The organism is Dyadobacter sp. HNCC25DJ183, assembly GCF_056895175.1.
In genome coordinates, this window is the sequence record NZ_JBXHAP010000010.1 from 1 (window position 1) to 115343 (window position 115343).

The 115343-nt window shown below is 46.7% G+C and carries 86 protein-coding genes (1 of these 86 running past the window's edge); 38 read left to right on the forward strand and 48 right to left on the reverse strand.

The window, feature by feature from the left end; translation table 11 throughout:
- The first annotated feature begins 555 nt into the window (after nucleotides 1-555).
- A complete protein-coding gene (locus AC1XTG_RS23165) occupies nucleotides 556-2799 on the forward strand; it encodes a glycosyltransferase family 4 protein (protein WP_484843622.1) in 2244 nt (747 codons plus the stop codon).
- The gene (locus AC1XTG_RS23170; RefSeq protein WP_056291218.1) at nucleotides 2796-3806 is read left to right on the forward strand and encodes a glycosyltransferase family 4 protein; all 1011 of its coding nucleotides are present in this window, start codon (nucleotides 2796-2798) and stop codon (nucleotides 3804-3806) included. The genes AC1XTG_RS23165 and AC1XTG_RS23170 overlap by 4 nt, the downstream gene beginning before the upstream one ends.
- Here the strand turns inward: AC1XTG_RS23170 and AC1XTG_RS23175 are convergent.
- Nucleotides 3795-5276 carry a glycoside hydrolase family 130 protein gene (locus AC1XTG_RS23175; protein ID WP_484843623.1) on the reverse strand — a complete coding sequence of 494 codons (1482 nt, stop codon included), beginning with the start codon at nucleotides 5274-5276 and terminating at the stop codon, nucleotides 3795-3797. The genes AC1XTG_RS23170 and AC1XTG_RS23175 overlap by 12 nt on opposite strands.
- A 1492-nt stretch (nucleotides 5277-6768) precedes the next feature.
- Here AC1XTG_RS23175 and AC1XTG_RS23180 point away from each other — a divergent pair.
- The 3 genes from AC1XTG_RS23180 (at nucleotide 6769) to AC1XTG_RS23190 (ending at nucleotide 7912) form a co-directional block, all read left to right on the forward strand.
- Nucleotides 6769-7017: a hypothetical protein gene (locus AC1XTG_RS23180; protein ID WP_056291228.1), complete on the forward strand. Its 249-nt coding sequence runs from the start codon at nucleotides 6769-6771 to the stop codon at nucleotides 7015-7017.
- 101 nt (nucleotides 7018-7118) lie between these two features.
- Nucleotides 7119-7541, forward strand: a complete 423-nt coding sequence (locus AC1XTG_RS23185; RefSeq protein ID WP_484843624.1) for a response regulator — start codon at nucleotides 7119-7121, stop codon at nucleotides 7539-7541.
- Between the two features lie 152 nt (nucleotides 7542-7693).
- Entirely contained in the window at nucleotides 7694-7912 is a 219-nt protein-coding gene (locus tag AC1XTG_RS23190) for a response regulator (RefSeq protein ID WP_162242770.1), read from the forward strand.
- A gap of 167 nt (nucleotides 7913-8079) precedes the next feature.
- Here the strand turns inward: AC1XTG_RS23190 and AC1XTG_RS23195 are convergent, their stop codons facing one another.
- Nucleotides 8080-8445, reverse strand: coding sequence for a DUF6544 family protein (locus tag AC1XTG_RS23195; protein ID WP_409012547.1), 366 nt, complete (start codon nucleotides 8443-8445; stop codon nucleotides 8080-8082).
- Between the two features lie 31 nt (nucleotides 8446-8476).
- On the opposite strand from AC1XTG_RS23195, the gene AC1XTG_RS23200 reads away from it, so the two are divergent.
- From AC1XTG_RS23200 to AC1XTG_RS23215, 4 genes are all read left to right on the forward strand, one after another.
- Nucleotides 8477-11137 carry a cation-translocating P-type ATPase gene (locus AC1XTG_RS23200; RefSeq protein WP_484843625.1) on the forward strand — a complete coding sequence of 887 codons (2661 nt, stop codon included), beginning with the start codon at nucleotides 8477-8479 and terminating at the stop codon, nucleotides 11135-11137.
- A gap of 236 nt (nucleotides 11138-11373) precedes the next feature.
- Nucleotides 11374-13773, forward strand: a complete 2400-nt coding sequence (locus AC1XTG_RS23205; protein WP_484843626.1) for a phosphoketolase family protein — start codon at nucleotides 11374-11376, stop codon at nucleotides 13771-13773.
- 10 nt (nucleotides 13774-13783) lie between these two features.
- Nucleotides 13784-14365, forward strand: coding sequence for an HdeD family acid-resistance protein (locus AC1XTG_RS23210; RefSeq protein WP_484843627.1), 582 nt, complete (start codon nucleotides 13784-13786; stop codon nucleotides 14363-14365).
- 20 nt (nucleotides 14366-14385) lie between these two features.
- Entirely contained in the window at nucleotides 14386-16020 is a 1635-nt protein-coding gene (locus tag AC1XTG_RS23215; RefSeq protein ID WP_484843628.1) for a L,D-transpeptidase family protein, read from the forward strand.
- Nucleotides 16021-16429: 409 nt separating this feature from the next.
- On the opposite strand, the gene AC1XTG_RS23220 is transcribed toward AC1XTG_RS23215, so the two are convergent.
- From AC1XTG_RS23220 to AC1XTG_RS23235, 4 genes are all read right to left on the reverse strand, one after another.
- Nucleotides 16430-16657 (reverse strand): hypothetical protein, encoded by a 228-nt coding sequence (locus tag AC1XTG_RS23220; protein WP_056291242.1) that lies wholly within the window; start codon nucleotides 16655-16657, stop codon nucleotides 16430-16432.
- A gap of 12 nt (nucleotides 16658-16669) precedes the next feature.
- Complete coding sequence (locus tag AC1XTG_RS23225) at nucleotides 16670-17707, reverse strand: SDR family NAD(P)-dependent oxidoreductase (RefSeq protein WP_484843629.1); 1038 nt, start codon at nucleotides 17705-17707, stop codon at nucleotides 16670-16672.
- A 64-nt stretch (nucleotides 17708-17771) separates the two neighbouring features.
- Nucleotides 17772-18947, reverse strand: coding sequence for a dienelactone hydrolase family protein (locus tag AC1XTG_RS23230; protein ID WP_056291684.1), 1176 nt, complete (start codon nucleotides 18945-18947; stop codon nucleotides 17772-17774).
- Between the two features lie 62 nt (nucleotides 18948-19009).
- Entirely contained in the window at nucleotides 19010-19426 is a 417-nt protein-coding gene (locus tag AC1XTG_RS23235) for a pyridoxamine 5'-phosphate oxidase family protein (RefSeq protein WP_056291246.1), read from the reverse strand.
- A 143-nt stretch (nucleotides 19427-19569) separates the two neighbouring features.
- Between AC1XTG_RS23235 and AC1XTG_RS23240 the strand changes: the two genes are divergently transcribed.
- From AC1XTG_RS23240 to AC1XTG_RS23300, 13 genes are all read left to right on the forward strand, one after another.
- Entirely contained in the window at nucleotides 19570-19863 is a 294-nt protein-coding gene (locus AC1XTG_RS23240) for a hypothetical protein (protein WP_056291248.1), read from the forward strand.
- An 8-nt stretch (nucleotides 19864-19871) separates the two neighbouring features.
- A complete protein-coding gene (locus tag AC1XTG_RS23245) occupies nucleotides 19872-20444 on the forward strand; it encodes an RNA polymerase sigma factor (RefSeq protein ID WP_229238823.1) in 573 nt (190 codons plus the stop codon).
- A 6-nt stretch (nucleotides 20445-20450) separates the two neighbouring features.
- Nucleotides 20451-21962 (forward strand): hypothetical protein, encoded by a 1512-nt coding sequence (locus AC1XTG_RS23250; protein WP_484843630.1) that lies wholly within the window; start codon nucleotides 20451-20453, stop codon nucleotides 21960-21962.
- 121 nt (nucleotides 21963-22083) lie between these two features.
- On the forward strand, nucleotides 22084-28143 hold the full coding sequence (locus AC1XTG_RS23255; RefSeq protein ID WP_484843631.1) for an FG-GAP-like repeat-containing protein: 6060 nt from the start codon (nucleotides 22084-22086) through the stop codon (nucleotides 28141-28143).
- A 6-nt stretch (nucleotides 28144-28149) separates the two neighbouring features.
- Nucleotides 28150-28443 carry a hypothetical protein gene (locus AC1XTG_RS23260; protein WP_082489388.1) on the forward strand — a complete coding sequence of 98 codons (294 nt, stop codon included), beginning with the start codon at nucleotides 28150-28152 and terminating at the stop codon, nucleotides 28441-28443.
- A gap of 256 nt (nucleotides 28444-28699) precedes the next feature.
- Nucleotides 28700-28960: a hypothetical protein gene (locus tag AC1XTG_RS23265; protein ID WP_056291253.1), complete on the forward strand. Its 261-nt coding sequence runs from the start codon at nucleotides 28700-28702 to the stop codon at nucleotides 28958-28960.
- Nucleotides 28961-29245: 285 nt separating this feature from the next.
- Nucleotides 29246-29599, forward strand: a complete 354-nt coding sequence (locus AC1XTG_RS23270; RefSeq protein ID WP_056291254.1) for a DUF4258 domain-containing protein — start codon at nucleotides 29246-29248, stop codon at nucleotides 29597-29599.
- Between the two features lie 10 nt (nucleotides 29600-29609).
- Nucleotides 29610-30053 carry a WapI family immunity protein gene (locus tag AC1XTG_RS23275; protein ID WP_157474931.1) on the forward strand — a complete coding sequence of 148 codons (444 nt, stop codon included), beginning with the start codon at nucleotides 29610-29612 and terminating at the stop codon, nucleotides 30051-30053.
- A gap of 117 nt (nucleotides 30054-30170) precedes the next feature.
- The gene (locus AC1XTG_RS23280; RefSeq protein WP_484843632.1) at nucleotides 30171-30866 is read left to right on the forward strand and encodes a hypothetical protein; all 696 of its coding nucleotides are present in this window, start codon (nucleotides 30171-30173) and stop codon (nucleotides 30864-30866) included.
- 4 nt (nucleotides 30867-30870) lie between these two features.
- Nucleotides 30871-31377, forward strand: coding sequence for a hypothetical protein (locus tag AC1XTG_RS23285; RefSeq protein WP_484843633.1), 507 nt, complete (start codon nucleotides 30871-30873; stop codon nucleotides 31375-31377).
- Nucleotides 31378-31716: 339 nt separating this feature from the next.
- Nucleotides 31717-32238, forward strand: coding sequence for a hypothetical protein (locus AC1XTG_RS23290; protein WP_484843634.1), 522 nt, complete (start codon nucleotides 31717-31719; stop codon nucleotides 32236-32238).
- A gap of 776 nt (nucleotides 32239-33014) precedes the next feature.
- A complete protein-coding gene (locus tag AC1XTG_RS23295; RefSeq protein ID WP_484843635.1) occupies nucleotides 33015-33344 on the forward strand; it encodes a hypothetical protein in 330 nt (109 codons plus the stop codon).
- Nucleotides 33345-33447: 103 nt separating this feature from the next.
- Entirely contained in the window at nucleotides 33448-34017 is a 570-nt protein-coding gene (locus AC1XTG_RS23300; protein ID WP_056291264.1) for a T9SS type B sorting domain-containing protein, read from the forward strand.
- An 88-nt stretch (nucleotides 34018-34105) separates the two neighbouring features.
- Here the strand turns inward: AC1XTG_RS23300 and AC1XTG_RS23305 are convergent, their stop codons facing one another.
- The 9 genes from AC1XTG_RS23305 to AC1XTG_RS23345 all read right to left on the reverse strand — a co-directional run bounded on the left by AC1XTG_RS23305 (nucleotide 34106) and on the right by AC1XTG_RS23345 (nucleotide 47567).
- A complete protein-coding gene (locus tag AC1XTG_RS23305; RefSeq protein WP_484843636.1) occupies nucleotides 34106-36325 on the reverse strand; it encodes a TonB-dependent receptor family protein in 2220 nt (739 codons plus the stop codon).
- Between the two features lie 39 nt (nucleotides 36326-36364).
- The gene (locus tag AC1XTG_RS23310) at nucleotides 36365-37507 is read right to left on the reverse strand and encodes a DUF3179 domain-containing (seleno)protein (RefSeq protein WP_484843637.1); all 1143 of its coding nucleotides are present in this window, start codon (nucleotides 37505-37507) and stop codon (nucleotides 36365-36367) included.
- Between the two features lie 184 nt (nucleotides 37508-37691).
- Nucleotides 37692-38909, reverse strand: a complete 1218-nt coding sequence (locus tag AC1XTG_RS23315) for an MFS transporter (protein WP_484843638.1) — start codon at nucleotides 38907-38909, stop codon at nucleotides 37692-37694.
- Nucleotides 38910-38920: 11 nt separating this feature from the next.
- Nucleotides 38921-41692, reverse strand: coding sequence for a TonB-dependent receptor (locus AC1XTG_RS23320; RefSeq protein ID WP_484843639.1), 2772 nt, complete (start codon nucleotides 41690-41692; stop codon nucleotides 38921-38923).
- 18 nt (nucleotides 41693-41710) lie between these two features.
- The gene (locus AC1XTG_RS23325; RefSeq protein WP_484843640.1) at nucleotides 41711-42286 is read right to left on the reverse strand and encodes a carboxymuconolactone decarboxylase family protein; all 576 of its coding nucleotides are present in this window, start codon (nucleotides 42284-42286) and stop codon (nucleotides 41711-41713) included.
- A 13-nt stretch (nucleotides 42287-42299) separates the two neighbouring features.
- Nucleotides 42300-42854 (reverse strand): carboxymuconolactone decarboxylase family protein, encoded by a 555-nt coding sequence (locus AC1XTG_RS23330; RefSeq protein ID WP_056291276.1) that lies wholly within the window; start codon nucleotides 42852-42854, stop codon nucleotides 42300-42302.
- Nucleotides 42855-42986: 132 nt separating this feature from the next.
- Nucleotides 42987-43541 (reverse strand): hypothetical protein, encoded by a 555-nt coding sequence (locus tag AC1XTG_RS23335; protein ID WP_484843641.1) that lies wholly within the window; start codon nucleotides 43539-43541, stop codon nucleotides 42987-42989.
- Between the two features lie 123 nt (nucleotides 43542-43664).
- Complete coding sequence (locus tag AC1XTG_RS23340) at nucleotides 43665-47036, reverse strand: DUF4249 family protein (RefSeq protein WP_484843642.1); 3372 nt, start codon at nucleotides 47034-47036, stop codon at nucleotides 43665-43667.
- Nucleotides 47037-47156: 120 nt separating this feature from the next.
- Nucleotides 47157-47567 (reverse strand): hypothetical protein, encoded by a 411-nt coding sequence (locus AC1XTG_RS23345; protein ID WP_056291281.1) that lies wholly within the window; start codon nucleotides 47565-47567, stop codon nucleotides 47157-47159.
- A 271-nt stretch (nucleotides 47568-47838) separates the two neighbouring features.
- On the opposite strand from AC1XTG_RS23345, the gene AC1XTG_RS23350 reads away from it, so the two are divergent.
- On the forward strand, nucleotides 47839-48189 hold the full coding sequence (locus tag AC1XTG_RS23350; protein ID WP_484843643.1) for a cupin domain-containing protein: 351 nt from the start codon (nucleotides 47839-47841) through the stop codon (nucleotides 48187-48189).
- Here AC1XTG_RS23350 and AC1XTG_RS23355 read toward each other — a convergent pair.
- The 6 genes from AC1XTG_RS23355 to AC1XTG_RS23380 all read right to left on the reverse strand — a co-directional run bounded on the left by AC1XTG_RS23355 (nucleotide 48183) and on the right by AC1XTG_RS23380 (nucleotide 53778).
- On the reverse strand, nucleotides 48183-48926 hold the full coding sequence (locus AC1XTG_RS23355) for an SDR family NAD(P)-dependent oxidoreductase (protein WP_484843644.1): 744 nt from the start codon (nucleotides 48924-48926) through the stop codon (nucleotides 48183-48185). The two genes, AC1XTG_RS23350 and AC1XTG_RS23355, sit on opposite strands and share 7 nt — an antisense overlap.
- Nucleotides 48927-49083: 157 nt before the next feature.
- Complete coding sequence (locus AC1XTG_RS23360) at nucleotides 49084-49416, reverse strand: hypothetical protein (protein WP_056291284.1); 333 nt, start codon at nucleotides 49414-49416, stop codon at nucleotides 49084-49086.
- Between the two features lie 244 nt (nucleotides 49417-49660).
- Nucleotides 49661-50833 (reverse strand): glutathionylspermidine synthase family protein, encoded by a 1173-nt coding sequence (locus AC1XTG_RS23365; protein WP_484843645.1) that lies wholly within the window; start codon nucleotides 50831-50833, stop codon nucleotides 49661-49663.
- Nucleotides 50834-50843: 10 nt separating this feature from the next.
- A complete protein-coding gene (locus tag AC1XTG_RS23370; protein WP_484843646.1) occupies nucleotides 50844-51461 on the reverse strand; it encodes a Cj0371 family chemotaxis-regulating polar lipoprotein in 618 nt (205 codons plus the stop codon).
- Between the two features lie 198 nt (nucleotides 51462-51659).
- Nucleotides 51660-52946 carry an aminotransferase class V-fold PLP-dependent enzyme gene (locus tag AC1XTG_RS23375; RefSeq protein ID WP_484843647.1) on the reverse strand — a complete coding sequence of 429 codons (1287 nt, stop codon included), beginning with the start codon at nucleotides 52944-52946 and terminating at the stop codon, nucleotides 51660-51662.
- Between the two features lie 67 nt (nucleotides 52947-53013).
- Nucleotides 53014-53778, reverse strand: a complete 765-nt coding sequence (locus AC1XTG_RS23380) for a M23 family metallopeptidase (RefSeq protein ID WP_484843648.1) — start codon at nucleotides 53776-53778, stop codon at nucleotides 53014-53016.
- Between the two features lie 153 nt (nucleotides 53779-53931).
- Here AC1XTG_RS23380 and AC1XTG_RS23385 point away from each other — a divergent pair, with 153 nt between their 5' ends.
- Nucleotides 53932-54903: an aldo/keto reductase gene (locus AC1XTG_RS23385; RefSeq protein WP_484843649.1), complete on the forward strand. Its 972-nt coding sequence runs from the start codon at nucleotides 53932-53934 to the stop codon at nucleotides 54901-54903.
- Between the two features lie 58 nt (nucleotides 54904-54961).
- Here AC1XTG_RS23385 and AC1XTG_RS23390 read toward each other — a convergent pair whose 3' ends face one another.
- Complete coding sequence (locus tag AC1XTG_RS23390; protein ID WP_484843650.1) at nucleotides 54962-55372, reverse strand: DoxX family protein; 411 nt, start codon at nucleotides 55370-55372, stop codon at nucleotides 54962-54964.
- Between the two features lie 208 nt (nucleotides 55373-55580).
- Between AC1XTG_RS23390 and AC1XTG_RS23395 the strand changes: the two genes are divergently transcribed.
- Nucleotides 55581-57842, forward strand: coding sequence for a TonB-dependent receptor (locus tag AC1XTG_RS23395; protein ID WP_484843651.1), 2262 nt, complete (start codon nucleotides 55581-55583; stop codon nucleotides 57840-57842).
- Nucleotides 57843-57991: 149 nt separating this feature from the next.
- On the forward strand, nucleotides 57992-58303 hold the full coding sequence (locus tag AC1XTG_RS23400) for an isoamylase early set domain-containing protein (RefSeq protein WP_056291297.1): 312 nt from the start codon (nucleotides 57992-57994) through the stop codon (nucleotides 58301-58303).
- A gap of 212 nt (nucleotides 58304-58515) precedes the next feature.
- Here the strand turns inward: AC1XTG_RS23400 and AC1XTG_RS23405 are convergent, their stop codons facing one another.
- From AC1XTG_RS23405 to AC1XTG_RS23420, 4 genes are all read right to left on the reverse strand, one after another.
- The gene (locus AC1XTG_RS23405; protein WP_056291299.1) at nucleotides 58516-59442 is read right to left on the reverse strand and encodes a hydroxypyruvate isomerase family protein; all 927 of its coding nucleotides are present in this window, start codon (nucleotides 59440-59442) and stop codon (nucleotides 58516-58518) included.
- Nucleotides 59443-59533: 91 nt separating this feature from the next.
- Nucleotides 59534-62242 (reverse strand): PVC-type heme-binding CxxCH protein, encoded by a 2709-nt coding sequence (locus tag AC1XTG_RS23410; protein WP_484843652.1) that lies wholly within the window; start codon nucleotides 62240-62242, stop codon nucleotides 59534-59536.
- Between the two features lie 415 nt (nucleotides 62243-62657).
- Complete coding sequence (locus tag AC1XTG_RS23415; protein ID WP_056291301.1) at nucleotides 62658-62912, reverse strand: hypothetical protein; 255 nt, start codon at nucleotides 62910-62912, stop codon at nucleotides 62658-62660.
- Between the two features lie 89 nt (nucleotides 62913-63001).
- A complete protein-coding gene (locus tag AC1XTG_RS23420) occupies nucleotides 63002-66085 on the reverse strand; it encodes a PVC-type heme-binding CxxCH protein (protein WP_484843653.1) in 3084 nt (1027 codons plus the stop codon).
- Nucleotides 66086-66192: 107 nt separating this feature from the next.
- Between AC1XTG_RS23420 and AC1XTG_RS23425 the strand changes: the two genes are divergently transcribed.
- The 5 genes from AC1XTG_RS23425 to AC1XTG_RS23445 all read left to right on the forward strand — a co-directional run bounded on the left by AC1XTG_RS23425 (nucleotide 66193) and on the right by AC1XTG_RS23445 (nucleotide 72953).
- Complete coding sequence (locus AC1XTG_RS23425; protein WP_484843654.1) at nucleotides 66193-66780, forward strand: hypothetical protein; 588 nt, start codon at nucleotides 66193-66195, stop codon at nucleotides 66778-66780.
- Nucleotides 66781-66915: 135 nt separating this feature from the next.
- On the forward strand, nucleotides 66916-69489 hold the full coding sequence (locus tag AC1XTG_RS23430) for an XrtN system VIT domain-containing protein (RefSeq protein ID WP_484843655.1): 2574 nt from the start codon (nucleotides 66916-66918) through the stop codon (nucleotides 69487-69489).
- A complete protein-coding gene (gene xrtN / locus AC1XTG_RS23435; protein WP_484843656.1) occupies nucleotides 69476-70780 on the forward strand; it encodes an exosortase N in 1305 nt (434 codons plus the stop codon). Before AC1XTG_RS23430 ends, xrtN begins: the two co-directional genes overlap by 14 nt.
- Nucleotides 70781-70825: 45 nt before the next feature.
- Nucleotides 70826-71752: an alpha/beta hydrolase gene (locus AC1XTG_RS23440; protein ID WP_484843657.1), complete on the forward strand. Its 927-nt coding sequence runs from the start codon at nucleotides 70826-70828 to the stop codon at nucleotides 71750-71752.
- Nucleotides 71753-71762: 10 nt separating this feature from the next.
- Nucleotides 71763-72953: a glycosyltransferase family 87 protein gene (locus AC1XTG_RS23445; protein WP_484843658.1), complete on the forward strand. Its 1191-nt coding sequence runs from the start codon at nucleotides 71763-71765 to the stop codon at nucleotides 72951-72953.
- A gap of 57 nt (nucleotides 72954-73010) precedes the next feature.
- On the opposite strand, the gene AC1XTG_RS23450 is transcribed toward AC1XTG_RS23445, so the two are convergent.
- The 6 genes from AC1XTG_RS23450 to AC1XTG_RS23475 all read right to left on the reverse strand — a co-directional run bounded on the left by AC1XTG_RS23450 (nucleotide 73011) and on the right by AC1XTG_RS23475 (nucleotide 77553).
- A complete protein-coding gene (locus AC1XTG_RS23450; protein WP_484843659.1) occupies nucleotides 73011-73427 on the reverse strand; it encodes a hypothetical protein in 417 nt (138 codons plus the stop codon).
- Between the two features lie 109 nt (nucleotides 73428-73536).
- Nucleotides 73537-74529, reverse strand: a complete 993-nt coding sequence (moaA, locus tag AC1XTG_RS23455) for a GTP 3',8-cyclase MoaA (protein WP_056291706.1) — start codon at nucleotides 74527-74529, stop codon at nucleotides 73537-73539.
- A gap of 17 nt (nucleotides 74530-74546) precedes the next feature.
- Nucleotides 74547-75455, reverse strand: a complete 909-nt coding sequence (gene moaCB, locus AC1XTG_RS23460) for a bifunctional molybdenum cofactor biosynthesis protein MoaC/MoaB (RefSeq protein WP_056291316.1) — start codon at nucleotides 75453-75455, stop codon at nucleotides 74547-74549.
- A 183-nt stretch (nucleotides 75456-75638) separates the two neighbouring features.
- Nucleotides 75639-76088 (reverse strand): molybdenum cofactor biosynthesis protein MoaE, encoded by a 450-nt coding sequence (locus AC1XTG_RS23465; RefSeq protein ID WP_484843660.1) that lies wholly within the window; start codon nucleotides 76086-76088, stop codon nucleotides 75639-75641.
- A gap of 7 nt (nucleotides 76089-76095) precedes the next feature.
- The gene (locus AC1XTG_RS23470) at nucleotides 76096-76335 is read right to left on the reverse strand and encodes a MoaD/ThiS family protein (protein ID WP_056291320.1); all 240 of its coding nucleotides are present in this window, start codon (nucleotides 76333-76335) and stop codon (nucleotides 76096-76098) included.
- A gap of 27 nt (nucleotides 76336-76362) precedes the next feature.
- Nucleotides 76363-77553: a molybdopterin molybdotransferase MoeA gene (locus tag AC1XTG_RS23475; RefSeq protein ID WP_484843661.1), complete on the reverse strand. Its 1191-nt coding sequence runs from the start codon at nucleotides 77551-77553 to the stop codon at nucleotides 76363-76365.
- 476 nt (nucleotides 77554-78029) lie between these two features.
- Here AC1XTG_RS23475 and AC1XTG_RS23480 point away from each other — a divergent pair, with 476 nt between their 5' ends.
- Together AC1XTG_RS23480 and AC1XTG_RS23485 are read left to right on the forward strand one after the other, a co-directional pair.
- The gene (locus AC1XTG_RS23480) at nucleotides 78030-78782 is read left to right on the forward strand and encodes a lytic transglycosylase domain-containing protein (protein WP_229238829.1); all 753 of its coding nucleotides are present in this window, start codon (nucleotides 78030-78032) and stop codon (nucleotides 78780-78782) included.
- Between the two features lie 127 nt (nucleotides 78783-78909).
- Nucleotides 78910-79356, forward strand: coding sequence for a peptidylprolyl isomerase (locus AC1XTG_RS23485; protein ID WP_031530590.1), 447 nt, complete (start codon nucleotides 78910-78912; stop codon nucleotides 79354-79356).
- A 64-nt stretch (nucleotides 79357-79420) separates the two neighbouring features.
- Here AC1XTG_RS23485 and AC1XTG_RS23490 read toward each other — a convergent pair whose 3' ends face one another.
- The 3 genes from AC1XTG_RS23490 to purH form a co-directional block, all read right to left on the reverse strand.
- Nucleotides 79421-81040, reverse strand: coding sequence for a sodium:solute symporter family transporter (locus AC1XTG_RS23490; protein WP_056291326.1), 1620 nt, complete (start codon nucleotides 81038-81040; stop codon nucleotides 79421-79423).
- Nucleotides 81041-81199: 159 nt separating this feature from the next.
- Entirely contained in the window at nucleotides 81200-82069 is an 870-nt protein-coding gene (locus AC1XTG_RS23495) for a hypothetical protein (protein ID WP_484843662.1), read from the reverse strand.
- Between the two features lie 59 nt (nucleotides 82070-82128).
- A complete protein-coding gene (purH, locus tag AC1XTG_RS23500; RefSeq protein WP_484843663.1) occupies nucleotides 82129-83664 on the reverse strand; it encodes a bifunctional phosphoribosylaminoimidazolecarboxamide formyltransferase/IMP cyclohydrolase in 1536 nt (511 codons plus the stop codon).
- Nucleotides 83665-83802: 138 nt separating this feature from the next.
- Here purH and AC1XTG_RS23505 point away from each other — a divergent pair, with 138 nt between their 5' ends.
- Entirely contained in the window at nucleotides 83803-84591 is a 789-nt protein-coding gene (locus tag AC1XTG_RS23505) for an SDR family oxidoreductase (RefSeq protein WP_484843664.1), read from the forward strand.
- Nucleotides 84592-84603: 12 nt separating this feature from the next.
- Here the strand turns inward: AC1XTG_RS23505 and AC1XTG_RS23510 are convergent, their stop codons facing one another.
- The 7 genes from AC1XTG_RS23510 to AC1XTG_RS23540 form a co-directional block, all read right to left on the reverse strand.
- Nucleotides 84604-86994: a TonB-dependent receptor gene (locus AC1XTG_RS23510; protein ID WP_484843665.1), complete on the reverse strand. Its 2391-nt coding sequence runs from the start codon at nucleotides 86992-86994 to the stop codon at nucleotides 84604-84606.
- Entirely contained in the window at nucleotides 86994-88040 is a 1047-nt protein-coding gene (locus tag AC1XTG_RS23515; RefSeq protein ID WP_484843666.1) for a DUF4249 domain-containing protein, read from the reverse strand. Before AC1XTG_RS23515 ends, AC1XTG_RS23510 begins: the two co-directional genes overlap by 1 nt.
- A gap of 5 nt (nucleotides 88041-88045) precedes the next feature.
- Nucleotides 88046-89347, reverse strand: a complete 1302-nt coding sequence (locus AC1XTG_RS23520) for a Kelch repeat-containing protein (protein WP_484843667.1) — start codon at nucleotides 89345-89347, stop codon at nucleotides 88046-88048.
- A 6-nt stretch (nucleotides 89348-89353) separates the two neighbouring features.
- Nucleotides 89354-92695: a VCBS repeat-containing protein gene (locus AC1XTG_RS23525; protein WP_484843668.1), complete on the reverse strand. Its 3342-nt coding sequence runs from the start codon at nucleotides 92693-92695 to the stop codon at nucleotides 89354-89356.
- Nucleotides 92692-96054 (reverse strand): VCBS repeat-containing protein, encoded by a 3363-nt coding sequence (locus AC1XTG_RS23530; RefSeq protein WP_484843669.1) that lies wholly within the window; start codon nucleotides 96052-96054, stop codon nucleotides 92692-92694. The genes AC1XTG_RS23525 and AC1XTG_RS23530 overlap by 4 nt, the downstream gene beginning before the upstream one ends.
- 111 nt (nucleotides 96055-96165) lie before the next feature.
- Complete coding sequence (locus AC1XTG_RS23535) at nucleotides 96166-97641, reverse strand: RagB/SusD family nutrient uptake outer membrane protein (protein WP_056291713.1); 1476 nt, start codon at nucleotides 97639-97641, stop codon at nucleotides 96166-96168.
- Between the two features lie 67 nt (nucleotides 97642-97708).
- Nucleotides 97709-100786, reverse strand: coding sequence for a SusC/RagA family TonB-linked outer membrane protein (locus AC1XTG_RS23540; protein ID WP_484843670.1), 3078 nt, complete (start codon nucleotides 100784-100786; stop codon nucleotides 97709-97711).
- 353 nt (nucleotides 100787-101139) lie between these two features.
- Here AC1XTG_RS23540 and AC1XTG_RS23545 point away from each other — a divergent pair, with 353 nt between their 5' ends.
- Complete coding sequence (locus tag AC1XTG_RS23545) at nucleotides 101140-104115, forward strand: FAD-binding and (Fe-S)-binding domain-containing protein (protein ID WP_484843671.1); 2976 nt, start codon at nucleotides 101140-101142, stop codon at nucleotides 104113-104115.
- A gap of 160 nt (nucleotides 104116-104275) precedes the next feature.
- Here the strand turns inward: AC1XTG_RS23545 and AC1XTG_RS23550 are convergent, their stop codons facing one another.
- The 6 genes from AC1XTG_RS23550 to AC1XTG_RS23575 all read right to left on the reverse strand — a co-directional run bounded on the left by AC1XTG_RS23550 (nucleotide 104276) and on the right by AC1XTG_RS23575 (nucleotide 111763).
- Nucleotides 104276-104920 (reverse strand): NAD(P)-dependent oxidoreductase, encoded by a 645-nt coding sequence (locus AC1XTG_RS23550; protein ID WP_056291344.1) that lies wholly within the window; start codon nucleotides 104918-104920, stop codon nucleotides 104276-104278.
- Between the two features lie 151 nt (nucleotides 104921-105071).
- The gene (locus tag AC1XTG_RS23555; protein WP_484843672.1) at nucleotides 105072-107888 is read right to left on the reverse strand and encodes a DUF5686 and carboxypeptidase regulatory-like domain-containing protein; all 2817 of its coding nucleotides are present in this window, start codon (nucleotides 107886-107888) and stop codon (nucleotides 105072-105074) included.
- A gap of 96 nt (nucleotides 107889-107984) precedes the next feature.
- Nucleotides 107985-109901 (reverse strand): AAA domain-containing protein, encoded by a 1917-nt coding sequence (locus tag AC1XTG_RS23560; RefSeq protein ID WP_484843673.1) that lies wholly within the window; start codon nucleotides 109899-109901, stop codon nucleotides 107985-107987.
- Between the two features lie 64 nt (nucleotides 109902-109965).
- Nucleotides 109966-111195 carry a multidrug effflux MFS transporter gene (locus AC1XTG_RS23565; protein WP_484843674.1) on the reverse strand — a complete coding sequence of 410 codons (1230 nt, stop codon included), beginning with the start codon at nucleotides 111193-111195 and terminating at the stop codon, nucleotides 109966-109968.
- Between the two features lie 137 nt (nucleotides 111196-111332).
- Nucleotides 111333-111527: a hypothetical protein gene (locus tag AC1XTG_RS23570; protein WP_056291353.1), complete on the reverse strand. Its 195-nt coding sequence runs from the start codon at nucleotides 111525-111527 to the stop codon at nucleotides 111333-111335.
- Between the two features lie 23 nt (nucleotides 111528-111550).
- The gene (locus AC1XTG_RS23575) at nucleotides 111551-111763 is read right to left on the reverse strand and encodes a hypothetical protein (RefSeq protein WP_484843675.1); all 213 of its coding nucleotides are present in this window, start codon (nucleotides 111761-111763) and stop codon (nucleotides 111551-111553) included.
- Between the two features lie 388 nt (nucleotides 111764-112151).
- On the opposite strand from AC1XTG_RS23575, the gene AC1XTG_RS23580 reads away from it, so the two are divergent.
- The 3 genes in view from AC1XTG_RS23580 to AC1XTG_RS23590 are tightly spaced (at most 33 nt apart) and all read left to right on the forward strand, a layout consistent with a single transcriptional unit that may run on beyond the window.
- Nucleotides 112152-114314: a TonB-dependent receptor gene (locus tag AC1XTG_RS23580; protein ID WP_484843676.1), complete on the forward strand. Its 2163-nt coding sequence runs from the start codon at nucleotides 112152-112154 to the stop codon at nucleotides 114312-114314.
- A gap of 22 nt (nucleotides 114315-114336) precedes the next feature.
- A complete protein-coding gene (locus tag AC1XTG_RS23585; RefSeq protein WP_484843677.1) occupies nucleotides 114337-114990 on the forward strand; it encodes a hypothetical protein in 654 nt (217 codons plus the stop codon).
- Between the two features lie 33 nt (nucleotides 114991-115023).
- Nucleotides 115024-115343, forward strand: partial view of a sensor histidine kinase gene (locus tag AC1XTG_RS23590; RefSeq protein ID WP_484843678.1) — the beginning only. It continues 757 nt past the right edge of the window; the window shows 320 of its 1077 coding nt (coding positions 1-320); it begins with the start codon at nucleotides 115024-115026; the stop codon falls past the right edge of the window.

The window sequence follows — 115343 nt, forward strand, 5'->3', positions numbered from 1 at the left end:
GATATCGACCGATAATTTTCTGCCCGAATAATTCAAACGAAAGAGGGTGCCCCGGTTTTAAATTGAGACACCCTCTTCTTTTTGTTGCGATAAAGGTTGCAATAGCTTTTCTTAGGGAAGTGGTGTGCACGACGCCGAAACAAAACTTTCCTGAGCATCTATTTTATTGCAACTGAATTTCTCCTTGAGGCCTGCATTGACAATTTCGAACCAGTATATCTTGTCGTGAATAAGTTAGGATAACAATCGCTTGGACATCATGTACCAGTAGCAGCTCGACCCCAGCATTGCTTTCAATTCAGATCTCCACCGCTGACCGGTATAAAATACATAGGCGGTGCACAAATCGAACTTTAAAGGTATTCATCAATCCCAAACCTGCTTTTTTGACAACGGTCCAAATTTCACTTTACCAACCGAGTTTTTAATCATAATTCTCGGTGCTGGAAGCCATTAATAGAGCTGATCAAGAAGCCGGGGTTACTTTACAATTGCTTTTCAACCTAACAATGCGGGATAATAGGGTTAACTTAGAAGAAATCAACTCCGCACTTTATGAAGATTTCGTTTGTAGGCACATTCCCGCCACGGGAATGCGGAATTGGCACCTTTACCAAAAATTTGTATGATGCTGTCACCTCCGCACCAGGGGCAGATGGCCCGAATACTGCGCTAGTGGTTGCAATGGATGACAATGGGCAGCATTATGACTATCCGAAAGAGGTAAAACTGACCATTCGGCAAGAAGAACAAGCTGATTATCTGGAAGCCGCAAGTTTTATCAATATCAGCGGGGCGGATATCTGCGTTTTGCAGCATGAGTTCGGGATTTTCGGCGGGCAAAATGGCATCTACATACTCCCGTTCCTTTACCGTCTGAAGATTCCGTTGATCGTCACTTTGCACACAGTGCTGAAAAATCCTTCATATAATGAGCGGGCTGTGATGATTGAAATCTGCAAAATCGCCCAAAGCGTCGTCGTAATGACAAGGAAGGCGGTAGATATGTTAATGGAAGAATATGGCGTTGCCGAAAGTAAAATCGAGCAGATTGCGCACGGCGTTCCGGATATACAATTTGATCAACAGTCTGCCAAAAAAGAATTCAAACTTCTATCCAGACAAGTCCTTCTCACATTCGGATTTATTGGCCGAAACAAAGGCATTGAAATTGTGCTGAAAGCCCTGCCTGCGGTGGTTGCAAAATATCCGCAGCTGGTTTATATCGTTCTAGGCAAAACGCACCCCAATGTAATTCGGCATTCAGGTGAAGAATACCGAATTTTCCTACTAGGATTGGTGAAAAAGCTGGGCATTGAAAAGCATGTCATTTTCATGAACGAGTTTGTCGACCAGACTGAGCTTTTTAAATATCTTTCCGCCTCTGACATTTACATTACCCCTTACACCAATGAGGCACAGATCACAAGCGGAACATTGTCGTATGCCATTGGCGCAGGATCTGCGGTGATTTCTACGCCCTATTGGCATGCTGCCGAATTGCTCTCTGAAGGCCGAGGCAGGTTGTTCCCATTCAATGATGTGCAAGCTTTAAGTGATGTATTCCTTGATTTGCTTGATCACCCGGATACAATGGCGAGATTACGTAAAAACGCATACAATTACGGACGAGAAATTACCTGGCCCAAGATCGGCGCAAAATATGCGAAGCTCGCAGAAAAAATTGTGGCGGAACAGCCGTATGTGCATGTAGAAGCGGAAACTATCCTGGATCTGCTGGCTTTGCCTCCATTTTTGCTGGACCATGTGCAAAGACTCACCGACGATACAGGAATCATTCAGCACGCCAAATATGGAATTCCAAACTTGAAAGAAGGATATTGTCTGGATGATAATGCGAGGGCGCTTTTGATGGTCCTAATGACCTATAAAAGGAATAAAAACCCCCTGGCGCTTAAATTATCACCTACTTACCTGAGCTATATCAATTACATGCAAAACCCGGACGGCGCGTTCCGGAACTTCCTGAGTTTCAACCGTAATTTCCTGGATGAAGTGGGTTCAGAAGATTCGTTTGGCAGGACAATATGGGCATTGGGTTATCTGTTAGGAAATGCACCTAATGACGCTTATTATCAAACCGGGCGGGCTATTTTCTTCGATGCTTCCCCTAATTTTGTGAAGCTGCGATCCATCCGGAGCATTGCCAACACCATCGTAGGCATATGCCATTATCTAAAAAGCAACTCATCGGACGAAGGGATGATTGAGGTTTTGCGGCAATTGACAAACCGCCTAATGGTGGATTATGACCTGAACCGGACCACTGACTGGCATTGGTATGAATCGCTCCTGGCTTATGATAATGCCTTTTTGCCTCTCGCGATGCTGCACGCTGCCGAGTTTTTAAATGATGAAAGAGTCAATAAAGTTGCTTTGGAGAGCATGGAATTTCTTTCGAAAATCACTTTAAAGAACGGTTATCTTTCCATCGTAGGTAATGAAAAGTGGTATCTCAAAGATGGCGAAAGTTCAATGTTTGCCCAACAGCCACTGGATGCATTGGCTATGGTGCTCATGTTCCACCAAGCATTCCGGCTGACAAGCGATCAAGCTTATGTCCAACAGCTGAATACATGTTTTATGTGGTTTTTAGGTGAAAACGATCTCCGTATCAGTCTTTATGACTTTGAAACTAAGGGTTGCTGTGATGGCCTGGAAAGATATGGCGTAAACCGGAACCAGGGAGCGGAAAGCACGTTGGCTTATCTAATTTCTCATCTAAGCGTTTTGGAAGCATTTGAAGAGCTGACCAAGTTAAAAGCAGCTCAACCATGAGAGTTGCTATCTTATCATCCATTGCCTGGCGCACGCCGCCCCGCAATTACGGCCCCTGGGAGCAAGTAGCGTCCTATCTGGCAGAAGGTTTGCTTGCAAAAGGGATCAATGTGACATTATTCGCAACTGCAGATTCAATTACAAAAGGAAAATTGGATGCTACTTGTAATATCCCTTATGCGGAAGATCGGAACGTTGACCCTAAGGTGGTTGAATGCCTGCATATCAGTAATGTGATGGAAAAAGCGGATCAATTTGATTTAATTCATAATCATTTTGATTTCCTCCCACTAACATATTCCAGGCTGATCAAGACGCCAATGCTAACTACTATACACGGTTTTTCGTCGGATAAGATCAAGGAGGTTTACCGGAAATATAATGATGAGACACATTATGTTTCAATTAGCAATGCCGATCGGGATGAGAATCTGGATTACAAGGCAACAGTCTATAATGGTATCGACGAAGAAGCATTTCCCTACATTACTTTTCCCAACGATTATTTGCTCTTTTTTGGAAGGATTCACCCCGACAAAGGTACAAGTGAGGCAATTGAGATCGCTCGGAAAAGTGGAAGGAAGCTACTTATAGCAGGTTTGGTCCAGGATGAAGGGTATTTCAAGCGGGAGGTGGAGCCGCATATTGACTCTAAAAATGTCTTTTATTGCGGGAATGTAGGGCCAGAAAGGAGGAGCACGTTGCTGGGCATGGCGTACGCAGTGCTGCATCCAATCAGTTTTGAAGAGCCTTTTGGACTAAGTGTGGCTGAGTCGATGCTTTGTGGAACGCCCGTGATCGCCTTTAATCGCGGATCAATGTCTGAATTGATCAAGCACGGTCAAACAGGGTTTTTAGTATGTTCGGTGCCCGAGGCAGTAGAAGCCGTGGGGCTCGTAAAAAAGATCAACAGAAAGGACTGCGCCGACTGGGCACAGTCCATGTTTTCCAAGGATAAGATGGTGGATGGCTATCTAGCTGTTTATGAATCAATTTTAAGCAGCTAATCCTGCATTTTGTGTCAGCTCCTTTAATAAATCTTTGAGGTCCACAACTACATAAGTTGATGCGTAATCTGACATGGCGTATGGAATAATCAGGCTCTCATTGTGAATAAGCGCGCCGCAGGAGTACACAACATTGGGAACATACCCTTCCCGTTCCTTGCGATTTGGGATCAACAATGGCTGGCTCAGTCTTCCGATTTCTTTTTCAGGTTTATCCAGCTCAAAAAGGGACGCTCCCAGAACGTATTCACGCATAGGACCTACTCCGTGTGTCAGAACCAGCCAGCCAGCCTCTGTTTCCAATGGCGATCCGCAATTTCCAATTTGCACGAATTCCCAAGGGAATTGAGGCGACTGGATTATGGTCGCCTGTCGCCACACACTGATGTTGTCGGAAAAAGCAATGTAATTATTGACCCCGTCGATCCGGCAAAGCATGGCATATTTGCCATTGATTTTCCTCGGAAAAAGTGCCATTCCCTTATTTTGAGCGATTTCGCCATGAATCGGCAACACTTTGAAATGATAAAAATCCTTAGTCATCAGGATTTTGGGCAGGATCGAGGTTCCGTCATAGGCAGTGTAAGTTGCATAGTAAACTGGCTCATTGTCTCCTTGTATAAATTTAACAAACCGGGCATCTTCAATGCCCCGCTTTTCGGTATCAGCAATGGGAAAGATTACGCGTTCGGAAATATCAGTATCTAAGGAAAAATCCATTTCGTAATGCGATGACGCCAGCCACATCATTTCCCTCAGAAAAATGCGGCACGGTTCGTCCATTTCAATGACTTTGCTGGTCTCATCGACATAGCGTTTCAACTCCTCATACGTAAAGGTTTCGGTCAGTTTTTGCTCGATAACCGGGTAAGCAGCATTTTCAAGGTTCTGCATTTCGCCCAGTTTTGCCAGGAAAGACTTTTTTTTGTACACATGGTTACGGACATGTGCCGGCGAATCAAGCATTCGGCCAGGGGGCTCAACAGTGATCAGGTTATCCCCGTCTATGATGGCCGATCTGAAAACGATCGAAGAAATATGGCCTTCTCCCGTTGCACGGAAACTTAGAATAACCCTGCGCTCCCCAAAACCCATTCGGGACTGGTCCGGATCGTCAACAATAGAAGGGTTAAAGAATGCAGCAGCTTCAATAGAATATTCCATCGTAAAATAAGAACCTATCAACATTTCCTCGGTGGTGCCTAATTGTTTCAAATCAATGTCCATCGAGCTTAGCAGGGTATGAAGCCGGTGAAAATGCCGTTCAAATATTTTTAGAATATTGCGGTGCCGCCTGGCATATTTGCGCAGGACATTGCTTAACTCCTGTTTTTGCTGCTCGTGGGAAAGGTTCAGGATCATTGTGATCAATTGCCTTGCCCTTTCTTCACTGCTGAACATAAAACGGGCAATTACCCGGCTTGAATCTGGTTGAAAGACAATGTCCTTCCTAGTTATGTAGATTGACATGTGAAGTTTTGCAGCAAGGTGAGCCTTTAATCCGGAATTTGAGCTATAATATTTATAGCTAAGTTGATTGCAGGTGTACGCTGTTTAGTATTTAATTCAACGGTTACATGATTGAGCGTCCGATCGTGTGACTCACATTTTGGCTCAAATAACCGGCACCCGGTTCGAATTCAAGCAAGCAATATGGCCCAGAAACCGACATGATTAGGCTAAATGGTTTACCACACAGGTGCAACGGAACTGAGTTAACGCTCTCAAAACCATTTGCTAAACCGTTGGTGATCTGGCTTTCCAAAATCCCAACGAATTATCAAAGTCAAAAGGGCCAAATGGCATTTAACTGCAGTCCAATAAGGTTTGCTGGCAAACCTGGTACCATTCCTATATTATCGCTGTAGTATTAGATCAAAAAGCGGGTATCAACAGCGATCGGTAAACCGTGTGATTGTATCCGGCCCCGGCACACGGATGGGTTCCAGCTCAGCCTTGCCTGTCATTTTGCCGCTTACGATCGGTTAACCCAAAATGGTCATAGTCAGGCTTTTCTAAACTTATTCCAAGGTGAGTATTCTACCCGCAACTGGAACTGTATCCAGCAAGGCTTTAAATTTAAGCCTGACTTGCTCATAGGAGCTGCTCTGATTTGCATTCACCGTGTCTGAAATCAACTTATAAACATGCCCGGTTTCACACTGTAAGGACCAGCCATTGCTATCCCATATTTCATGATATAATTGGATCTTTCTTGCCGCCCTCTCACTATCTTCCATCTTATTTCTTTATGATTGTGAATACCCGTTCTCTGCGCGCTCTATCCATTCAGCTAAGGCGTTGAACTGCCTGCCATGAATAATTTCGACCACACGACTCATTTGTTTAAAAGCGCTGATCCTAATGTCGAATAGTCGCAAGTAGTTGCATAATCTTTACTGGGTGCGCTTTTGTTGTGTGAAAGCTTGCTAAACGCATGTAGCACGTTCTCATTATTTAATGAATAATCCTGGTGTTAGCTTTTGGAGCGCAAAAAGGCTTCCTGGCGGGACAATACATGCGCAACAAGGCGGAGAAAAAAAGCGCCATGCTAAGGCAAAACATGCGTAGTTAAAAAATATTCATCAATCTGGTTCCAAGAATAGCTGTAAGTGACCCCTCCTACTTGTTGAACGAAATCACCGGTTTCGCTATCGCTAAAGCCAACGCGCTAGTTAGTTGTATTTTTGATCCTAAACTTCAATGCTGAATTTGGCGGTGGAAGATCGGTTTTTGCTAATATTTTGATTTTCATACACTAAGGTAACCTATTTAAGCCAACATAACTACTTCAAAACGGTTTTTCAGTTACGTGGCTTGTCTGGTTGGCAATGGCACGGCGCTTCTCCCACAACCGGCTTTGATCAAATGGCGGTGACACCAAACTATGCTAGCGGAGGGGTATAGTGGCTACAACCAGTAACCGCTGGGACAGTCCCATCTAACTTTAAACTTGCCAAACATGCAATCTCGACTACCTACCTCAGATTTATCCCTACGATCCGTTGATGAGCTTGAAAAAGAAATACATGAAAGAAAGCTTGTGGAGCAGAAACTGGCCAAAAGTGAGTTTTTACTTTCTGAGGAGGGGCGAATAGCACGTGAGGGTGGCTGGGAGCTTGATGTAGAGACAAAGCAGTCATCCTGGTCAAAAGTAAGTGGTGCTCACAATGCGCAAGTCGTTTACAAAACACAATATATCCTAACTTAGATCCAAGGATAAAGATTTATCGGGTTTCCGGTATTTTTGAAAGTATATTTGAATACGTTGGCACAATCGACAAAGACCGACTTCACCCTAAACGTTGCGCTATGAATAAGAAAGGCGAAATCGTCATCATCGAAGATGACGCCGATGATCGGTTTTTGCTGGAAGAAGTCTTTAAATCACTTGATTACCCTAACAAACAGATATATTTTCATGATGGGCAGGATGCATTGGATTATTTACAAAAAACAGATAATGTGCCCTTTTTGATACTATCTGACATCAACATGCCCAAGTTGGATGGGTTTCAACTGAGACAGAAATTGCATACCGATTCAGAATTACAACTTAAATGTATCCCTTATCTCTTCTTTTCAACTGCAATTGACCAGAAAATGGTGATTGACGCATATAGCGTTTCGGCGCAAGGGTTCTTTGTTAAGCAGAATTCATTTTCAGAATTGGAAAAGACCATTCGAGTGATCATGGAATATTGGACAAGGTGTGCAGCCCCTAATAACTTTTAAGGTTCCATTCCGTGGCGGGAGAATACGCGGTTGATAACATTTTTATTTTTGCTTATGGCTGGAAGCACCACTTTCTTTTTGGCAGACGATGACGCTGATGATCGCCTTTTAATGAACGAGGCGATTAAAGCCATAGATCAAGTATTAAAATTGTGGAATCAAAGAATGGGCAGGAACTCCTCACGTTTCTCCAGTCGCAGACAATATCGGATAATTGTCTCATTATTTTAGACATGAACATGCCGAAAATGAACGGCTTAGAAACGCTATCAAATCTGCGAATTATTCCTCATTTAACTTCCTTACCAACAGTTATGCTTTCGATATCTCGGAATCCAGATATGATTGCCTTTGATCGGAAGAATTATTAGAGATCCTTATCTGTACGTAAAAACATAGGCGGTATAGAATTGCTAAACACGAAAACCATCGTAAATATTGTAATTTAATAACTGGCTATTACTTATGGGAAACAAAGGATTATTTGTGATGATCGATGATGACACTGATGATCACGCCGCAAAAATCTGTTCCAGTATCATTGCCGAAGATTGTATTTCCAACATGCTGGTGTCTTCCGTGACCTTTGAGGCAGGTGCAAGGACATACCGTTAAGTAAGAGCATCCGCAGAATAACGGTCCTTTGAAATAAACTTGACTTGAGAAGTAGACCTTCTTCATTGAATTGTAACCAGGCAGAAATCGTGAGGTCGCCGTTCGTGAATGATGCATTTACACTGTTGCTTTGCACGGTCAGCCATGTTATCAACCCGGCGAGAGCGACCAGTAAAGACGGCGTCAGTATCTCAATGGCAATTGCAGCAATCAATTTAAACATCATTATGTGGTTTTCATGATGCCGATTGAATAATTGATTTAGAGAAGCTTGCCTGTTATGTGTAATTTAAACAGTAAGTTATCTAATCCCGCAAACCGTGCAGCAAATACCCCGCCGAAATGTTCCTGAGGAGCCAGGCAAACTTACATTAACGGATCCAAAGATTGGATTATCCAGTCAGCAAGCCGATTCGAGACTTCAGCAGTTCGGTCTGAACGAACTGGAACAGGTAAAACCTGAAAGTATCTGGTCGATTTTGTTGCGTCAGGTCGATAGTGTCATTGTCTGGATCCTGGCAGCTGCGGCGGTAGTGTCTTTTTTCCTGGGTGATATCCTAGAAGGTTATGCTGTGATTGCCGTTATTTTAATCAATGCCCTTACCGGCTTTGTTCTCGAATATAACGCACGGCAATCCATGGAGGCATTGCGAAAGCTGGATACAACGCCAGCCAGGGTCTTGCGTAACAAACTGATTGTAGAGATCCCATCCGAACAGGTTACAATCGGCGATATTCTAATCCTGGAAGCAGGCGACTTGATACCCGCGGATGCTCAGATTTTGGAGGTTAACCAGCTTACCGTTGATGAGTCTGCCCTCACGGGCGAGTCCGTCCCATCCGCAAAAACGACGGAACCCTCATCGGAAGATGCTTCTCTGGGAGACCGCCACGACCAGCTTTTTAAAGGAACAGCTATTACCAATGGCAATGGTAAAGCTGTCGTCACTAATATCGGACAAGCGACGGAATTAGGCAAGATTGCAACCATGGTCAGCGAGGCCAGCCGAACGGCCACCCCTTTGGAAGCCAAGCTTGATTCTCTCGCAAAAGTGCTGATCTGGGTCACGCTGGGGATGGCTAGCCTGTTTTTGATTGTCGGTTTGCTGAGAGGGCAAGAGGTTAAACAATTGATTGAAACTGCTGTTGCACTGGCCATTGCCGCCATTCCGGAAGGAATGTCAGTGGTTGCGACCGTTGCGCTGGCTTATGGAATGCTGCGTTTGGCTGAGAAAAAAGTGATTGTCAAACGCCTGTCTGCGGTTGAAACGCTTGGAGGAACGAACGTTATCTTCACCGATAAAACAGGAACCCTTACTGAAAATAAAATTGAGGTCCAGGCGCTGCGGGTATCCGGAAACGACGTTACGGTTCGCCTTAATGCTGCCACCAATGGCGCTCAAACATTAGAATTCACGAAAGGTGACCCGGAACTAGTTTATTCAGCTGAATTCGAAATGCTTACCCGAGTCGGGGCGCTGGTAAACAATGCGCAATTGTCTTCAAGCAAATCCGAGCGGAAGGAATTGGGTGATCCCGTAGAGATTGCGCTGCTTGCCTACGCCAGGGCTGCTGGCATTGATCTGCATCAATTGCATCATGACTACCAGCGACAGGCTGAACAAGCATTCAGTTCCGACACCCGCATGATGGCTACGCTTCACCGGATTGGAGCAGATTATTTCATTGGCGTTAAGGGTGCCGTGGAAGAAGTGTCTGCACTTTGCAATTGGGACAGTCAGCAAGAACAGGATCAAGAGCTTGAAGTTTCGGAACAAATGGCCGCTGACGGGCTCCGTACGCTTGCTTTTGCGTATCGGCAAACCAGTGACCAACCAGGAGAGGATTTTACCAAAACAGAGAAATTGACTTATGCCGGACTGATCGGCTTTCTAGATCCGCCCCGGAAGGAAGTGATCAAATCGCTTAACGCCTGTCATGAAGCGGGAATCAAAGTCATTATGGTAACCGGCGATCATCCGGCTACTTCCCTTAAAATAGCTAAACAGGTTAATCTTGTAGAAGCTGATGAGCAGCTCGTATTGACCGGAAAAGACCTCGAATCATTTGATTTTTCATCTGCAACAGATCAGAAAAAAATGATGGAGTGCCGTGTATTTGCGAGGGTCAATCCGGCTCAAAAATTGGATATGATAGATTTCTATCAAAAACAAGGAGACATTGTCGGCATGACCGGTGACGGTGTGAATGACGCTCCCGCATTGAAAAAATCTGACATTGGCATTGCCATGGGACTGCGCGGGACCGCAGTTGCCGCCGAAGCGGCTGATATGGTCTTGAAGGACGACTCTTTTGCTTCTATCGTACACGCCATTGAGCAGGGAAGGGTTATTTTTGAAAATATCCGAAAATTCATTGTGTTCCTCTTATCCTGTAACATGAGTGAGATTTTCGTTGTCACTTTTGCGGGCTTCCTTAATGTCGGGAGTCCACTCCTACCGCTGCAAATCCTTTTTATCAACATTATTACGGACGTTTTCCCTGCTCTGGCGCTGGGCGTAGGAAAAGATAACAAGAACCTGATGAAGTCCGAGCCGCGCGATCCCAAGCAGCCCATTTTGCAAATTGCCGATTGGAAACGGGTTGTGCTATACGCATTGGTCATGACTGCATCCGTGCTGGGTGTGTACTGGTATGCCACCGATCAGCTAGGGCTTAGCGCTGAATACGGTAACACCATCACTTTTTATGCACTCTCCCTGGCCCAATTGCTGCATGTATTCAATTTGTATTCGGGAAAGCTCCGGTTTTTCAGCAATGAGATTACGCGGAACAAATTCATCTGGATGGCCTTGATACTGTGCGTGCTGATTATGCTTTTAACCAACTATGTTCCCTTTCTGAGACAGATACTATCACTCCAAAAGCTTGACTTGCAAGCGCTGGAACTGATTCTGTCAGCTGGTTTCATCCCTCTTCTTGTAAATCAGATCCTACGCGCCCTGTTTATACCAAAATGATTTAGTTGCTTGATTATCTGTAATTAATGACCATTGCTGAATTAAATAGCGTCACCTTTATAGACGTCAGTAAGGACAAGCTGGATCTGGCAAAGAGCCTGGGAGCGGACCTTACAACAGTCCATACGGCTAGGCTGGAAGATATCAATGTTGTATTTGATCAAATGAGAGCGGGAACGATCCAAGGTAGGGTTGTAATGGAAATAGGAGCCGCAAGGCATTAAACGATAAAGATTATGGAAAAGGAAGATGCTGAAGTGAAAACTTTATCTGCCGAGCTGTTAAGGAAAATGAATGCTTACTGGCAGGCAGCCAATTATTTGTCCGTGGGCCAGATATACCTGTATGGCAACCCGTTGCTGAGAAAGCCATTAACCCTGGAACACATTAAGCCGCGCCTGTTGGGACATTGGGGCACTACGCCGGGGCTGAATTTTATATATGTTCACCTGAACCGCATCATTAAGCAAAATGACCTGAACATCATTTATGTGGCTGGCCCCGGCCATGGCGGACCCGGACTCGTGGCAAACACTTACCTGGAAGGCACTTACAGCGAAGTGTATCCGGACATATCTGAAGATGAAACCGGAATGCAGAAACTCTTCAAACAGTTTTCATTTCCCGGCGGCATTCCCAGTCACGTTGCGCCGGAAACACCCGGCTCCATTAACGAGGGCGGCGAACTGGGTTATTCGCTGGTGCATGCATTCGGGGCAGTTTTTGACAACCCTTACCTGATAGCAGCCTGTGTTGTCGGCGATGGTGAAGCCGAAACCGGCGCATTGGCCGCAAGCTGGCATTCCAATAAATTTCTTAATCCCGTGCACGATGGCGCTGTGCTTCCTATCCTGCATTTGAATGGTTATAAGATTGCCAATCCAACTGTGTTAGCGAGAATTGCAAAACATGAGTTAGAGCAGCTTTTTAGAGGTTACGGCTATAATCCCTACTTTGTTGAAGGCGATGATCCGGAAATTATGCATGAATTGCTGGCTTCAATCATGGACATTGTCGTAGCAGAGATAAGACTGATACAAAGCGATGCACGGATTTATGGGTTCAAGGAAAGACCAGTTTGGCCCATGATTATTTTTCGGACGCCAAAGGGTTGGACGGGCCCTGAAACTGTTGACGGCTTGCAAATTGAAGGAACATGGCGCGCGCACCAGGTTCCGTTGGCTGAACTGGCCACTAAACCTGAGCATGTGCAAATGCTGGAAGCCTGGATGAGAAGCTACAAGCCTGAATTGCTTTTTGATGAAAATGGCAAGCTGATCCGAGAGCTGGCCGAACTGGCACCCGAAGGAAACCGACGAATGGGCGCAAACCCAAGCGCCAACGGCGGCTCGCTATTGATTGATTTAAAAATGCCGAATTTCCGGGACCATGCCGTGGCTGTGCCGACTCCCGGGACCATGGAAGCGGAAGCAACTTCGATTATGGGAGCATTTCTTCGGGATGTCATGAAATCCAATTGGCACGAACGCAATTTCAGGATTTTCGGGCCGGATGAAACTTCCTCCAACCGCCTTTCGCATTTGTTTGACATTACCGGAAGAACATCAACGGCTGAAATTATAGAGGGCGATAACCACATTTCGGCCGACGGCAGGGTGATGGAAGTTTTGAGCGAACATCTTTGCCAGGGCTGGCTGGAAGGCTATCTGCTAACTGGGAGACATGGTTTGTTTTCGTGTTATGAAGCATTCATTCACATTGTGGATTCAATGTTTAACCAGCACGCCAAATGGTTGAAAGTTTCCCGGAACCTGCCCTGGCGCCAGCCGATCGCCTCACTGAATTATCTGCTGACCTCGCATGTATGGCGACAGGACCACAATGGAAACAGTCACCAGGATCCGGGATTTTTGGATGTTGTGGCAAATAAAACGGCAGAAATTGTCCGCATTTATCTCCCGCCGGATGCCAACACATTACTCTCTGTAACAGATCATTGCCTCAGAAGCCGCGACAACATTAATGTGATCGTCGCAGGAAAGCAGCCTGAAATGCAATGGCTGGACATGGAAGCTGCTATCAAACATTGCACGGCTGGTCTGGGCATCTGGAAATGGGCGAGCAACGACGAAGGCTTTGAACCCGATGTAGTAATGGCCTGCGCCGGAGATGTCCCTACGATTGAAACCATCGCAGCGGTTCAGATTCTCAGGGAACATTTACCGGAACTGAAAGTAAGGGTTATCAATGTAGTAGACCTGATGACACTGCAGCCAGAAAGCGAGCATCCGCATGGCTTGAATGATAAAGATTTCGACATGCTATTCACACAGGATAAGCCCATCATTTTCGCATTTCACGGCTATCCGCTGCTGATCCACCGCCTGACCTACCGCCGGACCAACCATAAAAACTTGCATGTGAGGGGCTACAAAGGCGAAGGCACAACGACAACGCCATTTGATATGGTCGTGCTTAATGACTTGGACCGCTTCCATCTGGTAAGCGACGTAATCGATCGTCTGCCCGGATTAGGAACAAAAGGTGCCTATCTCAAACAATTTCTCCGAGATAAACTGCTGGATCACAAATCCTACATTGAATTGCATGGACAAGATATGCCCGAGATTTTAGATTGGAAATGGAATCCGGCTACACTGGGAAAACAAGAATAAAATTACAGGAATGACAAATATTATCAAGCAAGCTCAGCACCCCATTCACTACTGGTGGATATTCATGTTTTCGGGAATTGCTTTAATTGGTTCCGGCGTATATGTGGCACGGAACCCGTCCGTCACCTACGATGAGCTGAGCATCTTTTTTTCTGCTATGCTGTTGATCAGTGGGATTTGTGAAGCCTCCTTTTGCATAGAGAACAGAAGGTTTTTCAAAGGCTGGGGATGGTTTCTGACAGGAGCAATTCTGGATCTTATATTAGGACTTATTTTTATAACCAACCCCATTTTGGCCGCTATCTCTCTTCCGTTGTTTGCAGGAGTCTGGCTTTTGATGCGCAGTGTGCTGCTGATTGCCCGTTCTTTTCAAGCCAAAAAGAAAAGGCTAAATGATTGGCCATGGTTATCGCTTTGGGCAATAACGGGAGGTTTCTTTTCGGTGGTAAATATATATAATCCTTTGTTCAGCGAGGACAGGTTGGTTATCTGGACAGCATTTGCTTTATTGGCAGTAGGAGCATTTTACGTCCATTTCGGTATGCTCATTAAGAATGCTCAATGGTGGATCAATGATAAAATATACACCTGAACGACGGAGATTTTAATAATATGTGGGACCAAATTCCAGTACGTTTAGTTAGCCGCATAAACGCATCGCCCGTTTTTGTGATGATGCTGATGATGCTCGCTTCCTGTCAGACAAAGCAAGAGAAAAAGCAGCCCGAAGTTGCCAAAAGGGACACGTCAATCAAAATTGAGAATTCATTTACTGAACTTTTCATTGACACTACTGCATTGGCTAACTTTGTTCAATCACATAGCGCGGATGATAGCCTGGTCAACAAATTACAGAGCTTTTATAACCGCCGAAACTATCAATTTGCCTGGTTTTTCCCTGATGGGATGGCCGAGTTTGTGCCTACATTTCTGGCCCTGCAAAATGACTATATCTACGTTTCAGGTGATAGCTCTCTCTATGATCCGGCGCTTTTGGCAAGCATTGATTCATTGGGATTACGAAATCACATCATCCCATCAGATACGCTTGTAATTAAGACTGAACTGGCACTAACGGAACATTTTTTCAAGTATACCCAAAAGGCCTATTCAAGCGACAGGAGTATCAACATTCAGGACCTTGACTGGTTTATACCCCGTAAAAAGGTTAATCCAGCTGAATTTTTGGATTCCCTGCTGAAAAACAAAGGGGCAAATCTGGCTTCGTATGAACCGGTCAATCGCCAGTATAACCTGCTTACAGAGCAACTTAAAATCTATCATCCGCTTGCCAATCAAGACTGGAAAGTTTTAAATTCAGTTAAAACGCTCAAATTAGGCGATTCATCCGCAGAAATACCTGAAATCAAGAGACGGCTGGCATTGCTCCAAGACCTAAAACAGGCAGATTCAACCAATCTTTTTGATTCCACCCTTTTTCATGGCGTACGTTCGTTTCAAACCAGAATGGGGCTTAGAGCATCGGGGCAGATCGGCGCGGCGTTCTTCAAGGAACTGAATGTGCCCGTGCATGAAAGGATCCGCCAAATGCTCATTAATATGGAACGGATCAGATGGGTGCCGGCGGCTCCTGAGACAGATTATATACTGGTTAATATTCCTGAATACCGGCTGCATATGTATGAAAAAGGGCAGCTGGCATTCAGTATGAATGCTGTGGTAGGCTCACAGGCACATAGCACGGTCATCTTTTCGGGCAAGCTAAACCAGATCGTATTTAGTCCTTACTGGAATGTTCCACCCAGCATATTGAAAAATGAAATCTTGCCTGGCATTAAACGCAATAAAAACTATTTGGCGCGGCACAATATGGAGTGGAACGGAGGCAGTGTCCGGCAAAAGCCGGGTAAGTCCAATTCCTTAGGGCTGGTCAAGTTTCTATTTCCCAACAGTTACAATATTTACTTGCATGATACTCCCTCGAAAAACTTGTTTGCAGAATCACAGCGCGCATTCAGCCACGGATGCATCCGGCTATCGGAGCCCAAAAAACTGGCGGAGTTTTTGCTGCGCAATGACTCAACCTGGACAACCGACAAAATAACCAAAGCGATGAATAGCGGCAAAGAGAAATATGTGCGTCTTCGTGGCAGCAACGAAATACCTGTTTTCATCGGTTACTTTACTGCTTGGGTCGACCACAACGGCAAAGTTAATTTCCGAAAGGACATTTATGGGCACGATCAAAAAATGGCCGAAAGGTTGTTCGACTCACTTAAAGGTTAAGAAAATCAGCTGCTTGGGAAATCGTTATGAGCTGGATGGCTCCCGGTAGGATTTGTCGGGATTCTAAAAGAAGGTCCTGGATAGTATCCAGCTTTTGGTGTAGCTCGGAAACTGCGCGGGGCAGCTGGTGCTTATCTCGTGTGCAAACAACTCGAAGCTAATCTCCTTGAAGTACGTTTATCAAGGAATAAATTGACTGTTATAGCACCCATGATTTCTTGTCATTTGGTAGTGGTTGCAATAAACTTGCAATACAGATTATAAAACTTGTGAGTCCTTTTTATTGTACTCATAATCATTAGGTGACTGCCGGGCGGCGATTCGCTTCGATTTCAGGAGGGCCACTAAATTAAGAAAACGGACTTAGCTTAGATGCTAGGTCCGTTTTTTGCTGAATTGGATGATTGTTTTACAAAATCACCATAATATCAGAGTTAGGCTTATCGCGCTTTTCGAGGTATTCCCATGATACGATATCTTCCTCGGGATAGATATTGCCCGTATCCTCGGGACCTTCGTCGCCAACTGCTTCTACGAAAGCTTTTGAGCCTTTTTTATAAATTCCTTCGCGTGGAATTCCATTCATGTCCGTAAAAAGAACCAGGGATTGGTCTTCGGGGAGATTGCCGTTTTTCATAGCCTGACCGGGTTAAAGTTCGTTGTTCGTTGCTGCTGCTTTATCTGTACGCCAATTTACTTCAGATTCCGATATTTCAGATTCTGACTCGGAACCCTTCCTGGTTTCGAATCCATCTTCGGTCATTTTGGGCATAAAATTGTTGACAGAAGCCGAGAGTGTAGAAACCAGTCCAGGGTTAGCGCCCTGCAATGCAACTGCCAGTTTCGCACTTGCCGTTAATATGACCTCATTTTCTCCATATTCAATCGCTTCAATAATCTGCGCTGCCGATTTCTCCGCTTTTTGGGAAAATAACGGAGAAGAAGCCATTGTTTTGAACCACGCATATTCGGCTTCGTGATCACCTTTTATGAATACGTTTTTAGTACTCCCGGTCTGCATCAAATTAGGTATCACGGTTGTTACCGTCACTTTATCCCGCTTCAATTCCGCGTGCAAACCTTCCGACAGCGCGACCATAGCAAACTTGCTAACACTATAAGGCAGCAAATGCGGTACTGAAATCTTTCCGCCAATGGAGCAGATGTTGGCGATCCGGCCTTCGGATTGCTTCAAATGCGGCAATGCAGCTTTGACCATGTACAATGCCGCCCAGAAATTCACATCCATTGCTTTTTTGTAATCCTGGATTTCCATTGATTCCTGCGGACCGACGATCATAGTACCCGCATTGTTGATCAACACATCGATGGACCCAAATCTTTCAGCTGCCGCTGCTACCACTTGCTGGGCATCCTGCTGTTCACTTAGGTCGGCGGTAATCGCGAGTACATTGGCGCCAAGTCCGGTCAGTTCACGTTCGGCATCTTTGAGCTGCTCCGGGTTTCTTGAACAAATCACCAGATTAGCTCCCTTTTCTGCCAGGCCGCGCGCCAGAAGCAAGCCCAACCCCCTCGCTCCGCCGGTAATAATGACCGTTTTTCCAGTAAAATCATAACGGGTAACCCGCTTGTACACACTCCTGGCGGCTGCGATAAGACCTACTGCAGCAATGGCATATAAACCCAGTTTTCCCGAATCGGAAATCAATTTTGTTTGCTGATCCATTTTGAAAAAATGTCTTGATGAAACAGCAACCGGCTAAATATCTATGCCGCAGGGTAGTTCCGCTTTAATTTTCAAGATTTTTGGCGAAGACAATGAAGTTCATCCAGTCGAAATTTGTCATATCATGGATTCCTTCGCGATTGTGATAGGCAAGTGGCGGCGTGGCAATTACTTTTTCAACTGCGGGCGGAGACGCTGGCAACGCAGACTTTTTACCATAAAGTGCGTACACTTTCTCCGCGTTTTTGAGGGCGAGGAATGTTCCGGTAGGATCAGCCCAGAGATCTTTCGACGCATTGGTTGCATATACCGGACGCGGCGCAACAAGCGCGATTAGCATGTGCTGATCCACGGGCAGCTCGCTCTCTTTGTCATTGAACTTCTTATAGTTGTTGTTAAACCAATGTGGAAAAGTAGTATTGATCTTGCTGATCCGCTCTCCGAATTGCCTTTTCGCAAGTGCGGCGCCTGTGTTGCCTGAGCAGTTTGTTATGCAAGCTGCAAAACGCTGGTCTTGTGCTGCCGCCCATAATGAGGCTTTTCCGCCTCTGGAATGCCCCAATACGTAAACTTTCTTTGCATTGATATCGGGATCCTTTTGAAAATAGTCCAGCACCCGGCTTGCGCCCCATGCCCAGGCACCGATTGCTTTCATGCCATTATCAGCTGCAAGCTGGTCGGGGTACAACTGCAAAACACCATTTACATAATCCTGTTTATCGTCTGGTGCCAGGTCACTTACGTGAAATGCGGCCACTGCAAATCCGCTGTCGATAACCATTTCCGCCGGCCAGAATTCGCTCTTTTTCTCACGGGTAGGATCGGTCAGATTCTTCCCCCGGTTGTTGATCAGCAGGAAAACCGGAGAAGCAGCCTTTCGTTTGTTCGGCACAAAAAGCGTCAGATTGATCCTGACTGATTTGCGATTTTTAAAAACATCAATGGTCACCTCCTTCAAAGTGGCATTTCCGCCCATTGCGGTCTTGTCTTCTTTAACCACCGAATACCTGCTACTATCGATAGCAGTGGGCATTTGTCCATAAATGTTATCTTCAAACAACCTCAGGATTTCAGGTCGCCGCGACTTCTCCCAGGTATTCTTGTTTTTTACTTCCTTACCTGCTGCCGTTTGTAAAACAGGCGGAAGGGTGTAGGCGGGAACCTTGGTTTCGTCGTAGTTCTGCGCGCGACCGGTAGTCAGGCAGCTAAAAAGGAGGAATATGGGCAGGTATCTGAACATAAAAGGCGATGATTTTCTTTCTTTTAAGAAAACCACCGCCTTTGACATATTTACTGAAAAACTTACAACTTCAACTCGCCCTCTTCTTCTCCCTGCCAATATTTGATCTGTTTTGCAGCGACTGAAATCATCGCAATGCCCGGGGTATCCAGCCCGTCTTCAAACCACATTTCCAGCTCTTCAACCCAATGTTCTTCCATTTTCTCGCGGCTGCGGGTAACATCTGCTTTGCCGGCGATTGAGATATAGATATCGTCGTCCCCATTGAAACTGAGGTTTACCCCACTATCCATTTCAATGTCACTCACCATCCTCGAACCCTCCCACGTAAAAAAGTAGGAATTGCCGTCGTACTCCACCTGGCGATTATTACTCATTGGCCGGGAAGCCAGCATACCATTGGTCGTAGTGGTTGTGAGCATACATATGTCAAGATCCTTCATGATCTCGGCTACATCTTTCAAAGTCTTATCTGCCATGTTTTTAGTTGTTTTCTGATATCAGATATCAAAATAGTGCCAGAGATTTTTTTCAACCGCACCCAACCTCCGCCCGTTGCCTTGTAGTTTATATTATTGACAGGATACACCTGATCATCTTTACACACCTTAAAATATTGATCATGAAAACTGAAAAAATTCTTGTGTTTGCAGCAGCACTTTTTCTGTTGAACCTGGCGGCTTGCGACAGTAATGAAATAAACAAGGTAACGCCGTCGGCAGATGCAGCGCGCGCTAATCGGGAGGATTCTTCGGGCGTGGCAAACCCTGATAGTATTCCAACGTTTCCGGTGGATTCTATTCCGGCAGACTCTATTCCAACAGATTCAATTCCTACAAACTCAATCCCGACAGATTCTATTCCGTTAGACTCGGTTCGAAATGATTCCATTGCAACCGATTCTCTTAAAAAATAGTCAGTGCGGTGGGCCGCGAATGCTGCGCCCTGCTTTATTTATTTCATTTGAATAGTCTGGATCAAATATTGGCCGGTTGCCGGCGCAGGGATCGCCAGAGTCAGGAACAACTCTACCGGCGTTTTTACCCTGTGCTTTTTGCGTTATGTAAGAATTTTTTTGACGAAAAACACGATGTACTTACAGCGCTGAACAATGGGATGATGAAAGTTTTCCAGAATATTGACCAATACGATGCGGCCAAAGGCGAGCTGTTCAACTGGATCTACACAGCTGTCAGAAATGCGGCATTAACACTCCTGCGGAACCGGAAAACGCAGCAATTTGACTATGATGAGATTGATGACCGCATGGGCTTTGAATCCGCAGATAACCCTCTTGAAACCTTATCCGCAAACGACATTCAAATTTATCTTGCCCAATTGCCTGTGGCTACACGCCGGATCTGCGGGCTGTTTTATCTTGAGGGATTTTCGGTAAAAGAAATTTCGGAAGCCCTGGCAATTAGTACCGGAACTGTTAAATGGCATTTAAGCGAAAGCAGGACGCGGTTGAAGAAAATACTGGAAAAATACCTGTAAGCAGTTGTGAGCAAGAAAAACGCACATATCAACAAGTACCTGACGGACAAGCTGCCCGAGCCGGAAATCCCGGCTGACGAAGCATGGGCAAACCTGAATGGGATGCTCGGCGCTGCGCCTGTCAGCGGTTCAGCTCCTGCTAATGGTGGTATTTCACCTGCCGGCGGAGCGACTGGCGGCAAGCTGCTCGGAGGCTTAAAATGGGCAGCTATTGCGCTGACCAGCACAACTATCACCGCTGTGCTGGTCGTAAAACTCGCATTATCCCCCAATGTCGCTGATACTAAACCTACATTCAAACAAGCGCAACCTGCCGAAATAAGGACTACAGAAGATACCGTTTCAACCCAGCAGCAAACTACATTAGATAGCAATGAAAAACCCGTAGCTGTTCAACAAATGAACCCGGATGTGCGTGTTGGGCAAAATGAAGAAGCAAATCCGCAAAGCAGCAGTTTAACACCCGAAAATAAAAAGCTATCCCAGCTAAAATCTTCGGAAAAGACTCAGTTTCAAATTGAAAGAACTACCAATGCACCTGCTTTGAATGAGCGGCAAAAAAACATCAAGCCTGCTCAAAAACATTCTGATAATGCGCCTCCATTTGCTGCTTCAAGCCCGGCTTCACGTACTTCCGGAAACAGCGCCGATCCTGTGTATGAAACCAGGAAACGCCAGCAAAACGATCGTTATCGAAGCAACGGAAATTCACTAGACCAAGCCCCGGGTAACCCAGAGCAGCCTGCAGACAATTCGAGATTGGCTATCAATATCCGCCAGATCTCTGGTACAAAGGGAAATTTTGAGGGTAAGAAGCTCATTCTGGATAGCAGAATAGTGGTTCGGCAAACAGCAAAAAAACCTGTTCAACCACAAGAGAAAGAACCCGGCAGTTTCCACGTCGGACTTGAATGGAGCCTTAACAGTCCGTTTGCGAAGACAGACTATCTTTTTGCGGGAAAAGATTCTGTGAGTAAACCGGCGAATCTGCTGATCCCGGCGCTTGTAATTTCCAGATCGTGGAATGCACAGCAGCTGACTTTCACGGCAGCAGCGCGGCAAACCTATTTTGGGAACAACAAAACTGCATCGCAGGTAATCGATCCCGCTTTTGGCGATTCGTCTCTCATTTATTACAACTACAAGCTGATCAAAGCCACGGGCATCCAATTTTCCCTTCAATACCATCACCGCATAGCAGGCGCATTCTCCCTGGGCGGCGGCGTGGGTTATACGCTTTTTTCAGGTGCACTAATAAGGCAGACCACCCGAAACTGGCAGAACCGCGAATGGAACGGACCGCTTGCAATTCCTTCCACGAAAAAGGAGGTTGAAGGATTTATGAAACCGTCACAAGTCACATTAAAAGCCGGTCTCCTTTTTCAGCCTGGTCACAATGCGCAACGTTTTCAGGCGGGCTTCAATGTGATTTTACCAGTTACCAACATTTCCCGCTTCCAGGGTTCTGCTGTTAAAGCATTGAATGGACAGCTTTTCGTGCGGTTTATGTTTTTGTAAAAGCCGGATGCTCACTCAACGCTGCCGCGTGTTCATTCCTTAAAAATACTCTAATTCCCTTTTGTTATTTCCGTGCATGGACTAAGTCCCAGTCAAACCGACTTAAACAACATGCACGGAAATGAAGAAAATCTACCTGTTAACTCTCCTTCTGCTCTTTAAAAATCACGCATTCTCGCAAAATGTAGACTACACTACCCCGCTCTATACCAGTCAGACCTTTACGAAAATAATCAATCCGGCGCTACCTGTGGGTAGCGTGCCAGGCAGTGGCTATGTTTCGCCTTCCGGTGGTGCGACTTATTCCATTCCCATTGCGGTTCCGCCTGGCACAAACGGGGTGGCACCTGCCATTTCAATTGATTATCAATCTTCTGCCGGAAACGGACTTCTGGGAAGTGGCTGGAACATCGCAGGTTTGTCAATCATCTCCCGCGCGGGACAGACCATTTACCACCATGGTCAGGTCACAGCGGTGGACTTATCTGACAACGACAGATTCACATTGGATGGCCAGATGCTCATGGGCATATCGGGCGTTTACGGCGCCAGCGGCGCAACTTACGGAAGCGAAAGCCAGGATTTCTCGGTAGTAACGTCCAATGGCATCATCGGCACCGGCCCTGCGTGGTTCAAAGTAGTGACCAAAGAAGGGATCGAAATGGAATACGGCAATACGGCCGATTCCCGGGCAATGGACGAGACGAATACGAATATCCTTTTCTGGCGGATGAACCGCATTAAATATCCCGACGGCAACTACATTGATTTCAAATACCTCTTCACGGACCGCGATTCCAGAATAGATGAAATCAACTACACCGGGAATACGGTAACAGGACTCGCGCCTTACAATAAAATCAAATTTGAATACAAAGTCAGGGCGGATATCAATGGTCAGTTCCTGGCGAATTCACTTGTTACCAGTAAATATTTACTCGACAAAATAACAGTGACAGCAGAGGGCGCTGTTTCCAAGAGTTATCTGTTCAAGTATAGCTGGGACAATATCAATTCGTATTTGCGGGAAGTGATTGAGTCAGGATCCGACGGAAGCAGCCTCAACTCGACTATTTTTAAATATGGGGACACTCCTGTCCCGTTTGAAAATGCGAGTTCTACCAGCGGGAACTTTGCTTCACATGATCTTTTCTTCGGGGATTTTAATGGCGACGGAAAATCAGACGCGCTCACGGCCAAATCAGTCAATTCCGGGATTCCGTATGTCAATTACCATGATTCTCTTTCCCTTTATTTATCGCAGCCAAATACGCCGCTGCTTTCGAAAGGACCAAAATTCAAGTTAAGCCCCAATTACTCATTGATCCGTGGAGAGAAAATCCCTAATGATTACAACATTCTGGCTGGCGACTACACCGGCGACGGGCTGGATGACATTCTTACATTGAAAGTTACCAACGCAGGTGCGTACCAGAAGCTGGATAGTGTGATCATTTATGAGAGCGTCAATGCAGCACAGTCATTCGTCAAGCACCGGCGGAGTGTGCAGCCCAATTACTTTAAGATACATCCCAAAGCAAATTACTTCTTCCCTGGCGATTTTGACGGTGACGGGATCAACGAGTATATCACAATTCTCGGTAACGACTTCAACAACTACCTGCCATTTTTGTGTACCAACTACATTCAAGGCGGTGCCTGCGGAAGTATCGCGATCAACGGGGCGACTGGATTTCCGGTGGCCGATTGGGCTAATGCAGACAAAATCTATGTCCTGGATTTCAATGGCGATGGTAAAAGTGACCTGATGCTGATCAAGGACAATCTTTGCGAAATATTCACAATGGATGCCAACGCCGCAAGGCGCATTTACACATCCAATTTTCCCACCAAAAACCACCTGGTTTACTTCGGGGATTTCAATGGCGACCGGAAAACGGATTTGCTGACCCGCAGTTCATTAACCGATAATGCAGCTACGTGGACCAAATCAATGTCAACGGGAGCTGGCTTCATCTCCTCCGTCTTTACCTGGGTTCAAATTCCGAATATTACCAATGAAGCTTACAAAAACCATCATGTGAACCTCGCTGATTTCAATGCGGATGGGAAAACGGATATTTATCACGGTAAAAACAATGCCAATTTCAGCGCTTCAAAACTGGATATCTATTACAGCAGAGGCAACGACTTTTTCAGCATTCAGAGTGACCTGGCGGAGGCGGTTACTTCATCCCCTTCTTACATCGCCGATTTGGACGGTGACAGCCGTGCCGAAGTGATAAGCGTATCGTTTTTTGCTCATCCTTACAAACATTTCAAATTCAAACCATCCGGCCAGGAAAACTTACTTCATAAAGCCGCCAATAGTGTCGGCCATATCTCTGCCTGGAATTATAAATTGATGGCCAATGGCGGGGACCTGTATACCAAAGGAGTTGGTTCGGCCTACCCTTTCAACAATGTCCAGCTTCCAATGTATGCCGTTTATCAATTTGTTAGTCCAAATGGTATTGGGGGTGAAAATACCACGATATACACTTACGAGGGCGCTAAAATGCACCGCGCCGGGAAAGGTTTGATTGGATTTACAAAAATGACAAGTTTCGATCTGGTCAGTGGTATTAAATCCGTTTCTGAATATGAATTCAATACCACCTACTATGTTGCCGCTCCCAAGAAAAGTAGTACTTACTGGACGGCAGGGAACACATTGATCAGCGAAAGCACCATCGTAAATGAATTTGTCCAGCAAGGTGCGGCAGGCAGCAAACGCTTTCTGCACCGGGTCAAAAGCAGCTCTGAAAACAATGTTTTTGAAGGCAGGACTGCCAGTTCGATTAATAATACTTTCGACAACTATGGCAACGTTACCCAAAACACGGTGAACAACAATGGGATTGAAACGACCGTAACGACTACCGTTTATGGCGCTTATCCCGGCACAATTCCCAACAAGCCTACATCCATAACCGTGAGCAAAACCAGGAGCGGACAGGCTGCCTTCTCGGTTACAACCGGAATGGGATACAACAATCTCGGCCAGCTTACTTCCAAAACCGATTTTTCCGGGCTGCCCAAAAGTGTCAACACCGTTTTTGAATACCATCCGCTCGGAAATCTTAAAAAATCAACCGTTACCCCTTCCGGTATGGCGGCCCGCTCAACCTCTGCCATATATGATGCCAAAGGCCGTTTTGCCGAATCTTCGACCAATGAACTAGGGCAGGTATCAACTGCTACTTACGATCCGAAGTGGGGCAAACCGTTGACAGCGAAAGGCATTGACGGGCTGGTAACCAGTTTCACCTATGATGCTTTCGGCCGGGCCGCGACGACCGTTTTTCCGGAAGGATATACCGTCGTCAATTCTTTTGGCTGGGATATTGCCAATGGCACCGTCTGGTTCAACCTGGTAACACACCCAGGCAAGCCCGATGTGAAAACCTGGTTTGACGTGCTGGGCAGGGAGATTAAAAAGCAAACCGAGGCATTCCCATCCGGATGGAGCACCCAAACCACCTCTTACGATAATCGCGGGAATGTGGCAACTTCAACGCAACCCGTTAAGCCCGGTGAACCTGTGCTCACGACTACGAACACCTATCATGCAACGGACCCTTACAATCGCCTCAAAAGCACCTCCAATGCATTGACCAGCACCACATTGTCGTACGCCTACAATGCTGGCATATTGACGACGACCAGCACCACAGCCGGGCAGTCAACATCAACCAGCACCGATGCAACGGGCAAAACCGTGAGCGCGACAGACCATGGCGGCACGCTCACCTACACGTACTACAGTCACGGCGGACTGAAAGAAGTAAATAATGGGGCGGTCATTACCAGCAGCCAATATGATTTGCACGGGCGACAAACTGCTCTGACCGATCTGAATGCCGGAACAACCACCTACGATTACAATGCATTGGGACAGCTGGCTTCGCAAACCAATGCAAACAACAAAACCCACACCATGCAGTACGACCTGCTGGGCAGGATGTTCAACCGGACGGGCCCGGAAGGTGCAACCGTTTACGAGTTCTTTCCATCAGGCAGTGGCGCGTCTACCAATCAGCTCAAAAAAGTAACCGGGTTTGCAGGCAATCTGGAAGAATACACCTACGACAATTTCGGCAGGATGCTTACTTCCAAACAAACTGTGGATGCAACACCCTACACTACTACTTACGGGTACAATAGCTACGGCGATATCACCTCAGTACTTTATCCTTCGGGCTTTGGAACCACGCACTCCTATGACGCAAACGGTTACCCGACCACCATTAAAAACGGCAACGGTTCGGTAACGCTTTACACCAATACCGGCATGAACGGGCTGGGGCAAAATACGGCCTATACACTAGGAAATGTAAAATCGTCCACTATCACTTACAATTACGGAATCCCTAAACAATTCACGACCGCAGGCATACAGAACCTGGAACTGATTTGGGACTACGCCAAAGGCAACCTCGACAAGCGAAAGGATTATATCAAAAACAAAGAAGAAAGCTTCACGTATGACAACCTGAACCGACTGCTGACAGCGACAGTTTTGGGTAAACCTGCGCAGGTTACATCCTACACAGCCTCTGGAAATATAGCTGCAAAAAGCGATGCCGGGCTCACATTCAGCTACCATCCCACGAAATCCAATGCATTGACCGGCGTAGTTTCACCGACAACAGCGATACCGCTGCTGACGCAGGAAATTACCTACACCGCATTTAACCAGCCCGAAAAACTGATCGAAAATGGCTCAGGGCAACCTTACGAGCTTACTTATACTTACGGCGCCGATTACCAGAGGCTGAAAGGAGTAATGAAAAAGAATGCTGCGCTGATCAACACGCACTATTATTTCGGCAGCTACGAAAAGGATGTAACACCCGGCATCGCCGACAAGCACCTCCATTACATCAGTTCCCCTGCCGGCCTGATCGCCATCGTAATCCGCGAAAACGGCGCCGACCAATACTACTACACTTACACCGATCACCTCGGATCCTTGCTGACATTGACAGCCTTCAATGGGGCCGTCATTCTCGACCAGAACTTCGACGCCTGGGGCAGGTTGCGTAACCCCGCCAACTGGGACTTTGTCAATGTGCCGGCACCTACCAGCTATTTGTACCGCGGCTTTACAGGCCACGAACATTTGACGAATTTCAATTTGATCAACATGAATGGGCGGATGTATGATCCGGTAGTGGGGAGAGTTTTGAGTGTTGATAATTATGTGCAGGATGCATTTGGTACGCAGGATTATAACAGGTATTCTTATGCGAAGAATAATCCTCTGGTCTATAGCGATCCGGATGGGCAGTGGGTACACATTGTTATTGGCGCGGCTGTTGGAGGAGCTATTAATCTGGGATTGAAAGCGTTCAATGGAAAGATAGGTAGCTTCAAGGATGGTTTGGTTGCATTTGGGATTGGAGCGGCGGCAGGTGCTATTACAGCAGCAACCGGCGGAGCAGCTTCGGTTTATGCAACTACTGGTTCTCTGGCTGGGGCATTCAGTTCTACTGCGGTTGCAGCAGCTTCGACGGGAGTAGCTGGTGGTGCAGTGATGGGAATAGCAGGATCTGCGACTGGTGGACTCGTTCAAGGACTTGGAAATGCAGCATACTTTAATGACCCTTATTCCTTTAAGGATTGGGCCACTGGAGTAGCAATTGGAGGTATTACCGGGGGGATTTCCGGTGGAATAGCCGCAAAGCTACAGGGCAAAAATATCTTAAATGGATCAGGCGATAATAGTCTAACGGGTGCATTTCCAAGGTTTGGAAAGACAAAGTTTGTTAAAACTCCGGAAGGATGGAAACTTTTTGGCGGATCGGGAGGTGATTTGAGTTTTGTAAATGCAGAGCTGTCGAATGGTACAGTTGTAAATTCTTTTGGGGGAGCTAACTCGGGGGAGATTGTTGGATATGGAAGTAATAGCTCAGGAAGCAACTTTAGTATAAAAGCATTTTCACATAATTTCAAATATGCCCCAAGAGTGAGAATGAGAGGTGTGCAAGATCCCGTCAGTCATAACTTCCCTTATAGTTTCGATGATACGATATTATCAACTACTCCCTCTACACAAACTAGTGGATACCAAATATTCAAAATGGATGGATCTATGAATGGCAAAGCAGGAACTTTTGAAATAGGCCTTACACCAAACCGTATTATTGATCACAGATTTTTTAGACCAAATAGATAATTATTTATGAAATACCTACTAGTTGATGCTTCGCTGAATGGAACAGGAATAAGAGATTATTATGGTGGTGGCTATATTGATCCAGAGGATCTATTATTGAGTTCGACAGTTATAGAAAGTCTCAGAAAATGGCTAAAAAAGTATGAGGAAGCCCATTATGACGGATTCAAAAATGACCTTTTAATATCCGAGCTTGATAATGAGGGAAGAGAGATCGCTTATAAAATTAAAAAGGAGTTGTCAGATGTGAAAATGGAATATTATTCTGATGCAAGAATGACAAAAGATCAAATAACCTAAAATAAAAGTACACTTTACCCTACCTACATTAGATGACCTGAAAGAAAAAAAAATCATCAATACATATGTATGGATGAGTTATCCAAGTCATTATTTCACTGCCTATGCGCATCTAACAACTTTGTGGAAAACCACCTTTACGTTCGATGTTAGTATAATTCACATTAAACCTAAATAATGTTGCACGAGAAGTAGAAAAATAAATTTAACTGATTTAGTTATCATAAAAGGAGATTTATCAGAGTTTCAAAAGGAATTGTTACAATATTCTCCTGACGCAGATGAGCCACTTTTAAATATAAGTAAGCTCAATTTCACCAATCTCTTAAAAAGGTTTATTGAGAACCTGAACTTTGAGAATTTGGTAGAACGGGCTAATATCATCGAGCCAAGGGATGACTTAGATTTTGAAGTAGCAGAGATGCAAGAGATGATATTTGAATTAGCTAATCCAGAAATAAATGGAGAGCTAACAAAGGAGCGTTTACAAGAAATCATTGCATACCTAAAAGAGTAAACTTGCAAACTATACTTACAATGCCTTTATAAGTGACTCGCAACTAATTTAGTATAACATCAGGACTCAGGTATACCGGTAGGGTTTATATCATCCGGCGTTTCTTCTGCAATTGGAGGTATTACCGGGGGGATTTCCGGTGGAATAGCCGCAAAGCTACAGGGCAAAAATGTCTTAAATGGATCAGGCGATAATAGTCTAACGGGTGCATTTCCAAGGTTTTGAAAGACAAAGTTTGTTAAAACTCCGGAAGGATGGAGACTTTTTGCCGGATCAGGAGGTGATTTGAGTTTTGTAAATGCAGAGCTGGCGAATGGTACAGTTGTAAATTCTTTTGGGGGAGCTAGTACCGGAGATGTTGTCTCCTATGGCTCTACTCCTGTGGGAAGGGGAGGGTTCGAATTAAACATCATCAGCAAAAATTTGCCCGCAACAATAAATGGAACCAAATTTACCGGGCATGCGCTAGATCAAATGCAATTAAGAGGTGTACTATCTCCAACTGCTGTACTTGACGTTATCAAAAACCCGTCAGCTACATTTCCGGGAAACAGACCTGGTACTTCGGTATTTATAAAAGATAACCTAAAGGTCATCACAAATAAAATTGGTGATGTCATGACCGTTATAAGAAATTAAAACAATGAATATGAAAATTGGATCCGAAAGTAAATTTGTTCAAATAAAAATTCTTAAAAGAAGCTATCCCGAAAGTGATGATGATTCGGATATAGATTGGCTTGATGGAGAAGTTAAAGTAGTAGTACCTGGCTTCCAGGCACTTTACAAAACTTATTTAAGAACAGATGATCTCCTGTATTTCTATGAAAGTCTACGGATAGCGACGATCGATCAAGGAGCCACAATAGAATTCAATACCATAGAAGAAGGATTGTACCTGATCGGAACTAAACAGACCACAGGTCAGATATTATGGGAAGGAATAGCAAATGTGGGAAGACCTAAAAACCAGTTAAAATTCACTGTTGAAAGTGATTCTCAACTTATTGACCATCTAATAAATGATGTAAACAAAATTCGTGATCAATATCCAATTTTAGGAAAGTCGAAAACAAATATACAGCCCGAATAAAAATAAAGTAATGCCCTCTAGGAGCATTAGTTCTGTAGCACTCTGCGTACATGCGCTACTATTGAAATGGCGGGGTATAAGAAGATAGCGGGGTGATTTGATTTGGTGCGCGCAGGAGTGCAAGCCGCAGCACACGGCGCCTTTGGAGGAGCAATGTCTTACGCACAGGGAGGAACCTTCAAAACCGGATTTATTACCGGGGCTGCAGGTTCATTAATGGGATCAGCAACCGCCGGCTTAGGTACCGGTCTGCAAATTGCCGCATCCGCAGCTTTTGGCGGCGTTGTCTCAGAATTGAGCGGTGGTAATTTCTGGAAAGGAGCTGCGCAGGCGGGTATTATTGCAGGATTTAACCATGCGGCACACGCATTGGATGAGCGTGCGGCGGCAAGATTACAGAAACGCATTCTAGCGGATGGAAGGCTGAGTTTGGGGGAAGCGAATGAATGGTTTCGCAAAGGTGGCGGACGTCAACTTACCATTGACGCGAGCAAATTGGATTTAGGATGGGTTAAGGATGAGGGATGGGTTAATGGTCGTAAAGACGTACAAACATTGTACAATTCCGTTGATGGGTTGGTTCATGGCAACATACATTTGAATAGAATCACGTCGCAGTTAGCCAAAATTGACCCGGACGAATATAATTTCGAATCTCATGGAAAGTACTTTGATTCCTTCTGGAGAAACACATTTACTGTTTTGGGAAAATGGAATGCTACAAATTTTGGATACAAATCAGGGCAAATGTTTATAATTAATTATCAAGGCAATGCCATCATCAACCAGTACAGAGCTTATAAACCATATTGATAAAATGAAAAACATTGCTATTCTATGTATGCTGTCAATACTTACAAGCTGTGGCGGAGGTATATCTAATTTCACTGAAAACCTAGGACATGGATACACCTTCGACCATTCTGGCCCCACTCTTAAAATGATTCGTTCCTCGCATTCAAGTCAAAATCATATTTACGGAACCGTAACTAGCTTCTGCTACAACGATGATTTTATCTTAGTATGCCAAATACCTAGTCGAGAGGCACATAAAGCCATTATAGGCTTTGAACTACGCTATCAAGCCACGATGAAGTTTCCAAATAGACCCGAACTTAATATTGAAAAAAGCGAAGAACTGGCTGATAGCATATTATATCATAATTCTCACTATCAAAAAATCTTCTTGCATAAACTGAATTACTGGATCATTTCTCATAAGCGCAAAAAAATGTATGGTCCTTTAACCAAAATCGAGTACCTGGCAAAGAGAAAAGAATTAAATGTGCCGGATGATTTGAAGTTGGAAGGAGAAAACAATTAAAAAAGCTTTCCTCACTCAAAATTGATTTCCGCAAAGAAGGTTTCAAAAACTGGTATTGGAATGAGTTTGGTGTATCGTTGCGGTAGGCTTTATTACGTCGGGAGTTTCTTCCATTATCGGAGGTGCAACTTCCGGTATTTCCAGCGGATTAGTGCGAGCTGGTATTAAAGCCGCTGCCCACGGTGCCTTCGGAGGTGTCATGTCATCAGCCCAGGGAGGAAGTTTCAAAACCGGACTAATCACCGGCGCAGCCAGTTCATTAATGGGATCAGCAACCGCCGGTTTAAGTACCAGCCTGCAAATTGGCGTGTCCCAGCGTTTGGCGGCGTTGTCTCAGAATTGAGTGGTGGTAATTTCTGGAAAGGGGCTGCGCAGGCGGGTATTATTGCAGGATTTAACCATGCGGCACATGCATTGGATGAGCGTGCGGCGGCCAGATTACAGAAACGCATTCTAGCGGATGGGAAATTAAGCTATGCAGAGGCTAACAGCTGGTACAGGAAGGGTGGAGGCAGGGAGCTAACTGTGGATGCTAGTAAAATTGATTTGACTTGGGTTAGCGATGACATGTGGCAATCTGACGGATCGAAATACGTTGAAACGTTGCTTCGGCCAGACGGGCTTGTTCACGGCGGCATAACCATAAGGCGCCTATCTTCTCAACTTGCTACAATCGATCGAGGATTATATAAATTCGAACAGCATGGCGCCTATTTTTCCGAACCTTGGAGAAATACTTTCACCAAAATTGGCTTAGGGATGGCAACTGCTTTTGGGACTTTTTCGGGAAGTCCATATAAGATCAACTATCGGGGTAGTACAAAAATCAATCAGTTCAAACCTTTCTATCCTTATTACTAATGAAAATGATCCTGACAATATTGATTGTGCTACTTACCTCATGCAATATGTCTGACTACTCATCGACGCTTTCTGGTGGATATATTTATGTCAATGAAGGCGAAGGTCTAAACCAGATACTTCCAAATTCGAAAGGTAAAAGGTAACAAATATGTTAAAAAGTACTGCGACAACGGCAAATATCTCTGTGTATGGCAAGCGGATACGGTATTGTTTCAATCAAAAAAGTTCCTCTATGGAAATTACAAGAAAAATATTCACTATCCGAATGACCTTTTTTATATAATAGATATAAAAAGGGAGCATTTACTAGGACCATACAAAGAGAAAGAATTTCTAAGGAAATCAAAGAATTTGGGAATTAAGGTTCATTGGATACCTGAACCTTAACGTACCCTGTCGAGCAACTGCCGGTTTAGGTACCGGCCTGCAAATTGGCGCACCCGCAGCTTTTGGCGGAGTTGTCTCGGAACTGAGCGGCGGCAATTTCTGGAAAGGAGCTGCGCAGGCGGGTATTATAGCAGGGTTTAACCATGCGGCACATGCATTGGACGACCGCGCGGCGGCCAGATTACAGAGGAAGCGGAGTTAAGCCTGATGCTATACTTGATGCAATAAAGAGTCCATTAAAGATCAACAATGTTGTAACCAACCAAGTAGGTAGACAAAGTCAAAGATTGAATGGTGGATTTGGTGAACTAGCAAACTGGGAGGATAATTTCGGTTAATCCTACACCTTCAAGTAAAGCAGCGAAACTTTTAAGGCAATTGGGACAATGACCATAAAATTAAATACAATCGAATTTGAATTTCTAGAAAGTAGTCTTTCTGAAAATCAAAAAGTATTACGATTAAAACTAAATGATGTTAGAAAGGAAAACCAATTTGTAATCATCGAAGTTGATAATGAGACTGCTGATGAAATACGTGATTGGGCAAGTGAAGAATTACAAAAAAAAGGCTTTGATGTAAATTATGAATTGACTGACATTGGTAAAATATTGGAGGAAATGCCGGTTCAATGGGTGGGTTGCCTACATACCGTTAAAAAATTCTCCCTACCCGCTAAAAAGGGATTATGGTGTGAATTACAAGCTCACTTATAAATTGAAGCTGAAAACACTTACCTAAAATGATGATCATAGAAATATAATCTGGCATTTCAGGAAACCCACTTTAATTACTACCCAATAAAACCGGCTTCATTACATGAATCTTAAAAACACCCTCCCATTCATCTTGCTGTCGATCTTCATATTGAAGCTCGAATCCTGCACTGCACAAACCGAACCTGCGCAGCCGATTCCTGAAGAGTTTAAATCCTGCTGCGGAATCGAGCCTGTTGTTTTTAATAGCCGGAAAACAAGCATCTATGTTCCTAATGTTTTTACGCCTAATGGAGATGGTATCAATGATACATTTGCGCCGTTTGTTAATTCGGAAGTATTGACGCTCATCAACTTCACAATTTTAACACCAGGGAAGGATACTGTTTTATACCGTACTGTTAAGTTCGACATTTCGCAGATGCGTGAATATGCCTGGAATGGAAAAAACTGGAATGATGGAAGTGTTTACAGCGGCCCTTTCGTATATGGTATGGAGGTAATGGATCAGGAGCGAAAACTTAGCATTGTTGAAGGTTGGGCCTGCGCTATTCCCTGCAAGAAAGAAATGGTTGTTTTTAAAACAAAAGAGGGCTGTTTTTACCCCACCCAAGCCACTGATGAAGGTAACGTAGATGGTCGCAAGCCGAATTTAGAACAGGATTGCTTTTAGCACATTGCAGCGACTATTACACTCATAAAATTTCGGGACTCATTTTGCTATCCTCATCAATTACTGATATAGCTCAATTCCCTTTTATTTAAATCTTTATCCCCACCGAAAGCAGAAAGCTCCGCCCGTCAGAACTCCAGACACCCGCTCCGGGATACATAGTCGGTCTTTTGGTAAAATATTGCTTATCGGTCATGTTGTTGATCCCCAGTCGCAAAGTATAGGCTTTACCAAGGCGGAGCGTTGCATTCAGATCCAAAAGTCCGTAGCCCGGCACTTTTCCAATGGTCCCATTTGCCGAAGGTTCGACTGTATTCAGCGGGTTTGCAAAATTGGAACTGACATAACTGTACTGCAATGTAGACGACAGCTTTTTGTATTCCAGTTGCACCCCATTCCGCGAAATCCACGCAGGTACACCCTCAACCCTGTTGCCCGCAACGCTTTTATTCTCATTACTCACCACCGCATTCCCCTTGATATACCTGGCGTCGAAATAGGAAGTTGAGGTAAAAAAGGAAAGTAGTCCTGCGGAGGCAGCTTCATCATCTGTTTTAAATGGTGTTGCTTCCAAATACATTTCCAGACCGCGGGTGCGGCTGTCGCCGGTTGTGGTCCGTAGCAGATAGGCTGTTCCATTTTCATCACGCATGGATACGGTCCCCATTCTGTGGTTGATCAACACCTGGAACACACTGATATCGTATTTGAAAATACCTTTTACATTCCCGCTGATACCGGCTTCCAGATTGTACCCGTACGCATCTTTGAGGTTCTTGTCAACGCTTTCCAGCACAGAAGCCGGGATGATATCTTTAAAAACCACCGGCCGGTAAGCCTGTGAAAACCCGGCATAGGCGCGGCTGTTGCTGCTGATCCTGTACTGAGAGCTGATCCCGAAAAGCGGAAACCTGTGCCTGATGCTGTTGGGAAGGTTGCCCGGATCGTAATAGCTGATCTTACCTGTCATATCCGTTGCGCCGCTCTCGATCCGGAACCCGGGCGACAGTGTCCATTGCGGAGTGATAAAAATGAGGTTTTCAATGAATGCGGCTGTATTTTTTGTCTTCATGTAAAGATCGCGGCCGAATACCGGATCAGTTAATGTCAGATCAAAATCGCTGCCCGTGGTACCTTTGCCCAGCTGCCGCCTCCGCAGGTTATTGTGCATAAACTGCACGCCCGCAGAAAACACATTGCTGATCCCGGCAAACTGATACTGGTGCAAAAGCCGTAATTCGGAAGTGAAACTGCGGAAGTTATCAATATCCACCTGTCTGGCGCGATACGATCCGGTGGCGGAACTGATCGTATCGGGTACATTGGCGAATGCATCAAACATGACGCTGTTCCGCGCGCCGTAAACGCCGGAAGCCGTGAATTTGAGCTGGGTAGCGGGATTGATCTTCCAGTCGACCGTGAAAGAAGGAATGTATATATCCGGGTTAAAATAGTTACGCGAACGTGTTGACTGCCTCGGATCCGCCTCGAACATCGCGTCCGTCAGCGGACCTGGTATCTGGTAAATGTACTTAGACCTGCCCAACTCCGCCTTGATCCGCAACGAGCGGCTTACTTCGTATGATAAACTGACAAACTGCGACTGCGCATCAGAACGCGCATTTTTCCGGTATCCGTTTGAATGCCGGTTTTGATAATATGCCTGGTAAGTCAGCTTGCCTACCTTGCCCCCGATTGCATTATAAGAGCTGAAAAGACCGAAAGAACCTGCTGAATTGATTGTTTCAAATGTGATAGCGCGTGTCGTATCAGGATCTTTGGTAATGTAATTGATCATACCGCCAAACTGTGCCCCGAATTGAAGCGACGCAGTACCACGCACCAGCTCCACCCGCTGGATGGATTCCATGGCAGGACTGTAATGACTGGCCGGATAACCATACATATCGGAGTTGGTGATCACGCCATTTTGCCTGATATTATATTCCCAGGAACGGTGCGGATCGAGGCCACGCGTTGAAATATTCACCTGATTGCCGCTTCCGTCCATATCATACACAAAAACACCAGGTATTTTTGCAAAAATATGCCTGCCCGTTTTCTCGGTGATATTCCCGTTCACACCTTCCATCCGGATCACTTCACTCTTCTTACCGGCCATGATGTAGGTATTATGCACATCCGGGAGTTGCTCTGTATGAATGATGTTCCTGCGCTGCTCGATTGTGACTTCTTTCAGGTCGAGTACTTTTTCAAAATCCTTTGTATCCTTTTTTTCATCCTGTCCATTTACATGAAAAGTAAGAGTTGTAAAAAACAGGATCAGAAGGTAAAAACCAGATTTCATTATCAGCTATATACAATTGGTTATCAATGGAAGAGCAAGTCAATACTGCCCCGTTTCGGGATGGAAAGTTTTCCAGCTATGCCAGTATTCCTGGTAAGCTTTCACGGGTTTCAGGTCATCGCCGGTACCTGCGATGCGATTGCCGAGTAAGTTATAGGTCGCTTTGTCACTATAAAGCGTATCGTTTTGCAGCCGGAGATTCTCCTTATGCGGATTTTCAAAAGCGAAAAAGCTCCTTTTATCAGCAGCGAGCATGACTACTACCGGAGCCGATCCGACCTGATCCATGATAAGCTGCTCCTTTTTCAGCCGGTTCCAGTCAAAAGCCTTACTTCCGTCACGGGTTTTGACACCCACTACCCACGATTTATCCTTCCATGAAAGCGAATCGGCGCGCGTCAGCATCGATTTATTTTTCCCGCTTTCGTACCGGCTCATGGAATCGTATTTAGCCTGGTAAGCCGGGTCTGGCTGCATGATCCTGCTGTTTGGATGCAATTTCAGCCACTGGCGCAATGAAGTTTGCGAGCAAGCTATTTCAGGCAGCATTTTGCCTTTCAGCTCTCCGGCAATAGCTTCCCCATTGGCCTGTCTCCACCAGCTTCCCGTTGTTTCATCTTCAAACATCGCATTGAAATGGTCCATCCCCACCAGCCTGAAATGCTCGGTTTTACCATTTACAACGGGCTCAAAAACCCTCCCCGTCCGGCAAACTGTACAATAAGTAACCATCACCGGTTTTCCGCCCAGGCTATCGCGCACCTGATGGTGATAGCCGATGAATTGAATGGGATAGGCTTTTGCTTCACCATTGACGACCGCACCGATCACCAGCCTGTCGGCACTCACTTTGTTGGCAACTGCATCTTGCATTAACAAGGTACCCGGCTGATAAAACATGGTATCTGCTGCCATTTCATAGTTCGCAGCATAAGTAACCCCGAATGCCACCAGCAGCAGCAAGCCAGCTGGCCACTTCATCTTAGCCTTGAAAACGGCAACTGAACCAACCAGGATCAGCGCCCAGAACGTGATCCGGAAAACCCAGCGCCAGGTATGCAGAAAATAAGCCAGGTCAATGCTGTTCATGCGCTGACTGCCAGGCATTGGCATAATGAAGTAAACTTTGGCTATTTCGTAAAGTATAATCCCGATTACACCCAGATAGAAGAGCTTTTTCATTGATATAAAAATTTCTTGATTGACAGAAGAAACAAAGAAACGCCCTGCGCTGCGCTCAGGGTGACAATTAACAAAGAAACGCCCTTCGACTGCGCTCAGGGTGACAACTAACAAAGAAACGGGTTCGCCAGATGGCAAACCCGTTTGCCTAATATATTAACCTATGATATTCACTTTTAAATAGTTACTTACTGCGCGCTGTAAAAAGCAATGCAATTACGAATGGGAATGTGAAGACGAGCAACGCATTTCCAAAACCGCCCAGTACACTCACCAGAGAGCCGATAAAAAACACGGCTGTGGCGGTAAAAAACCTTCCTATGTTAAAACACAAGCCCGTTGCAGTGCCGCGTACCTGTACAGGAAACAGCTCGGGAATGTAGCTCGACAATGCACCCTGGCTGATCCCAAAGCAAAATGAAAGCACGGCTGTTTCGAGATAGACGATGTTGGAAAAAGTGTCATTTGTCAAAAACAGAATACAGCACATTACCAGGCAGCCCGTGAACACGGCGGTCAACGTTTTCCTTTTACCAAAACGATTGAGCAGAACACCCGAAAAAATACCGCCGAGAATGCCGCCCGCGCCGAGCAGGATCATGATCAGCCCCCGTTCCTTTTGGCCGTTTTCTCCGGCTGGAAGCAACGTTTGCACCCAGGTAGGAAGCCAGGAGAATATACCCCAGAGGCCAATCAGTACCGATCCGAATATGACAGAGCCAGAGATAAGATTGAGCCGGTTTTCGCCTGTGAGCAGCTGCTGCGGCTTCTTTCCCGCCAATTTGAGATCGCGCCATTTGGCAGATTCAGGAGCAAACATGAAAATGATCGCTGCGGTCAGTACGGGAATGATACCAATCCCGAATGCACTCCGCCAATCGGAGAAAATCAGGTTCAGGCTTCCGGTTGTAACAATACCGACAGGGAAGCAAACTGCCAGGATACCCAGCATAACCGCCTTTGTTTTATCGTCCCAAATCTCGGAAATGTAAACCGTGGAGATCAGTAAAACACCGCCTACGCCCATTCCTGCAAAGAAACGGAATGCGACCAGCGCGTATAAATGGGGAACGATTGTAACCAGGCAGGTAAAAATCCCGTAAAGCGCGGTGACCAGCGTAAGTGATTTCACCCGACCAATGCGATCACTCACAACACCAAAAAATAACCCGCCGCACATCCAGCCGTACAGATACAATGCATTGATATAAGCACCTATCTCTCCCATTGCGGATTCACTGACCGGGCCGCCGCTCAACTCGGGAACAGCCACCGGCAAGAACACGGACATCAGCGTTGAAACTGTCCCGCTGAATGTATAGCTCACAAAACACAATGCGAATGCAAGCCATTTTCCGGAAACGGTTTTCGATTTAATCCCTGTTAATTCGAGAGTTTGCATAGCTCGTACGGTTATCTGAATAGCTGATCAAAATTCAAACTCACATAGTACAGCCCGCCCACAGCCGGCGAACCGTAAGCCTGCACGATATACTTGTTCGTGATGTTGGACCCGCCGATTTTGACAGTGGTTTTCAGCGACGGAATGCGGTAGCTTACCTGGGCATCGAGCAGGTTGTAAGCCTGCACTTTGCCGGGACGCATTTCGGTGAATGTACCATACCAGTCAAAGCTGCTTTGCCAGTGCCAGGCTATGTTGAAGCCCAGTTTATCGGTCAGTTTTGGGTTACCAAAAACCACATTCGACTTCCATTCGGGTGTGTTGAATGCGGGAATATTGTTGGCGTCGGCGTCTCCGATATTGAAGTCGATCCAGGTTGCATTGCCGCTCAGCCTGAAGTTCCGGGGCAGAGAATAAGTAAGTCCGGCACTTACACCCTGGATGGAAACCTGGTCAGCCGCATTGGTGTACAATTGAAAAAGCTGCCTGTCGGCACCCAGCAATTCGGCCGCCGCGGCAGGGTTTACCGATCCATCCGGCAGCAGGATATCCGACTTTGCCCGAGCTACCACGGTGTTGATCATAAAATCGGTATACTGGCTGTAATAATAGTTGACATCAAACAACAACTTCTTGCTTAACAAACCTTTATAGCCAATCTCATAGCTTTTTACTTTTTCAGATTTAATGTAAGGCACATCGGATTTTACCAGCTTATCCTTGTTGTTCGCAACTGCCTGAGGAAATGGCGTACCCTTCTGCATATCTGCACCAAATGCATTTGCAAACGCTGAGAATGAAGCAATGGTAACTGAATTCTCATAAGCGTTGAGCCCCTGCGAATTGACCGGCGCGCCACCTAAAATGATGATCGGCCCGACATTCAGCTTGATGAACTGATCACTTACGGTAGGGTTACGAAATCCGGTCTGGTAGGAGGCGCGGAAATGGTGATTTTCTGTTGGGGAAAAAACGGCGGACGCACGGGGCGTAAAGCGACCGTCGAAGTTCTCGTTCTTGTCATACCGGCCTGACAATGTAATTTTCAAATGATCTTTCCACAACGATTTGGAAGCTTGTGCAAAAACGCCATATTCTTCATTCGTCAGGTTCTTATCTTTATCGTCAAAAAGCGTCCCACCAGTTTTCAGGAAGTACTTTCTGTAATTTCCTCCAACCTGCAAATTGAAGATCTTCAATGCAGAGCTGAAATCGTACATTCCCTCAACGTGGCGCAGGCTGCATTCGCTGAGGATACCAGCGCCTGCCAAGCCTCTGGTTTTGATCAATGCATCTTTCGCGCTATCAAATTCTGAGCTGCCCGGCAAAATACGCCCCTGATCGGCAAAGGTGCGGGCTGCATTGTGATCTTTTGAAACAATGCCCCCAAGTGCTCCATTATAAGCTGCCGCATACCTTTCAAACCAGGCTGCGTCGGCTTTATCCGGCGATACGGTTGCTCCCGTCAGGTCCTTAACCCAGGTGCGGTTGATATGCTGGCCGAGTGCGCGGGTATTGTATGAGTTGGTCGAAAGCTCCTGGTTGGTGTAAGCTCTCACGTAAAAATTACTTCCGCGGAGTTCGAGTTTGTGTTGGATAAATTTAAAATCATTGATAACGAAACGGTTACTGCCTGTATACTGCGCAGTTCCCTGGTTAAAATTTCCCTGATAAATGGCTTCCAGCTTGTCGGTGATGCGATAATGCAGTGCCGCATTCAGTTTGAGGCTGTATACCCCGTAGGTAGCGAGGTCTTTCTCCTCATAGCCGGTACGCGATACCCGCCCAATGTTCGGAAGTGTCTGGGCCACTTCATCCCCGTAAATATTCAGCTGGTTCTTTCCAGGGTTATTCGGGCCTCGGTTTGCTTCCGGAGTATTAGGATCAATGTCCGTGTAATCGTTGGCATACCAGTCAGTCCCTTTCAGGTAAGATGCATTGACTTTGAAGGCAAACCTGTTGTTAAACGCCTTGGCATAACGGATTGCCAGATCGTACATCGGCTTGGCGCCCAGCCCGGTGCCGTCGTCAATATGGTTTACTCCGAATTTGGTCTGTGCACTGAGCCCCTGGTATTCAAACGGGTTTTTGGTACGTGTGTTCAGCATTCCATTGAACGCGATCGGACCGTACAAGGCAGATGCGGCGCCGGGAATTAACTCTGCACTTTCCACATCAATGTCGTGAGGGCCAAACAAATTGCCCATTGCAAAACCAAGTCCGGAAGGCTGGTTGTCCACACCGTCGACCAGCTGCAAGAACCGGCTGTTGCCTGTTGTGTTGAATCCCCGGGTGTTGATCTGCTTGTAAGTAAGGCTGCTCGTCACCATATCCAGCGATTTCATATTGATCAGACCGTCGTAAAAGTTAGCCGACGGTGTCTGCTGAATGGCGCGCGAATCCATTTTCTCAATACTGACCGGCGACCGCAGGATACTCTCTTCCACCCGCGACGCAGTCACAACCACCTGGCTCAACTCTTCAATGGCGGGCGCCAGATTAACTCTCAGGTCCTGGTCAGAAACCGCTTCCACTTCCTGACGGGCATAGCCTACCAGTGAAATCACCAGCGTTGCAGGCAATGAAGTATTCAGCTCAAATGAACCTTCGGAGTTGGTGACTGCACCCGTATTTTTTCCTTTCACCGAAACCGACACTCCGGAAAGCGGCTTTTGGGATTCATTGTCAATAATTTGTCCCCGGATTTTAGCTGATTGCGCGACTGCGATTTGTGAAGCGGCAATGCAGAACAGGAGCATTACGAAGCGTAAATGTTTTTTCATACACGTCTATTTAAATAGTCAGGAAGGTTGATTTTGTTTTTTCAAATGATCGTAACCATTTGGCAATCTGTTGTAGCCATGGTCTTTAAGTCGCTGACCAAGGCCAAGATAAAATTGAGGATCAGTGGGAGCGACAGTCGCCGTTCCGTCCACATAGCGGTTGTACAGGCAAAACAGGGCGGCAATCAGTACGGTATCGTGGATCTCCAAGTCGGTAGCGCCTGCATTGCGTGCATAGGTTACCGCTTCCGGCGTCACCGCCTTTCCGCTGACCTGAACCAGCCGGGCGATTTTCAGGAGCGCCTTCATCTTTTCACTTACCGGCGCAGTATCAATATCCTGTTTCACCATTTCACAGGTTTCGTTCTCGCCCAGTAAAATATCCGCAGCGGCGGTGTGTGCCGCCGTGCAGAATTTACATTCGTTATTGTGCGACACGATGGTCGCGATCAACTCACGCTCGCCTTCGCTCAGACTGTTCTCTCCGCGAAGCAGAAACTGGGTCAGTAACCGGATCGGGTGCGCCGTTTCCTTGCTGTATTCCAGCAAGCCGGTAATGCCTGGCAAGTGGTCAGGCAGTGGTATATGTGGCATTTTGAGAGTGCTTTTAGTCTTGAAGAACCGGGAACCTGACGTAACCTGTGTGGGCCATACGTTGACCCATTTCGCGGTAGGCTTCGTTTTCCTGAGGTGCCCAGGTACCCAGTCCGTCGACATAGCGGTTAAACATGCAAAAAGCTGCGGCGATCAGCACGGTATCGTGGATTTCCTGGTCTGTCGCCTGCTCGGCTCTTGCATTTGCTACATCTTCGTCCCGCACTTCTTTTCCGCTTTGCTGCACTTTGGCAGCGATACGGAGCAAAGCGCGCAGTTTGGGAGATACTTCGATTTGTCTGAAATCATTTTTGATATCGTCAACCAAAGCCAGGTCACATTCCAGGTGCGCCATGGCGGCAGCGGCGTGGGAAGTGTGGCAGAAATGACAATTGTTAAGATGTGAAACGTAAGCTGCGATCAGCTCTCTTTCGCCACTGGTCAGTGAAGAGCTGCTCCTGAGTAAAGTTTCGGCTAATAGCTGCAAAGGTGCTGCCGTTTCCGGCCTGAAATTGAAAAGTCCGACAATGCCCGGAAGTGATTCGTCGGGCAGGGTAATATGTGCCATTTTCGGATGAATCGGTTATAGTAAATAGTTACTTGTCCCTTCCGGCAGATCGCAACATCAACAATCGTGCATAAACGCGGTCGTTTGTGCAAAATCTTGGCTCAGATCTTCGGAATGGGATAAATGGATTTACTATGCGCGATCGGGTGGCGGCGCGGGAATGGAAGAGTGCCTGTCGGATGTAAAGGCAGGTGTTGATGAAGGAATAATCAAATGGGAGGGAGTCCATTCCAGCACATAAAAGACGTGCTTTCTACCCTGGCCCATGTATTCTTTAAGGAAATTTTTGAGAATGCTGGAATGCTGATCTTTGGCATTGTCAGACTGTTGGCCGGTAACCTGATCATTGATCTTGGAAACCAAATCGGTAAACCTGTCACGGGCGGTTTGGTCCAGCTCACAATGCACGTACATGGTATCGTTTAGCAGCTGCTGGCTTTTCATCTGGTAAAACCTGCCTTCATGCCGGATCTGTCCTTCCACAGCTTCCGGCGTTTCCCAGTTGGTCTGATAAGGAACAGCCACAGGCACTTTGATAACAATATCCGCCGAGCTGGCCGACTGCTGGATCAGATCCGTATTCACTGCACTGATCTCATGCCGCTCCTCCAACAGGTAGACTATCGAATAGCCCACCATATTATAGAGCAAAAGCCCGAGCAGCAGTATGGATAAAATCCTGCGCAATGTTTGAATAGGAAGAAAGATTGAACTTAGCAAAGTTAAAAATCCTCTGGAAGTATTTATATATACCAGAGGATTTTTTCAAAATTTCTAATGCAAATGCGCGAGGAATCTTCAATGAACCATTTACTGATACTTACTCAACTTGATTTGAGCAGAATTATATGCCGCAAAGAAGCCGAATCCACCTTTTACATTGGTATATACCGTGGCAGGTTCGGCAAACGGGTTGTCTGCATTGTTCCTTGCTTCCAATGATCGTTGATATTTGTAATAATGCTGATCTACATTCATTACCTCCAAAACCACATTGCTAATTTTGGTTTTGGGGTATACTTTTATCTTCTTTCCGTCGCGGCTTTCTTCCTGAACCCTTGGTAAGGTAACTTTCCCTGTTGGCGAGGTAAACAGCGCACCGTCCTGGTAGCTGTCACTCTGCAGTTTATTTGTTCCTTGCTGCCAATCCCAGTTAAATGCGAACGGATAAGCTACCCGCTTTTCAGTAAAATTCCCGGAACTTTCTTTTACCAGGATACTATATTCGATGTCCATTACTGCATCAACCCGATACTGATTCGTATCGCCAGGAATGTCGCGCCAGGTCATTTTCAATGTGATGGCTGTGTCTTTGTAAGTCTCTTCTTCAAAGACCAATGTATCAAAAACATAGGATGCTATTTGCGGCGCTTTGGCAGGTACTGTGCATTGTGCCGTCACGCTTCTTTTCCCATCTGAAACGGACAACGTATATGTTTTCCCAGATTCAATGGGAAACTTTGATTGCTCTAAACTATAAAGGTTATTTTCCGCATTGTAAGGGATGGTTGCTTCCTTCACACCGTCGGTAATCCTGACAACCGCATTTTCCAGCCTTTTTCCCGTTGCTCCGGATTTAGAAAATAAAGGGACAGACTCCGAAACTATGACATTGATATGAGATAAATGGGGAGCAATTACAGAGCTGACTACCAGCCTTGATTCACTTTTTGGAAGCTTTGCTTCCGGAATATCGTTCACAAAAGATTCACAGGCTGTCAATAGCCATCCAGCAGCCAACAAGAGCGGGCAGAGATATAATTTCAGATTTTTCATGGCCTCAAATTTGAAGTTGTAGCTTACGGAAGGAAGGACCGGAAAGAGGGAATATTTTTTCAGGCTGCGCTCTGTTACTCCCGCAGGCGTGACATTTTGCGCTAAATCATAGAAAAAGGGATTTTTATGATTATAAGCGTTATACACGCTAACCTCCCAGGTTCGTTCGTACCGTCTTTTTTTCTTGTGAAATTGAACAGAGAAGTCAAGCCGATGAAAGGCTTCTGCCCGAAAATCATTTTTGCTATCGAACTGCGAAATGTTCATTCCGTCTATGTTGCGGTTAAGCACCGTTTCAGAAGGGTTATACCGACTGAAAAAACTCATTTCCATCGCATTATATGTAGATGCTGGCACACTGAGCGCATTGCCGGTTCCATATACCCAGGTTGCAGATAAGGTAACCCGTTTGCTCAGCTCGTAAATGCCCACAATGGATAAATCGTGACGCCGGTCGTAGCGCGGATGAAATGCCTTTCCATTATTCAGCTCGGGAAACTTCCAGTAAATCCATGACAATGTGTACCCTACCCAGCCTGAAAAGCGTCCGCTCTTTTTCTGCGCCAGGAATTCCGCGCCGTAAGACCAGCCGCTTCCAGATGTCACATTGTCTTCCCACTTGACATCCGTTGCATTCTCACCAGTGATTCCGATAAATGTTGCCCCCTCTTTATAGCCAAGAATGTCATTCATATTCTTGTAAAATCCTTCGAGCGTAAATGTGAGCGCTGGCTTTTCAAGATCCTTCGCAAAGCCGAATGCAAACTGACTGGATTGTTGCGGTTTAATGCGGTCGGTACTTGTTACCCAAAGATCTGTCGGCAACCCCAACCCCGTATTCGATAAAAGGTGAACATACTGGTTCATTCTCGCGTAGGACACTTTTGCAGAAAAATCCGGCGCGAGCCTCAAAGCTGCTGAAAAGCGGGGTTCGGGGCGGATATAATCCTTTTCACGCGCCCGAAAGTAGCTGAGACGAAAACCCGCATTCATCTTTAATGCATCAAATGCCTGCCAGGTATCTTCAATATACGCACCACCTTCCAGTGAATGTACCTGCTCTTTTTTCGGAGCGATCGGCTCGTCGCCAAATGCCCCCTGCACGTTCATTGCTGAGGGTATCGACTTGTGAAAGGTACCCTGAAGGCCGAATTTAATTGCGTGGGCAGCGACAGGATAGTAATCGAAATCGTTTTTGAAACTTAAATCCCTGATGCGTGAACTGTAAGCAACACCTGACTCGCTCAGCGTCCGCTCTTGTCCCGTATACTCCTTGAAATGGCTGCTTGTATTAAAATAGAAATCGGTGAAGATGAGCGATGTATTCGCAAACAGCTTTCTATTCAGGATATGGTTCCAGCGCATTGTCGCTGTCGCATTGCCCCAGGACATATCTGCCCGCATTTGAAAGTCCGACAGCTTTTCTTTGACGAAGAAGTTGTCACGCCCGAGGTATCCGCTCAGGTAAACCTTGTCTTTTGGCCCGAGATCATAATTGATCTTGGCATTCAGGTCATAGAAGTAGTAACCCGGCTGAAAGGTGTTCTCAGATTTTTTATTCAAATGTTTGATCACTGGAGCAGCCAGAATATCGATATAAGTTCTTCTTGCAGAGATAATGTAAGACGATTTGCCTTTGGCCAAAGGCGCCTCCAATGTGACCCGCGACGCGATCAATCCTATTCCTCCTTCTCCGTGCAGCTTGTCCTTACTGCCCTCTTTCATATTCATCTCGACTACGGAAGACAACCGGCCGCCATAGCGCGCGGGAAAACCTCCCTTGGTTAATTCGACATTCTTGATTGCATCACTATTGAATACGGAAAAGAAGCCGAACAGGTGACTTGCATTGTAAACCACCGCATTGTCGAGAATAATCAGATTCTGATCGGGCCCGCCGCCACGGACGTACAAGCCTGTTTGACCCTCGGTACCTTTTTGAACGCCCGGCATAAGTTGGAGCCCTTTCAAAACATCTTTTTCTCCAAACAGCGCAGGCATTTTCTTGATCTGGTCAATTGGAATTCCCACCGAGCTCATCCGTGCAGACCTGCTGACATAATCTTCCTGCTTCCTCGCCGAAATAACTACTTCTTCCAGCTGCCGGGCCGAGGAAAGAAAAACGTTAACCTCCATATTCCGATCAGCCTGAATGCGGCGGTCGGTTTTTTCATAACCAACAAGTGAATAGGAAATGGTCACGGAATCAGTTGGTGGTACAGTCAGTGAATAAAAACCATAGTTATTAGTAACTGCATTCGCCGAAGTTCCGGGTATATAAACATTCACTCCGGTCAGCAATTCTTCACTTCCCTGCTCTTTAACAAAACCGCTGATTGTTATACGTTCCTGCGCAAGTGCATAGTGAGAAATGAAAAACAAGCATACAACAGTATGTATCTTCATAATTGAGAGTGTGTTTGATGAAAAAGTGTTGCTTTTGCCGGTCAACACATACCCTATGTGCATGCGCTGTCCGGCAGGCAATTGAAGATTGGCTGTGCTTTATTGAGTATGAAAATTTCTCTATTTCTTGGTATCTACCAGCCTGAATGGCATTTCTTCGTGGATGCGTGTTCCGTCTTCAAGCTCGGCCTGTACCTGTATGTACATATCACTTGTCTTTTTAACATCATACATAAATGCTAGGTCGATGGCAACGTTGCCCTTGTCTGCACAGCCGCACATTATTTTTGTCTCGTGCATTCTCTTGCCCTTTTTATCAAGCAAATAAACTTGGTAGCTCGCGACTGCTCCTGAATTTGGCTTGATAGTCGCATCCACGCGGATGCTGTCACTATCCTGTACCTCCTGATTTTTCATCGGTGAAGTCATCGTGATGTACTGTGAGTCCTCAGCATCTATTTCATTGTCTTTACAGCCGGCAACCAGCAAAATCGAAGCGGATAGTGCGAGCATTAACTTTTTTGCTTTCATTTCATTTTAGTTTTGTTGAACAATAGAAAACCACCATTTCTATTTCTCTCTGCTAGTACAGCTTAAAAAAACAGATTTGATTTGGTGCTCTATCATACATTCCTATGCCTTTGCTCACCTATTTGCAGACTCAATTTTTTAAAGGTTGGTCGCGTCAAACGATCGGTAAATCACCCATTTTTGTTGACATTTACACTGCTGAACTAATTACCCGATCAGGTGAAGTTCTGTACATTATGTGGCCTTTAATGAAACTCTCCAGCTCACAATCATGCCTTTCGTCGATTTCAACACAAAAAGAGTAGTCAAAATATGGGATGGGATTTATGGGACGCTGGCGCACTCGGAACAGCAAACGTTTGGCCATTTCACGATTGACAGCGGGACTGTACTGCCTGAGCACAGCCATTTTCACGAACAGTGGTGCCACGTGCTCGAAGGTGAACTTGAATTTGAAATCCTCGGAGAAAAGAAACTGCTGAAAAGTGGCATGACGGCCTACATTCCCTCGAATGCGCCCCACTCCGCAGTCGCACATACGCAATGCAAGGTTATCGACTGCTTCACTCCTGCCCGCCAGGATTTTATTGAACTGGAAAGAAAAACGGAGCAGGATCAGTAAGTAGCACGTCCGCCTGAAAGATCGAAGGTAAAGCCGGTGGTAAAACTGTTTTCAGGAGAAACAATGAATGCAGCCATGTTTGCTGCTTCTTCCAGTGTGCCGCACCGTTTCATCGGGATTTTATCGGTCATATACCGCACCTGCGCCTCCGGCATCGCGGCTACAAGGGGCGTTTGAATTACCGCCGGCGCCAGTGCATTTACCGTAATACCCGTTTCGGCATACTCTTTCCCCTGCACTTTCGTCATACCGATTATTGCCGCTTTTGATGCAGAATAGGCCAGCATTCCTGCATTCCCTTCCTTCCCGGCAATGGAAGCAACATGCAGTATCCGGCCGTAATTGCTAGCCAGCATATAGGGTAACACCGCCTTTGAGGTATAGAATGCGCTCATAAAATTCACATCCATTACTTTCTTCAGGTTCTCGCTGCTCACTTCGTGACTTTTCACCTGGGTTATCCCTGTGATCCCGACACAGTTAATCAGGATATCTATTTTGCCGAAACGGGCTATTACTTTCTCAATGGCCTGCTGCACCTGCATTTCGTCGGTCACATCCACTCCTACTACTTCCTCTTGCTCCTGATTTCCGACAAAATGTTCTAAAAGTCCACTTTCATTCATATCCAGTAAGCCTACATTGGCGCCCTCATTTAAAAGTTTGTGCGCAATTACCAGCCCCAAACCGGAGGCCGCGCCTGTAATAACAGCTACTTGTGACTTGAAATGAAGCATGTTGAGGGTAATGTTGAATTTTAGGAGACCTTTTATAAGTGCAAATAACACTTTTTTTACTATCCCGCCCCTATTGGTATAATCCAGATTTGGCACAAAAAAACCGGCTCCTGTTTTTGGATCCGGTGGGGTATATATGAAATGCGACTTTCCTTAATTAAACCAGCTCGCTTTCGTATTGCAATCCGATCTGTGCAGAAGGGAAGCTCACTACTTTGTTGAATTCTGAAACCGCCTGATTCACTTGCCGTTGCGAGATACCGCTATATTCCAGGAGCAGCATTTTTGCCTGTTGGGCTGTGGAACGCTTCATTTTCCAGTACTGAGGATGATTTGTTCCGATGGGTGTGCGAAAGAACTTCTCTTTGGGTTCTTTGATTAAAACTTCGTATTCAGTGTTGAATTGCGGATTGTCATTAAGGAAGTACCCTTTCACTACTACTTTAACTTCTCTGCCACTTTTAAGGTAAAAAATCTTCTCGTGTATCATAACGGTTGCGTTTAAGAATTTCGGAATGGTTGAATGTTCTGGCGGCGACGTAAAAACCCAAATATTTTATCAAAATTTTCGTACCAGCCAGTGAATTATATTTAATACAAACATTACCACACGATGCTGTTTTCCATCAAAAAGTTTAGCCAACGGTAGAATATGTTAGCCAGCGGCAAATTTTCAGGAAGTTTTGGGTAAAAAACATACACAACAAATTGACTGACAGCCGCTAAAATATTTTTCACTCAACAATGTGACCTATGAACTGCGCTGTATTGTCGAGGATTTTTCCACCGCGCCGCAAGCCCAGTCCGCACGCTTCCCCCACATGAAAAACACCCGCCTGGTAACTCTTTCCTTCCTGGTCCGTCGGAAATGGAAAATATTCCTGGTAGATTTTCTTCTGCTCGCCGTACTCGCCTGCCGCAGTTTCTATCACGTCGCCGCCTTTTTCCAGTATCGATACATTCGCTCCCTCTCTGCCGAACAACACCTTGCTTACCGACTGCTTGTGCGGGATCGCATAGCGTTCGGTCTGCAACAAATGAGGATGGTACGGATACAGGTCCCATAACACCTTCAAAATGTACTTGGACTGAAAAAGCAATGTATACGCCGGGTTCAGCACCACTGCTTTCCGGTTCCTGACAATTTCAGTCAGCATGGTCGCCAGCTCGGGCTCATCGAAACCAATGTACTCCCAAGGCACCAGCTTAAACCAAAAATCGAATCGTATGAAATTGCCGGTTGTAGGATCCTGAAAAAAGATTCCCTCGCCATTTGAAAATTCAACATCATCGATATACGCAAATTCGGTATCAAATCCTGCTTCCTGTGCGGCGGCAGCAAGTACTGCCACGTTTGTTTCGTCCTCGGGATAATCCCGCATGGTCGAAAAAAGTATAGAAGGAGTCAGGTCAGGGTTCACTTCTTTAAGGTACCTGAACTGATCTGCCAGGCTTTCATATAAAGTATTGAACTGCTGTGCCTCGTCAAGCCCGTTCATTCTTAAATGTGCCCATTGTACCACCGCAGTTTCCGGAATGCAGGTTGCGGTATCTGCATTGAATTCAATCAGTTTCACCTGATCGTTCCCGAATCCGCCGGCAAGATCAAACCGACCGTATAAGTGAATGTTCCGCTCATCCTCCCACGAAAGTTTGATCAGCTCGATCAGGTTTTCAGGAATGCCGAGGTCCTTGAATAAATGATTGTCGATCACGTACTGCCCGGCTTCCACAAACATTTCGTATAAAGTATTGGCCGCCGCATAGTACTGCGCAGCCTGCTCTTCACTAACTACCGCTACCGCATTCACCACATAAGGAACTGTGTCAGTACCCAACATCCAATCCCAGCCTGCTTTTTGGAACGCCCGTTCAGGCCCGTCCACCAATGTTCTTATCTCAACCATAATCAAATTTTTACCCGCCGCTTCTGCCTGACGACGATCTTCCAAAAAATCCTTTTCTGCCGCTGCTCGGCCTCGAACTTACCGTCCGCGTGGTGCGTGAGGCGTCGACCTGCCTGAATGTACTCTGGGATTTGTCATAGGTAGACGGATTGCTGTAAAATCCCCGCGCCGCTGACCCGCCTGCATTGCGGTAATTGTTCATATATCCATTGCTGGAGTTGCGTCCGAGCAGGTAACCCATTCCGCCATAGAGCAGCATGGAAGATAACCCGCTATGATGCCCCACGGAAGACTGATTCGTACGGATTTCCTCATCGATAAGCGCCTTCGCTGCCTCGGGGCTCAGTTTATCCGTATGTCCGTCAAGGTAAGTTACGATCGCGCCTGAGCTGTCGGGTGCTACGTTTTCCTCGTCGGTTATCTTGAACTCACCGGGCTTTACTTCCTTGATATGCGACCGGATACCTTTGGTGTAACTTGTCTCTTCATAGCTGTAAGCCTCCTCGTCTTCCCGGTTGGAAGAGCAGCTGCCCAATGTCATTCCCGACAGCAATGCGATAGCGAGCGCGCTGCCGATACTGATATCTTTCACATGCTTGATGAAAGAGCCTTTTTTGATTTGTGTCATATTACCCTTTGGTTTCTTTACTGACAATTCTTAAAAATACGCTTTTACTGCTCCCGCGGTGTGCATTATCTTGCGAGTGGCGTGATTGAGTGTGTGTAAATCCCCTATTACTTTACGAGCGGTTCTGTTTGTTATTGTTAAAAACAAAGGCACAACCTGTGACCAGATCGTGCCTCACTCATGTTTGTACGTAAAGAACTATGCCTTCTTGGCGATTTTTTCCAATGCGCCTACCAGCCTGTCCAGGTCACTTAATTTGGTATAAACGTGGGGGGTAACCCGAACACAATGGATATTTTCCCAATTGATGCCCACTGTGTGGATCTTGTGATCTTTTATCAGCTTGCTGTCAACTTCTTCGGGCTTCATTCCGTCGACGCTCACACCGGCAATCGCACATGAAAATTCGGGTTTAAGTGAAGTATGGATTTTGACACCCGGGATCTGTGCTGCCTTTTCTGCCCAGTATTTTTTGAGATAATGCACCCGCTCCTGCTTGCGTTTTGAACCAATTCCTTCCTGAAAATTGATCGCTTCGCCAATTGCCTGTTCAATGGGAAAACTTCTGGTACCCAGCGTTTCAAATTTCCGGATATCGCCACTTTTGGGCTGACTGTTGCAAAGCAGCGGCCAAATTTTTTCAATCTTATCCTTCTTGATCCACATCATTCCGCTGCCGACGGGCGCACTCAAAAATTTATGCAGGCTTGTACCAAAGTAATCGCAGTCGAGATCAGGGATTTTATAGTCGAGCAGTCCGAAAGTATGTGCACCGTCCACTACCACTTCAATGCCTTTTGCATGCGCCATCTGGCAGATCTTCTTCACCGGCATAATCTGCCCGACCCAGTTAATAATGTGGGTAACGTGAATAATTTTGGTTTTAGGGGTAATCGCATCCGCGAATGCTTTTACGATTTGATCGTCATTTTCAATGGGAAAATCGAAAGATAGTTGCTTGTAAACCAACCCGTCGCGCATTTGCCGCTGCTTCCAGGCCTGGATCATATTCGGATAATCCTGAATGGTCCCGATAATCTCATCCCCTTTTTCGAGCGGCAATCCGAAGATGATGGTATTCAGTGCCTCGGTCGCATTTCTGTTGATCGCAATCTCCTCAGGATTACAACCTGCCAGCCCTGCGAGCCGCTGGCGCAGCGGCTCCCGGCCTTTATCCATAATGCGCCACATGTAGTAAGAGGGGCCTTGGGCTGCCGCTTTGTTGTATTTTTCCAAAGCTTCCTGCACCGCGATCGGAGAAGGCGACACGCCGCCATTGTTCAGAATGATGATTTCGCTTTTACTGGCAGTATAAGCATCCTGGATCACCGACCAGTAATCTTCGTTATTATTGCTGTCTGGTTTCCAGAACCGTTCTGCATTGCTAAACTGCTCGGCGTGGATCTCGTTGAAAAGGCTGTCGACACCAAAAGCGCCCATACCGAGGGCTGCGCTCTTTTTAAAAAAGGACCGGCGATTGTTCATAAAAGTGGCTTAGGGGGAATAGTAATTGAGTCAGCTACAATTTATTAATAAAATGCAGCAATCCCAATCAATCCATTTCCGGGTCACTCTTCACGGTAGATTGCAGCATCCATTCATAAGTATTGTAAGGCTCCGGCATACCCAAACTATCCAGTTGCAGGTACATTAAATGCACGTGCGTAGGCGATCTTTGTTTGTATGCATTGTAGCCGCTCCTGCCCATTTCGGCTATTTTGTCGCCTGCCTTCACGCTTTGTCCGGGCTGTACTTCGACGATATTATTGTGGGCATAATAGAAAAGTCCGTCCAGGCAGGGATCATAGATCCAGATCCAGTTGCCGCCACGCAGCTCACTATCGTACTTCCAGCCCGTTTCGGTGGCCAGCACAATGCCCGAGGTAAATGAAAGTATATCAATGGGTTTCCACGTGCGGTCATCGAGATTATCCTGGTCCTTGTCGCGCACGAACAAATCGTGTGCGGGGTGACTGCCTGCTACTTCCCGGTCGAAGAGATCGAATCCGTTCGGCCGGTAACCCCGCCCTCTTGAACCAATGGACTCACGTGGGGAATATCCTTTGACAGGATAAACGAAATATGCGGAATCTATCCCCCGGCAGGTATCCGGCTTCACAGCCTTTCTGATATTGACCATTACTTCGGAAAATGCTTTTCTTGCCGAATCAGGTGAAATGGCGCCGTCCCTGATATCGAGCTGGATCTGGTTAAATGCTGCGCAATACGCTGCCAGGTCTTCGGAAGACTCACTTTTTTTGATAAAAGCTGAAACACTGATGATCAACAGCAAGCCCGCTGCTCTTTTTATTGTCATCAAAAATAATTTTGTCATGAATTCTTTCCCCGCTGCCTGTGCCAACTGGGTAGTTGCCTGTTTTTACAAATTATATCTTACAAATGTATTTCTATTTACATTAAAAAGGATTTATGCTTTTCTTTAAACCCGGAACACTAAAACTGAAATCAAATGCAATACCGTCGTTTTGGACGCACTAATTGGCAGGTGAGCGAGATAGGTTACGGCATGTGGGGCCTCGCCGGCTGGTCTGGCTCCGACCGTAAGGAAACTGATGATTCGCTCGATCTGGCAGTAGCATCGGGCGTTAACTTTTTTGATACAGCCTGGGGCTACGGCGAAGGTTTGAGCGAGCGCATATTAGGTGAGCTTATTAAGAGAAATGCAGGTCGCAAGCTTTATGCTGCCACCAAAATTCCGCCTAAAAACCGCCAGTGGCCTTCCCGGCCTGAGTTCAGGCTAGCCGACGTTTTTCCCGCCGACTACATTATTGAATATACCGAAAAAAGCCTGCAAAACCTCGGTACCGAGCAGATTGACCTGCTGCAATTCCACGTCTGGGAAGATGCCTGGGCGCAGGAAGATGAATGGAAAGAAGCAGTTCAAAAGCTTACGCAGCAAGGGAAAGTGGCAAACTGGGGAATCAGTATTAACCGCTGGGAGCCGGATAATGCATTGGAAACCTTGAAAACCGGCCTGATCGACGCAGTGCAGGTAATCTACAATATCTTTGACCAGGCACCGGAAGACAATCTTTTCCCGCTTTGTCGCGAGCTGGATATTGCCGTGATCGCGCGGGTTCCTTTTGATGAGGGTACATTGACAGGCACTTTGACAAAAGATACTGTATTCCCGGCCGACGATTGGCGCGCTACCTACTTTGTGCCCGAAAATCTCCATTCAAGTGTTGAACACGCAGAAGCTTTGAAAGCGGATATACCGGAAGGAATGAGCATGCCTGAGCTTGCATTGCGATTTATCCTCAACAACCCGGACGTACATACGACGATCCCGGGAATGCGGAAGCTGCCGCACGTGCGCTCTAATGTAGCTGTGAGTGACGGAAACCTGCTTTCACCAGAGGTAGCCCAAAAAATGAAGATTCATCGCTGGGACCGGAAGCCAACAGAGTGGTCTCAATAGCACATAAAAAAACCGACCCGGATATCAGGGCGGTTTTTTTTATGTGCATTCAAATGGATTAACGATACAATTTGCTGTCAATCGAATATTTGCCCGGACCTGTGAAGAACAGGGTAAGGTAAGTGATCAAAAAGGAGACTGCGTGTTCTTTCTTGTCGAAAGGATCGGCACCGTGGACGATGAAGACAACTACTATCATCGTAAAAATGAGCGGGACCAATGCAGCTCTTGTAAACAGCCCCAGAATAACCAGAATGGAACATACGAATTCCGCAAAAATAGTCAGGATGTAAGACAGCTCCTCTCCTATCCCGATCGGGTCGGCAAAAGAATGATCTCCGCCCAGAAAACCCGAAAGTTTGGCATAACCGTGTGTCAACATCAAACAGGAGATACCCACGCGCAGGATCAATACTCCGAAATCCGCAGGTGCGGGCAGCTTAATGGGTTTCAAAAATTTTTTCAGCATAAGTAATTTTTTGAGTGAATGACGGACAGCCGCTATCCTTTGCGGCTGTCAATATCTTTTTGGAACCAAATAACGGAATAAAGGCACTACTTAGTTTCTAAAAAAATTTCGTGAAGCCTGGTTAGCAAATTTTTATATGCCAAGTAATAATTTTAGATTTACCTAAATTTAAGATCAGGGATGGTTAAATAAATATTTTGAATACTTTATGAAGCTACGCATACTATTGATTTTCATTGTACTTAGTGTATCGGCCCGGGCGCAGAATACATTGAGCGGAAACATTTCACTCGAAAACGGGCAGGAAACCGCCTTTGGTGCTTCGGTTTACATTGACCAGCTAAAAACGGGTACTACTGCCGATACACTCGGAAATTTTCGCATTCCCAACATTCCTTCCGGCGTATATTCCATTCGGGTAAGCTACATTTCAATGCCGACGGTCGTTGAGAAGAATGTCCGGATCGAGCGTGATCTGGTGAAGAACTTTGTGCTGAAATCCGGTGCAAATTCGCTCGATGAAGTTGTAATAAGCGGCACGATGAAGGAAGTTTCCAAACTGGATAGTCCGGTACCAGTGGATATTATTACGGCCAAATTCATTTACAAAAACCCGGTACCAAGCATTTTTGAGGGACTTAGCTATGTAAATGGCGTACGTCCGCAACTGAACTGCAACGTGTGCAACACCGGCGATATCCACATGAACGGGCTCGAAGGTCCATACACAATGGTACTGATCGACGGTATGCCCATGGTAAGCGGACTTTCTACGGTATACGGCCTGTCCGGTATCCCCAACAGCCTGATTGACAGGGTTGAGATTGTAAAGGGTCCGGCGTCAACACTTTACGGTTCGGAAGCAGTAGGCGGGCTGATCAATATCATCACGAAAAATCCTTCGAAAGCGCCTGTATTTTCGGCAGATGCATTCAGTACCAGCTGGCTGGATTACAATCTGGACCTCGGTGTAAAACTTTCCCCCGCTCAGAATGTGAATGCGATTTTGGGGCTCAATTATTTCAATTATCAAAATCCGCTGGACAATAATGGCGATGGATTTACTGATCTTACCCTGCAAAACAGGATTTCGGTTTTTAACAAATGGTCTTTTAACCTCAAAAACAACAAACAAGCCAATGTTGCCGCGCGGTACTACTATGAAGACCGCTGGGGTGGACAGATGAACTGGAACAAGTCCTACCGCGGCGGCGACGAGGTATATGGCGAAAGCATTTATACTTCCCGGTTTGAGTTACTTGGCAATTATCAGCTTCCGACACAGGAGAAAATCACACTTCAATATTCATTCAGCTCGCATCACCAGAACTCGGTTTACGGGAATGTACCTTTTCTTGCCGATCAGAAAATCGCATTTGCGCAGCTGCTTTGGGATAAGGAAATCGGCAAGCATAATTTGTTGATCGGCTCTCCTTTCCGATACACTTTTTATAATGATAACACCACTGCAACCAGGTACCTGGATGGTCAGGACCACGCTGACAAGATTTACCTGCCGGGTTTCTTTATCCAGGATGAAATCAAAGCGGGCGCCCATGCATTGCTGCTGGGAGCGCGGTATGATTATAATAGTCGCCACGGAAGCATTTTCACACCGCGCGCAGCTTACAAATTCAAGTTTAACCAGACGGACGTGGTCCGGCTCAATGTGGGCCGGGGCTTCCGGATTGTCAATTTATTTACCGAAGATCATGCTGCATTGACTGGCTCGCGGCAGGTGATTGTTAAAGAGGCACTGAATCCGGAGCAGAGTTGGAATGCCAATCTTAACCTCGTTAAAAAGATCGTGACGGGAAATTCATTTGTCGGACTTGACGCATCGCTGTTTTACACGCATTTCACCAACCGCATTTTACCCGACTACGATACCGATCCGAACCAGATTATTTACGACAATCTGGACGGGTATGCCGTGTCAAAAGGTATCAGCCTGAACCTGGACTTCAACTTTTCGTTCCCGCTGAAAATAATCGCGGGTGGGACTTTAATGGACAATTACCAGGTTGAAAACGGATCAAAATTCCGTCCCGTTTTAACAGAAAAATTTACGGCTGTGTGGTCGGTCAGTTACGAGATCCAGAAGGCGGGAATTTCGTTCGACTATACCGGAAACATGTATGGACCAATGCGTTTGCCTGTATTAAGCGAGATGGACCCGCGGGCGCGGAGATCGCCGGTGTGGTCTCTGCAAAATATCCAGGCCACCAAGAAGTTTGACAATGGCATAGAAATTTACGGAGGTGTCAAAAATCTGCTAAACTTCACGCCACCTGCGAATTCCATTGCCCGATCCAATGATCCATTTGACAAGAAAGTACAGTTTAACGACCGGGGCCAAGTGATTGCCACACCTGAAAATCCGTATGGACTTACCTTTGATCCCTCTTACGTTTACGCTCCGAATCAGGGGCGCAGGGTCTTCCTTGGAATGCGTTATACATTGCATTGAAACACCTGAATGGTCGCGTCAGGAAATGGAAAGAAGTGGCATGTTTATGATTTTTCAAAGAGTAAAAACATATACAGTATTGATATTCATTGATTTGAATATAGATTGATTGTATATTTGTCTCATTAATTATTTAACACTACTTAATTATGGCATTAACGAAACAGTTTGTAAAGAGTAAATCTGTTTACAAAGTAACATTTACAGTTCCTGCTGAGGCTGCTGCCGAAGCGAAAAAAGTTGCCCTTGTTGGAGAGTTTAATGAGTGGAATCCAGAGGCACTTGTACTTAAAAAGCAAAAAGACGGATCATTCAAAACGAGCCTTGAACTAGGTGCAGGCGAACATCAGTTCCGCTATATTCTTGATGACGAGAAGTGGGAAAATGACTGGGAAGCAGATAAATACGTCCCAGCTGGTGTAGACGAAGCGTCGGAGAATTCAGTAGTTGTTTGCAGCTAATTTGGCTGTCGGCTGTCGCCAATAAAAAGGAACCCGGAAGTAGTAGATCACTTCCAGGTTCCTTTTTATGTCATTTACCTTTGTCACCCTGAGCGCAGTCGAAGGGCACGTGCGAGAACTTCCCGCACATGCCCTTCGACTGCGCTCAGGGTGACAAATTATTTAAGCCTGTACCAGCAGCTAACAGCTCTCAGCCGACCACCGAAGTCCCCCTAAACCACAAACGCATCACTCTCCACATACGCCTTAATCAGTGCGTCTTCGCCTTCTGCGCCGGCTTTGGAGTTACCGTGTTCCATTCCCATGATGAAAGATTTATTTTCCTTCTTGCTGCGGTCGTAGATGTATTTGAAAATGTTTTTGTAGTTGATCTCGCCCGTAGTCGGCTCTTTTCTGCCTGGCTCATCGCCGATCTGGAAGTAATCGATCTCACTCCATGTTTTATCGATGTTGTAAATCAGGCGGCCTTCGTTTTTCTGCATGTGGTAGATATCGTAAAGTATCTTGCAGGATTTACTGTTAACACCGCGGCAGATCTCGTAAGTCTGCTCGGAAGTACGGAGGAACAGGTTTGGACTGTCACTAAGTGGTTCCAAAACCATCACCAGCCCGTGCGGTTCGAGTATCTCGGCGCCGCGGCGCAATGCATCTATTACATTTCCGGTTTGCACACCTATCGGCAGGTTTCTTTCGAAATCGCCGGGCACTACCGTCATCCATTTTGCATTTACGCGCTTGGCAACTTCAACCGCTTTTTTACATCCATTCAGGAAAATATCGATATACTCCTGCTTTCCTGCTGCCAGCGTGTTAGCTCCATTGCCGCCTTTGTCAACCACGAAAACGCCCATTTGCATGCCGAGGCGCGTCATTTCCTTCGCGATTTTCTCTTGCTCCTGCACTGGTCTGCCCATCATACCATTATCTTCCAGCGCCATAAATCCATTATCAGCCATGAATTTCAGCTGATCAATCACATCTTTTCCAGCTTTGTTCTGGAACATTCCAAAATGCGGTGCGTATTTAAGCTTGAACTGGTTTTTGGCAGTGGGAGCAGTTTGACCGGCAAATGCAGTTTCAGCTGCAACTGCGGCTCCCGCGAGACCTAATGTAGATTTTACAAAATTTCTACGAAGCATATTTTTCGTTAGTTATGTTTAGGATGTAAAGAAATTGGAAAAGACAATTTACCTCAAAACTGCCTCTATTATTTTAAAAAGCGTTTTTAGACTAAGATCTGCGACGTCGGCGACGCTCTTTTTTAGAAGCTGGCTTGGCAGGTGCTACCTCAGCCTCTTCTACTTTCGGCTTAGGGAAATAGGGAGCAAGCTGTGCCTTTATTTCTTCCCGGAATGCATTTCGTACGCCATCCAAAGCAGCCTCTCTTACACCTCCGGCGAGCCTGTCTTCGTTCAGCAGCTTGACAACCGCCTCTTCACCCGGCCAGCTCGCACCCAGGAATTTGGCTGCATTCTCCCTCACCTGCGCCGATTCGTTCGTATTAACCGCCATAGAACGCAGCAGGTAAACGGATTCGCTGCTGCCTACTGTTTGGAAAGAAGCAAGGAGTGCGATCTTTTTGGCATCGTTCAAAGCTGCCAGCTTATCATTCACATAGCTGATACCCGCTTGTTCAAGCAGCAATGCACCGGCATCTCTTCCCAGCACGTCGTCTGATTTTTCAATAGCCATTTTCAGCAGTCTGTCATTTTCCGATTCGAGCGCATACCTCGTCATCAAATCAATGTAGTGCTCGGTACCATAAGTTTCATCGAGCAGCTTGTTGAGCGCAGTCAATCCTTGCTGGGAGTTGGTCACGAAAGATTTGTCCAAATGCAGCAATGCAAGCTTGCTTACCTCAATGCGATCGCTGGAAGGCACAGACAATACATTAAGCAGCGCCTGCGACTTTTCATAACCTGCCCGGAAAAAGTCGAATGCACGGAAATACCTTAACCGGCTTTTGAAATCAACAGAAGTATCCGCAGCGGCCTCGGTCAGGTACGGAATAGCCTGGCGCGTGCGAGCCAGCCAGACAATATCTTTTCCCGCGTCGGTTGCAGTTGGTTTACCTTTTTGTCTTTCGAGCCAGGCCGGAAAAATTCGCTCCCATTGATCGAATGCACCAATACTTAAAGCTTCAACAGTCCAGCGGTCATTTCCTTTATACTGTTTCGCCAGCTGCAACCATACATCCAAAGCTTCATAGGTATGGTTATGGTTGATCGCGAGCGCGCATTCTCTTCTTACCTGGGGATCAGGATCGGAAGTAAGTCTCTTGATATATTCTGTTGGATCACTGTTCCGCTGTCTTACTGCACGCAATGCGGTTATTCTGATATTCGGGTTCAGATGGCGGAACCCGATATCCAGACTTCTGTAATTAAAACCTTCAATCCGGTTCAAGACCCACAATGCACGTGCGCGCAGCTTTGGATTTGCATTATATTGATTAAATAATTCTTCCAGATAAGGCTCCGCAGCCCAGCCATGTTTTACACAAGCGTTCCAGGCGAGGTACCGCATCGACAGGTTAGGACTTTGAAGCGCCTTCACTGCTTCTTCTGGTTTGCTCAGATCAAAAACAGGTATTTTATAAGGTGTACCTTTTGGCGCTATCCTGAAAATCCGCCCCCTACTTTTGTCTTTCATTTTATTAGAGCCGATTACAGGATCATACCAGTCAGAAATGATCAGTGAACCGTCAGGTGCAACACAAACGTCAGTCGGCCTGAACCATTTATCGCGGGTACCTTCCACGATCGGATCAATTCCTTTCGACTTATACCCTGCCCCGTCATTCTCTACCGGAAATGCACTTACATAACGCTGGCCGGCATCGGCGAGCAGGATCTGGTCCCAGTAGCGCCTTGGCAACAACTCTCCTTCGTAGATGGTCATACCCATCGGAAAGCCCGAACCCGTTTCCAGCAGATTGGGTATTACGCCCGGATCATTCTGGTGCCAGTGACGGCGCGGCACTTCGTCTTCAAGGTTCGTGCGGTTGAGCCGCCAGCTTGCGCCCGTCATTTCATCTATATATCCGAAGTTTCCGTTTTCCATTACGTATGAAACCCTGTCGCCACCGTTGCCAGGCTCTTCCTGGTCCGACTGCCACATAGTCCCGTAACTATCCACTGCTACTTCAAAACCGTTGCGGAAGTTCTCCGCCATGATCTCCACTTTGGTAAAATCCTGTTCACAGCGAAAAACCACCCCTTGTTTGAATTGACGAAAATCAATGGGTCTTTCATATTTGTCCAGCAGCGGCCTGTCCTGACCATCAACGAGCTGCCTGCCTGCATTTCCGAAATTGAAGTAAAATTTCCCATCCGGCCCGAAAACAAATGCGTGCACACCTGCGTCACTCTGGGTACCGCCGATCCCTTTGAACAAAACCTCTTTGGTATCTGCTTTATCGTCGCCGTTGGTATCTGTAAAAAGCCAGACGTACGGACTTTGCGAAACGATCGCCTTATTGCCCATTACCCAAATACCAAGCGGCGCGTTGATCTCCGGTCCCTGGTAAAAAACTTTGGTAACATCGGCTTTCCCGTCACCGTCTTTGTCCTCCAAAATCATGATCCTGTCGCCCATTCCGAGCTCAGACTTACCGTTGACTGCCGGCCGGTAATTGTAGGCTTCGCAAACCCATACCCTGCCCCGGTGATCCACATCGATATTGATCGGATTGATAATGTTCGGTTCAGATGAAAAAAGGGATGCTTCGAGTCCGTCGGCCACTTTCAGGCCTGCCACTGCATTCCTGGAAAACCGCTTTTCAGGTTCAGAGAGCAATGCATAAGCGCTGTCGGGACTGATAACAGCCACAGAGTCAACAGCTGTCGAATCGGTAACTTGACAAAACCCGTAAGCAGGAAGGAGGAATGTAACTACGGTAAAAAGGAATGCAGACTTAAAAGAATGGAATGGTTTCAAAACGGCCTCGGATGATTCAAACTCTCAAAAAACATTTAAAAATACCTGATGTTTCCTGAATAAGGAAGAGAAGTTTTGAAAAGATACAAGAAGTAAAATAAGGTTACAGAGGAGAAAAGCACAACTTACCCCGGCCGCTTTTGAGGGTCCAACCTATTGTCGAAAATCGATAATAACAGTATACTCTCAGGCTCAATCACGAAGAAAATAGAAGTTTGTGGAGATGCTACGCAGCGCCTGATCTGCGTTTTGGGCTCAACAACCGGGAATTGAAGTGGACTTTGTCGAACTCTCTCAATCTGATGGTCAATCTCAGATAGAACTCTTAAAGCAATTCCTTCGCTCCAAGTTTCAAAGAGATATTCAGTTAAAACCTCATAGTCAACAATGGCACGATTGGTCCAGTGTATTGCTGTCACTGCCCTCCGGCCTTTTGTTGCATTTCGGATATTTTCCGGTCGATACGCTGACGAGCCTGAAAGTTATCAAACACCTTTCCCTCATTTCTGTCTTTCAGCCCCTCAGCTATCCCGAAAAGCGCTGCTTCAGGGATAATAGCTGATTCTTCCGGTTCAAATTCAAAATAGAATTTGTAGCCAAGCTCAGTCAACAACTTTTCCAGTTGAGGAATATCCTTATCGTCTTCAATTTCAACTCTTACCGTGTTCATAATCTGAATTTACTAAACTTTTTCAAGTTCATGCGCTTACCAGGTAAGTTTCAACTCAGCAATATATCGTGTCACCCTAACCCAACCCCTTACTTCTTCTTCAAACCACTCAGATAATCTACCAGACTGACCAGCTCGTCGGTTGTCATGGCGTCCTGCAAGCCGGCGGGCATCATGGAATCTTTGAGCTGCTTCATGGATTTCACTTGCGACATTTTGTATTCCTGCGTCGATCCGCCCGGGAATTTGAGGATCAGGTCTGTTTCTGTTTTGCTGGCAACGATACCCGACACGACAGAACCATCTTTAAAAGTTACTTCGAAGCCTTCATAGCCAAATCCGATCCCTGCGCTCGGCTCGAAAATAGCCGAGTATTGCGCTTCCTTCGGCAGTTTGCTCCCGATTTCCGACAACTTAGGACCGAAATCCATTCCCTCCCCATTCACCTGGTGGCATACCGAGCAGTAGTTTGTAAAAATCTGCTTACCCTTTGCTGCATCGCCTTTCATTCCGATCAACTCCTTGGTTTCCGGGTGCTTGCGTGCGGCAATTGTAGCTCCGTCCATGTATTTGGCTGCCTCCATTTTCACCGATTTCCGCCACGCGCCGCTCAATCCTTTCACTGCCGCAACTTTCACCTCCCCGGTGAGCTTACCGTCTTTAAGAAGTTCCAGTATCTGATCCTCCCCGCTCATCGTACCGCCCAGTGACTTGGCAGCTACAATGCGCTGCGACAGCGGATACTTGTCATCCGTCGCAACCTTCTTCAAAATTTCCAGCGTCTCTTTTCCGCCTGCCGATTTGAGCGCAGCAAGTATCTGCTCGCTTTTTGCATTATCCCCTCCCTTAATCGTACCCCAAACAAGGTCCGAGCCGCCCTGCTTCATCAGTTGGGAAGCCGCAGCAGCACCATTCCTTGTTGCCGACTGGCTCACCGCCATATCCAGTAAACGCTGGTTTTCAGAAGCTAACTCGTATTTTGTTACCAGTTCAAGATAGGCCGGAGTACCGTACGAAGTATCCAGCATTTTTTTCAAAGCCGCCATTGCTTCTGTATTTTGTTTTACAAAAGCAGGGTCGAGGTGCCGCAATGCGAGCTCATTTACCTTTTCCTGTTCCGGCGCCGAACCTTTCATGATTTTTAGCAAGGCGAGTGATTTTTCATTAGGCGCTTCATTGAAATCGAATGCGCGGAAATAACGCAGCCGGCTTTTCAGGTCCACATTCGGATCACCAGCGAGGGATGCGAGCAGCGGCAGAGATTCTTTCCCGCGCGACCGCCAGACAATGTCCTTGCCCGCCTGGGTTGCTATCGGATTTGTACCTGCTTTTGCTTTCCAGGCTTTGATAAAACTATCCCATTGTCCATCTGCACCAATACCCAGTGCTTCCAGGTACCACCGGTCTTTTCCATCGTACTGCCTGGCCAGTTCTGCCCACAGTTCAGCGGATTGCGGCGAATTGTTATGATGCAGGATCAATGCGCATTCTCTACGAACCTGCGTGTCTTTGTCTTTGGCCAAAATCCTGATATAACCTGTTACATCTGCTCCTTTTACTTCACTTGCAGCCCGCAAGCCTGCAATGCGCATATCCGGGTTTAGATCTTTAATGGCCAAATCGATATTCTTTTTGCTTGTGGCAGGCCATTTACTCAAAACCCATAAAGCACGGGCGCGCATCCTGTAATCTGCCTTTTTATCTTTAAACAACTTCTCCAGAGCAGGGACAGTCTGAGCCTGCATTTTCTCCAATGCATTCCAAGCAAGGAAGCGCACCGAAAGGTTAGGACTTTGCAGTGCCTCTACCGCGCCTGCTGCTGTTGAGAAATCTGCCTTCTTGATGCGGTAAGGTGTATTTGCCGGAGCAATGCGGTAAATTCTGCCACGCTGCTGGTCACCTGCCTGGTGGCCGCCTACGCCCGGATCATACCAGTCTGATACGATCAGAGATCCGTCTGGTGCTACGCAAACATCACTTGGCCTGAACCACTGGTCTCTTTTCCCGTCGACAATATTCACCATTTTGGCAGTGTAACCCGCGCCTGATTTTTCAACCGGATAGGAGCGCAGTACATTGTGACCAGGCTCGCAGTGGATCATTTGACCATAAAATTCCTTCGGCAGCAGCTTGCCTTCGTAAACTACCATTCCCGTAGGGGAGCCCGAGCCCGTCTGAAGAAGATTAGGCACCACGCCAGGGTCATTCAAATGCCAGTGGCGATACGGAATGGAATCTTCCATGTTGGTCCGGTTGGCACGCCAGCCTGCGCCGGTCACTTCGTCTGTATACCCGTAATTTCCGTGTTGCATCACATAGTTGATCCGCACACCTTTATTTCCGTCGTCATCGTTGTCAGACTGCCACATGGTACCATAGCTGTCGACTGCCACTTCATAGTTATTCCTGAAATTATTTCCCAAAACCTCGATATTGGTAAAATCGGGATCGCAGCGAAAGACCATTCCCTGCTTTAATTTCTTGAAGTCAATTTCCTGACCGTTTTTGTCGACGATCGGCTTTCCCTTACCGTCGAGCAGCTGTCCGCCTTCATTTCCAAAATTGAAATATAGCTTCCCGTCAGGTGCAAAAACGAATGCGTGCATACCATGATCGTGCTGCTCGCCCCCAACTCCTTCAAAAAGAACTTCTTTCTTATCAGCCTTTAAATCACCATTTTCATCTGTAAAAAGCCACACATAAGGACTTTGTGAAACCACCACTTTATTGCCCATTACCCAAATCCCAAGCGGCGCATTGATTTCCTTTCCCTGATAAAAAACAGTGCTTTTGTCCGATTTCCCGTCTCCGTCGGTATCTTCCAGAACCATAATCCTGTCGCCCTCATTTTTGGTCGGGTTTCCATTGATCGCCGGGCGGTAATTGTAAGCCTCGCAAACCCAAACCCGGCCCAGCTCATCGACATCAATGTTGGTAGGATTGGTGATCATCGGCTCCGATGCAAACAATGTAGCTTCCAGTCCATTGGTTACCTGTAAACCAGCCACTGCGTATTTGGGCGACCGTTTTTGAGTCTCCGTAAGATCTTTATAAAGACTATCGAGCGTGGCGCTCTGTAAAGTACTTGGATTGGACCGCTGGTAAGTAGCGACGGTCAGACCAGCCAGCAGGCAGGCTGCCGGAAATAGTATCAGGGATTTTTTTAAGTTCATGGGGTGAAATCGTGGTGATCCGGAAAGCCGGACCCTATTGTGTGATCCTTACATTAAAGATTACTATTTTTAGAGTATAAGAGACAATCCACCTGTCATTTACTATCATGAACAAGACTTTTTTTTCCATCATCGCGGCCGCTCTGGCACTACCTGCAGCAGCTCAAAAAATTCCTTCGCCTGACATTCAGATCAAGACTGCTGTCCTCGCTGCACCCTCTGAAAAGCAGGCTGGCGCGAAGGTTTATGGCTACTCGTCAGACGGAACGTTTACTGTACTTCGCGAGGGAACAAACGACTACGTGTGCCTGGCTGACAATCCGAAAAAGGCTGATATCGGCGTTTCCTGCTACCACGCTGACCTGGAACCATTCATGGAACGCGGGCGGGTGCTGACGAAGGAAGGTAAAAACGCGAAGGAAATATTCGATACGCGGGAGAAAGAAGCAAAAGACGGAACACTGCGCATGCCCAAGCAATCTTCCACGCTATTCGTACTGTCCGGAACAATGGACAACTACGATGCCGCTACGGGGAATCTGAAAAACGGCTACCTGCGTTACGTGGTTTACATTCCGTTTGCTACTGCCGAAAGTACCGGTCTTCCATTGAAACCCGATGTAGCCGGAATGCCCTGGATCATGGATCCCGGAACGCACCGCGCGCATATCATGATCAACCCGGCAAAACCCTGAACGGGACGCGGTTACCCTTTCATTCCCTTTTGCTAAGCAGTTTGCGTTAGCTTAAATTTTATCGCGCCAAGTGATAGGTTTAATCAGTTTTAAAAATTTACTTTGCATTTCAAAGTACTTTCTAAACAGCAGCCTATGAAAACTACACCTACCAGTGCGCCTGAAATCCCGGAAGTTTACGAAACCAATGTTCCTCATGAAGAGCGCTCGAATGCATCCCCAGCAGCTGACTTTGACTACTTCATCGGGTTAGGTTGCCTCGCGCTAAACGCTGCCGCGCTCGTCCTCTCACAAAAAGGTGTGTTTTTCAATGATGTGCTGCCGGGCTCATTCATTCTTCCGTTTGCGGTTTCGGTAGTTTACCTGGTGATGCTCTTAGCCAAAGGGAAAGTACGGTTCATTTGGAAAAAACAGCCTGCCGAGTATCTGCCGCACCGTTTAGTGCTGGGTTATGTGTGGCTGGTCAGCTGTTTTACATTCAACCGCGCCTTGCCCGTTTTCAATGATTCGGCAGACTGGCTGAGTGTATTGATCGTCATTTCAGCTTTCAGCGGTATTTGTTTTGCCTGGGAAAAGGCGCTTCCCTCATTTCTCAGAAGCACATTGTTCTTCCTTCTTGCGGTAGCTGCAGTTTTATGGTGCTACTATGCCATTTACCTTACCCGGATCTATTTGGCCAGTCTGATCTTTCTGCTTTTCCTGGGTTTATCGGCTCACAGTTTCATCCCGCTCCTGCTTGCGATTTCGCATATCAGGTTACTGCGCGCTGCATGGAACAGCTACCGGTTGCCGATTTTGGCCGGCCTGATCATTCCGCTGCTTCTTGTAACAGGTTACTGTGTCCGTTGGGATATGCTGAATGAAAAGATCCGGAACCAGATCCTTGAAAACTCCATCCGCGACGATAGTGATCTGCCCAAATGGGTTTCGTTGGGGCAGGTTATTGATACTGACCTGATTTCTAAACAGATCATGATGGGCGGTTTGGTATACCAGATGCCCGGGGAGTTTTTAAGTTTTTCCCCGAATACGTTGAACCTGGAAAAGCTAACACAGCATGATCCGCTCGTGCTGATCGCCTCGCTTTTTTCAACTAAACCTGACCTTACACAGAAAGAAAGGATCAGCTTACTCGATGTTTTATTTGGCACCAGGCATTTTACCCAGGAAAGATTATGGTCGGGCAGCGATCTGGTGACTGCCAGCGTGCTTACGAATGTAAGGCTATATCCCGAGTTCAGGCTTGCCTATACCGAGAAAACCATCAGCATTCAAAGCAATGCATCCTCCAAATTCCAGCAAGAAGAGGCATTGTTCACCTTTCACCTGCCGGAAGGTTCGGTAGTGAGCTCGCTTTCGTTGTGGATCAATGGAATTGAGCAGAAAAGTCACTTAACTACACAAACAAAAGCCGAATCTGCTTATAAAACCATTGTAGGAATAGAAACCCGCGATCCTTCTGTGGTGCATTGGCAGGAAGGTAATACGGTAAAATTGAAGGTTTTTCCATGTACAAGTGTTGAAAACCGGAGGTTTAAAATCGGCATAACATCGCCGCTTGCATTTGAAGCGAATCAATTGATTTACGAAAATATCTGGTTTGAAGGTCCAACTGCCGAGCGTGCGTCAGAGCTTTTGTCGCTGAACTTCTCCGATGAACCCGGCAACATTCAATTACCTTTCAAGACACAGATGAAAGATCGTAAGACCGTCGTGTTTAATGGAAAATATCAGCCCGCCTGGAAAGCCAGGTTCGCTGCGCCAGCTTTGTCGGAGGCGGTGTTCCAGTTCAATGGAAAAGCGTACAAAGCAGCGCCCATTCAGGCCGCCACGGAAGCTTTCACACCTGCTGCCTTTTACCTGGATATCAACAAAGCCTGGTCCACAGCTGAGTTTGACAAAGTCCTGGAACTGACCAATGGAAAGCCAGTATATGTTTTTGACAAAAAAATGGAGTCACTCACAGCCGGGAACAAGAATGCAATTTTTGAAAAATGCGCGACGCTCAACTACTCTCTTTTTCCCATTCACCTTATTGAAGACCGGCACAATGCACTTTTGATCACCAAAAGCGATGGAAGCTCGCCAAACCTGAAAGACCTTGCGGGAAGTGGATTTTCAAAATCCATCGCCAGCGATAATCCATCAGTAAGGCTCCGCACCTTTGATCTTGGCCAGGAACTTTCCCCTTATCTCAAAACAATGCAGGAGCTGCGGATGATCAGAAATGAGCAAGCGAGCCTGACGGCAATTGAGAAAATGCTGGCATCGAAGCAGTTTCCGACAGATCCTGAATCTGACCAGGCTGCATTGAAAATTGGAAACTCCGGAATGATCATCGTGGAAAGCGACGAACCGGTCCAGGGTACCGCGCCTGATCACCTGCTTCGGTTATACGCTTACAACCACATCATGCAGCAAATCGGCCGGACTTACCTCAACGGTCAATATCAGCAAGATTCAGCGAAGTTATCTTCGCTGGTACAAGAAGCAGATCAGGCGTATATCGTCACACCAGTATCCAGTTTGATTGTGTTGGAAAGTCAAAAGGACTATGACCGCTTTGATATCAGGAAAAGCAAAAAAAGCCTGGACAATGCTGCACTGAAATCTTCCGGCGCAGTACCGGAGCCACACGAGTGGGCCCTGATTATCCTGTTTGCATTGCTGGCCACCTATTACACATTCAGGAACTATGCACGCTGGTAAGAAGTACCTGCCCGTATTTTTTTTCGCTGCATATGTGATGTTGTTTGCGCCTTTTATTGCGCGCGGCTATTTGCAGGCGGACGCTACCAGCCTCATTGGCGCGGGATTGATCCCATTTGTTTTACAACAAAAAAGGTCGCCTGGAAAAGGCATTTTCCTCGGTTTATTGGTTGCGGCATTGATCCTGGCCTGCTTTTTCCGGAACGAACAGACTTTCCGGTATTTGCTGCTGGTATCCGCTGCCTTGTTTGCAGTCCGGTACTTTTACGGAAAGATCAGCCTCTTGCTAGTCGCTTTGCTTGTGATTATCTCACCGCTTTTCAGGTACGTTTCCGAAGTTTTCACATTTCCGATCCGCCTGAAACTGAGTGAATGGGCGGCTGCTATGATGCAGGCAGGTAACATTCCGGTAACTGTCTCAGGAAACATTATTGAAATGAATGGTGCAGGGTTCTCGGTTGACCCGGCTTGTATGGGACTTCAGATGACCGGCTTTTCACTTCTTGCCGGCATTTTCCTGATCGCGCACGAGCAACGCAGAACGCAAAAAACAGTAAAGCCCGCTTTGCAACCAGCGATTCTGATCGCTGCCTTTGTGCTCAATATTTTCAGTAATCTGATCCGAATTGTAACACTGGTAGCTTTTCAAATCAGTCCCGAAAACCCGCTGCATGATTGGGCGGGCATCATGTGTTTGCTTGTTTACGTCTGGGTTCCTCTTTCGTTACTGGTCAGGTACCTGCATGCAAATTACGGCACAATAACCTGCCTGGATAAGCAGCCGCAATGGGAACCTGGCGGCAAGGCTATACTGGTCCATTTTGCTGTACTGGTCTGCTGCATTTATTGTGTGTTCCATAACCCTCCTGTTTCTGCAAATGCGAAGGCCGCGACGGTAACCATTCCGCAAGCTTACAAAACGGATTTGATGAAAAATGGGGTGATCCAGTGCAGGAGCGAGCAGGCACTTATTTATATTAAACCCATTGCTGCATTTTTTACAACCGAACACAACCCCGCCATTTGCTGGACCGGCTCGGGTTACGAGCTAACCGCTATCCGGGAGAAGTACTTTGGGAACAAGAAAATTTACGTAGGCACACTCAGGAAGGGAAGTGACCATCTGCAGACTGCCTGGTGGTTTTCCAGCGACCGTCATATTACCATCAGTCAGCTTGACTGGCGCTGGAAAGCAATGCGGGGCGAAGGTAATTTTCAGCTGATTAACGTCACTGCCGAAAGTGAGCAAGACTTAAATTTGGCAGTGCACACGTGGTTGAAGGCCATTTGAGGGTATATTACGCCTACCGCAGCCTTTTCGATGAAAATCTGACCCATGAAAACGATCGCACGGATTCTTACAGCCTGGAGCCTTACCTTACTTCTTTTCCCTGTTATGGCACAAACAGAAACCATTAACCTTTGGCCGGAAGGCAAGGTACCTAACTTTAAAAGCAGCAGCATTCAGGAAAAATCCGAGACAGATGCGCAGGGTATTCTCAGGATCAGCGGAGTTACCGTTCCTACGATCACAGCTTACATTGCTCCCAAAGAAAAAGCGACCGGCGCGGCGGTGATGATCTGTCCGGGCGGCGGTTACGGGATTTTGGCCGCTTCCCACGAAGGCAGCGACTTTGCCAAATGGTTTAACGACCGGGGCATCTCCGCATTTGTACTGAAATACAGACTGCCGAATGAAAAGGCAATGGAACACCAGCACGAAGTCCCGTTGATGGACGCCATGCAGGCCATGAAGCTAATCCGCGACAATGCAGGAAAATGGAATATCGACAAAAGTAAGATCGGTGTAATGGGCTTTTCAGCCGGTGGCCACCTCGCGGCAACCTTGTCAACCCACCACAATATGGGACCGAAAGCTTCACCCGCAGCAAAACCCGACTTTTCTATTCTGCTATATCCAGTCATCTCTTTTCAGCCCGGAATATCGCACGGCGGCTCTCGCGACAATCTGCTGGGCCCTGAAAAATCGGAAGAGCTGATCAAATATTACAGCAACGAATTGCAGGTGAGTGAACAAACGCCGCCAGCATTTCTTGTGCATGCAATGGACGATACCGGCGTGCCCGTTGAAAACAGCATTGAGTATTATCTTGCATTGAAAAAGAAGAAAATACCCGCAGAAATGCACTTATATCCAAAAGGCGGCCACGGTTACGGCATGCGCACGGAAGGAAAAGGCTCGCTTGCCAACTGGCCCGCCGCAATGGAAGGCTGGCTTAAAGCAATGGGATATATGAAGTAGCTGAACACAAATGACCGCATTGAACCGTTTTCTGGTAAATCAAAAATACCTGCTGTTCCTCTTTCTTGGAATAGCCATTTTTGCAAGTCTGCAATCTTACCTGTCGCCGATGAAAAGCTTCGTAGAAGGCGGCAGGCTCTACACTACCTACAATAACTACATTATATTCAAGCAGTCCTTCTTTCATTTCATCGAGGGAAAAGACCTTTACATTGAATATGTGGAAGAGCAGGGCGATTTATTCAAATACAGCCCGACCTTCGCGCTCCTCTTTGGCGTTTTCGCTGTGCTCCCCGATGTACTGGGCCTCTCGCTTTGGAATATCCTGAATGTGGTGGTACTGCTGTATTCGGTGTATTATTTACCAAAGATCGACCTCCGCACAAAGGGTCTGATCCTTGTTTTTGTTGCAGTTGAAATGCTTACTGCGGTACAAAACGAGCAGAGTAATGCATTGATCGCGGGGCTGCTGCTTTTCACATTCGGCGCACTTGAACGCAGAAAGTACTGGCTGGCTTCCTTTTGCCTGGTATCTACGGTTTACATCAAACTTTTCGGAATTGTCGGACTCGCGCTTTACCTGCTGTATCCTGACAAATTAAAGCTCACTTACACCACTGCGTGCTGGATTGTCCTTTTCACTATCTTCCCGTTAGTGGCAGTTGATACTGAGCAGTTTGTTTTCTTGTACAAGAGCTGGGGAAACCTTCTGAGTAATGACCATTCTATTTCAGACGGCATTTCGGTGATAGGCTGGCTGCGGACTTGGTTTGGTTTAACATTAAACAAAACCTACGTAAGTGTTGCCGGTGCGGTCCTTTTCTGCATTCCCTTGTTGCGGATCAATGCGTATTCCACTTTCACTTTCCGGATTTTAATGCTCGCTTCTGTGCTGATATGGGTGGTTATTTTCAATCACAGGGCCGAGTCACCGACCTTTATCATTGCCATTACAGGTGTTGCATTATGGTATTACAGCCAGCTTCCAAATAAGGTGAATTACATTTTGCTGATCCTGGCACTCGTGTTTACGGTCCTGTCACCTACTGATCTTTTCCCAAAATACATCAGGAATGAATGGATGAAGCCGTATGTGGTGAAGGCAGTACCCTGCATATTGGTGTGGGCTAAATTACTTTTCGATCTGACTGCCGGCAAGCTGCTGCCGCGACATTTTGAGGCAACAGAAAATACTCAATAGAAAAAAGGGCGTTACAGAGATCCTGCGGCCAGACCCTGCAACGCACCTAACTGAACCTCAATTCAAGCCTACTAACAGCCTGTTAACCTCACGTACTTCGTTGGTCGACAGAAGGATATTTTTGACAACTTTCTCGGTTTCATCAGAAACGACCAGGGTGTAGTTCCCGTCACGCATTTGGGAGAAGTTTAGTTTTTTACCAAATTTCATCACTGACCTACCCACAATTTCTTCGTGCAGTACCTTTCCCTGGTGATCCATTACCTGGATAAAAAGCTTCTCCCCTTTCTGTTTTTCAACCAGAAGGTTCATCGTTTCGGTATCCCTTACCCGGTACATACCGATCCTGAACTTCTCACAGGTGTTGTTCTTGCATTGTGATTTTGTCTCAACTGGGTCTATCGCAAGCGCGTCCTGATTGAGCAGAAGCAGGCTGAATGCAGCCGCAGCAATGGATTTCATGATGTTTTTCATAGCTTAATGAAGGTTATTGTGGGTAAAATCTTAAAGTTTCACCAATGAGGAATAACCTTCCTGCTATGTTGCACCCGTTATTTGAACGGAAAAAATTCGTTTTGAATGGTCACCCGCCTATCGCGATCATCTGGCGGTTTTGCTCGTAGTCAGTCTTCGCCTGCTGCTCTGTAAAGCCGGCGTGGCCGCCGTGGGCAAAATGCTTTTTATAAAAGTGCTGATGGATCAATGCGCGCACATCTTCACCGCGGCGCAATGGCGTAAGCAAATCCATTTCGGAGGTATCAAAAAGACAGTTTTTCAACTTACCGTCGGCAGTTAAACGGATCCGGTTACAACCTGCACAAAATGGGTGAGTAACTGTGCTGATGATGCCAAAAGTACCGCCGGCGCCATTGACGTGATACCTTCTGGCCGTATCATTGGCTTCCGGCTGAATGGGTAGGTAATCAAATTCATCGCCAATCATTGTAAGCAGATCCGCATAGGATACGATCTTGGACATATCCCATTGATTGCCCTTGAAAGGCATAAACTCAATGAAACGAACATGAAGATTAGGCTCGTCAAGGGTTAGTCTGACAAAATCATTGACTTCATCCTCATTGATACCCCGCATCACAACCATGTTGATCTTGACTACAAAACCCTCGGTCAGCAATAAGCGGATATGGGCAAGTGTCAGTGCAAAATGGTCGCGCTTTGTGATGCTTTTAAACCTGTCTTCCCGCAAAGTATCCAGACTTACATTGAGCGACTGTACACCCGCCTGTTTGAAAGTGGGAATAAACTGGTCTGCAAAAACTGCGTTGGTAGTAAGCGTAAGGGAAGTATTTAGCTGGCCGAGGTTACTGATGATCTGCTGCGCATCTTTCCTAATCAGCGGCTCTCCGCCTGTGAGACGGATTTTCTCAACCCCCATTTCGACGAATATCTCCGACAAGGCGCGGATCTCGTCAGCCTGCATCAGCCACTTGGAAGGCATAAACTGCATATCCTCCTGTGGCATGCAATAGGTACACCTGAGGTTGCACTTATCAGTCAGCGAAATGCGCAGGTAAGTGTGTTTACGCCCGAATGTATCTATAATAGGTGCTGACATCAGTTCATCTTTATTACTCATTCATGCTTAGCACCTTCGAGAACGCTGAAAACATGTAAAATATGCGGGAATAATGCATCCATATACTCGGTAACTCCTCCCGTGCTACCCGGCATTGTCACAACCAGGCTATCTCCGGAAAACCCGGCAACCGACCTTGAAAGCATCGAAGTAGCCACTCTTTCCTGCCCGTAGCTGCGTGCAGCCTCTGCAATACCGGGTATCTCCCGGTCAATCAGCTCGGATACTGCCTCCGGTGTAACATCGCGACGGGACAAGCCGGTTCCGCCGGTGATCAGAATCAGCTGATAACCTGTATTCGTCCATTGCAGGATTTGCTGCTGGATGGTCAGTTTATCATCCGGTACCACTACGTAATCTGCTGTTTCCAGCTTCAATGCAGCGAGCTTTTCCATGATTTTTTTGCCAGACTTATCCTCTCCATTTCCGGCAGCAATCGTATCTGAGCAAACCATAACCGCAATTTTCAATGCATCCGGCACCGCTTTGCGATCACTTTTCCCGCCTTTCTTTTCAAGTAAACGGATATTGCTGATCTCTACTCCCTTGTCGATTGGTTTGAGCATATCATACATTGTGAGCGCCACGACAGATGCGCCGTGCATTGCTTCTACCTCGACACCGGTTTTGTATATCGTTTTGACGATCAACTCAATGGAAATTTCCAGTCCGTCAATTTTGTAATTAACAGCTGTGTATTCAATAGGTATCGGGTGACAGTCGGGCAGCAGGTCAGGCGTTTTTTTCACCGCGAGAAACCCCGCCGCCTTGGCCATTTCAAAAACGTCACCTTTCGGCACAGTCCGGTTTACAATCGCCTCGATCGTTTCAGGCTTGCTCACCCGCACAATAGCCTGTGCCTTAGCAATGCGGAGGGTGTTTGTCTTATGCGTAATATCGACCACTGTTAATTTTGAATGATCCGCCGTGGAACGGGGAATGATTGAATGATTGAATAGTATTGTCAGTGTGAGCGAACCGGGCGGTCAAAGGGTAATCGTGCATGTCCCTTCGACTGCGCTCAGGGTGACAAGACATTCCCGTCCTACCTTTCCTCCATCCTCCCCTTTTTCCATTTCCTCCCCTTCCTAAACATTCCTTTTCCATTCGAACTCCCCGTTATCTCCGATGAGTTCTTTGGCGAAAATGGGGACTTTGGTTTTTATTTCTTCTACGATGTATTCCGATGCTTCGAATGCAGCGCGGCGGTGGGGAGAGGAAACGAATACGAACAGGCTGATCTGTCCGGTCGGGACCAGTCCGAGGCTGTGGTAAATGTGCAGACAGGTCAGCTCAAACCTGGCGAATGCAGCTTCCCGGATTTCATGGAAAGTTTGCTCGGCCATTTCCTCGTATGCAGTATATGCGATGCCCGACACTGCGCCACCCTCTTTCTCATCTGCGCGAATTTGTCCGAGGAAAATCGCATGCGCGCCTATACCTGTTTTAGACTGGTGACTGGCAATGGATTTTGCTACGAACTCAGGACTGATGGGCCCTTCTACAAATACTTTCTTGGGCTTATGCTGTTTTTCCATACTCCTGTTATCCTCCCGCAAAAGGTGGTAAAAGCGCAACTTCGGACTGGGGCGCGATGTCCGCCAGATCTTCCAGGATACGCTGATTAACTGCTATCTTGAATTTCTTCCCCTGCAATGCAGGATATTTTTGCATGACCTGCGCACGGAAATCTCCGACCGTCAGTTGTCCGTTATTTAACCAATTCTCCTCTGCCAGTCCGGTCACTTCTGCCAGCATTCCGAAATAAAGCACGTGTAAACTCATGTTCTTTTCACAATCTCTGCTAAAACATCAAAACGGAAGTAAATGAACTTCCACCAAATCACCCGCTGCTACCTTATTCTGGCTGACCGGCAGGTATATAATTGCGTCGGCCAGCGCGAAAGAACGAATGGAAAAGGATTCCTGTCCGTCAAGGGCGATTACATAATCTCCTGCAATGGAAGCTTTTAAGAATTCATCGCGGTCGCCATCAAACGAATATCCATATTTTACAGGTAATTGTAACGCCTTTAAAAAAATATCCGTGCGGCCCGTCATCCTTCTTATTGCCGGCAATACATATTCATAGTAACAAACCAGCGACGATGCAGGATTTCCCGGCAGGGCGAAAAACAGCTTTTGATCTTTTTTACCAAACAACAAAGGCTTACCCGGTTTCTGCCGCACTTTATAGAAGATAGTCTCAGCGCCGACTGCTTCCATCGCTTCTCCGACAAAGTCATAATCACCGACAGATATCCCGCCGGATGCCAGCACTATGTCGTTTTTTTCCACAAGCAGCTGTAATTCTGCAATGGTCGCCTCAAGGGTATCGGCGGCGTAGCGGATCTCTACCTCCCCGAGACCCTCCTGTTCCAAAGCCGCCGCGATCATTCCAGAGTTTGATTCAAATATTTTTCCGGGTTCCATCTTGCTGCCGGGCTGCAACAGCTCGTCTCCCGTAATCAGGAATCCCACTTTCGGTTTGGGATACACAACAACATCTTGTATGCCAAGTCCTTGCAGAAAACCAATGGCGCCAGGCGAAAGGTAAGTATCAGCAGTTAACGCCACGGAACCAGCCATAATCTGCTGCCCTATCTTACGCACATTCTTTCCTTCCGGAACTGGAAATTCGTCGATCAGCACATTACCATTTTCCAGTCTTGTGTGCTCCTGCATTACAACCGCGCTCGCGCCTTCGGGCACTGGCGCACCTGTGAAAATCCGCATCGCTGTGCCGAGTTGAAGCTTTTCAAGGTCCGACTGCCCTGCTTTAGACTCGCCTGCCACTTTGAGAACCGTTTGCGGCGAAGTAATATCCGAATGCAGAATGGCGTATCCATCCATGGAGGATTGCCGGAAAGACGGCAGTGAAAGTGGCGCTATGATGTTTTCAGCCAACACATAACCTGTCGATCGGCTGAGCTTCCGGGTTTCTGCGGGCAACAATGCCGCGTTTGCAATAATGAGTTGTTTGGCCTCGTTGACTGTTACCATTTCTCTAAAAATGAAGGTATGCGAAGATAGAAATTACAATTTTTAAACGTTTGCAACCCGTACAGTTTGTGTACAAATTGTCCAAAACTCAACTGGTTTAACAGCAAAATACCAATACATCAAAACAGGAATATTATATAAGTAACTGATTACCAGATAATATAAGTTGGTAAAAATTTCTTTCTTCTTACAAAAATTATATCTGGCATAGAAATTTACGTTTTGCGAACCTCGGCATTTACCAACGAAAATTGCAGTGTAAGCGGGTTACCCAGCAATTTCGAATCGAATCTGAGAAGCAAGCCAAATCAGAAGTATTGGTTTAATGCTATTTAATAACGAGCAAAATGGTTGTAAATCAATCATTTACTTAAATTCGAAATATTTATTATTCTAAATCCGTTATCTTTGCACCCCGGCTTATGGCCTTGTAATATGTTTCACCAAAATGAAAATGCATGATTAAACTTATCTTTATGGCCTTCTCAATCGCAATAATGGGCAACGAACCCGTGAGTGAGGTGGAGGTGGAAAAGAAGGAGCTGAAAGAAACAACTATTATAGATTCAGATCTTCTTGCTATTGACTTCTGTGGCGAAGCCATCCCATTATCAGAGCTTCGAATCGCCGAGCGATATCAAAACATGATCAGAAATTACGACAATCCCGCCTTTCGTAAGCTGATGACAAAGACCCAAAAAAGAATGCGCATTATTGAGCCTATTCTTAAAAAGTACGGAGTACCAGCCGATTTTCAATATCTGCCTCTTATAGAGAGCGCCATGAGTAACCAGGTTACTTCCCACCGGGGCGCGGCAGGCTACTGGCAGTTGATGCCCTCAACAGCCAAATACCTTGGACTGGTAGTGAATGAACACAGAGACGATCGCAATCACCTCGTTAAATCGACACACGCCGCAGGCAAGTATCTGCGCGAGCTGCATCGCCAGCTGGGTTCCTGGACACTAGTAGCAGCTGCATACAATGCAGGGCCGACGCACATCCAGAACAGAATGGATTCCCAGAATAAAGATGATTTCTTCAAATTACGCTTAAACTCTGAAACCGCCCGGTACATTTACAAGATACTGGCTGTTAAAGAATGGTTTTCCAATCCGGAAAGAAGCCGGGAATGGGGAAGCGGAGACGTGCTCACCCGCCTGACAGACTTTAAACTGGAACAGAAAAAGGCCGGAACAGAGTTGGCTAAGGCTGCTGCCGACTCCTGAGCTGCAACTTTATTTATTGATAATAATGCAAGGAAAAGGACTCATTCTCCTTTTCTTTGTGTTTTATAGCAGCAGCGAAATGCTGCGTGAAAGCAAAAGACTTTTATCAATTATTACGCTCTTTAACATGACAAAAGCTGAAATGGTCACTGACAAAGGCACCATGCTGATCGAATTTTACGATGAGGATGCACCGGGAACAGTGAAAAACTTTGTTGACCTTTCGAAAAAAGGTTTTTATGACGGATTGATTTTTCACCGCGTAATCCCGGATTTCATGATCCAGGGTGGTGACCCAACAGGAACCGGCCGCGGAGGTCCTGGCTATAAAATCAAATGTGAACTGAATGGCGGAAACCAGTACCACGATCGTGGCGTACTTTCAATGGCGCACGCTGGCCGTGATACAGGAGGCTCTCAGTTCTTCATTTGCCACAGCCGCAAGAATACTGCGCATTTGGATGGAAACCATACTTGCTTCGGCAAAGTGGTGGAAGGTGTTGAAACGGTTGACCTGATCCGCCAGGGCGACAAGATCCAGAAGATCACGATTATCGAGGAGCAGGAAGCTTAGTCCTGTTTGCATTAACAACAAAAAAGGCTTGGTCACCCAAGCCTTTTTTGTTGTTAAGCTGATCTTACCAGAAATGTGCGTACAAGAAAGTAATCATTCCGATTACGATCACGGCGCCAATGATAAAGCTGCGGTGCGGGATGAACATCGACGAATCGATTTCCAGTCCTTTCTTCTCATTAGGTAATACCAATCCCAGGATTACCATCACTACCACACAAATTATGAACACGATTCCCATACGGTCCAGGAACGGAACCTGCGTCCAGTCGGCGAATGGGAAATAGTTGTTGTGCATTGCAAGCGCAATCAGGAACCCGCCTACGATTGCGAACAATGCGCCGGCCGAATTGGTACGCTTCCAGAAGAAGCCCATGATAAATGATGCAAAAATACCCGGCGAAAGCAGCCCCGTCATTTCCTGAATAAACTGAAAACCGCCTTTCTTATCGATACCCATGTAAGGAGAAACAACAATCGCCAGCAGCATTGCTACTACCACGACGATCCGTCCAATGCGAACCAGCGTTTTCTCCGAGGCATTTTTACCAATGTAATTTTTGAAAATATCGAGCGTGAAAATCGTCGAGATACTGTTTGCTTTTCCAGCCAGTGAAGCTACTACGGCAGCCGTAAGTGCCGCAAATGAAAGTCCTTTCAAGCCGGCAGGCAACAAGTTCAATAGTACAGGATAGGCTTTATCTGCATTGATCACACCGTCGTCACCCAACATTTCGGCCTGAAACATTCCCCTGCTATAAAGTGAATATGCTGCGATACCAGGCAGAACAACGATCACCGGCATTAACAATTTCAGAAATGCTGCGAACAGGATACCGTTCCGCGCTGTTTTCAAGTCAGCTCCCAATGCACGCTGTGTAATGTACTGGTTACAGCCCCAGTAGTTCAGGTTCACGATCCACATACCGCCCAGCAGTACAGTCAAGCCGGGTAGCTGCATGTAAAAAGGACTGCTTTTTGGGAAGATCATGTGGAAATGGTCGTCATGATTTTCACGCATTAATTTAAAACCAGCTGCAATTCCTTCCATTCCTTCATTGCTTGAAACCAGGTTGACAGCCAGATAAGTAGTAGCTAAACCGCCAATTACCAGGAAGAAAACCTGGATAACGTCTGTAAAACCAATCACCTTCATACCGCCGATTGTGATAATGATGGCGAAAACAGCGAGTGCGATCATACAGAATTGAAAATCCAGACCCGAAATACCCGAAACTGCCAGCGCACCGAGGTACAGAATGGAAGTAAGGTTAACCAGGATATACAATGCCAGCCAGAAAACGGCCATGATCAAACTCACGGTAGGATTGTACCGCTCGTTGAGAAACTGCGGCATCGTGTAAATCTTGTTTTTCAGATAAATGGGCATAAAAAAAACAGCGACTATAATCAAAGTTGCTGCTGCCATCCATTCGTAGGTAGAAATCCCGAGCCCCATTGAAAACCCGTTTCCGGACATTCCGATGAATTGTTCGGCTGAAATGTTCGACGCAATCAGCGACGCACCGATTGCCCACCAGGTAAGTGACCCTTCGGCCAGAAAGAAATCCTTGGTGGACTCTGTTTTTGACCTTTTCCGCTGATAAATCCAATAACCGTAACCGGAGACAACTATGAAATAAAAGAAGAAAACGATGTAATCTAGGGTCTGTAATTCCTGCATTGCAAAGTGTAAAAAAGATGAATGATGAGGTTTGTCAGTTTAAAACGAAAGGTACATTATTTTCGGAAAATAGTACAAAACCAAAGTTATGTAAGATCGCCGTTAAGCTTGTAGAAATTGTGCCTGTAAATATAGATACAAGCGTATCTTAACAAAGCTTTACTCTGATATTTTCTCCGAATCTGAATATCTCAGCGGATTGGAGGGTAACTTCCTATAATATTCTTTCAGCCGCGCCTGCTCCGCGCCCGCATAAGCCTCCTCAAAAGACTGTCCGGCATTCAGGTTCTGAACAAAGCGTTGCAAACCTTTGCTGCCGCTCAGGGCAAGCCAGTAGGATACTTCCATTCCGGCAGACATATAGGCAAGCATCACGTGCTTTTGTCCGCCATTGAAAAAGTCTTTAATAGTCGCAACCTGGTCCAGTTCCAGGATCTGCTGTCCGCCGCCGGTGTAGTACATCCACTCGTCCATATATTCCAGATAGCGGCCGGCGGGATCGGGGTTGTTGACGAACCTCCTGTCGAGCATCAAGGCCAGTCCCTCGTTAAACCATTGCGGGATTTCCGAGGTAACTTTCCACCAACCGATTCTTTTCAGCAGTTCAATGTGCCCCATCTCGTGGGCGATCACATCCAGATTTGCGCCTTGTTCGTTGAGGACCACGTAGCTGTTGCCCCAGGGAGTACCTACGCTGCATCCTGCGCCTTCTGTGCTGCTGCAGTAACGCTGGTATTGCTGCGGGTTGCTGCAGATGATGATTTTGGGGGAAGAGTTTTTGCCGGTATAAAACGAATCAATCCGCATTTCTGCCAGACTAGCAATCCGCTTGAGCTTTTTGTAAGATGCAGGTGTGATTTCGGGGCTGAAATAAACTGATCCGCTTTCCCGAAAACCAGAAAAGGCGATCAGTTCACAATGAAAAACCTGGGGATAAAGAAAGAATAAACTTGCCGGAATGATAAATACCAGCGCGGCTATCGCTTTAATAATTCGTAATGCGCGCGCTGGTACCGGGTTATCTTTCAAAGAAATGCTTTAAATAATTGCCACGAATCCGCGAATGGACACGAATCTGCAGCAAGCAATTAATGTTTAAAGTGGCGCACGCCGGTGGTTACCATTGCTACACCGTTGGCGTTGCAATAATCAACCGAATCTTTGTCGCGAATGGAGCCTCCTGGCTGTACTACTGCAGTAATACCCGCTTTATGCGCGATCTCAACGCAATCAGCAAATGGGAAGAATGCGTCCGACGCCATCACTGCGCCGTTCAGGTCAAATCCAAATGCATTCGCTTTCTCGATCGCCTGACGCAATGCATCCACGCGTGAAGTCTGGCCTGTGCCGCTGGCCAGCAACTGATTTTCTTTTGCCAGAACAATCGTATTGGACTTGGTATGCTTGCATACTTTCAGCGCAAACTCCATCGCAGTAAGTTCCTGCTCAGTCGGTGCCTTTTCGGTAACAGTAGTGTATTGAGAAGCTACTTCGGTGGAAAGGTCCTTGTCCTGCACCAAAACGCCATTCAGAATAGTTTTAAACATGATCTGGGGCAGCTCAACGGGATTTCTCTTCAACAAAATCCTGTTTTTCTTTGACTTCAAAAGTTGCAGCGCATCTTCGTCGTATTCCGGCGCGATCAGGATTTCCATGAAAAGCTTGTTCAGCTCTTCGGCAGTGGCCAGATCCACTTTTGCATTCGTAATAACAACACCCCCAAATGCAGACACAGGGTCGCAGGCCAGCGCATTGTCATAAGCTTGCTTTGCAGTAGGTGCAGTAGCAATTCCGCATGCGTTGGTATGTTTGATAATCGCGAAAGTCGGAGCTGCTCCTTCGAATTCGTCGATCAGGTTCACGCAGGCATCTACGTCAACCAGGTTGTTATAGGAAAGCTCTTTTCCATGCAGCTTATCGAAAATACCTTCAAGGTCGCCGTAATATGTTGCATTCTGGTGCGGGTTTTCACCGTAACGCAAGGTTTGTGAAGACAGGCTCGTAAAGTCGAAAAGGTCTTTGTCTGTTTTTTCTTTTCCCGCAGTAAAGAACCGGCTGATCGCTCCATCATAATGGGATGAAACACCAAAAGCCTGACCTGCGTAATAGCGGCGGTCTTCCAGATCGGTAGTACCTGCTTTGGCAGTCAAAAGCTCTACTACTTCTGCATACTGCGAGCGGGAAGACACAATTAACGTATCCTTGAAGTTTTTCGCGGTTGCCCTGATCAGGGATATACCGCCAATGTCTATTTTCTCAATGATATCCTCTTCTCCTGCACCGGAAGCAACTGTTTCTTCAAACGGATACAAATCTACCACCACCATATCAATGGCAGGAATGTTGTACTGAGCCGCCTGAGCTACATCGCCTTCGTCGTCGCGACGGTACAAAATACCGCCCATAATCGCTGGGTGTAAAGTTTTTACACGACCGCCGAAAATGGAAGGATAACCTGTCAGTTCTTCGGCGGCTGTCACGGGAATGTTCAGGTTTTCAATGAAAGTCTGCGTGCCTCCGGTTGAGTACAATTTTACACCATTGCTGTGCAAGAGGCGAACCAAAGGTTCAAGTCCGTCCTTATAATACACAGAAATAAGTGCGGATTGGATTTTTTTAGACATTGTAAAATGTTAACTGTAAGATGCTCTGACTGAAAATAAACCGCAAAGATAGCCTAAAAATGTGCGAAGTTTGAAGTGAAAGGAATGAAAATCGAGGCAGGGATTTAACTTATTATCGCATTTAAAATATCAGAAAATATGAACCTGGACCTGAACGGAAAAACAGCGATCGTCTGCGGCGCTACCCAAGGAATCGGACTCGCCTCGGCGGTTGAGCTGGCACTATTAGGCGCAAATGTGACGCTGGTAGCCAGAAATGAAGAAAAACTGCGCAGTGCCGTTGATACACTTGACACCTCTGCCGGACAGCTTCACCGCTATGTAGTTGCCGATTTTAGTGACACTGAAAACGTAAAAGAAGCGATAGAGAATTACCTGCGTCTCTGTCCCGAAGTTCATATTCTGGTCAATAATACAGGCGGACCTTCCGGCGGGCCGATCGTTGAAGCGGAGAGCGATCAGTTTCTCAAAACATTTCAAATGCATTTGATCAACAATCAGTTTCTGGTGCAATCGGTTTTACCCTTCATGAAAAAAGAGGGGTTTGGCCGCATTGTCAATATTATAAGTACTTCTGTTAAGCAGCCTATTGCCGGTCTGGGTGTTTCCAATACCATCCGCGGAGCTGTGGCGAGCTGGGCCAAAACATTGTCGCTGGAAATTGCGCAGTTTGGTATTACGGTCAACAATGTACTTCCTGGGTATACTGAAACAGCCCGCCTGTATTCCGTCCTGGAAATGCGCGCGGAATCTCAGAATAAGACCGCCAAAGAAGTGGGGCGCGAACTCGCAGCCAGTATCCCGATCAGGCGCTTTACAAAACCAGAGGAAACCGCCGCCGCCGTCGCATTCCTCTGCAGCCCCGCTGCCGCCAGCATTAATGGAGTCAATTTGCCGGTTGATGGAGGCAGGACAGAGAGTTTGTAACACGCCCAACAATCAAAAAAAGTACTTCCAGTTAATAGAAGGAATGATCGTGCCGAAAACTGAGAGGCGGTAACTTACAAGCCGGGAGCCTGTTTGTTTGAAGTAGATCGAATACGGATTCCTTCTTGCGTATACATTGTAGATCGAGAAAGACCAGAGTGAATAGCGGCGCTGATCGGTACTGGTGCGGGTGTCTTTGGTAAAAGAAATATCCGCACGGTGGTAATCCGGCACCCGGTCCAGGTTTCTTGCGGAGTAATCCTGAACGACCACATCATTGAGCCTGTAAGTACCGTCAGGGAAGGTGATCGGCCGACCAGTCATGTAAACGAAATTGGTACCGAAAGTCCAGTTCTTCTTCCATTTCCACTGCGTTGATATAGTGATACTGTGAGGGCGGTCTACCGTAGCCGGGTACCAGTCGCCCTTGTTGATCTGCTCCGACGGGAATGCAGACTGCACGCGCGCAAAAGTGCGGCTATAAGTATAAGAAAGCAGTCCGGTGATCACCCCCTTTGATTTTTGCACACTTACTTCCACGCCGTAAGCTTTTCCCTCAGCCGGTACCAGGTCGGTTTCCAATGCCGGGTTCAACAGTAAAGTAGCGCCATTTTTGTACTCGACTAGGTTGTTTAAATGTTTTTGGTAGACCTCAACGGACGTTTCAAATGCATTTTCATTGAAATTCCTGAAATAGCCCAGCGCAATCTGCGTGGCAGTTTGCGGCGGGACGAAATCATCAGCCATTTTCCAGAAATCTACGGGAGAAATGGCGGTTGTATTGGAGATCAGATGCAGGTACTGCCGCGTTTTGGTATAGCTCATTTTCAGCGAACTGGTACCGCCGGTATTAATCCTCACAGATAACCTCGGCTCAAACCCACCAAAGCCTGTAATCTTTTTCCCATTTCCGAAAACCAGCGTGTCACGAACCGATTCCGGCGTGCGCGGAATGCCGTTTTCGTATTGATACACAGTTCCCGCGCCTACATTCCTGAATGCAACATACCGCAAGCCCGCATTCACAGACAACCAGGGAACCGGGTTCCATTCATCTGAAACAAAGAATGCACTTTCCAAAGCTTGCTCCTTCTCAATGTCAATGTTAGTGATGTTGGAGTTTTTTTCGGGCGACAGGTTACCGGGGGAAAGCTGGTATTGTGTAAAATCAAAGCCGGCTTCAAACTTATGGTGCGGCTGAGGTGCCCAAAGCAAGTGCAAATGCGCATTATGCTGCCGTATACCCGACTGAAACTGATATTCTATCGTAGGTGAAATTCCGTTCAGGTTGAATGTGTAGTGGCTGAGATTTGCGCCCAACTGAATGGATAATGCTTTGTTGATCTGCCTGTTCCAGTTCAATGTAGCCGTGGTTGACTGCCAGCCGTAAAGTGTGTCTTCCGGGAATTTGAATGCATCCTGACTGTAATAACCCGAAGCCGAGATCACACTGTTTTCAGATATTTCGTAGGATAGCTTTCCATTGAGGTCAAAAAAGAATGCTTTGTTCTGGTTTGTTGGAGCGGGGAAACGTTTGATCAGCAAATTGGGATAAGCCACTCTGCCTCCCGCCAGAAAAGTAAGCCGCTTATTCCTCGTCAGCGGCCCGTCGGCCATGATACTTGCTGTCATTAAACCTACCCCGGCCGATACGTTTACGCGTTCCTTGTTGCCTGTGCGGGTATTGATTGTTAGTAAAGAGGAAAGGCGGCCGCCGTAACCTGCCGGAATATCTCCTTTGTACAATGTCACATCGCGGATCGCATCGGCATTTACATTACTTAGAAACCCAAGTAAATGGGAAGTATTGAATAAAGGAGCTCCGTCAAGGAGTACGAGATTCTGGTCTGTGCGGCCGCCGCGCACATTAAATCCTGCCGTACCCTCGCCTACTGTATTCACGCCCGGCTGTAAAGTAAGCGCTTTGATGATATCTACCTCCCCAAACACGACGGGGATGTTTTTCAGGTTCTTGATATCCAGTCTGGCCACACTCATTTGGCTGGACCTCACATTTTCATCGGGCGCTTTCTCCTTTACGACCAGCTCCATTAGGTCCCGCGTTTCAGGTGCGAGCTTTATATCAATTCCCGAAAGTACCTCCTGGTAATTGATCGTGACGCTTTTTGAAAAATACCCCACCGAAGAAAATGTTACCAGCTGCGAACCCGCTTTCAGGCGAATGCTGAATTTCCCCAAACTATCCGTGATCGAAGCCGCTTTTGAAACCCGCGACACTACCGACGCATTCACCACCGCTTTCCCGGAAACCGCATCCTGCACGCTTCCTCTGAGCGTCCAGTCTGCCTGCGAATGGGCCAGTTCGGGTACCAGGAACCATACCGCTGCAATAAGCAGCAGTCGCAGGTTATTTCGGATCAAAAGCTTGCTGCGCGTTTTCATTACCAATTTGCGGGAGGATTAAGTTGCCCCTGACTATAAATGAGCTGACAGTTGCCGTCTTTGACAAAAACATCTCCGTACTTGATTTCCAGGCGGGCCGCATTTAATGTATCCCCCGGAATGGTAAGTCTTCGCTTGCTAACCGCCGAAGAGCCGAAATAACCCAGTGCAAGCACATTCGGATCATCTTCGCGGTGCACGTTTCCTTCGATTGAAGCCGGCAGCGGGTCAAACAGCGACCCATTTCGCTTGCGCTGCTCTTCGAATTTCACCCAGAATTGGTAAGCCGGTTTGGTGAGGGAATATTGGCGCACTTCCAGGTAATGCCTGCCTACGTAATACACCGGCGACGTCATAATATGGCGCCGGCTGATGCTGTTTCCATTCACCAGAACATCCGAAAGCACATCACTTCTTGACCCATAAACAGGTACCCAACACCATTTGCAACAAAAGCCCATTCCGATCGGCTCGCCGGTAGACAGGCGGGGCACGTAACCATAGCCTGACCAGCGGTAATAGTTACCCTGCGCAGCAGGATCTTTGGTATCCAGTAAAATCTCGTAGTGATCTGGCTCGTCGATCTTTGCATCGTCACGCTGCCGGTACTCTGCATAAATGCGGTCAATTTCGGCGACGGGACTAAGCAGCTCAGGTTCTGAAATGTAGGTTGCGCCACCAGGTAATGTGATTTTCAACTGGTAGCTTTTGCCCGTTTTACCTGTAAATGTGGAGTCGTACATCCAGTAATAAGCCGGGGTAAGTGCATCCTGAACCAACTTCACGGTGCGCCCGCCGATTTCGGTGATGCTCACGTCCGCGCCATTAACGGGAATCTCAGCCTGACCATAAATCAGGGAGTTATACTCGCCCGTGAATGTAAGCTTGACGGTATAAGGCGGTTTTTCATTCGTGACCAAACCCTCCACCACGAGCCGCGACTCGACCGAACGTGATGGAAGCTGCACTTCATCCACACAGCCTAGGAAGAATAGAAATAAGCAGAAAGGAAGTACCGTCCTGGCGGACCGGAATATAGCTGACATTTTCATCAAGGATTGAATTCCCAAAAGTCTGTGCACCCAATGATTTCTTTTGACCCTGAACCTTCCAGCTGCCGCACTTCATAACCCCAGCCCAGGTATGCCTTGTTAGCGGCCGACACGGAAATCAGCAGTCGGCTACCCTGTCCCGGGTACTCTGAATGGTACCGCCAGGTATTCCCGGCAGCATCATATTCCCAGATATCGCGAAGCCCCTTTCCTTCGGCATCTACCCCGAGTCCAAAATAACCTTTATTCTTGACCACAAATCCTGTCCCTTCACTGCGAAGCTTACCCGGAAAGTCTGCTTTTCTCGTCCATTTGTCTTTGGCGGGATCATAAGCAAACAAATGCGGAATTGCGCCGGGAAGCTGGTTGACAACATAGCCTGTCCCTCCGACAGTAAATGCAGCAATGCGCCCCGTCTTTTCGGGAAGCGGCGCAAGCTGGGCCTGGTCCCAGGTAATGTCCAGCGACCACATACTTCCGTTATCGTTTTCTTTCAGAAGGTATGCTTTGTCAAAAGTCAGGAAGTATTTAATGTCTTTATCGATTCCTTCATAGAGCGGGAAAACCACTCCTGAATGCTGGCCGATGTAGTAGAAGCTCATTGTCCACCAAAAATCATTAAGGTAAGCTTTCTTGGTTGGCAGCTTGTCATCGTCGAGATATCCGAATCCCATAAAGATCAACTCGCGGTCGCCGAGCTGCCCGAGGGGAAAAGCAATTGCATTATGCCTGGGGATAGGCTTCTTACTTTCGATACTTTCCCATTTTCCATTGATAAATTTTAAAATATCCCAGCGCGTCGCATCCTGATACCTGTAAACGGCAAGCTGGGAGAAAAGTGGAGAATACAAGGCAGCGCCCGTAAAGTCTCCGCCTGAAACGGGAATGTGAGGAAGCCGCTTCCATGCCGGAGCGGCCCTGGCGGTGAAGCTCCTGGAAGTAGTTATCTGATTTTTCCGCGAATCGGTATAGGACAATTGCAGCTTATATAGCTCTCCTTCTTTCAAGCCTGATGCATTGTAATTGCGCAGGCTAAACTTCCCGGTAACCTCACTGGAACCGGAAGCAAGTGATACATTTTCACCGGCACTGTTGAAAAGCCCGATTTGCAGGTTTGCAACCTCTTTCTGCGGTAGTTTCAAAGTAATACCTGCCTCGGAAGCTGTTTTGCTTTGGTCTACAGCTACAATGGCGACCGGAATATCAGGTTCCTGCTCTATCCCTGTGGGCGCAAACTCCTGTTCGCAGGAATTAAGAAAGCTTATACTCAGCAAAGTCAGAACTTGGTAAAGCTTTCTCATCGGTGGCTAACGGACAGGTTTGTAAACTGACACTGGCATATTGTTGCGTGCTACCAGCCAGAAAACCTCGTTGCCTTTTTTGATTGGCTTGATGTCCCTTACTTCGCCATCAAGCGCAAACCCGGCACCCACAGGCTGGATTGACTCAAAATTTCCTTTTCCTTTATTCAATAAAATAAGGCCGTAGCTGGAATCATAGCGGCCCTGGAATGTACTTACACCAAGGTAATTTCCGCCTCCCAGAATATCAGGTTTTCCATCTTTGTTAATGTCTGTTACCACCAATGTGAATAACTTGGAAACCTGCGCATTGAAAGGCAAATCGTGAACTTCAAAACTGCCGCCTTTATTTTCGATGTACACAGACTCAAACTTCTCCACTTCCAGAACCTTCGCGTCACTCAGTTCGTCGGACTTGAAAAGTTCATTGATCGTTTTACCCGCGAAAGTGCGGTAATCCGTAAAACGCTTGTTGATAATGGAAGGAATGCGTTTTCCCAATTCATCTTTAAAAGCAATGGGATACCATTTTTTATCTACGCTGTAAGCAACAACCTGTTCAAGTCCCTGGTTAGTATCAAAATCCTTAACCCACATTTTCAAGTGCGAATCCGGCCGTTTCCTGAATTTGGTATTTCTACCCAGGTTACCAGCTACAAGGTCAATATCTCCGTCCTGATCAAAATCGGCTGCCTGAACACATTGCCACAAGCCGGCAGGTACTTTATACTGGTCTGCCTTTTCAAGAATACCTTTTTTATTAAGGAAAACAGTAACCGGCATCCAGTCGCCGGCAACTACCAGATCCGCTGATTTATCTCCATTGATATCAGCCCAGACTGCGTCCGTCACCATTCCCAGTTTGCGAAGATCAGGAGCTACTTTGCTGGTCTGATCGCTAAACAGCCCTTTCCCGTCGTTGATCAGAATGTACGAATCTGGCGTCACGCCATATTGAAATGCAACCACACGCCCACCAACAAACAGATCGAGGTCACCGTCGCCATCTATATCAAAAGGTTTGACACAGGATTTGTTCATCAGCATCGGCGGCAGCGCTTTTTCATTTCTTGTGAAATTGCCTTTGCCGTCATTGAAATAGATCCGGTCATTTTGCTGAGGCATATTCCCGTAAAATTCATTACCGCCTGATACCACATACAAATCCTGAAAACCGTCCTTATTTGCGTCAAAGAACACCGCATCCACATCTTCAAAAGTTGAATCTGCCTGAAAGTCGGGCTGTTTGGTCAATGCAAACTTGCCGCCGGCCGTTTGCAGGTACAACTCACCAGCTTGCCACTTGCCACCGCCAATGAACATATCTTCAAGACCATCACCATTTACATCTGCCACCGCGATCTTCGGCCCCTCCGTGGATACGAGAAACGGCATTAAGCTTTCGCGATAGAAGTCAAAGTACTGATTTTCAAGATGTTTGAATGGAATATTAAAATCTTTAGAAACCTCCTGGAATAACTTAGCAGGACTTTTTTCTACCAGTTTTGAATTGTCTCCGGGTTGTTTGGAATCATAATTGTATTTAACCTTCAAAAGCTGATTGGGTTTCACCTGTGTCAGGATTTGCTCTTCCTGGTTTGGCCAGACAATGATTACAGAGTCGATTACAGTCTCTTTACCCACTCCAAAATGCAGGATCGGCTCGCTGGAAGACTCAAATCCGCGCGTGGTTGAAAGCTGCTGCATCTGAATGCCGCCTTTGTGTTTGATCACGACTTTGGCACCAAATGCAAAAACGTTGAGCGGAAAACCCTCAGGCTTAACCCGCAGGTAACCATTTCCGGCGATTGTATTTGCCTGATTCTCATAGAAAGCCGAAGGTTCATTGAGATTGTTGGTCACGAGATCAAGATCACCGTCATTATCAAGATCTGCGTATGCGGCTCCATTGGAAAGTGACGGCGTTTCAAATCCCCAGCTTAGCGACTTATTTTCATAAACCGGCCCTGTCGCACCTTTGAAAAGGTAGTTATGCACCTTTCCTTCGGGCATCATCTCCAATGCCTTTTTATCCAGCTCAATGGAAGTTTCGCTGGCGTATCTCAGTGAATCGTCGGCAGCATATTTGGCATAATCCAGATTGTTCGGACGGTGTGCAATCCCATTACTTACAAAAAGATCTTTAATACCGTCGTTATCATAGTCAGCCAGGAGCGGCGACCAGCTCCAATCCGTCGCAGCCACGCCCGCCATAGCGCCTACCTCCATAAACTTTTCACCCGACAAATTGATTTGAAGGCAGTTGCGGCTCAGCTGCGGCATGTACCCAAACGAAAGTTTATAAAGGTAAATATCCAATGCATCCTCCCCGATCGACGATTTCTCAATTGTTTCGTCCTCCGGATACATATCGAGCGTCATTACATCAGGGTACCCGTCGTTATTCACATCGGCAATGTCATTCCCCATTGAGTACCGGCTTGTGTACCTGAACATTTCGCGGCTTTTATTCGTAAAAGTCCCGTCATGGTTATTGATGTAGCAATAATCGTCTTCATGAAAGTCATTGGAAACGTAGATATCGTCCCAGCCATCGTTATTAATATCCGCGACGGCAACACCCAGTCCATAGCCCATCGCGGCACCATAAATGCCCGCCTCTTCACTTACGTCCACAAACTTTATGGGTTTTTCAAAACCGGCCGACTTCACGTTGGCAATTTTGCTTTCAAACAAATAATCACCGGCTTCATTATTACGTAAATGCCTGGTACTTACGCGATCGTAGCTTCGGGAGGTATGCACCGCGTGGTTCAAGAGGTAACAATCCAGATCGCCGTCTTTGTCATAATCGAAAAATACAGCCTGCGTTGAAAATCCTGTAAAATCAAGACCGTAGTCGGCCGCCTTTTCCGTAAAAGTCAGGTCTCCATTATTGATATACAGCTCGTTGGCTCCTTCCATTCCCCGGAAGTTACCCACCGCAGAAACATATATGTCGAGCAACCCGTCCCCATTCACATCCGCCATCGTCACACCCGTTTGCCAGTCCGAAAAACCCTCCACGCCTGAACTTTCAGAGATATCCTCGAATTTAAAGCCGCCTTTGTTCAGGTAAAGCTTGTTCTTGCCTTGATTGGATACAAAGTACACGTCTGCAAGTCCGTCATTGTTGATATCTCCGGTAGCAACGCCGCCTCCATTATAGAAATAGAGGTAATCCATCAAATTCATTTTTTCATCGCCGACAACACGATTGGTAAAACTAACACCCGTAGAGGCTGAGTCTTTTACCACGAACATCGGTTTTTCATCCTGATTTTTCTTCGGTTTGCAAGCCTGGAAAAAGGCACATACCGACAACATCATCAATACAATTTTTTTCATTTCAATGCGAGTCCCGGCTGGGGTTTCGGTTTCTTGCCCGCTGCCGTCCTGAATACCTGAATTTTACTATTGTTATTACCTACGATCACCTGACCTTGTTTGAGCTGCTTCATCTGGCGCACCTGATTTTCGGTCCAAAGTCCCGTTTCTGAAGGAAGCTTTGTCTCGAAGCTGCCCCTATTGTTCCTGAGAATGAGCCCTCTGAATGCATCATATCTGCCGATTTCGGGCAGCACATCGTAGTAGTTGCCTGCGATGATCAGGTCCATTTGTCCGTCGTGATCGTAATCTGTCGGGATAATGGCGTGAACAGGGGAAAGTTGTGCGAGCGCAGGCAGCGTCAGGTAAGTAAATGCATTACCCCGGTTTTCATTCCTGAACACAGCGGATGCAGGCATAAAAACCTCCTTTTTCACCGCGCTTTCCAGATCTTTACTGTCAATCACGTCTTCAATTTTCTTGTCGGCGTACTGTTCAAACTTGACAAATTTCTTCTTCAATGAAGGCATTGCACGAAGTAAATCTGGCTTCATAACCATCGGGTAAGAAGTGCCGGTTTCGTCGGGGCACGTAATAATCTGCTTTGTAATACCATTATTATCAAAATCCTTCACGAACATTTCGACGGGTTGTTGCTGGGTCGCTTTCAGCCGCGAGTTCATGCCCAGGTTACCAGCAATAATATCAGGATCACCATCGCCGTCAATATCTGCCACTTCCACCGTATTCCACCAGCCATTTGTTTTCACAACCTCGCCACCAGCGCTTTTGAACTCCTGCGTGCCTGCTGCCAGCTTTCCTTTATTGTTTTTGAAAATCATCACTGGCATCCAGTCACCTACCACGACCAGCTCCGGAAAGCTGTCGCCGTCCATATCTGCCCACACTGCATCTGTGACCATACCGAGCTGATCCACCTGCGGCATGTACCTTTTGGTATAATTCTTAAAGTTGCCTGAACCATCGTTTGTAAGCAAATAGCTCGGCGGATTCACACCATATTGCCCCGATCTCAGCCGCGAGCCGATGAAGATATCCTGATCGCCGTCTTTGTCATAATCAGCTACCGTCACGCAGGATGCATTCATTTTCAAACCTGGCAGACCGGCGCCTACCGCAAAACCGCCTTTACCGTCGCCCAGGAACAGCTTCGGCTGCAATGCTTCATCATCATCCTTGAATTCATTACTGCCCGAAACAATCAGAAGGTCTGCATTCCCGTCGTTGTTGGCGTCAAAGAATGTAGCATCTGATACTTCTGTCGCCTTATCGTCTGCAATTGCCTGCGGCGTTTTTTCAAAGAATGTTCCGTCTGCCTTTTGCAGGAAAAGCTTCCCGCCCTGGCCGATTGCGCCTCCTACAAAAACATCGTCCAGCCCATCCTTATTAATATCGCCCACTGCAAGTCCGGGTCCCAGGCGCGAGTACATTTGTTTGAGGAGCGGGTTTGTGTTATAGTCGACAAATTCGGCTTCTGCATGCGTGAAATCTATCCCTGACGATTTTGATTCTTCAAAACGCTCCTGCCCTGTTTTGCTATTTGCCTTCCAGGGAGTTTGAGCATCTTTTTGGTTTAATGTATAAGTCGAATCGGCACGCGGCGCTTTCAGAACCTGCTGCTGATCGTTCGGCCAGACTACTGTGACTGAATCCACCGCCGGGTTTTTACCAAGACCAAACACAAGCCGCAAGTCCACCGAAGATTCAAACCCGCGGTTAGGCATTTGCTGCAGCATTTGTGTTTTATCCGGCTGATGAACATATATTTTTGCTCCGATCGCATTCACATTTCCCTTCTCACCAACCAGCCTGAATTTAATATAATGGAAGTCGGCGCGCTCATTTGCGTGGTTCTTGTACACAAAGAGCGGACCATTTACATTGTTTACGATCAGGTCCAGGTCGCCGTCATTGTCCAGGTCGCCATAAGCCGCGCCGTTTGAAAATGAAGGTGTATTCAAGCCCCATTCTTCCGATTTGTTAGCAAAAGAAAGATCGCCGCCATTTTTAAAAGCATAGTTAGCGAGCGGCTCGGAAGGCATTTTATCCAGAAACAACTTATAGTCAAATTTCCTGGTGCGGCTCACCTCGGCAATATTGGAAGGATCTGCCAGGAAGGCGACAAAATCCTGATTCGTCAAGTCTTTATTGATTCCGTTGGCGACAAAAATATCCTTATTGCCGTCCGCATCCATATCAAAGATCAATGCGCCCCAACTCCAGTCTGTCGCGTGTGTTCCAGTAAAACGTGCAATTTCACTGAACCAGGTCTTGCTGTCAGGACCGCCCGACTGGTTAAGCTGCAACGTATTTTGCATGTATTGATAATGGAAGTCGCGCGAAACTTTCAGTTCAAAAAGATCGTGGCCCTCGTAGGTAGAAGTCAGTTTCAGCCGGCGGTCAATGCCCGGCAGCATATCCGTAACATATATATCCAGCTTCCCGTCATTGTTAATATCAGCAATATCAGCCCCCATTGAAGAAAGGCTGGTATGCTGCATAGCCGACTGGATCGACTCTGTAAATGTACCGTCGTGGTTGTTGATGTAAAGGTAATCGTGCTCGTAGAAATCGTTGGAAATGTACATATCGAGCCAGTTATCGTCATTCACATCACCTATTGTGATGCCGAGACCGAAACCGATCAGACTGCCATAAATGCCGGCGGCCTCACTCACATCCGTAAAATGTGCGCCGTCATTCCTGAATAATTTGTGGCCGCCCTCCTTATCCCGCTGATTACGGATATTGGCATAAGCAAGCCTGCCCACTGGCGTAAAACTATTGTTGAGCAGGAACATATCGAGGTCGCCGTCCCGGTCATAATCAAAGAATGCAGCGTGGGTGGAGAAGCCACCATCGTCGAGACCATAGGCTTTCGCCTCGTCCTTGAAAGTGCCATTCCCCTTATTAATAAAAAGCTCGTTAGCCCGCTCCTCCGATCTGCCCGCATTACATACGTACAGATCCAGCAGCCCGTCGCCATTTACATCCGCAAACGTAGCGCCTGTGCTCCACGATTTAGTTCCGGCTACGCCTGCCTTTTCTGTAATGTCTTCAAACTTGAAATTACCCTTGTTAAGAAAAAGCTTGTTGTCGCCCTGGTTGGCGATCAGGTATACGTCGGGCAGGTTGTCATTATTAATATCTCCGATAGCAACCCCGCCTCCATTGTAAAAATTGCGGTAGTTGAAGATGTTGAATTCTTCGCTATTGGTAATCGTATTTTCAAAGGAGATTCCCGTTTCCGGGGAAGACATTTCTTCAAAAAGTGTGTCCTTCTTTTCCGTTTTAGAACATCCTGAAAAGATCAGTGTACTAAATCCGCAAACCAGGAGCGTTCTGCAAATCCAAATCATTTGGGAGGGGATTCTTTCTGTTTCTGGCGAAACTATCACATAAATGTAAATTAAAACAGGAGCAGTCTGTTAAGTAGCCTGCTCCTGTCAAAAAGAATTTATTCAGTAAAATCAGTAACCCGGATTTTGTTTCAGGTTGGGGTTCAATGAAAGCTGTGTAGCGGGAATCGGGAAAAGCTTCCGGAATTCAGGAGACGCAGTTTTGAACTGCCACGCTTTGTTAAACTGTCCAAAACGGATCAGATCCTGACGACGGGTATATTCCCACGCCATTTCCCAGCCTCTTTCTGCCAGCATTCCATCCAAAGTAAGCGTAGTAATCGGCGTGGCGCCTGCGCGGGCACGTACGATATTCACATCCTTGATCGCGTCAGCTGTTTTACCCAATCTCAGATTCGCTTCTGCGCGCATCAGGTAAGTATCACCCAAGCGGAAGATCACGAAGTCATTATCCTGATCATTACTTGCTCCATTGCGCTGGATCTCATATTTCTGGCTTCTTGCTCCGGCCAAACGTGCAGTAGGTCCTGCCGGCATTTCGAATGCAGGAATTTCAGGAGTAAAAACGAAAGGTTTTCCGTCATCGGTAAGCGGCTTTCCGTCAGATGAGAACTGTTGTCCTACGATCCACATGTTTTTGCGGTTATCACCTTCCTTGAAAGAGTTGTAGAACTCAGTTGCAGTACAGTATCCGTTCCATGGAGCCTGAGGTGTGTTGTAAGTCAACTGGCTCAGATAGTGAAGCGTACGCATGTTCATGTTAAACCCGCCCCGTTTCGAAGCATCGTAAGGTACAGCCAGGATATTCTCTTTTGAAGACTGGTTTTGCGTAGAGAAATTGCTGAAAAAGTCAGCTGAAAGCGCGTACTTACCGGAATTGATGATAATGTCGCACTCCGCTTTTGCTTCTGCCCATTTAGGAGTACCTGTGTAAACTTCCGCGTTCAGATACAATTTAGCCAATGTCATATCGGCAACGTATTTGTTGAAACGGCCGTAAAAAGCACCACCTGCAGTTTCGCTCAGGTTAGGATAAGACTCTTTTAGTTCCTTTTCAATCCACGTAAAAACCTCAGCACCTGTCTTCTGGGTAGGGCTGTCGCCGCCCAGCTTATCCGCGATGATGATGTTCCGGAAGTTGTCCAGCAGCACGTAGTGGTAAAACGCACGCAATGCACGCAGCTCCGACTTGGTTGCCACATCCGTAATTTCCGGATTGTTCAGCTGCTGGTTAATGGATGTGATACTGTTGTAGCACCACGTCCAGAGACCGTTAAATTTATCATCGTCTCCGGCAGGAGTCCAGGTATGTTGTTTCAAACGTTTCCAGGCATCTCCGTCTTTCCAGTCACCGCCGCGGGTTGGGATTACCTGCTCGTCAGTCACTGTATTCAATTCGGCAAAGCGACCGAAGTAATCACCCAGCGAGCTGTAAAGCGGCCCGAGAAGGGCTGCCTGCTGCTGTGGGGTAGAACCAAACTGGTCCGTCGGGATTACATCGTAGGGTGTTTCAGTGAGGTCTGTACATGCCTGGCCGGTCAGCAGCAATGCTGAGCCAAGTAGTATATGTTTTACTTTCAGTTTCATTTTAATGGTCATTTAAAAGTTTTGGCGATTTGGCTGAATGCAACGTGTGTAGTCACTTTCAGTCAGATCAGAATGTCAGGTTTACGCCAAGCTGGAATGTACGTGTTTTTGGATAAATACCCGTTGCATCCAGACCAAGGCTGTTTGGCGCCGAGTTATCATTGTTAAAATCACCTTTTACTTCAAGCTCAGGATCCACACCGCGGTATTTGGTAATGATAAACAGGTTGTTTCCACCCAGGTAAATACGTGCGTTGCTGATGTACTTACTTTCCAGTGCCAGATTGTATCCCAGTTGCCAGTTATCAAGACGAACGTAGCTGCCTTTTTCCAACCAGTAGTCAGACAATGCATTGGTGCTGAAATTAGCAGGAACTTCTCTCACGCTTTCCAGCATGTTGGTTTCCAGGATTGAGCCAGGAATAGAAAGGTTAGAGCGAAGGTTGTTCAAAATACTGTTTCCAAATACACCTCTCAACTGGAAGCTCAGATCAAATTTGTTATAAGTCACGCTGTTGATCCACGCTCCTGTAAGGTAAGGCTGCGGGTTGTTTTTGAAGCCAATCTGTGCGTCAGCAGGGTTGGTTACTGATGAACCTCCATCTTTTCCTTGCAACAACATCTGGCCTTTATCATCAAATCCAACAAAATGACCTACGTTGTTAAATGAACCCAATGGAAGTCCTGGTGTCAGGATCGAAGCATACACGTTGGAAAGACCACGACCGCCGAATGCATTAAAACGGATGATACCAGAGTCGAAGTCGCTGCTTTTCAGGTTGATGATCGAGTTCTTGATGTAAGAACCTGTGAGGCGGCTATTCCATGTGAAGTTATCTTTCTCGATCACGTTGCCACCGAACGAAAGTTCGATACCCTTGTTGCTCATCGATCCTACGTTGGCCCAAATGAAGTTTGTGAAGTATTTCACACCGTCAGCTGGTACAGAGTATTTGTAAAGCATATCGTTGGTCTTCTTATCGAACACGTCAATCGATCCGGAGAAGCGGCCGTTTCCTAACTGGAAGTCAAGACCGATGTTGGTCTGCGAAACTACCTCCCATTTCAGGTTAGGGTTTGTATTCTGCGTGATTGCATATCCTGGAAGGAAGTTATTGATACTTCCGTCGTAGTAAGAAGTGGTCGGACCGTATAATTGAAGAGACTGGTAAGGTACAAGTCCTTCCGAGTTACCAGTTTTACCCCAGCTCGCGCGCAGTTTCAAATAGTTGAATGCTTCTGATTTCGGGAAGAAAGATTCGTCCGAAATCGTCCAGCCTCCCGCCACAGATGGGAAAAGACCCCATTTGTTGTTTGCTCCAAATTTCGAGCTTCCATCATAACGAAGTGTTGCAGTCAGGTTGTACTTCTCATTGAAGTTCAATGTACCGCGACCGAAGAAAGATGCAAGTGAAGTTCTGTTTCTGTAAGAGCTTACATAACCGGTTTTAGGAAGTATTAATGATCCTGATCCTAATCCAAGGTTATCAAACCCAAGTCCCGTCGCAACGAACTGTGTATTATTTGCTCCAAAACCATCATTGATAATGTCCTGGTATGAATAACCACCTAAAAGAGAGAAGTTACTTCCTTTTTCTCCGAAACCTTTCAGGTACGTCGCTGTCAATTCAAGCAATTTATCATTACTCTGACCAAGATTTCTTGAAGCCTCACCATTTGTAATCTGGAAAGCCTTCACTGACCTGTCACGCGCACGGCTCGTCACTTCCTGATCATTTTTAAGCGCTCCGTTTACACCAAGTGTTAAGCCGCTAAAAACCTCATATTTTAAATTTACGGCTCCAACCAATGTATTTTTCTGGCGCTGGAATGTTTCATTTTCCAACATTGCAACCGGATTGTTCAAGTCAAATGCACCTGGAATTTCATAGTTGGATCCATCTGCATTGCGTTTCGGAAGCGTAGGAAGGAATAATGTAGCATTTGCAAGAATACCTCCGTCAGTCAGGTCAGAATTGGTGTTGGTGTATGACAAGCTGTACTGAATGTTCAGTCTGTTATCCAATGCTTTCTGATCAAGGTTGATACGGCCTGTCAGACGATCAAAACCGGTATTCTTGATAATACCCTGACGTTTTGTATAGTTAACAGAACCTCTGTAAGAGAATGTAGGGGAACCACCTGCAACCGCCAGATCGTGGCTGTTTGTGAAACCACTTCTTGAAATTTCATCCCACCAGTCTGTATTGTAAAATTTACCGCTCGCATCTTTTGGAAAACGCTGATTATCCAGAAGTGATGAATCACCTTTAATGCGTTGTACCTCAGAAATGTAACCTGGTCCATCAAGCAATTTCAGGTTATTTGAAATTACATCAACACCTACATAGTTATTAAATGTAACTGTCGCCCGGCCAGATTTACCGCGTTTTGTAGTAATAATGATAACGCCGTTTGCTGCACGTGAACCGTAGATTGCAGAAGCAGATGCATCTTTCAAAACGTCCATTGACTCAATATCTGTCGGTGAGATCGTGCTGATCGGCACACCGATAATTCCGTCAACCACATATAGCGGGTCGCTGCCGCCGGCCAGTGAGGTATATCCGCGAAGCCTTACAGTCGGACTTGTGTTAGGGTCACCGTTTGGCTGGGTTATCGTCAAACCTGCCACGCGGCCCTGAATAGCCTGCAGCGGGTTCGGGTTGATACCTGCATTGAAATCTTTCGAACTAACCGAAGTTACTGTTCCGGTTACGTCCTTTCTTTTTGCAGTACCATAACCCACAACAACTACTTCTTCCAGTGCTTTCACGTCGTCAGTAAGCGAAACGTCAATTCTGGACTGGTTGCCTACTATCACTTCCTTACTGGTAAAACCAATGAAGCTGAAAACAAGTGTTGAATTTGCAGGTGCTGCTACGGAGTAATTACCGTCCATGTCGGAGTTAGTACCTTTCGTGCTGCCCTTAATGGTGATGGAAACGCCCGGCAAGCCACTTCCTTTTGCATCGGTCACCTTTCCGGTGATTTCCACATCCTGGGCGAAAGCTGTGTTAACTAGGGTAAAAAGCAGAACAAACAATGCAGCGATCCGGAGGAAGCCTGCGCCTGTTTTCTCTCTTTGAATACTTTTTCCCGAAACATCATTGTAATAAGGTTCTTGATAGGATAAATGCATCATAGGTTGATAGATATTAATTTGGTATTTGTCTGTTTTCCTGGTTCATCCCAGCTAACTCATTACGGATCATAATCTCCCAGAAAAATAGGCAACTCCCTGCCTTTCTGAACTTCCTGATGAATTAATTGAAATTAAGCAGTACAACTCACACAAAATAATAAAAATTATACGGATAATGCAATATGCACTCCAAAATAGAATACATTAAATTCTTATTAATTTCCAAAAGGCATGTACGCATAAATAAGTGGCTCCTGTAAGGTGAGCTAAGCCCGTATTCCTGCAAGATTTGCTGGAAATCCTTGCAGCTAGTGTGTAACTTTGCTCTCCCTGTTTAGTTTTTTAATGCATTTATGACACCTCAGCCAACCGTATCCGGCAATCAGTTAAGTTCCTTGTCCCAGCAGCTTGAAGGCGATCTGTATTACGATAATACAATGCGTACATTATACGCCACTGATGCTTCTGCCTACCGTGAAATGCCTTTGGCCGTCGCCATACCAAAGTCAATAGCCGATATTAAAGCCCTGATTTCATTTGCTGCGGTAAATGGGATTTCATTGATCCCGAGAACAGCCGGAACATCACTGGCAGGACAGGTTGTAGGGAATGGACTGGTGGTTGACGTTTCGCGGAATTTTAATAAAATCATTGAAATTAATCCGGAGGAAAGATGGGTACGTGTGCAGCCCGGTGTGATAAGGGACGAGCTGAATATGGCTTTGAAACCTTACGGTCTTTATTTCGGTCCTGAAACATCAACTGCCAACCGTGCAATGATCGGCGGAATGGTGGGAAATAACTCCTGCGGTTCCAATTCGATCGTTTATGGAAGTACGAGGGAGCATACGCTGGAAGTAAAAGCAATTCTTGCAGACGGAACTGATGCCGTTTTTTCAAATATCAAAAAGGGAGAATACGACAGCTTGCTGCAAGCCGCAAAGCAAAAAAACGGCAGCGCGTCGCTGCTCGACAAGATATATCTGAAGACAAATGAAATCCTGTCCTCGCCTGACAACCAGGCAGAAATAAGAAGAAACTTCCCGAAACCCTCCGTTGAGCGGCGTAACACGGGATATGCATTGGATATGCTGCTGAATACGGCGCCCTATACCCAGGGCACGGAGGAGCCAGCGAAGGAATTCAACATGTGCAGCCTGATCGCGGGCTCGGAAGGTACATTGTGCTTTTTGACAGAAATCAAATTAAACCTGGTACCCCTGCCTCCCAAAACGCAGGGACTTGTGTGCGTGCATTGCTTTACCATCGATGAGGCATTGCGGGCTACGATACTGACACTGAAATACCAGCCGCAGGCCGTAGAACTGATCGATGAATATGTACTGGAATGCGCTGCTACCAACCCGGAACAGAAGAAAAACGCGTTTTTCGTAAAGAACAAACCTGACGGCAACTATCCCGCCATCCTGGTGGTGGACCTTTCGAGGGAGACGAAAGAAGAAGTAGAGGCACTGGCTGCAACGCTGGAAAAAGAACTGACAGAGGCAAACATCGGCTTCCACTATCCCCTGCTTTTTGGAGATGATACCAAAAAGATCTGGACGCTGAGAAAAGCGGGCCTCGGCTTGCTGGCCAATATTCCGGGCGACGAAAAAGCCGTGGCGGTGATTGAGGATACAGCGATTGATGTGTACGATCAGCCTGAATATATCCGTGATTTCAATGCGATTTTGAAAAAGCACGGCATGTCGGCAGTTCACTATGCACACGCAGGGTCAGGCGAGCTGCATTTGCGGCCTATTATTAACCTGAAAACCAGTGAAGGCCACCGGCAGTTCAGGATGATCGCAGAGGAGATTGCGGATCTGGTAAAAAAATATGACGGCTCTCTCTCTGGCGAGCACGGAGACGGTCGGCTGCGCGGGGAGTTTATTCCAAAAATGGTTGGCCAGCATAATTACCAGCTTTTTAAGGATATTAAGAAGACCTGGGACCCGAATAATATCTTCAATCCTGGTAAAATTGTGGATACTGCTCCGATGGACACTTTTCTGCGCTACGAGGCAGATCAGAAAACACCGGAGTTCAAAACTTACTTCCGTTTCCACGATCAGGATGTGTTACAGCACGCAGAGCAATGTAACGGATCGGGCGATTGCCGTAAAACGGAGCTGAGCGGCGGTACCATGTGCCCCAGCTTCATGGCAACGCGTAATGAAAAGGATACTACGCGCGCCAGAGCGAATATTTTACGTGAAATGCTCACGCGGTCTCCCAAGGAAAACCGCTTTGACAATCATGAAATCAAGGAGGTTTATGACCTCTGCCTGGCCTGCAAAGGCTGTAAAGGCGAATGCCCCTCGAACGTGGATGCAGCCAAGTTGAAAATGGAATTTTTGCAACAATACCACGACGTACACGGTGTTCCGTTGCGGTCTTGGCTGGTGGGAAATTTCTCTAAAATGACAGGTTTGGCGAGCTACGTTCCCTGGGCCTATAACCTGATTTTCAAGAATGCCCCGCTGCGCAAAATAGCAAACCAGGTCGTAGGATTTCACCCCGACCGCACCATGCCGCTTTTGCATGATACTACATTGAAAAAGTGGTATGACAAGCGTAAAAAGCCCGCAACATCAGGCAAGAGGGTTTATTTGTTTTGCGATGAGTTCACCAATTATAATGATGTAGAGATCGGCAAGAAGTCCATTCTGGTACTTGAAAAACTTGGCTACGAGGTTATTATTCCTGATCACGGACCTTCCGGCCGGCCGCAGCTTTCGAAAGGGCTTTTGAAAGACGCGAAAAAGATCGCCGAAGAGAACATCAGGCTGCTGAAAGACATCATCTCGCATGATACCCCGCTTGTCGGCATTGAACCTTCCGCTATATTAACATTCCGCGATGAGTATCCCGACCTGGTAAGTGACGAGCTGCTGGAAGAATCTAAAAAATTGGCTATGAATGCATTGCAGTTTGACGAGTTCATCGCCAGGGAAATTGAACTGAAAAATATATCGAAAGACAAGTTCACCAAAGAGAAGCGTCTTATCAAATTGCACGGTCATTGTCAGCAGAAGGCAATTTCAAGTCTGGTACCTACTAAAAAGATGCTCTCACTTCCTGAAAACTACACCGTCCAGCTGATCCCGTCGGGCTGCTGCGGAATGGCGGGTTCATTCGGGTACGAAAAGGAGCATTATGATATTTCAATGAAGATCGGAGAACTGGTACTTTTCCCGGCTGTGCGCCAGCAACCCGAAGAGGTAATCATCGCTGCGCCGGGCACCAGTTGCCGGCACCAGATACACGACGGCACAGGAAGAAAAGCCCTGCATCCCGCTGAGATCTTGTTCGAGGCGCTGGTGTAACACTTCGACCGCGCTTTGGCACTTCAACGGCGCTTAGGCACTTCGACTGCGCTTAGGCACTTCGACTGCGCTCAGTGTGACAAACGCTCATTGTCACACTGAGCGCAGTCGAAGTGAAGGCAGCATGCTACCTTTTAGCACCTAAGCCGCGCCCCTCCATCTACCCTCCTGCTACAAATGGTGCTTTTCGCAGGTATTTTTCCTCTTTCAGCTGTGCAACCATAAATTCTGCGATATCACCGGCCGCGATCTTTGTACCCGAACAATCAGCCAAATCTACTTTCACGCTTCCCGTTGCTGCTTCGAATTCAATGAATGGTACCCGCACAAGCACCCAATCCACCTGACTTTGCTGCAATAGCGAATACGCTTTTTGTAAATCAGCATAGACATCCGGGAATTTTTCGCGCACCCAATTAGTGGCTTGCTGGGTTACGGAGCCTTTTTCATCCGTCGGTGTATCCACACTCAGACCCGCGAGGGTAATGTAGCGGATTTGTCGGTTGGGCTGCGCTTCAATCGCATTCAGAATGTGGAATGCAGCCTGTGAAGGCATCAGCGGCTCGCCTTTACGCTGCCCGGTGGCGCTCATCACCGCATCGCAGCCCGCTACCAGCGACTCTACTGCTTGCGGATCAAGCACATCTCCTTTTATGATTGTGATACTGGGTCCCTGAACCGGGAATTGCTCAGGATGCCGGAGCAGCAATTTTAAGTGATAGCCCTCGCGAAGAAGCGCTTCTACCAAAAACCGGCCCGTGCGGCCACTTCCGCCAGTGACGGCAATATGCTGGATTGTGTTCATTTTCTCTCTGATAAAATTTTAAAAATACCATTGCAGCCAAACCTCTTCAAGGCCGGCAATGCGCATGTTTCAGCGCTGAGGTGATATTTTATCAGAAGATTTTAATGAGACAAATATATAATTCTTGGTGAAATTTTACTCAAAGACTAACCTAATTCCTGCCAATATTGATATTCATCGTCGTTCCGATCCTGAATACGGTGTGTTTGTATTTGAAGCCTTCGAAACTGTTTACGACCTCCAAGCGGAAGGGGAAGCGGATTCCTACGTCGAGGCCGTAGCCGAGTTCGGCGTAGTTGTCGGAAGTGGGCGTGGCGAGGTAATGGAGCATGAAGTTTTCCTTGATCCCCATGATCCGGAACCAGGAAATTTGCGTCAGCAGAAACTTGCGGAATTCGGCCAGCACATGCGCCTCTGCAAACTTGTCAGAAGTGGAGTACCGGTAGTAGTCCAGCATCCGGAATGTGCTCACAGGATCGCCAAACTGGAAGAAAAACCGGTTCCCGGCGAAATGCTGATAATCCGGGAACTGCAATGAATCACTATTCAGGAATGTACCCACCGCGAATTTATAGCGCAGCTTGCTCCTCACGCCGGTATCAAATCCGTGCCGAATGCCGATTTGAATAAAATCATAGTTCACATCGCTGCTAAAAATACCGCTGAAACCTTTCCGGTAGTTTACCGACAAAATCGGTGAATCATCGTCGTAAAAGGAAGTTTTCCCTCCCTTGATCCGGTACTTCTGCCAGGGTTTGTACGAAGCAGAAACCCCGAGGGTAAATGCCTGGTGCGGCGTCATTTCATAAGATTCTGTTTTTGAATCAGTCGCATTCTCCTCATTGAATGGAATATTGGAAGTAAATGCACGATTTTTCCAGTCGATCCAGCTATAAGGATTCATATCCCTCACATTGCTCAACGGTTTACGGTCTGCAAATTCAATGTTCGCCTTCAACTCGAAATGCTCATTTTCACGATCCGTTTTGAAGTCGAGCCGCACAAAGTTTTTCTCGTATATCTTGATGAAATTCCTTTCGAGAAAGAGCGTAGTGAATGTATTCAGCAGCGGGTGCATTGGATTCTCGCCATTGAACTGCGCTACCGTTTGTCCGCCCGAAAGATTGATCGTAGTACGCTTCCTGGTGTAGTCAACACCGCCAAACAGCATTAACTTTTGCCGGGCAAATGAATAGCGTGTAAGTGCATTGAAAGTCAGTTGCTGCCCCGGACGTCCCGTCGTTTTCTTCGAAGAACCATTCGAATTCACCTCGCCTTTGCTCTTCTTTTCACCGCCAAAATAATAATGAAGCTTGAAGCCACCGCCATTCAGGGCCAGTCCCTCCACAGTATTCACCTGCGCTCCGAAAATCGGACTTACATATTGCAGGTTCAACGGACTCTCTTTACCCAGCTGCCAGCTGGTACCTGTAAAAATGTGTCCTATAAAGCCAGAAACCCCTTTTCCCTTGTTGTTATTATTATTGTTCTTAGTGGATTCCGAATTCGTGTTCTTCGAACCTTTCTCCGCGGGTTTATTTTCCTGAACCACGATAATGCTGTCCAGCCTTGTGTAGCTTTTTACCTCGGCAGTAGTAAGCGGCACGGTCCTGATCGAGTCCCAGAATGCCATTGATCGGCGGGCGGCCATTGAATCCACTTCGGTGGAATCTTTCCGGGTAAGGTTCATATCGATATCCTCCCCTTTTTCCTGCTTGGCTTTCAAGTCCTGCTTTTCATACTCCTTCATGAGCTTGCGAAGGTTTTTGGCAGAAAATTCCTTTTGCTTGCTGACTACCTCTTCCAGTTTCTGGCTTTTGATCTCGCGATTGCTCAGCTTTACCTTCTTAGCTTCTTCTTTCTCCTTTTTACCGTCTACCACCACGATATCCGGACGGAAGGTCGGGTTGATTTTAACATTGCTGAAAGACTGGGAAATCACGAAGTCGCCTTTCCCTTTCAGCCCGTAAATACCTCCGTGAATATGAAACTGCTGATTTACAGGCATCCAAACATCTTGTATCGGACTATATACCTGCTTGATATCAATGGTAAAGCCGGTATTTACAGTTTGCAGGTCCAGACTGTAAATGCTCCATTCATTTTCAATAATCTGGATCGTACCGCGGTAAACACCTTCTCCCCAAGAGCGCGGCGTAACCTTTATTTTGTTTACCTCAATGCCGTTTTCACGAAATGAACCCTGGTATTCAAATTTGTAATAGGCAAATGCGCGGGGCGACAGCGGGGAGACCGCTTTTACAACTTCCGGCTGATAAAAGCTCGCGAGCAAGTATGCATTCGGATTGGCGAAGTCCTTGTCCTGGCTGTTTCTCGAAGCAATTACTTTTTGTTTGTAAGAGTTTGGCTGTTTGAAGGTTACAATAGAAACACTCTCATTCAGGATCGGAACTCCTTTTTTGAAGTTTGTTTCATTCTCTATCTCCTTCAATTCCTTTTTATACAAAAACTCCATCGGCAGATCAGTGATCACGACGGACGATTTGGAATAGGCTTTGGCTGTATAACTATCCACCTGCAACAAATGGTAGCGGCTTTTTGCGATGGCGCGACGCATGATCGTGTAGGCAGGATCTTCTCCCTTGCTGCCGATCCTGATCTCTCCGAGATTGAGCGCCTGTTCTTCCATTGTCACGTCGAAAGTCTGCACTCCACTCTCTATCGTCACCGGCTTCATCCCCGTTTTAAATCCCAGGTACTGAAAAATCACTTCATAATAACCCGGTTTGAGATCAAGCTGGTACCTGCCTTCTTCATTGGAAATGGTGCTGATGTTGGTACCCTTGACCAATATCCCCGCAAACGGAAGCGGCTCTCCGTTTTTATTCTTGATGATACCTTTGATGCCGACCGGCGTACCGACGCCCGGCGAAGGAGTGGTTTGCGCAACAGCCAGACCGGCTGCGAAAATGATCAGGAAAAAGCTGATGAAGTAGTGTTTGAGCATAAATGCGTCCGGTGGTGAGTAAACTGCTTTTAAAAGACAGATGCATTTAAATATAATCCGGTTGCATTAATAAAGATTAAACAATTTTAACTTCTGTCAGATATCGGCAAACTCCCAGGCACTCTGGTACGCGTCAAGTGCCTCAGCGTAAGCAATGAAGTCGGTATAAAATGGCAGTACGGAAAGCGTCGCACTGTCGCCGATTACCACCAGTTTTTTTCTGGCCCTTGTCATCGCTACATTCATCCGCCGGATATCAGCCAAAAATCCGATTTCCCCTTCCGCATTGCTCCGCGTCATACTGATATACACCACATCGCGCTCCTGACCCTGGAAACTGTCAATTGTATTTACCGCAATCCTGGCGAGATAATCGTTGGAAAAACCTGCGTGTTGTAGCTGTTCTTTCAAAATGTTGATCTGCTCTTTATAAGGGGAGATGATCGCAATCGTGGGGAATTCTGCCGGAATGAGGGGTTTTGCTTTTGAAAGCGCTTCTATCAGCTGCGCCAGATGTTTGAAAAGAAATGCGCCTTCTTCGGGATTGGTGGAGCTGGTACCTTGTAATTTTTCGTCAAATCCGCAGCCGGCAGTATCAATGAATGCGAGCGGCATATCTCCCTCGAAAAGTGTCCGGTTGGCTACGGATGCGTGCGCTTTCAGTTTGTTTTGGTAAAATGTTTTGGAAGAAAAACCCATTATGGATTCATTCATCCGGTATTGTTCTTCCAGCAGCACCACAGCGTCGGGATGAAGTGCCACTGACTTTTCCAGCAATGTGGTACTCAGCCCATTCCGTGCTGCTTCCGCCGATTTAATGGTAGGTGGCAATTGTAAGTGATCGCCTGCTAAAACCAGCTTTTCAGCTTTAAGGATCGGGATCCAGCAAGCCGGTTCAAGCGCCTGTCCCGCTTCGTCGATGACCACGGTATGGTAACTCAGCCCTCTGACGGTATAATGATTTGCGCCGACCAGCGTGGCAGTAACTACCTGTGTTTTGCTCAGCAGATCATCAGTAACATACTGTTCAATGCTCGCAACTTCCTTCATGATTTTGTGCGCCTCGTCAAACAGCGCTTTCCGCTGGTCGCGTTCTGCTTTCCCAAACTGACGCTTGTATTTATGCGCCATGTTTTTGTACTCGCCCGCCTGCTTTTTAAGCGTTTTTATATCTTTGATCCGGCTGTGCGCCGCCATTTTGCTGTCCAGCGTAAGTGACATCAGCCGCTCCGAAACCCGTACCGGATTCCCCACGCGCAGTACTTCCATTCCTTCTTCGCTCAGTTTTTCACTTAATAGGTCCACCGCAGTATTGCTCGGCGCTACTACAAGTATCTGCTTGCGATCTTTCAGGTACATTGCCTTGATGGCCTGCACCAATGTGGTTGTTTTGCCCGTACCCGGAGGTCCGTGCACGATTGCCAGCTCGTTGGCCGAAAGGATCTTGTTTACTGCTTCGTTTTGGGAGGTATTGAGTTTGGGTATCTCTGTAGCAAGGTAATTTTGGTTAAAAGAAGCCGGTTTACCGCCCGTCAGAACCTCAATCAGCTGTGCATCTTTTCCACTGTCCAGACGTGCGACCGCTGCTTTCAATGCATTTTGCATTTCGTCATAACTGTTATCATCAAACAACAGATCGATCCCCAGCTTTCCGTCGCGCGACCAGTCCGGCAGCTCGTCGGTTTTCAAAGTGATTTTTAAACGATTACCACTTTGGTGTGCAATAATGCCTTCCACCCTGTCCTTCTTAGGTTCGTGGTTGCTGAACAATACAGCGGGCATTCCAAAGCGGAGCTGGTGCGGCAAGTCCTGGTGCGTCGTACGCTCTACTTCCACAGTAAGGTAATCACCGCGGCTCATTTCGTTGCCGCGTATCGCGATCGGGTACCAGGCAAGTCCGTTGGCGCGCCGCTCCGACACTGACGCCATTTCAGTTTGCCGGATGTAAGCTTGCTTATCTTCCTCCCGCTCAACTTTTATTAAGTCAAGCAATATTTTGAAATATTCACTCATAATTTTTTTAAAAAATCTCAACCAAGCCTTCCTCCATCCTCCCTTCTCCCCTTACTCCCCAAATTCAATGCATCATCCCCGCATCCGCTCCTTCACTTACTTCGACTTTCTCGGTGATAAACCGTCTGCCGATCAGTAAAATAATGAGAGCTGCCGACGCAGAACAAGCCATTGCAGCTACCATCGGGATGATGGAGGGTACTTCAAACATGCTGATCGCGATGGAAATCAATGTTCCCATTCCCATCTGGAAAGCGCCCATTAAAGCGGAGGCACTCCCTGCATTTTTGGTAAATGGCGCGAGTGAAAGCGCTGCCGCATTCGGGAATGTGTACCCCACACAACAAAGGAAGAAGAAAAGAAAAACGAGTGTAGATGCAAGGGTGAGCAACCCGTTTAATGCGGCCACCAGGAATGTTATCCCGATAATCACCTGGCAGATCAATGCCGCATTTACCACCTGCTCACTGCTGAACCGCCGAAGGAAAAACGTATTCAGCTGACTGGAACCAATAAATCCGATCGACAGGAAAGCAAAAATCCACCCGTACACTTTTTCGTCCGTGTGAAAAACTTCCATAAAAACAATGGGCGACCCGGATACATAAGCGAACAACCCCGAGAATGCAACTGCGCCTGTGATCGAGTAAGTGTAAAACTGTGGCTCCCGGATCACCGCAAGGAAATTCCGCAGAATGGGTTTCGGTTTCAGCGAAAGTGTTTTGTCGGGCTGGTAACTGTCGGGCAGCCAGATAGCCGTCGCGATCAGGATCGCCACGCCCATTCCGGTCAGGATCAGAAACACAGCGTGCCAGCCGAAAACCGCTGTGACATAACCGCCCAACGTAGGCGCGATCATAGGTGAAACACCCACAACGAGCAACAATAGGGAGAATACCTTGGCATTTTCACTCACCGGGAAAAGGTCGCGCACCATTGCCACGGAGGCAACAGATGCTGCACAGCTACCGATCGCCTGCACAACCCGGAACAGGATCAGCCCGTCGATACTGGTTGTAAATGCGCAACCAATGGAAGCGAGCACGTAAATGACCAAACCGATAAAAAGGGGTTTTTTCCTGCCGAAACGATCCAATAACGGACCATAAAGAAGCTGCCCCAGTGAGATACCGACAAAGAAACCCGATAATGAAAGCGAGACTTTTGCGGCTGTGGTATGAAGATCTTTGGCAATGGCGGGAAAACCCGGCAGGTACATATCGATCGAAAACGGACCGAGTGCGGTGAGACTTCCCAGGATTAAAATCAGGAAGAAGTATGTCTTTTTTGGCATTTGAACTTTGTGGTGTAGCTACCCTGTAACGTGAGGAAATGCGCGACGGTTCGGGAAAGCGGCGCATTTGACACAAAAAATAAGAGGCCCCGGTTTCCCCGAAGCCTCTTCTCCTTTTCCATGACAATAGATTAATATTATGCTGCGACCCAGTTTAACTTCTGATAAACCTCCCGCTGGCTTTCACTTACGGCGTAAGGGACTTTGTTTTTCAGATAAATAATGCAACCCTGATCTTTCTCAATAGGTGCTATTTCAACTACGTCGTCTTTGTGGATAATGATATCAATGAGCTGTTGCCCTAATAATTTAAATGTACCTGACTGTACCATGTTCTAAAATCGAAATTAAATCTTTACGCAACTCCATTTGAAGAGCCCGCTGCCTTCGTGTACACCAGAAAGTAATCTTTTGAAATCGGGAAATAATCCAGATCGTTTCTGTTGCTCGACTGCAGGAATTCAGCTATTTGCTGATGAGCATCTTTCTCAGTATTGGCACCTGTTACTGTAAGTACTGCGCCTGGTTTTAGTGTGTCAATTGCGTTGTTACCTAGTGAAGCTACCATATTGATTTTTAGTTGGAGTTGTCTATTGTTTGAAACTGTTTTGCTAGGGTTATTTAAAGAAGCGTGCCAGCTGTGCCAAACTGAAACCTGCACCCATGCTCCACAGGAGCAGTTTTGACCTTACAGCAAGAAGAAAAATAGTAATAAATAATTGTAATTAAGCACTTTACGCCTAAGCGAAGAATAATTATAATTTTCTCAAAAAAAGTGTAAAATAGCTCCCGGTTGTAGCGAAAAACCGTGGAATCAGTCACAGCTTTTCGTTACAGAATGCGCTACGCTTTGTCTATAAAAAATGGGAGTTCATCCTGCAACTTCTGCACTTCGGTAACCTCCGTTTCGCAGCCTTTTTCCCAATGCGCAACTTTGGTCAAAACAAAGCGCAAAAATGAAAAGCTGCCTCACTTTCCTCCTACTTATAACCGCACTCCGGCTCACGGCACAAACGCTGGTTTCCGGCAAGATCACAGATACAAAAGGCGTATCAATTCCGGGTGCCAATGTTGTTTTAAAAGGAACTTACGACGGAACTTCTTCTGATAATGAGGGCAATTTCTCCTTTTCCACAGACGAATCCGGCGCACAGGTACTGAGCGTGCAGGCACTCGGGTATAAAACACAGGAGATCAAAATCGAATGCAACGGACAGCCAGTTCAAAAGTTGGTTGCACTGGCAGAAAGTATCAATCAGCTCACTGCGGTAACCATCACAGCGGGCGCAATGGAAGCAAGCGACCAGAAGAAATCGGTGGTACTCAAACCCATCGACATCGTAACTACGTCGGGTGCGATGGGCGATATCACAGCCGCATTGCTGACTTTGCCCGGAACCTCCACAGTGGGGAACGATGGCCGGTTATTTGTCAGGGGCGGCGATGCGTCGGAGACTTCCATTTTCATTGACGGGTTGCAGGTAGGTAATGCATTTGGCAGTACTGCGTCCAATGTCCCCACCAGAACACGTTTTAGTCCCAATCTTTTTAAAGGATCGTTTTTCAGTACCGGCGGCTACTCCGCTGAATATGGTCAGGCGCTTTCTTCTGCCCTCGCATTGAATACACTCGACCTTCCATTGCGGAACCAGGGTGATATCAGTATCATGTCGCTCGGCGGCGGGTACACACAAACTTTGGTAGGCAGGCAAAATGCATTAACAGCCTCAGCTAACTACTATAATCTGGCGCCCTATCAATCGCTGGTGCGACAAAATTTTGATTGGGAAAAAAGTCCGTCCAGCTGGGATTCTGAAATTTCACTCAGACAGAAATGGGGAAATGCGGCAAAAGGCACTTCCGGATTTGTGAAAGCCTATTTCCACACAGAAGGAAGCCAAATGGTGATCTGGCAGCCTGTTCCGGGCAGCGACAGTCGCGGCGATCGCGTGCAGCTGCACAATCGCTACTCCTACGGGAATTTGTCTTTCAAACATTCCATTGAAAACGGCTGGTTATTCTACGGAGGCGTTGCCTACTCTCATAACCGTGATGCATTGAAGATCAATCTGGATCCGATACGCCAGGTCAATCAGATAACCCACTCCAAAATAGTGGCAGTAAAGGATTTCTCTCCGCAGTTTTCATTGAAGAATGGTTTGGAATGGTATATCAAAAGCTATTCGGAAGCATTGCCGGCTGAAAACCGGAAGAGAAGTTATACTGATCAGCAGTTCAATCATTTTGTGGAAGCTACTTACTATTTCAGCAATCGCCTGATCATGGTAGGCGGACTGAGAAGCGGTTACAGCTCCGAGGCCGGACAAGCCTGGTTTACACCACGTTTCTCGGTTGCTTATAAAGCAGGGCAGGGGCAGTTTTCCATTGCAGCGGGCGAGTTTAAGCAGTTACCCGAGGAAAAATACCGCGTGCGCCAAATAGACTTAAAAAACAGTGCGGCGACCCATTACATTCTCAACTACTTCATTGTGAACAATAACAGAACCTTTCGCGCGGAAGCTTTTCACAAAACCTATAATAACCTGGTTACTTTCCAGGGTACCGCGGCAGATCCGCAGCAGATCGGGCAAAATGGCTCCGGGTACGCAAGAGGCGCCGACTTTTTCTACCGCGATCGGAAGAGCATCAAGGGGACAGACTTCTGGATCACATACAGCTTTGTAGACAGTAGGAGGAAATTTGCTGCTTACGAAACGCGCGTGCAACCCTCATTTGCGCCCAAACACAATGGATCGGTCGTAGTTAAACACTTTGTAGGTGCATTGAAGTCACAGCTTGGCAGCTCGTGGTCGTGGAACAGCGGCTACCCTTTTGATAACCCAAACCTGCCCGGCGAAATGCAGCAGAAAACGCGCGGGTACAGCGACCTGAGCCTGAGCTGGAGTTACCTGCCCCGCCCCAATATGATCATCCACTTCGCCTGCTCTAATGTACTCGGCCGCCAGAATGTATTCGGCTACCGGTATGCGGCTTCACCTGACGAAACCGGCGCATTCGCCAGTTTGCCGATTGGGCAGGGTGCAAAGAGAATGGCCTTCGTCGGATTGTTCATAACCCTTTCGAAAGACAAAAGTGCCAATCAGTTAAACAATCTATAATCAACCTTTTAAAACTGAATTCATGAAAAAGCTATCGCTGTTGCTCGCAATGTTATTGTTTGTTTTCTCCGCCGCCAATGCACAGGAAACGCCTTATCAGAAAGCAATGAAAAAAGAAATCGGTAAGTTAATGGAAGCCGACTCGCTGCCGCAATTGCAGGAAGCGGCCAATGCATTTGCCCGCATTGCAGCACTGAATCCCAAAGAATGGCAGCCCTATTACTACCAGGCGCTCGCCTACACTTATCAGGGATTGACCAACAGCCTGCCGCTGGACAAGAAAGATGCGGTACTGGCGCAGGCCGGGGATTTGGTAAAAAAAGCCGAGGCTATTTCCTCAAATAATGCTGAAATTGTGACTTTACAAGGTTTTGTGACAATGGCCAGCCTGAGCGCCGATCCTGCAAGCCGCGGACAAACTTTGTCTGCCCAGGTTTTGCAGACTTTTGGAAAAGCGCTTTCAATCGACAATCAAAATCCGCGTGCACTGATATTAATGGCGCAAATGGAAGCGGGAATGGCGAAGTTCTTTGGATCTGGTCCGGAAAAAGCGTGCGGGCTGGCAAAACAAAGTGTGGCCGCATTTAAAAAACAGGATGAAGAAACGCTGAAAGCCACATTGATGCCTTATTGGGGCAAAAAACTGGCAGAGCGCATGAGCAAAGATTGTCAGTAATAAGGTTTGCATTACATCATAAACAGCGAGTAAATGAGTGGCGAAAGCTCGGTCAAGGGATCGAAAGCATTCTGGAATTTCTCACCTGCATTCTTTGCAACTAATGTGCTGATCGCACTGGGTATCCTGGTATTTACCTGTCCTTCCTGCGTGCTGGATGCGGAAAACTGGCGCGAGAGTGCCGATGATTTTCTGATCTCCTTTCTGATGTCGAGCCTGCTCAGTTACGGCGGCTTCCTGTCTGACCGTTTTTTCGACAAGCGACTTCCGTGGATACAGTATCCCGTCAAGCGGCTTTTTGTGGAGTACTCTGCTTATGCCGCCTACGTATTTGTTGCCAGCTTCATTGTCAT

Excerpts from the sequence above, each read along its gene's own strand:
- AC1XTG_RS23330 (WP_056291276.1), bottom strand. The coding sequence starts at position 42,854 with ATGGCACATATTACCCTGCCCGACGAATCACTTCCGGGCATTGTCGGA.
- AC1XTG_RS23400 (WP_056291297.1), top strand. The coding sequence starts at position 57,992 with ATGGCATTAACGAAACAGTTTGTAAAGAGTAAATCTGTTTACAAAGTA.
- AC1XTG_RS23385 (WP_484843649.1), top strand. The coding sequence starts at position 53,932 with ATGCAATACCGTCGTTTTGGACGCACTAATTGGCAGGTGAGCGAGATA.
- AC1XTG_RS23370 (WP_484843646.1), bottom strand. The coding sequence starts at position 51,461 with ATGACACAAATCAAAAAAGGCTCTTTCATCAAGCATGTGAAAGATATC.
- AC1XTG_RS23440 (WP_484843657.1), top strand. The coding sequence starts at position 70,826 with ATGAAAACGATCGCACGGATTCTTACAGCCTGGAGCCTTACCTTACTT.
- AC1XTG_RS23470 (WP_056291320.1), bottom strand. The coding sequence starts at position 76,335 with ATGAGTTTACACGTGCTTTATTTCGGAATGCTGGCAGAAGTGACCGGA.
- AC1XTG_RS23545 (WP_484843671.1), top strand. The coding sequence starts at position 101,140 with ATGACACCTCAGCCAACCGTATCCGGCAATCAGTTAAGTTCCTTGTCC.
- AC1XTG_RS23260 (WP_082489388.1), top strand. The coding sequence starts at position 28,150 with ATGAAATACCTACTAGTTGATGCTTCGCTGAATGGAACAGGAATAAGA.
- AC1XTG_RS23485 (WP_031530590.1), top strand. The coding sequence starts at position 78,910 with ATGACAAAAGCTGAAATGGTCACTGACAAAGGCACCATGCTGATCGAA.
- AC1XTG_RS23570 (WP_056291353.1), bottom strand. The coding sequence starts at position 111,527 with ATGGTACAGTCAGGTACATTTAAATTATTAGGGCAACAGCTCATTGAT.
- AC1XTG_RS23225 (WP_484843629.1), bottom strand. The coding sequence starts at position 17,707 with ATGGATCAGCAAACAAAATTGATTTCCGATTCGGGAAAACTGGGTTTA.
- purH (WP_484843663.1), bottom strand. The coding sequence starts at position 83,664 with ATGTCTAAAAAAATCCAATCCGCACTTATTTCTGTGTATTATAAGGAC.
- AC1XTG_RS23355 (WP_484843644.1), bottom strand. The coding sequence starts at position 48,926 with ATGCTTCATTTCAAGTCACAAGTAGCTGTTATTACAGGCGCGGCCTCC.
- AC1XTG_RS23430 (WP_484843655.1), top strand. The coding sequence starts at position 66,916 with ATGAAAACTACACCTACCAGTGCGCCTGAAATCCCGGAAGTTTACGAA.
- AC1XTG_RS23320 (WP_484843639.1), bottom strand. The coding sequence starts at position 41,692 with ATGAAAAAACATTTACGCTTCGTAATGCTCCTGTTCTGCATTGCCGCT.
- AC1XTG_RS23325 (WP_484843640.1), bottom strand. The coding sequence starts at position 42,286 with ATGCCACATATACCACTGCCTGACCACTTGCCAGGCATTACCGGCTTG.
- AC1XTG_RS23345 (WP_056291281.1), bottom strand. The coding sequence starts at position 47,567 with ATGAAAGCAAAAAAGTTAATGCTCGCACTATCCGCTTCGATTTTGCTG.
- AC1XTG_RS23170 (WP_056291218.1), top strand. The coding sequence starts at position 2,796 with ATGAGAGTTGCTATCTTATCATCCATTGCCTGGCGCACGCCGCCCCGC.
- AC1XTG_RS23340 (WP_484843642.1), bottom strand. The coding sequence starts at position 47,036 with ATGAAGATACATACTGTTGTATGCTTGTTTTTCATTTCTCACTATGCA.
- AC1XTG_RS23315 (WP_484843638.1), bottom strand. The coding sequence starts at position 38,909 with ATGCAAACTCTCGAATTAACAGGGATTAAATCGAAAACCGTTTCCGGA.
- AC1XTG_RS23215 (WP_484843628.1), top strand. The coding sequence starts at position 14,386 with ATGTGGGACCAAATTCCAGTACGTTTAGTTAGCCGCATAAACGCATCG.
- AC1XTG_RS23525 (WP_484843668.1), bottom strand. The coding sequence starts at position 92,695 with ATGAAAAAAATTGTATTGATGATGTTGTCGGTATGTGCCTTTTTCCAG.
- AC1XTG_RS23210 (WP_484843627.1), top strand. The coding sequence starts at position 13,784 with ATGACAAATATTATCAAGCAAGCTCAGCACCCCATTCACTACTGGTGG.
- AC1XTG_RS23285 (WP_484843633.1), top strand. The coding sequence starts at position 30,871 with ATGAAAAACATTGCTATTCTATGTATGCTGTCAATACTTACAAGCTGT.
- AC1XTG_RS23420 (WP_484843653.1), bottom strand. The coding sequence starts at position 66,085 with ATGAACTTAAAAAAATCCCTGATACTATTTCCGGCAGCCTGCCTGCTG.
- AC1XTG_RS23480 (WP_229238829.1), top strand. The coding sequence starts at position 78,030 with ATGGCCTTCTCAATCGCAATAATGGGCAACGAACCCGTGAGTGAGGTG.
- AC1XTG_RS23575 (WP_484843675.1), bottom strand. The coding sequence starts at position 111,763 with ATGGTAGCTTCACTAGGTAACAACGCAATTGACACACTAAAACCAGGC.
- AC1XTG_RS23475 (WP_484843661.1), bottom strand. The coding sequence starts at position 77,553 with ATGGTAACAGTCAACGAGGCCAAACAACTCATTATTGCAAACGCGGCA.
- AC1XTG_RS23425 (WP_484843654.1), top strand. The coding sequence starts at position 66,193 with ATGAACAAGACTTTTTTTTCCATCATCGCGGCCGCTCTGGCACTACCT.
- AC1XTG_RS23445 (WP_484843658.1), top strand. The coding sequence starts at position 71,763 with ATGACCGCATTGAACCGTTTTCTGGTAAATCAAAAATACCTGCTGTTC.
- AC1XTG_RS23450 (WP_484843659.1), bottom strand. The coding sequence starts at position 73,427 with ATGAAAAACATCATGAAATCCATTGCTGCGGCTGCATTCAGCCTGCTT.
- AC1XTG_RS23375 (WP_484843647.1), bottom strand. The coding sequence starts at position 52,946 with ATGAACAATCGCCGGTCCTTTTTTAAAAAGAGCGCAGCCCTCGGTATG.
- AC1XTG_RS23535 (WP_056291713.1), bottom strand. The coding sequence starts at position 97,641 with ATGAAACTGAAAGTAAAACATATACTACTTGGCTCAGCATTGCTGCTG.
- AC1XTG_RS23295 (WP_484843635.1), top strand. The coding sequence starts at position 33,015 with ATGACCATAAAATTAAATACAATCGAATTTGAATTTCTAGAAAGTAGT.
- AC1XTG_RS23350 (WP_484843643.1), top strand. The coding sequence starts at position 47,839 with ATGCCTTTCGTCGATTTCAACACAAAAAGAGTAGTCAAAATATGGGAT.
- AC1XTG_RS23530 (WP_484843669.1), bottom strand. The coding sequence starts at position 96,054 with ATGATTTGGATTTGCAGAACGCTCCTGGTTTGCGGATTTAGTACACTG.
- AC1XTG_RS23490 (WP_056291326.1), bottom strand. The coding sequence starts at position 81,040 with ATGCAGGAATTACAGACCCTAGATTACATCGTTTTCTTCTTTTATTTC.
- AC1XTG_RS23165 (WP_484843622.1), top strand. The coding sequence starts at position 556 with ATGAAGATTTCGTTTGTAGGCACATTCCCGCCACGGGAATGCGGAATT.
- AC1XTG_RS23180 (WP_056291228.1), top strand. The coding sequence starts at position 6,769 with ATGCAATCTCGACTACCTACCTCAGATTTATCCCTACGATCCGTTGAT.
- AC1XTG_RS23235 (WP_056291246.1), bottom strand. The coding sequence starts at position 19,426 with ATGGCAGATAAGACTTTGAAAGATGTAGCCGAGATCATGAAGGATCTT.
- AC1XTG_RS23520 (WP_484843667.1), bottom strand. The coding sequence starts at position 89,347 with ATGAGAAAGCTTTACCAAGTTCTGACTTTGCTGAGTATAAGCTTTCTT.
- AC1XTG_RS23550 (WP_056291344.1), bottom strand. The coding sequence starts at position 104,920 with ATGAACACAATCCAGCATATTGCCGTCACTGGCGGAAGTGGCCGCACG.
- AC1XTG_RS23560 (WP_484843673.1), bottom strand. The coding sequence starts at position 109,901 with ATGAGTGAATATTTCAAAATATTGCTTGACTTAATAAAAGTTGAGCGG.
- AC1XTG_RS23310 (WP_484843637.1), bottom strand. The coding sequence starts at position 37,507 with ATGAAAAAGCTCTTCTATCTGGGTGTAATCGGGATTATACTTTACGAA.
- AC1XTG_RS23300 (WP_056291264.1), top strand. The coding sequence starts at position 33,448 with ATGAATCTTAAAAACACCCTCCCATTCATCTTGCTGTCGATCTTCATA.
- AC1XTG_RS23205 (WP_484843626.1), top strand. The coding sequence starts at position 11,374 with ATGGAAAAGGAAGATGCTGAAGTGAAAACTTTATCTGCCGAGCTGTTA.
- AC1XTG_RS23185 (WP_484843624.1), top strand. The coding sequence starts at position 7,119 with ATGAATAAGAAAGGCGAAATCGTCATCATCGAAGATGACGCCGATGAT.
- AC1XTG_RS23505 (WP_484843664.1), top strand. The coding sequence starts at position 83,803 with ATGAACCTGGACCTGAACGGAAAAACAGCGATCGTCTGCGGCGCTACC.
- AC1XTG_RS23365 (WP_484843645.1), bottom strand. The coding sequence starts at position 50,833 with ATGGTTGAGATAAGAACATTGGTGGACGGGCCTGAACGGGCGTTCCAA.
- AC1XTG_RS23415 (WP_056291301.1), bottom strand. The coding sequence starts at position 62,912 with ATGAACACGGTAAGAGTTGAAATTGAAGACGATAAGGATATTCCTCAA.
- AC1XTG_RS23240 (WP_056291248.1), top strand. The coding sequence starts at position 19,570 with ATGAAAACTGAAAAAATTCTTGTGTTTGCAGCAGCACTTTTTCTGTTG.
- AC1XTG_RS23230 (WP_056291684.1), bottom strand. The coding sequence starts at position 18,947 with ATGTTCAGATACCTGCCCATATTCCTCCTTTTTAGCTGCCTGACTACC.
- AC1XTG_RS23175 (WP_484843623.1), bottom strand. The coding sequence starts at position 5,276 with ATGTCAATCTACATAACTAGGAAGGACATTGTCTTTCAACCAGATTCA.
- AC1XTG_RS23255 (WP_484843631.1), top strand. The coding sequence starts at position 22,084 with ATGAAGAAAATCTACCTGTTAACTCTCCTTCTGCTCTTTAAAAATCAC.
- AC1XTG_RS23515 (WP_484843666.1), bottom strand. The coding sequence starts at position 88,040 with ATGTCAGCTATATTCCGGTCCGCCAGGACGGTACTTCCTTTCTGCTTA.
- AC1XTG_RS23565 (WP_484843674.1), bottom strand. The coding sequence starts at position 111,195 with ATGCCAAAAAAGACATACTTCTTCCTGATTTTAATCCTGGGAAGTCTC.
- AC1XTG_RS23555 (WP_484843672.1), bottom strand. The coding sequence starts at position 107,888 with ATGCTCAAACACTACTTCATCAGCTTTTTCCTGATCATTTTCGCAGCC.
- moaA (WP_056291706.1), bottom strand. The coding sequence starts at position 74,529 with ATGTCAGCACCTATTATAGATACATTCGGGCGTAAACACACTTACCTG.
- AC1XTG_RS23540 (WP_484843670.1), bottom strand. The coding sequence starts at position 100,786 with ATGATGCATTTATCCTATCAAGAACCTTATTACAATGATGTTTCGGGA.
- AC1XTG_RS23390 (WP_484843650.1), bottom strand. The coding sequence starts at position 55,372 with ATGCTGAAAAAATTTTTGAAACCCATTAAGCTGCCCGCACCTGCGGAT.
- AC1XTG_RS23510 (WP_484843665.1), bottom strand. The coding sequence starts at position 86,994 with ATGAAAACGCGCAGCAAGCTTTTGATCCGAAATAACCTGCGACTGCTG.
- AC1XTG_RS23305 (WP_484843636.1), bottom strand. The coding sequence starts at position 36,325 with ATGAAATCTGGTTTTTACCTTCTGATCCTGTTTTTTACAACTCTTACT.
- AC1XTG_RS23380 (WP_484843648.1), bottom strand. The coding sequence starts at position 53,778 with ATGACAATAAAAAGAGCAGCGGGCTTGCTGTTGATCATCAGTGTTTCA.
- AC1XTG_RS23395 (WP_484843651.1), top strand. The coding sequence starts at position 55,581 with ATGAAGCTACGCATACTATTGATTTTCATTGTACTTAGTGTATCGGCC.
- AC1XTG_RS23580 (WP_484843676.1), top strand. The coding sequence starts at position 112,152 with ATGAAAAGCTGCCTCACTTTCCTCCTACTTATAACCGCACTCCGGCTC.
- AC1XTG_RS23465 (WP_484843660.1), bottom strand. The coding sequence starts at position 76,088 with ATGGAAAAACAGCATAAGCCCAAGAAAGTATTTGTAGAAGGGCCCATC.
- AC1XTG_RS23405 (WP_056291299.1), bottom strand. The coding sequence starts at position 59,442 with ATGCTTCGTAGAAATTTTGTAAAATCTACATTAGGTCTCGCGGGAGCC.
- AC1XTG_RS23585 (WP_484843677.1), top strand. The coding sequence starts at position 114,337 with ATGAAAAAGCTATCGCTGTTGCTCGCAATGTTATTGTTTGTTTTCTCC.
- xrtN (WP_484843656.1), top strand. The coding sequence starts at position 69,476 with ATGCACGCTGGTAAGAAGTACCTGCCCGTATTTTTTTTCGCTGCATAT.
- AC1XTG_RS23220 (WP_056291242.1), bottom strand. The coding sequence starts at position 16,657 with ATGAAAAACGGCAATCTCCCCGAAGACCAATCCCTGGTTCTTTTTACG.
- AC1XTG_RS23275 (WP_157474931.1), top strand. The coding sequence starts at position 29,610 with ATGAAAATTGGATCCGAAAGTAAATTTGTTCAAATAAAAATTCTTAAA.
- AC1XTG_RS23360 (WP_056291284.1), bottom strand. The coding sequence starts at position 49,416 with ATGATACACGAGAAGATTTTTTACCTTAAAAGTGGCAGAGAAGTTAAA.